General features: G+C 56.4%; 103 protein-coding genes, 2 tRNA genes and 2 rRNA genes (1 of these 107 running past the window's edge). 62 read left to right on the forward strand and 45 right to left on the reverse strand.

Annotated elements, in window-relative coordinates; genetic code table 11:
• From DHN12_RS04565 to DHN12_RS04575, 3 genes are all read left to right on the forward strand, one after another.
• A 23S ribosomal RNA gene (locus DHN12_RS04565) occupies nucleotides 1-362 on the forward strand; the annotation flags it as partial.
• 152 nt (nucleotides 363-514) lie between these two features.
• A 5S ribosomal RNA gene (gene rrf / locus DHN12_RS04570) occupies nucleotides 515-629 on the forward strand.
• Nucleotides 630-758: 129 nt separating this feature from the next.
• A tRNA-Met gene (locus DHN12_RS04575) sits at nucleotides 759-835 on the forward strand.
• A gap of 207 nt (nucleotides 836-1042) precedes the next feature.
• On the opposite strand, the gene DHN12_RS04580 is transcribed toward DHN12_RS04575, so the two are convergent.
• Entirely contained in the window at nucleotides 1043-1261 is a 219-nt protein-coding gene (locus tag DHN12_RS04580; protein ID WP_108859121.1) for a tautomerase family protein, read from the reverse strand.
• A 207-nt stretch (nucleotides 1262-1468) separates the two neighbouring features.
• On the opposite strand from DHN12_RS04580, the gene DHN12_RS04585 reads away from it, so the two are divergent.
• Entirely contained in the window at nucleotides 1469-1750 is a 282-nt protein-coding gene (locus tag DHN12_RS04585) for a thioesterase family protein (RefSeq protein ID WP_159089961.1), read from the forward strand.
• A gap of 617 nt (nucleotides 1751-2367) precedes the next feature.
• Here the strand turns inward: DHN12_RS04585 and DHN12_RS04595 are convergent.
• From DHN12_RS04595 to DHN12_RS04610, 4 genes are all read right to left on the reverse strand, one after another.
• Nucleotides 2368-3108, reverse strand: a complete 741-nt coding sequence (locus DHN12_RS04595) for a hypothetical protein (RefSeq protein WP_159089962.1) — start codon at nucleotides 3106-3108, stop codon at nucleotides 2368-2370.
• 124 nt (nucleotides 3109-3232) lie between these two features.
• Entirely contained in the window at nucleotides 3233-4411 is a 1179-nt protein-coding gene (locus tag DHN12_RS04600; RefSeq protein ID WP_108859125.1) for a carbohydrate porin, read from the reverse strand.
• Nucleotides 4408-5172: a DUF3299 domain-containing protein gene (locus DHN12_RS04605; protein ID WP_108859126.1), complete on the reverse strand. Its 765-nt coding sequence runs from the start codon at nucleotides 5170-5172 to the stop codon at nucleotides 4408-4410. The genes DHN12_RS04600 and DHN12_RS04605 overlap by 4 nt, the downstream gene beginning before the upstream one ends.
• Before the next feature lie 26 nt (nucleotides 5173-5198).
• On the reverse strand, nucleotides 5199-6596 hold the full coding sequence (locus DHN12_RS04610) for an amidohydrolase family protein (protein ID WP_108859127.1): 1398 nt from the start codon (nucleotides 6594-6596) through the stop codon (nucleotides 5199-5201).
• A gap of 142 nt (nucleotides 6597-6738) precedes the next feature.
• Here DHN12_RS04610 and DHN12_RS04615 point away from each other — a divergent pair, with 142 nt between their 5' ends.
• Nucleotides 6739-7740, forward strand: a complete 1002-nt coding sequence (locus tag DHN12_RS04615; protein ID WP_159089963.1) for an AraC family transcriptional regulator — start codon at nucleotides 6739-6741, stop codon at nucleotides 7738-7740.
• Nucleotides 7741-8161: 421 nt separating this feature from the next.
• Here the strand turns inward: DHN12_RS04615 and DHN12_RS04620 are convergent, their stop codons facing one another.
• Complete coding sequence (locus DHN12_RS04620; RefSeq protein WP_108859129.1) at nucleotides 8162-8818, reverse strand: TetR/AcrR family transcriptional regulator; 657 nt, start codon at nucleotides 8816-8818, stop codon at nucleotides 8162-8164.
• A 214-nt stretch (nucleotides 8819-9032) separates the two neighbouring features.
• Here DHN12_RS04620 and DHN12_RS04625 point away from each other — a divergent pair, with 214 nt between their 5' ends.
• The 3 genes from DHN12_RS04625 (at nucleotide 9033) to DHN12_RS04635 (ending at nucleotide 12497) form a co-directional block, all read left to right on the forward strand.
• Nucleotides 9033-9743 (forward strand): enoyl-CoA hydratase/isomerase family protein, encoded by a 711-nt coding sequence (locus DHN12_RS04625; RefSeq protein WP_199913470.1) that lies wholly within the window; start codon nucleotides 9033-9035, stop codon nucleotides 9741-9743.
• 723 nt (nucleotides 9744-10466) lie between these two features.
• The gene (locus DHN12_RS04630; protein ID WP_159089964.1) at nucleotides 10467-11843 is read left to right on the forward strand and encodes a hypothetical protein; all 1377 of its coding nucleotides are present in this window, start codon (nucleotides 10467-10469) and stop codon (nucleotides 11841-11843) included.
• A gap of 288 nt (nucleotides 11844-12131) precedes the next feature.
• Nucleotides 12132-12497, forward strand: a complete 366-nt coding sequence (locus DHN12_RS04635) for a hypothetical protein (RefSeq protein ID WP_108859131.1) — start codon at nucleotides 12132-12134, stop codon at nucleotides 12495-12497.
• Between the two features lie 331 nt (nucleotides 12498-12828).
• Here DHN12_RS04635 and DHN12_RS04640 read toward each other — a convergent pair whose 3' ends face one another.
• On the reverse strand, nucleotides 12829-13806 hold the full coding sequence (locus tag DHN12_RS04640; RefSeq protein WP_234416554.1) for a LysR family transcriptional regulator: 978 nt from the start codon (nucleotides 13804-13806) through the stop codon (nucleotides 12829-12831).
• A gap of 31 nt (nucleotides 13807-13837) precedes the next feature.
• Between DHN12_RS04640 and DHN12_RS04645 the strand changes: the two genes are divergently transcribed.
• From DHN12_RS04645 to DHN12_RS04655, 4 genes are all read left to right on the forward strand, one after another.
• Entirely contained in the window at nucleotides 13838-14803 is a 966-nt protein-coding gene (locus tag DHN12_RS04645; RefSeq protein ID WP_108859132.1) for an NAD(P)-dependent oxidoreductase, read from the forward strand.
• Nucleotides 14804-14819: 16 nt separating this feature from the next.
• Complete coding sequence (locus DHN12_RS04650) at nucleotides 14820-15656, forward strand: 3-methyl-2-oxobutanoate hydroxymethyltransferase (RefSeq protein WP_159089965.1); 837 nt, start codon at nucleotides 14820-14822, stop codon at nucleotides 15654-15656.
• Between the two features lie 172 nt (nucleotides 15657-15828).
• Entirely contained in the window at nucleotides 15829-15981 is a 153-nt protein-coding gene (locus DHN12_RS24355) for a hypothetical protein (RefSeq protein ID WP_159089966.1), read from the forward strand.
• Nucleotides 15982-16794, forward strand: coding sequence for a sterol desaturase family protein (locus DHN12_RS04655; RefSeq protein ID WP_108859134.1), 813 nt, complete (start codon nucleotides 15982-15984; stop codon nucleotides 16792-16794).
• 111 nt (nucleotides 16795-16905) lie between these two features.
• On the opposite strand, the gene DHN12_RS04660 is transcribed toward DHN12_RS04655, so the two are convergent.
• Entirely contained in the window at nucleotides 16906-17778 is an 873-nt protein-coding gene (locus DHN12_RS04660; RefSeq protein WP_108859135.1) for an amidohydrolase, read from the reverse strand.
• Complete coding sequence (locus DHN12_RS04665; protein WP_108859136.1) at nucleotides 17775-18788, reverse strand: nuclear transport factor 2 family protein; 1014 nt, start codon at nucleotides 18786-18788, stop codon at nucleotides 17775-17777. The genes DHN12_RS04660 and DHN12_RS04665 overlap by 4 nt, the downstream gene beginning before the upstream one ends.
• A 152-nt stretch (nucleotides 18789-18940) precedes the next feature.
• Between DHN12_RS04665 and DHN12_RS04670 the strand changes: the two genes are divergently transcribed.
• The 15 genes from DHN12_RS04670 (at nucleotide 18941) to DHN12_RS04740 (ending at nucleotide 33639) form a co-directional block, all read left to right on the forward strand.
• Complete coding sequence (locus DHN12_RS04670) at nucleotides 18941-20014, forward strand: ABC transporter ATP-binding protein (RefSeq protein WP_108859137.1); 1074 nt, start codon at nucleotides 18941-18943, stop codon at nucleotides 20012-20014.
• A gap of 48 nt (nucleotides 20015-20062) precedes the next feature.
• Nucleotides 20063-21274, forward strand: a complete 1212-nt coding sequence (locus tag DHN12_RS04675) for an ABC transporter substrate-binding protein (protein ID WP_108859138.1) — start codon at nucleotides 20063-20065, stop codon at nucleotides 21272-21274.
• A gap of 114 nt (nucleotides 21275-21388) precedes the next feature.
• Nucleotides 21389-22363 (forward strand): carbohydrate ABC transporter permease, encoded by a 975-nt coding sequence (locus DHN12_RS04680; protein ID WP_234416555.1) that lies wholly within the window; start codon nucleotides 21389-21391, stop codon nucleotides 22361-22363.
• A 1-nt stretch (nucleotide 22364) separates the two neighbouring features.
• Nucleotides 22365-23519 (forward strand): carbohydrate ABC transporter permease, encoded by a 1155-nt coding sequence (locus DHN12_RS04685; RefSeq protein ID WP_108859140.1) that lies wholly within the window; start codon nucleotides 22365-22367, stop codon nucleotides 23517-23519.
• Between the two features lie 127 nt (nucleotides 23520-23646).
• Entirely contained in the window at nucleotides 23647-24177 is a 531-nt protein-coding gene (locus tag DHN12_RS04690) for an ester cyclase (RefSeq protein ID WP_108859141.1), read from the forward strand.
• 11 nt (nucleotides 24178-24188) lie between these two features.
• Nucleotides 24189-25520: a histidinol dehydrogenase gene (gene hisD / locus DHN12_RS04695; RefSeq protein WP_108859142.1), complete on the forward strand. Its 1332-nt coding sequence runs from the start codon at nucleotides 24189-24191 to the stop codon at nucleotides 25518-25520.
• Entirely contained in the window at nucleotides 25517-26569 is a 1053-nt protein-coding gene (locus DHN12_RS04700) for an ester cyclase (RefSeq protein ID WP_108859143.1), read from the forward strand. The genes hisD and DHN12_RS04700 overlap by 4 nt, the downstream gene beginning before the upstream one ends.
• Entirely contained in the window at nucleotides 26569-27333 is a 765-nt protein-coding gene (locus DHN12_RS04705) for an SDR family NAD(P)-dependent oxidoreductase (RefSeq protein WP_108859144.1), read from the forward strand. Before DHN12_RS04700 ends, DHN12_RS04705 begins: the two co-directional genes overlap by 1 nt.
• On the forward strand, nucleotides 27333-28376 hold the full coding sequence (locus tag DHN12_RS04710; protein WP_199913471.1) for a LacI family DNA-binding transcriptional regulator: 1044 nt from the start codon (nucleotides 27333-27335) through the stop codon (nucleotides 28374-28376). Before DHN12_RS04705 ends, DHN12_RS04710 begins: the two co-directional genes overlap by 1 nt.
• Nucleotides 28373-29362, forward strand: coding sequence for a polyketide cyclase (locus tag DHN12_RS04715; protein WP_108859145.1), 990 nt, complete (start codon nucleotides 28373-28375; stop codon nucleotides 29360-29362). The genes DHN12_RS04710 and DHN12_RS04715 overlap by 4 nt, the downstream gene beginning before the upstream one ends.
• 193 nt (nucleotides 29363-29555) lie before the next feature.
• Entirely contained in the window at nucleotides 29556-30521 is a 966-nt protein-coding gene (locus tag DHN12_RS04720) for a cupin (RefSeq protein WP_108859146.1), read from the forward strand.
• Nucleotides 30518-31120: a class I SAM-dependent methyltransferase gene (locus DHN12_RS04725; protein WP_108859147.1), complete on the forward strand. Its 603-nt coding sequence runs from the start codon at nucleotides 30518-30520 to the stop codon at nucleotides 31118-31120. Before DHN12_RS04720 ends, DHN12_RS04725 begins: the two co-directional genes overlap by 4 nt.
• Nucleotides 31121-31130: 10 nt before the next feature.
• Nucleotides 31131-32255 (forward strand): cobalamin-independent methionine synthase II family protein, encoded by a 1125-nt coding sequence (locus tag DHN12_RS04730; RefSeq protein WP_108859148.1) that lies wholly within the window; start codon nucleotides 31131-31133, stop codon nucleotides 32253-32255.
• Entirely contained in the window at nucleotides 32252-32947 is a 696-nt protein-coding gene (locus DHN12_RS04735; RefSeq protein ID WP_108859149.1) for an alpha/beta fold hydrolase, read from the forward strand. The genes DHN12_RS04730 and DHN12_RS04735 overlap by 4 nt, the downstream gene beginning before the upstream one ends.
• Nucleotides 32944-33639, forward strand: coding sequence for an RraA family protein (locus DHN12_RS04740; RefSeq protein WP_108859150.1), 696 nt, complete (start codon nucleotides 32944-32946; stop codon nucleotides 33637-33639). Before DHN12_RS04735 ends, DHN12_RS04740 begins: the two co-directional genes overlap by 4 nt.
• Nucleotides 33640-33673: 34 nt before the next feature.
• Here the strand turns inward: DHN12_RS04740 and DHN12_RS04745 are convergent, their stop codons facing one another.
• Nucleotides 33674-34816: an adenylate/guanylate cyclase domain-containing protein gene (locus DHN12_RS04745; protein WP_234416556.1), complete on the reverse strand. Its 1143-nt coding sequence runs from the start codon at nucleotides 34814-34816 to the stop codon at nucleotides 33674-33676.
• 312 nt (nucleotides 34817-35128) lie between these two features.
• Nucleotides 35129-35998: a LysR family transcriptional regulator gene (locus DHN12_RS04750; RefSeq protein WP_108859152.1), complete on the reverse strand. Its 870-nt coding sequence runs from the start codon at nucleotides 35996-35998 to the stop codon at nucleotides 35129-35131.
• A gap of 119 nt (nucleotides 35999-36117) precedes the next feature.
• On the opposite strand from DHN12_RS04750, the gene DHN12_RS04755 reads away from it, so the two are divergent.
• Genes DHN12_RS04755 through DHN12_RS04765 form a run of 3 tightly spaced genes read left to right on the forward strand, consistent with a single transcriptional unit; the run spans nucleotide 36118 to nucleotide 38486 of the window.
• The gene (locus tag DHN12_RS04755) at nucleotides 36118-36984 is read left to right on the forward strand and encodes a hypothetical protein (RefSeq protein WP_234416557.1); all 867 of its coding nucleotides are present in this window, start codon (nucleotides 36118-36120) and stop codon (nucleotides 36982-36984) included.
• Between the two features lie 11 nt (nucleotides 36985-36995).
• Nucleotides 36996-37544, forward strand: a complete 549-nt coding sequence (locus DHN12_RS04760) for an isochorismatase family protein (protein WP_108859154.1) — start codon at nucleotides 36996-36998, stop codon at nucleotides 37542-37544.
• Between the two features lie 30 nt (nucleotides 37545-37574).
• Nucleotides 37575-38486 carry an NAD(P)-dependent oxidoreductase gene (locus tag DHN12_RS04765; RefSeq protein WP_108859155.1) on the forward strand — a complete coding sequence of 304 codons (912 nt, stop codon included), beginning with the start codon at nucleotides 37575-37577 and terminating at the stop codon, nucleotides 38484-38486.
• 120 nt (nucleotides 38487-38606) lie between these two features.
• On the opposite strand, the gene DHN12_RS04770 is transcribed toward DHN12_RS04765, so the two are convergent.
• Nucleotides 38607-39083, reverse strand: coding sequence for an Lrp/AsnC family transcriptional regulator (locus tag DHN12_RS04770; protein WP_108859156.1), 477 nt, complete (start codon nucleotides 39081-39083; stop codon nucleotides 38607-38609).
• Nucleotides 39084-39170: 87 nt separating this feature from the next.
• Between DHN12_RS04770 and DHN12_RS04775 the strand changes: the two genes are divergently transcribed.
• Nucleotides 39171-40181 (forward strand): pyridoxal-phosphate dependent enzyme, encoded by a 1011-nt coding sequence (locus tag DHN12_RS04775; protein ID WP_108859157.1) that lies wholly within the window; start codon nucleotides 39171-39173, stop codon nucleotides 40179-40181.
• On the forward strand, nucleotides 40174-41298 hold the full coding sequence (locus DHN12_RS04780; RefSeq protein WP_108859158.1) for an amidohydrolase: 1125 nt from the start codon (nucleotides 40174-40176) through the stop codon (nucleotides 41296-41298). Before DHN12_RS04775 ends, DHN12_RS04780 begins: the two co-directional genes overlap by 8 nt.
• 111 nt (nucleotides 41299-41409) lie before the next feature.
• Here the strand turns inward: DHN12_RS04780 and DHN12_RS24360 are convergent, their stop codons facing one another.
• Nucleotides 41410-41793, reverse strand: coding sequence for a hypothetical protein (locus DHN12_RS24360; protein ID WP_159089967.1), 384 nt, complete (start codon nucleotides 41791-41793; stop codon nucleotides 41410-41412).
• Here DHN12_RS24360 and DHN12_RS04785 point away from each other — a divergent pair.
• Entirely contained in the window at nucleotides 41772-42248 is a 477-nt protein-coding gene (locus tag DHN12_RS04785; RefSeq protein ID WP_108859159.1) for a hypothetical protein, read from the forward strand. The genes DHN12_RS24360 and DHN12_RS04785 overlap by 22 nt on opposite strands.
• Nucleotides 42245-43180 (forward strand): polyprenyl synthetase family protein, encoded by a 936-nt coding sequence (locus tag DHN12_RS04790; RefSeq protein ID WP_108859160.1) that lies wholly within the window; start codon nucleotides 42245-42247, stop codon nucleotides 43178-43180. The genes DHN12_RS04785 and DHN12_RS04790 overlap by 4 nt, the downstream gene beginning before the upstream one ends.
• Here DHN12_RS04790 and DHN12_RS04795 read toward each other — a convergent pair whose 3' ends face one another.
• Both DHN12_RS04795 and DHN12_RS04800 read right to left on the reverse strand, forming a co-directional pair.
• Nucleotides 43181-46462, reverse strand: coding sequence for an adenylate/guanylate cyclase domain-containing protein (locus tag DHN12_RS04795; RefSeq protein WP_108859161.1), 3282 nt, complete (start codon nucleotides 46460-46462; stop codon nucleotides 43181-43183).
• A gap of 33 nt (nucleotides 46463-46495) precedes the next feature.
• Entirely contained in the window at nucleotides 46496-48283 is a 1788-nt protein-coding gene (locus tag DHN12_RS04800; protein WP_108859162.1) for an FAD-dependent oxidoreductase, read from the reverse strand.
• A gap of 655 nt (nucleotides 48284-48938) precedes the next feature.
• Here DHN12_RS04800 and DHN12_RS04805 point away from each other — a divergent pair.
• Nucleotides 48939-49127: a hypothetical protein gene (locus DHN12_RS04805; RefSeq protein ID WP_108859163.1), complete on the forward strand. Its 189-nt coding sequence runs from the start codon at nucleotides 48939-48941 to the stop codon at nucleotides 49125-49127.
• A gap of 330 nt (nucleotides 49128-49457) precedes the next feature.
• Here DHN12_RS04805 and gph read toward each other — a convergent pair whose 3' ends face one another.
• Nucleotides 49458-50117 (reverse strand): phosphoglycolate phosphatase, encoded by a 660-nt coding sequence (gph, locus tag DHN12_RS04810; protein WP_108859164.1) that lies wholly within the window; start codon nucleotides 50115-50117, stop codon nucleotides 49458-49460.
• A 225-nt stretch (nucleotides 50118-50342) separates the two neighbouring features.
• On the opposite strand from gph, the gene hemP reads away from it, so the two are divergent.
• A complete protein-coding gene (gene hemP, locus DHN12_RS04815; RefSeq protein ID WP_081894606.1) occupies nucleotides 50343-50510 on the forward strand; it encodes a hemin uptake protein HemP in 168 nt (55 codons plus the stop codon).
• Complete coding sequence (locus tag DHN12_RS04820) at nucleotides 50507-50983, forward strand: hypothetical protein (protein WP_108859165.1); 477 nt, start codon at nucleotides 50507-50509, stop codon at nucleotides 50981-50983. Before hemP ends, DHN12_RS04820 begins: the two co-directional genes overlap by 4 nt.
• Before the next feature lie 51 nt (nucleotides 50984-51034).
• On the opposite strand, the gene DHN12_RS04825 is transcribed toward DHN12_RS04820, so the two are convergent.
• The 7 genes from DHN12_RS04825 to DHN12_RS04850 form a co-directional block, all read right to left on the reverse strand.
• A complete protein-coding gene (locus tag DHN12_RS04825; RefSeq protein WP_108859166.1) occupies nucleotides 51035-54100 on the reverse strand; it encodes an aminotransferase class III-fold pyridoxal phosphate-dependent enzyme in 3066 nt (1021 codons plus the stop codon).
• A gap of 15 nt (nucleotides 54101-54115) precedes the next feature.
• The gene (locus DHN12_RS04830) at nucleotides 54116-54988 is read right to left on the reverse strand and encodes an NAD(P)-dependent oxidoreductase (RefSeq protein ID WP_108859167.1); all 873 of its coding nucleotides are present in this window, start codon (nucleotides 54986-54988) and stop codon (nucleotides 54116-54118) included.
• A gap of 97 nt (nucleotides 54989-55085) precedes the next feature.
• Nucleotides 55086-55475, reverse strand: a complete 390-nt coding sequence (gene cueR, locus DHN12_RS04835) for a Cu(I)-responsive transcriptional regulator (protein ID WP_108859168.1) — start codon at nucleotides 55473-55475, stop codon at nucleotides 55086-55088.
• Nucleotides 55472-57952 carry a heavy metal translocating P-type ATPase gene (locus DHN12_RS04840; RefSeq protein WP_108859169.1) on the reverse strand — a complete coding sequence of 827 codons (2481 nt, stop codon included), beginning with the start codon at nucleotides 57950-57952 and terminating at the stop codon, nucleotides 55472-55474. Before DHN12_RS04840 ends, cueR begins: the two co-directional genes overlap by 4 nt.
• A 102-nt stretch (nucleotides 57953-58054) precedes the next feature.
• Nucleotides 58055-58216 carry a hypothetical protein gene (locus tag DHN12_RS24365; RefSeq protein ID WP_159089968.1) on the reverse strand — a complete coding sequence of 54 codons (162 nt, stop codon included), beginning with the start codon at nucleotides 58214-58216 and terminating at the stop codon, nucleotides 58055-58057.
• A 42-nt stretch (nucleotides 58217-58258) separates the two neighbouring features.
• Nucleotides 58259-58879: a pyridoxamine 5'-phosphate oxidase family protein gene (locus DHN12_RS04845; protein WP_108859170.1), complete on the reverse strand. Its 621-nt coding sequence runs from the start codon at nucleotides 58877-58879 to the stop codon at nucleotides 58259-58261.
• 11 nt (nucleotides 58880-58890) lie between these two features.
• The gene (locus DHN12_RS04850; RefSeq protein WP_108859171.1) at nucleotides 58891-59355 is read right to left on the reverse strand and encodes a nuclear transport factor 2 family protein; all 465 of its coding nucleotides are present in this window, start codon (nucleotides 59353-59355) and stop codon (nucleotides 58891-58893) included.
• Between the two features lie 301 nt (nucleotides 59356-59656).
• Here DHN12_RS04850 and DHN12_RS04855 point away from each other — a divergent pair, with 301 nt between their 5' ends.
• Both DHN12_RS04855 and DHN12_RS04860 read left to right on the forward strand, forming a co-directional pair.
• Nucleotides 59657-60220, forward strand: coding sequence for a TetR/AcrR family transcriptional regulator (locus tag DHN12_RS04855; RefSeq protein ID WP_108859172.1), 564 nt, complete (start codon nucleotides 59657-59659; stop codon nucleotides 60218-60220).
• A 126-nt stretch (nucleotides 60221-60346) separates the two neighbouring features.
• Entirely contained in the window at nucleotides 60347-61504 is a 1158-nt protein-coding gene (locus tag DHN12_RS04860) for an acyl-CoA dehydrogenase family protein (RefSeq protein ID WP_108859173.1), read from the forward strand.
• Nucleotides 61505-61648: 144 nt separating this feature from the next.
• Here DHN12_RS04860 and DHN12_RS04865 read toward each other — a convergent pair whose 3' ends face one another.
• A complete protein-coding gene (locus DHN12_RS04865; protein ID WP_108859174.1) occupies nucleotides 61649-62539 on the reverse strand; it encodes a LysR substrate-binding domain-containing protein in 891 nt (296 codons plus the stop codon).
• Between the two features lie 96 nt (nucleotides 62540-62635).
• Between DHN12_RS04865 and DHN12_RS04870 the strand changes: the two genes are divergently transcribed.
• The 4 genes from DHN12_RS04870 to DHN12_RS04885 are packed head-to-tail and all read left to right on the forward strand — an operon-like array spanning nucleotide 62636 to nucleotide 68360.
• Nucleotides 62636-63802, forward strand: coding sequence for a pyridoxal phosphate-dependent aminotransferase (locus tag DHN12_RS04870; protein ID WP_108859175.1), 1167 nt, complete (start codon nucleotides 62636-62638; stop codon nucleotides 63800-63802).
• A gap of 23 nt (nucleotides 63803-63825) precedes the next feature.
• Complete coding sequence (locus tag DHN12_RS04875; protein ID WP_108859176.1) at nucleotides 63826-66018, forward strand: dehydrogenase E1 component subunit alpha/beta; 2193 nt, start codon at nucleotides 63826-63828, stop codon at nucleotides 66016-66018.
• A complete protein-coding gene (locus DHN12_RS04880; RefSeq protein WP_108859177.1) occupies nucleotides 66015-67049 on the forward strand; it encodes an acyl carrier protein in 1035 nt (344 codons plus the stop codon). The genes DHN12_RS04875 and DHN12_RS04880 overlap by 4 nt, the downstream gene beginning before the upstream one ends.
• 39 nt (nucleotides 67050-67088) lie before the next feature.
• Complete coding sequence (locus DHN12_RS04885; RefSeq protein WP_108859178.1) at nucleotides 67089-68360, forward strand: FAD-binding oxidoreductase; 1272 nt, start codon at nucleotides 67089-67091, stop codon at nucleotides 68358-68360.
• 2 nt (nucleotides 68361-68362) lie between these two features.
• Here DHN12_RS04885 and DHN12_RS04890 read toward each other — a convergent pair whose 3' ends face one another.
• A complete protein-coding gene (locus tag DHN12_RS04890; RefSeq protein ID WP_108859481.1) occupies nucleotides 68363-69064 on the reverse strand; it encodes an SDR family oxidoreductase in 702 nt (233 codons plus the stop codon).
• Nucleotides 69065-69167: 103 nt separating this feature from the next.
• On the opposite strand from DHN12_RS04890, the gene DHN12_RS04895 reads away from it, so the two are divergent.
• Nucleotides 69168-70019, forward strand: coding sequence for a LysR substrate-binding domain-containing protein (locus tag DHN12_RS04895; RefSeq protein ID WP_108859482.1), 852 nt, complete (start codon nucleotides 69168-69170; stop codon nucleotides 70017-70019).
• Here the strand turns inward: DHN12_RS04895 and DHN12_RS04900 are convergent.
• Nucleotides 70010-70912 (reverse strand): LysR family transcriptional regulator, encoded by a 903-nt coding sequence (locus tag DHN12_RS04900; RefSeq protein WP_108859179.1) that lies wholly within the window; start codon nucleotides 70910-70912, stop codon nucleotides 70010-70012. The genes DHN12_RS04895 and DHN12_RS04900 overlap by 10 nt on opposite strands.
• Before the next feature lie 76 nt (nucleotides 70913-70988).
• Here DHN12_RS04900 and DHN12_RS04905 point away from each other — a divergent pair, with 76 nt between their 5' ends.
• The 5 genes from DHN12_RS04905 to DHN12_RS04925 all read left to right on the forward strand — a co-directional run bounded on the left by DHN12_RS04905 (nucleotide 70989) and on the right by DHN12_RS04925 (nucleotide 78166).
• Nucleotides 70989-74201: a reductive dehalogenase gene (locus DHN12_RS04905; protein WP_108859180.1), complete on the forward strand. Its 3213-nt coding sequence runs from the start codon at nucleotides 70989-70991 to the stop codon at nucleotides 74199-74201.
• Between the two features lie 129 nt (nucleotides 74202-74330).
• The gene (locus tag DHN12_RS04910; RefSeq protein WP_108859483.1) at nucleotides 74331-75197 is read left to right on the forward strand and encodes a xanthine dehydrogenase family protein subunit M; all 867 of its coding nucleotides are present in this window, start codon (nucleotides 74331-74333) and stop codon (nucleotides 75195-75197) included.
• On the forward strand, nucleotides 75194-75673 hold the full coding sequence (locus DHN12_RS04915; protein ID WP_108859181.1) for a (2Fe-2S)-binding protein: 480 nt from the start codon (nucleotides 75194-75196) through the stop codon (nucleotides 75671-75673). Before DHN12_RS04910 ends, DHN12_RS04915 begins: the two co-directional genes overlap by 4 nt.
• On the forward strand, nucleotides 75673-77928 hold the full coding sequence (locus DHN12_RS04920) for a xanthine dehydrogenase family protein molybdopterin-binding subunit (protein ID WP_108859182.1): 2256 nt from the start codon (nucleotides 75673-75675) through the stop codon (nucleotides 77926-77928). Before DHN12_RS04915 ends, DHN12_RS04920 begins: the two co-directional genes overlap by 1 nt.
• Nucleotides 77921-78166, forward strand: coding sequence for a MoaD/ThiS family protein (locus DHN12_RS04925; RefSeq protein ID WP_108859183.1), 246 nt, complete (start codon nucleotides 77921-77923; stop codon nucleotides 78164-78166). The genes DHN12_RS04920 and DHN12_RS04925 overlap by 8 nt, the downstream gene beginning before the upstream one ends.
• Here DHN12_RS04925 and DHN12_RS04930 read toward each other — a convergent pair.
• A complete protein-coding gene (locus tag DHN12_RS04930) occupies nucleotides 78163-78870 on the reverse strand; it encodes a lysophospholipid acyltransferase family protein (RefSeq protein ID WP_108859184.1) in 708 nt (235 codons plus the stop codon). The genes DHN12_RS04925 and DHN12_RS04930 overlap by 4 nt on opposite strands.
• Nucleotides 78871-79013: 143 nt before the next feature.
• On the opposite strand from DHN12_RS04930, the gene DHN12_RS04935 reads away from it, so the two are divergent.
• A tRNA-Trp gene (locus DHN12_RS04935) sits at nucleotides 79014-79089 on the forward strand.
• A gap of 79 nt (nucleotides 79090-79168) precedes the next feature.
• Here DHN12_RS04935 and DHN12_RS04940 read toward each other — a convergent pair.
• On the reverse strand, nucleotides 79169-80302 hold the full coding sequence (locus tag DHN12_RS04940) for a tyrosine-type recombinase/integrase (RefSeq protein WP_108859185.1): 1134 nt from the start codon (nucleotides 80300-80302) through the stop codon (nucleotides 79169-79171).
• The gene (locus DHN12_RS04945; RefSeq protein ID WP_108859186.1) at nucleotides 80302-80655 is read right to left on the reverse strand and encodes a hypothetical protein; all 354 of its coding nucleotides are present in this window, start codon (nucleotides 80653-80655) and stop codon (nucleotides 80302-80304) included. Before DHN12_RS04945 ends, DHN12_RS04940 begins: the two co-directional genes overlap by 1 nt.
• A 104-nt stretch (nucleotides 80656-80759) precedes the next feature.
• Between DHN12_RS04945 and DHN12_RS04950 the strand changes: the two genes are divergently transcribed.
• The 6 genes from DHN12_RS04950 (at nucleotide 80760) to DHN12_RS04975 (ending at nucleotide 91083) form a co-directional block, all read left to right on the forward strand.
• The gene (locus DHN12_RS04950) at nucleotides 80760-80981 is read left to right on the forward strand and encodes a hypothetical protein (RefSeq protein WP_159089969.1); all 222 of its coding nucleotides are present in this window, start codon (nucleotides 80760-80762) and stop codon (nucleotides 80979-80981) included.
• A gap of 76 nt (nucleotides 80982-81057) precedes the next feature.
• A complete protein-coding gene (locus DHN12_RS24370; protein WP_159089970.1) occupies nucleotides 81058-81273 on the forward strand; it encodes a hypothetical protein in 216 nt (71 codons plus the stop codon).
• Nucleotides 81274-81585: 312 nt separating this feature from the next.
• Nucleotides 81586-81867: a hypothetical protein gene (locus DHN12_RS04955; protein WP_108859188.1), complete on the forward strand. Its 282-nt coding sequence runs from the start codon at nucleotides 81586-81588 to the stop codon at nucleotides 81865-81867.
• Complete coding sequence (locus tag DHN12_RS04960; RefSeq protein ID WP_108859189.1) at nucleotides 81864-84143, forward strand: DUF3987 domain-containing protein; 2280 nt, start codon at nucleotides 81864-81866, stop codon at nucleotides 84141-84143. The genes DHN12_RS04955 and DHN12_RS04960 overlap by 4 nt, the downstream gene beginning before the upstream one ends.
• Before the next feature lie 558 nt (nucleotides 84144-84701).
• Nucleotides 84702-85157, forward strand: a complete 456-nt coding sequence (locus DHN12_RS04965; protein ID WP_108859190.1) for a P27 family phage terminase small subunit — start codon at nucleotides 84702-84704, stop codon at nucleotides 85155-85157.
• A gap of 781 nt (nucleotides 85158-85938) precedes the next feature.
• The gene (locus DHN12_RS04975) at nucleotides 85939-91083 is read left to right on the forward strand and encodes a RecQ family ATP-dependent DNA helicase (RefSeq protein ID WP_108859192.1); all 5145 of its coding nucleotides are present in this window, start codon (nucleotides 85939-85941) and stop codon (nucleotides 91081-91083) included.
• A gap of 180 nt (nucleotides 91084-91263) precedes the next feature.
• Here DHN12_RS04975 and DHN12_RS04980 read toward each other — a convergent pair whose 3' ends face one another.
• Nucleotides 91264-92148 carry a LysR substrate-binding domain-containing protein gene (locus DHN12_RS04980; RefSeq protein ID WP_108788567.1) on the reverse strand — a complete coding sequence of 295 codons (885 nt, stop codon included), beginning with the start codon at nucleotides 92146-92148 and terminating at the stop codon, nucleotides 91264-91266.
• A gap of 152 nt (nucleotides 92149-92300) precedes the next feature.
• On the opposite strand from DHN12_RS04980, the gene DHN12_RS04985 reads away from it, so the two are divergent.
• Genes DHN12_RS04985 through DHN12_RS05000 form a run of 4 tightly spaced genes read left to right on the forward strand, consistent with a single transcriptional unit; the run spans nucleotide 92301 to nucleotide 97416 of the window.
• Complete coding sequence (locus DHN12_RS04985) at nucleotides 92301-93512, forward strand: aminomethyltransferase family protein (RefSeq protein WP_108788565.1); 1212 nt, start codon at nucleotides 92301-92303, stop codon at nucleotides 93510-93512.
• Between the two features lie 2 nt (nucleotides 93513-93514).
• Nucleotides 93515-95119: a class I adenylate-forming enzyme family protein gene (locus tag DHN12_RS04990; RefSeq protein ID WP_108788563.1), complete on the forward strand. Its 1605-nt coding sequence runs from the start codon at nucleotides 93515-93517 to the stop codon at nucleotides 95117-95119.
• A gap of 15 nt (nucleotides 95120-95134) precedes the next feature.
• Entirely contained in the window at nucleotides 95135-96568 is a 1434-nt protein-coding gene (locus DHN12_RS04995; protein ID WP_108788561.1) for an aldehyde dehydrogenase family protein, read from the forward strand.
• 2 nt (nucleotides 96569-96570) lie between these two features.
• Complete coding sequence (locus DHN12_RS05000; protein ID WP_108859193.1) at nucleotides 96571-97416, forward strand: crotonase/enoyl-CoA hydratase family protein; 846 nt, start codon at nucleotides 96571-96573, stop codon at nucleotides 97414-97416.
• Between the two features lie 348 nt (nucleotides 97417-97764).
• Here DHN12_RS05000 and DHN12_RS24375 read toward each other — a convergent pair whose 3' ends face one another.
• The 4 genes from DHN12_RS24375 to DHN12_RS05020 form a co-directional block, all read right to left on the reverse strand.
• Nucleotides 97765-98850 carry a GIY-YIG nuclease family protein gene (locus DHN12_RS24375; protein ID WP_159089971.1) on the reverse strand — a complete coding sequence of 362 codons (1086 nt, stop codon included), beginning with the start codon at nucleotides 98848-98850 and terminating at the stop codon, nucleotides 97765-97767.
• A 20-nt stretch (nucleotides 98851-98870) separates the two neighbouring features.
• Nucleotides 98871-99713 (reverse strand): GIY-YIG nuclease family protein, encoded by an 843-nt coding sequence (locus DHN12_RS05010; RefSeq protein WP_108859195.1) that lies wholly within the window; start codon nucleotides 99711-99713, stop codon nucleotides 98871-98873.
• A 56-nt stretch (nucleotides 99714-99769) separates the two neighbouring features.
• A complete protein-coding gene (locus tag DHN12_RS05015) occupies nucleotides 99770-100201 on the reverse strand; it encodes a YbjQ family protein (protein ID WP_234416558.1) in 432 nt (143 codons plus the stop codon).
• A gap of 122 nt (nucleotides 100202-100323) precedes the next feature.
• On the reverse strand, nucleotides 100324-100551 hold the full coding sequence (locus DHN12_RS05020) for a hypothetical protein (protein WP_108859196.1): 228 nt from the start codon (nucleotides 100549-100551) through the stop codon (nucleotides 100324-100326).
• 1600 nt (nucleotides 100552-102151) lie between these two features.
• On the opposite strand from DHN12_RS05020, the gene lptF reads away from it, so the two are divergent.
• Complete coding sequence (gene lptF / locus DHN12_RS05030; RefSeq protein WP_108859198.1) at nucleotides 102152-103291, forward strand: LPS export ABC transporter permease LptF; 1140 nt, start codon at nucleotides 102152-102154, stop codon at nucleotides 103289-103291.
• Here the strand turns inward: lptF and DHN12_RS05035 are convergent.
• A complete protein-coding gene (locus tag DHN12_RS05035; RefSeq protein ID WP_159089972.1) occupies nucleotides 103288-104118 on the reverse strand; it encodes a LysR family transcriptional regulator in 831 nt (276 codons plus the stop codon). The genes lptF and DHN12_RS05035 overlap by 4 nt on opposite strands.
• A gap of 100 nt (nucleotides 104119-104218) precedes the next feature.
• Between DHN12_RS05035 and DHN12_RS05040 the strand changes: the two genes are divergently transcribed.
• Nucleotides 104219-104809, forward strand: a complete 591-nt coding sequence (locus tag DHN12_RS05040) for an HD domain-containing protein (RefSeq protein WP_108859200.1) — start codon at nucleotides 104219-104221, stop codon at nucleotides 104807-104809.
• On the opposite strand, the gene speB is transcribed toward DHN12_RS05040, so the two are convergent.
• The 10 genes from speB to DHN12_RS05090 form a co-directional block, all read right to left on the reverse strand.
• Entirely contained in the window at nucleotides 104806-105648 is an 843-nt protein-coding gene (gene speB, locus DHN12_RS05045; protein ID WP_108859201.1) for an agmatinase, read from the reverse strand. The genes DHN12_RS05040 and speB overlap by 4 nt on opposite strands.
• Complete coding sequence (nspC, locus tag DHN12_RS05050; RefSeq protein ID WP_108859202.1) at nucleotides 105645-106814, reverse strand: carboxynorspermidine decarboxylase; 1170 nt, start codon at nucleotides 106812-106814, stop codon at nucleotides 105645-105647. The genes speB and nspC overlap by 4 nt, the downstream gene beginning before the upstream one ends.
• 75 nt (nucleotides 106815-106889) lie before the next feature.
• Nucleotides 106890-108113 carry a saccharopine dehydrogenase family protein gene (locus tag DHN12_RS05055; RefSeq protein ID WP_108859203.1) on the reverse strand — a complete coding sequence of 408 codons (1224 nt, stop codon included), beginning with the start codon at nucleotides 108111-108113 and terminating at the stop codon, nucleotides 106890-106892.
• Nucleotides 108114-108135: 22 nt separating this feature from the next.
• Nucleotides 108136-110025: a biosynthetic arginine decarboxylase gene (speA, locus tag DHN12_RS05060; RefSeq protein WP_108859204.1), complete on the reverse strand. Its 1890-nt coding sequence runs from the start codon at nucleotides 110023-110025 to the stop codon at nucleotides 108136-108138.
• A 101-nt stretch (nucleotides 110026-110126) separates the two neighbouring features.
• A complete protein-coding gene (locus DHN12_RS05065; RefSeq protein WP_108859205.1) occupies nucleotides 110127-111212 on the reverse strand; it encodes a DUF1513 domain-containing protein in 1086 nt (361 codons plus the stop codon).
• A gap of 3 nt (nucleotides 111213-111215) precedes the next feature.
• Nucleotides 111216-112226 carry an imelysin family protein gene (locus DHN12_RS05070; RefSeq protein ID WP_108859206.1) on the reverse strand — a complete coding sequence of 337 codons (1011 nt, stop codon included), beginning with the start codon at nucleotides 112224-112226 and terminating at the stop codon, nucleotides 111216-111218.
• Nucleotides 112227-112229: 3 nt separating this feature from the next.
• The gene (locus tag DHN12_RS05075; RefSeq protein WP_199913472.1) at nucleotides 112230-113777 is read right to left on the reverse strand and encodes a di-heme oxidoredictase family protein; all 1548 of its coding nucleotides are present in this window, start codon (nucleotides 113775-113777) and stop codon (nucleotides 112230-112232) included.
• Nucleotides 113737-114222, reverse strand: a complete 486-nt coding sequence (gene bfr / locus DHN12_RS05080; protein WP_108859207.1) for a bacterioferritin — start codon at nucleotides 114220-114222, stop codon at nucleotides 113737-113739. The genes DHN12_RS05075 and bfr overlap by 41 nt, the downstream gene beginning before the upstream one ends.
• Nucleotides 114170-114463 (reverse strand): bacterioferritin-associated ferredoxin, encoded by a 294-nt coding sequence (locus DHN12_RS05085; protein ID WP_108859208.1) that lies wholly within the window; start codon nucleotides 114461-114463, stop codon nucleotides 114170-114172. The genes bfr and DHN12_RS05085 overlap by 53 nt, the downstream gene beginning before the upstream one ends.
• 141 nt (nucleotides 114464-114604) lie before the next feature.
• A protein-coding gene (locus DHN12_RS05090; protein WP_108859209.1) for an imelysin family protein crosses the window boundary here: on the reverse strand, nucleotides 114605-115076 show its 3' portion. It continues 797 nt past the right edge of the window; 472 of the gene's 1269 nt are visible here — the last part of the coding sequence; its start codon lies beyond the right edge, outside the window; its stop codon occupies nucleotides 114605-114607.

Raw genomic sequence — 115076 nt, forward strand, 5'->3', positions numbered from 1 at the left:
GGCTGGAGCAGGTCCCAAGGGTACGGCTGTTCGCCGTTTAAAGAGGTACGTGAGCTGGGTTTAGAACGTCGTGAGACAGTTCGGTCCCTATCTGCCGTGGGTGTAGGAGACTTGAGAGGAGTTGCCCCTAGTACGAGAGGACCGGGGTGAACGATCCACTGGTGGACCAGTTGTCGTGCCAACGGCAGTGCTGGGTAGCTATGATCGGACAGGATAACCGCTGAAGGCATCTAAGCGGGAAGCCCCCCTCAAAACAAGGTCTCCCTGAGGGCCGTGGAAGACCACCACGTCAATAGGCCGGAGATGTAAGCGCAGTAATGCGTTCAGTTGACCGGTACTAATCGCCCGATAGGCTTGATTTGATCCAGTAATGGAAAGACAAATCAAAAACATACACCTCATTAAACATGGATAACTTCGCAGCAACACGCTGCGGTGTTGATTGAAACAACAACCGTGCGGCAACGCGCGTCGCCTCTTTGCAAAGCAAAGCCGCGACGGGGATTTTCCTCGGTTTGGTGGTCATAGCGCAAGTGAAACACCCGGTCCCATCCCGAACCCGGAAGTTAAGCACTGCCGCGCCAATGGTACTTGGGCTTAAGCCCCGGGAGAGTAGGTCACCGCCAAACCTAGAAAAATCCCCCAATCAAACTTCTCTCTTACGATCAAAAAAACACTACCCGGTCTCAACTAGCCAAATAGGCGGTAGACCAACGCAAGGCCTCAACTAGCGTAAGCAATAGGCCAACGCAAACTGTCGCGGGATGGAGCAGCCCGGTAGCTCGTCAGGCTCATAACCTGAAGGTCGTAGGTTCAAATCCTACTCCCGCAACCAACTTTAATGATTACCAATCAAATGCTTAAGCACCGCCTCACGGCGAAGTTGCAATTTGTGCCAACACATCTGGAAGCACTGTGGAAGCAACAGGGACAAATTTGGCATGTGGCAACGCCACAACAGGGGCTGTCCGTGCAAAACTCAGCAAATAGGTCGCGATGAGCCCTGAACTGCTGGAAGCTGACTCGGTACTAAGACGTTTCGTCAACCACGGGCGCGCATGTCCAAAGCGTCTTGTGTTGTCAGTATGTTTCCCGCGTAACCCCACGAGCCGCTGCTTACTTCTAGCAATCGGACAGACGTTCCGTTTTGTATTGTTTGCCCGGTGACTTCGCCAAATGCCTTGGTGACATTTTGTATTATCTTGCCTTTTTCTTCTGCCGAAAACACACCTTCAAGCACCTGAATTTCAATTGAGGGCATTGCACACTCCATTTCATAAGACTTACCAAAATGCTAGTTTATACTTGGCCGATTGTTCCAAAAGATGACATGCAATGCCCTTTCTTGTAAGAATTCTATGCAGTTCGAGAGGAGCAACCACATGTCAGCAATGGTTTCGTTTCGCTCGGTCGCTGATCCAACGGTATACTAGCCATTCAATCTGAAATGGGGTTAACCACAAATGATATGCGAACGGGCCGCCTTGTTTCATTCGCCGTCTTCAACGCACAAAGCGAATTCCGCGCCGAGCTTACTGCTGGCGACTCGATCCGGCTGGAGACGGAAGTTGTAGTGATTGGCTCTATATCCATGACCTTTACACATCGGCTTTTTCGAGCTGACGGGAACATGACGGCGTTCGAAGCCGAATTCAAATGCGTGCTGCTAACCCTCGAAACCCGCCATGCTACAGAGACACCCGATGACGTTCGCGAACGCGCAACCAAATGGTTGGAGAACCCAACCTGAAAGTCCGGAAGCCAACATTCAACACATATTGAGGAAAGGCGCCTTTGTCCGCATAGCCGACGAAGGCGATGTGCAAAAACGTATGAAGGAGTAGAGCAACATACAAGCGCCCGACTGTTCAGGTCGAGCGCTTGAGCATTTGTTGCGGCGCGAACTCTCACCGGTTAATCAAATTAATAATCGCATTACTGCTTTGTATTCGCGGCTGAACGCAATGTTTACACCCTGACGCCGCAATACTGGCTGAACCCTGCGTAGCGCGGCCCCAAACCTTGCCTCAGTCCGGGGAAAGCTATGGCTGCCTTCTTTCAGCGCAGGGAAGCGGTCCTTGAGAGTTTGCTTCAGTTTGGTTGCCGTGCCGCTCCAATACTGGAGTCCATCCATCAGCGACTAGAGTGCCAGCGCAACCGGGTTGGCCTCAACAGCGGCTTAGTCGCTGCGGGCATGATTGGCCGCGTAGGAGTCCAGAAACGCGACCTGAGTCCATCCAAGCGAATCCTCAGCGCAACCACCCATTTTGCGAATTCCGCCATTCTGGGGGCTTCTGTGAGGCTCACAGAGACAATCCGACCCAAGGCGCAGGACACGGCATCCAATAGCGCGTCGAGAATGTAGTGCTAGGCCTTTGCAAAATCGCGATTGAACGCGCCCAAGGTATTGCGCTTGCCACGTGGGATCACCGGCAGATGAATGCTAATGGCATGATCTGCCAGATCAGGCCGAGCAGATTGGTCGGGAATGCCGTTCCGCAGGCGAGGCCGGGTGGCATTAAACAACACCTTGGCGCTGTCCGTGTGCAGCTTGCGGGTACAAAATCCTCCGCCTGTTGCTATCCGGCAGAAAGCATCTGCAATCATCGGACGGATGGTTGAGAGATTGTCGAAACTCAGAACATAGTTATGCGTCGCGGCAATCACCAAATCCTGCTCGGAATTGGGCGTGCTGCGGGTGCTTGGGCTTGCAGGGTCGATCAGATCGCGCAGCGTTTGCGCAGTTGTGTTTTTGGCGCTGCGCTGTTCGCCGGACAGGATCAGAATGTGGTAGGGGCCTTTGGGGTGGAAACATCCCAGAACCCATGCCACCAACATGCGGAAATCATCTTCGCTGTCCACGTTCACAAAATCCCGCAACAGATTGATGCCTTGCTCGTGACATTCAAGTGCTGGCAACGCCTGCCTTGCGGGCGAGCGGCGAAAGCGCGCTGGCGGGTGACTGACAATTTGCCAGCCCTCGGCTGCAATGGCCACAGCCTGCCAATCCTTGTCGCCCAGACCAAGATAGAATGTTCGCCCGATAGAGGCGATGCGGCTGGACACGGAATATGTTTCACCTTCGAACCGTGCCACCCTTTCCAGCATTCGGTGTTTGTCGTCCAACGCCGCATTCGACGGAGCTTTTTGCGTAGAAAGCAGACTTTGCAAAGTCCCGCTGATCTCCCTCAGTCGCCCTTTGACACAGCCCTTTGACTGCGGCCACCCCACATCAGAAGACGATACGGGTTCTTAGGCCGAACAGCGTAATGCTGTCCTGAGTGGCGTTCTGCAGCGGGTCAGAAATGAATTGCACCGACGGCGTGATCTGCAAACCTGATGAGATTGAAAAGCGGTAGAATGCTTCCAGCGTGAACTGATCATCGTCGATGCCTCTTGCCTCGGCCCAGTTCAGGCCCAACCCGGCCAGATCGGTATTGCGACCATAGTAGCCAAGACCCGCTGAAACGGACCGATCATAGAGCGCTGCTGTCCCCTTAGAAGCCCCAGCCCGAAAGAAAGGCATCCATTTATTGTTAACAAACCATGCGGCTGAAAACGCAGCGCCGTAGTCTTCTGGACGGCTCCCATCGTCAGCCGCATCCGCATGCCAGACGGTCAAGTGGATGTTGTCGAAGTAGATGCGATCAAAGCCGGAGGTGTAGCCGAGTTCGAGCGATTTAAAGAGATTGCCGTCGCTAAACACATCAAAGTTTGGATCAGACGGGTCGGCGTTTGCGTCTGAGACGCTCGCAACAGCGTAGAAGTTTTCGCTCAGCTTTACCCCACCGGCAATGCCAAGACCTTGGTTGGGCGTGTTAATTGTCGGATTGGTATTAAAAGACAGGTTTTGGAAACCACTGTAAGGGCTGACCAACCCATAGATATCCACAAAGTCTGTTACATCAATCTGCCCGACTTGCAGCGTCCACGCGCCGTTCTCGGCCCTTTGGGTCCAGAACAGGTTGGTCAGCAGTAAACCATTATCGTTGAAGGCCGTCCCTGTGATCGAAAGGGCTCCACCATCTAGCCCAAGGAATTGCGGGGCAACATTGGTATAACTGTGCCGATCTTCGATCTTGAATGTCAGAGACCCCCGTTCAGTCGCCTGCCAACTGCCATAGAACCGCGCAATTCCGCTGGCAGCTTCGCCCTCGCCCAGATCCGCGTTCGTGGTTTGGCCCAACGCCAAATAGTCCACGTTGAACCGAAACCCACCCTCAGCCAGTCGGTCTTTCCACTGAAACCAACCCGGAGCGATATTGCGTGGAAAATCGGAACGATATTGCGGATCGGTTAGCCCATCTCCGGGCTTTAGATCAGCTTCAACCGAAGATGGCCCGGATAGTCCCTGAGCCGACGCTGCGCCAGCAAAGACAATATTCAGTGCGACAACGAGAAATCTTATCATTCAGACGCCTTTGCCCCGCCGGTCTTGCGATGGCCCGCCGCTCGGATGCGATCAGCAACACGTTGCTTCCATTCCAGCCCGTCTGCTTCAGTTTCCAGAGTTTCGACACGTTCCGTCTCTAGCTGGAAAGTCGCATTCATAGGCACGAGGCCGTCCACAACCATCATATTCTGAACAGAAGGATCGATAGTCAGCGTGCCCGTCAGCCGAACGGGTTCGTGGTAATAGCTGGGCGCCCAGTCGCCATTCAGCCGCACACGTATCATCTGGTTGGGCGGAGGTGGCGGCATGTGACTGCACATCCCTCGTTCTGGCACCAAATATGCCACAGACTGACCGTCCGGATCACTCGGAGCAGGAATGGCAAAGCCCGCGAGTGTGATTGTTTGACCGTCGAACCTCGGATTTCCGTTCGTTCCAGCCTTTCTTCGCCGCTCTTTCACAATCTCTCTTTGATCGAGCAGCCAATCGACATCAACGCCAACTCCCGCCAAGGCATCCTCGGTTTCGGTCAGAAGCTCCTGCCATTTCAGTCTTTCTTCCGCGCTGCCAGTGTCCTGCTGCAGTCTGCCACGCATCCGCACAACGAAAAGGACGTCGTCGAACTGTTCGGGGCTGAGGTCCCGATAGGGATCTTCATAGACCTGCACAGATGGGTCTGGAAGATCGACCCAGTCCAGCGCTGTTCCTGGCGTTGCCATGGCGGAATGACCGTAACAGACCAAACCCGCGAGCAAGATGGAGCGAAACCAAAAGAACATGAATACTCTCCGGTCGAGTTTTGGGGTCAATTCAGTGTATTTTTGTATATCACACCGTCCTTCATGATCAGCCGGATCGTATCAGGGCTTTCAGGCCTCGGGTCGGCGCCAAACCACTGATCACCAGTTCCCACTACTGAGAAGTCTTCTAGTGGGTTACCGTCGATCAGCAGGATGTCCGCATAGGCCCCTTCCTCGATCACACCCAGTTTTCCAGCGGTATACGGGTTCATAAAATCCCCTGACAGAGCGACAACTTCACCGCCTGTCGATGTCAGTGTCACCATGGACGTATAGGGGCCGAAAAAATCATTGTTTAAGTGTTTTTCGTAGGCAATCTGGATATTGCACGCCTCGACCGAACCAACACAGTCTGTCTGGAAACCCCGCTTCACCGGGCATTCTTTCATATTGTCGATATAGCCAGCAAATGTGGCCGACGCAGACTTTGCCTTGGCAAGGCTCGCCGGCACGTTCGCCACCGCCGGAATATCAAGAAGGCCGGGATCAAATGCCGTAAGGTTTGTTGTAATGTACGCACCCTTCTCGTTCATGACTTCGGCAATTTCGCAGTCAAAAGAAAAACCGTGTTCGATTGACATCACACCCGCGTCGAGCGCACTCAGGATTGCTTCCTTGCGATAGGAATGCGCCATGACATAGCTGCCATATTCATTCGCGACCTGGACGGCGGCTCTGATTTCTTCGGGCGACCCGGCCAGCAATTGCCAAGGGTCGAATGCCGACACGACACCCCCGGATTGCATGAATTTCAATTGCGTCGCGCCCATACGAAAGTTGTTACGTGCGAATTTATAGACGTCATCAACACCACTGACCTCCTGAGCCATGTTCAGCCGACCCATGTTTGTCTCCGAACCAGGTGGTGCCGTGAAATTCGCGAAGTCAGCGTGACCACCGCGTGTTCCAATAAATGCCCCAGATGGATAATAACGAGGACCCTCGATTTGCCCCGAGTCTATCGCCCTACGTAGTCCGCCATTAGCGCCACCAGCATCCCGGACAGTGGTGAAACCCTGCATCAAATACATCTCGGCCATCCGGGCACCGTGTATGGCAAAATCCTCCCAGGTCGTGTTGGCCTCCATCGCAGGCAAGGTCGGTCCCATCAGCATGAGATGCGCGTGCAGTTCAATAAACCCGGGGGTCAGTGTCCGCCCCTCTCCGTCAATGACTGTAGCATTGGGGGCATCGATCGCATCGGTTGATACGGACTTAATCAGGTTGCCCTCGACCAATACGCTGGCATTCTCGATGCGCTGTTCTTTCACGCCATCGAAGATGTGCACGTTGGTAAACAACGTTTGGGGTTCTTCTTGATCCTGAGCCTGCGCGGACGCTGAAAAAGAAAGACCTGCAGCGACAATTACCGTCGAGCAAAGCGACATTCGTAGACCGGACATAAGTACTCCCTTCATATTCATGTTTTGCCAACAGTAGTCCGGAAAACTTTGCCTCGGTTGCCACTTTTGAATTAGGATGTTCGAATGTGATTATAAAAATGGCCACTGAATACAAATACTAATCATCACAAGGGTGACGAGCTTGCCTTTCAACTCCACCTCTCAAGAGCATAGCGAGGGCTTTATTCGCCTCTCCTTAGCCGCTCCGTTTTTACAATATCTCACCGAACGCAAGATCAATCCGCAACCAGCATTGGACCAGGTCGGATTGAAAGTCGAACTATTGTCTGACCCATCCGTGTTCGTTCACTCAGAGCTGGTCTACGGTTTGGTGAATGCCTTCTCAGAAGTATCAGGGGATCGATACCTAGGACTGAATGTAGGTGAGGCGTTTGACCTACAAGGATGGCCGCCCTTCGCTCAAGCCTTGCAATCTACAAAAACGCTATACGAGTTTTTTACCCGCTTTGTTGGACTCGTACCGCAGGAGTCCAATTCTGTGCGGCACAGCCTTGTGATTGAAGCAGGCAAGGCGACTTATCGTATCGAGAGGCAACAGGAACCAACTGTCCCACCCATTCAGGTGACCGGTTTTGGTGCCGCAATCTATGTACGCCTATTGCAGACCGTCGTCGGAGATTCCTGGGATTCTTCGCGTGTGCGATGGGAAAGCAGATACATCAATGGGCTGCCTATCGACTACAAAGGGATCGAGGTTGGCCTTGGGACTGATCCCGGAATGCAAATTAGTTTTCCTGTGGAATGGTTGTTTTTGCACCATGTCTCTGAGGGCTCTGCCAAGCCCATAGCTTCACCTCAACAAGAGGAAGAAGTAACCGTGGTGGCAGCTTTGCGCTCTGTCTTACGCGACAAACTAGATGAAACCAATTTGGGGCCAGAGATGGTGGCTGGAATGCTGGGAATTCGCCCGGAACGGTTTCTGAAAGCGCTTCAGCAACAAGGCACAACGCTGCCCCGTGAAATCAAACGGCTGCGTGTCGATGTCGCCAAAGAGCACCTCAAAGCAGACCAGATGACAATTGCGGAGATTGGTCTGATGCTCGGCTATTCCGACAAGTCCCATTTCACTCGCTTTTTCCGAGGTCAAACCGGAATGACACCGACCAAGTTCCGAAGCAAGTAAATGTGGTCGAGCCAAATGAACGCTCAGAAAAAAAGGTCTTCGTCGGATCAGTTTGGAGAAGTTGTAGTGCGACGTTAAACAGATTAGTCGACGGCTTGAATTGGTTGGTTGTCACCGTCGTTACAACCTCTGCAACTGGCAGTTTCGTTGTGTTTTTCGGAGTTTGCAAAGCTTGGTTGCGAACGTCCGCATTGGGTTGCGATCAGTAATTGATGTCCGAAGCAGGTATTGCTTGGTCGGTCTCCCTCGCTAATGCAGCATGTCTTTCGTCAACCTCATCTTGCTGATCGGATCATCCCGATAGCGTCTAAAGTGCACGTTTTGATGGAGGCAGCATGGGCGCCATTGAACATCGAGCGGCAAACGGTTTTCATACATAATCTGGGCCATCGCATTGAAGGTGAATTGCAGTCGCGGCGCCTTACTTGCGAGCCTTCACAATCACCGGTAACAATTTACGCAACTCATTCTCCAGCTCGGCAGCACCGTTTGCATCACCGGAAACAACACGCGCCAGGGCCTCTTGGAAAAGGCCATCGATAGCGGCGTAAATTGCCCGGGATGAGAGGATTGGGGAACCGTTCTTCAGAAGCGCATAGCGCTCAACAATCCACCAAGTCATGTCCTCCAAGTCACGGTCGATTTGCCGCACGTCATTCTGAAGAACATCGTCAAACAGCGCCTGTGAACGGAGATCGTACCAAAGACGGTGTAGTTTGGTTTCCTTCAATAGAGTTTCGGTTAGCTTCTCAATAAAAGCGTCAACAAGACCTTCCGGTGTTTCAGCTTGCTCCGTGGCCATATCGTAGCGGCGCACACACACTGATTTGTACTGCCGGATACACTGAACAATCAGGTCATTCTTGTCGCTAAAGTAATAGCGCAACACCCCATGCGAGAACTCGGTGTTTTCCGCAATATCCCGCAAAGAAGTCCGAGCATAACCCAGTTCAGCGAGAGTTGTCAGCGCGGCGTCAGCGAGTTCTGCCTGACGATTGGCAAACTTGCCGACCTTCGCGTGCGCTCGCTTACTTACATCGGCCAAACGATCTCGGGATACGGCCACAAAAATCTCCATATTTAGCAAATTTGAGCAGTTGATACGGCTTTTCAGCCGTTTGTGCAGATATTCCTCTTACTTTCGAATATCAATGCATTTCATTTGTAAAGTAAAAATCTTTACAACTGTATAAATCTACTTACGTGTAACCGCGTCGGGCCCGTCAGCCGTGGAACCGCGGCGGACGCCGACAACTTAACAAGTCAATGGAAGAACACTCAGGAGCCTCAAAATGAGCAAGCTGCATATCAAAACGCAAAGCGGTGTGGCGTCGGTGGTCATCGACAACCCGCCAGCGAATATCTGGACGGTAGACGTCATCAATGAGATGAATGCATTCATCTTGTCGCTTAAAGACGACCGGGAAACAAAGGCGGTTGTCTTTAAGTCGGCGAACCCGCATTTCTTTGTTGCTCATCTTGATCTGAACACGATCAACGGCACTCCTGGCGGTCAGGCAGGGATCATCGAATTTAGCCATATGATCAACAACATCAAAGCCATGAAGCAAGTGTCTGTTGCTGTTGTAGACGGGATCGCTCGCGGAGGTGGCAACGAGTTCATCATGGCTTGCGACTTCGCTTACGGCACTGAGAACGCCGCCTTTGCCCAACCGGAAATAGGCGTCAACATTCCGACGGGCGGGCAAGGTGCAGTGCAATTTGCCCGGCGTATGGGGAAGAACAAAGCACTCCAGGCTCTGCTGACAGGTGCAGACCTTACGTCCGAAGAAGCAGAGGCGGTGAATGTCATCACCAAATTTGTGCCCAGGGCAGAGATGGAAACTTTCCTTGAAGCAGTTCTTGGTGCGATCCGAAATTTGGAACTGCGAGACATCGTGATGTACAAGGAGATTGTTGCAGTGTCCGTCAGGGATGAAGCCGCAGGCGCAGAGCTAGAGCTTCGCCACTTCCTGGAAAGGGCCAGAGAAGGCAAAACCTAGGCGATAATCGTAGCTTTTTTGAAGCACGGTGGTCAAACGGAGCGTGAAGCAACAGATTTCGAGGGAGTTTTTGCTGATACTGCCGCTGAACTGTCCGGCTCTTAAGGTAGCTATTGGCCGCTTATCAGGTGCAAATGGACCATGGATGGAACACCTATCCATGATCGAACCTGCGCTATTTCTCGAAGTTTCTAGGTTAACGCAATCTTGTAGCTGTCAGCACCCGTGTCGGAGCCGAACTTAGTAGGGACGGCGAAGTTTGAAATTGTCTTCGGGCACAATGCCACCGGCAAAGCAACTCAAGCTGCACATGCGGCAAGTGCCCGGAAAGTGGCGCTTCTCGGGATTTGCAAAATCTAATTGTGAATGTCTGCTTAGGGCTGCTAGCAGCCCAATGCCCGCACAGCACAGAGTTTCTAAGTGAAAGTCTGGTAAGGGCTCGAAGCGGACATCTGAGTGTTTTTGTCGGATGTCTGTTCTCGCCCACCAACCGGGCGACAACCGACATCGTCGCGCGGTTTTCGACGGATAAGTCTGCTTTTATTGGTAGCGGACGTTCGTCACATCGGCCCTGATGACTGAATTGCGGGACTAACCAGCCTTTTGGTTTGTCTCCATCAAGGGCTGCTTCCGGCCCAAAACAGACCTTCATAGTGATCACAAGTGCTGCGGTGCAGCTTCGCCAAACCAGTTACTCGGTGCACGCCCGAGTGTGGCATCCCTATGGATTGCAGCGGCGCGCATCGGACCCTGTCAGGGAATTTTCTCAACAACAGCCAAAAAATCAGTGCTTGGATTATTCATAGGGAAAAGCCCGAAACACAGTTAGAAGTAGTTAACTCGGATAGAATTTCTCAAGAGGCGAAGAACACGCCCGAACCGGATAGGTCTGTTGATTTGATACCGACAATTACCTTTGTGGTCATTGGAGCAGTTATTCTTATGGGATTATTGTTCGCGCCGTTTTCACGAACCGCGATTTGGCGCGCCACAGTTACACCACTCGCCTCAATCATCGGGAGTGGTTTTCTGGTTTCCGCCCCTCTGCTTGCCCGGGAGTTCGGGGGCTTTGCTGCGCTTGCGATGGCGCTGTTAATTCTCGTGGCAATGCTGATTGGATGGACAATTCGCTACAACATCAGAGTTGTCGAACCACAATTGGCAGCTGACAAGGATCATGTTCTGCATTCGATTGAGCAACTCAGTCATATTGTTCTCGCATTTGCCTACTTCATTTCCGTTTCCTATTATCTTGCCCTTCTTGGGCACTTTGTCCTACAGGGCGCAAATATTGACCGGCCAGAGTTGGCAAAACCCATCGCGATAAGTCTATTGGTAGTAATTGGGCTATTAGGTTGGAGCGGTGGAGCGCAAAAAGTTGCCCGCGTTGAACGCTATGCGACAGCTTTAAATCTATCAGTGATAGCTGGTTTTCTTGCGGCTCTTGCGGTTTTTGCATTCGGGAAGATCGTCGGGCCGGGCGACTTTCTGTCAGCTGCTGGCAAATTCGAGCTTAAGTCACTTCCTGTTCTTCTCGGGTTGCTGATTGTTGTGCAGGGATTTGAAACGACAAGGTTCATGGGCGAGGAATTTGATGCGCAGACCAGAATTAAGGCGATGTGGAACGCGCAGTTGCTCTCCGGGGTTATTTACATTGTCTTCTTCATACTCCTTTCGCCGCTGCTGATAGATCTGTCTCAGGGAGAGGGAGTTGCTGCTGTTATATCTGTCTCGGCTTTGGTCGCGGGCATACTGCCGATTTCTTTGACAATTGCTGCGACAGCCAGCCAATTTAGCGCATCTGTTGCAGACAGTATTGGGGATGCCGGCCTGATCGGCGAGATCACTCATGATCGCGTAAACCCCAGCCACGCCTATGGTTTAATTGCGCTGGTTGGAATCGGCATTCTGTGGTCGACTGATGTTGACCAGGTGATTGCCTTGGCAAGCCGTGCCTTTGCCTTGTTTTATGCCCTTCAGTGCCTGGTCGCATTTGAAGCTGCGCGTAAGCGTAAGGGTGACGAAAAAAAAGCCGTAGCCTTTTTGGCGCTAAGTATCGTTTCTGGAGCGGTCTTCGTATTTGGGGTTCCAGCCGGTTGAACAGGATTGCGCAAGGGAATGCAAACCGAATGCTTTCAACACTCAGCAATGTCCAAACGAAGCCGAATTCGCCTCATCTCATTGATGCACTGAATGGGCGATGAAGGTTCGCAGACCCTAGAAATTTGACCTATAGCGCCCAAAACACCAATTGAGGTGACGGCTAGGTGCAGAACGCCTAACCTATGAAAGAAATTGTTTTTGTTCCCAAATTCACGGGGTCGATTCAAAAGCTGACTTCAAAAAGCGCCATGTTCTATTGAAGCGTACGCAATAAAGGAGAGGGAAATGACCACTGAAGACCAACTTTGGGCGACAGAAGAGCGGCTGTGGTTGAACGGTTTCGATTCCGCACATTCAGAAATATCTGAAGATGCTGTGATGATCTTCCCGTACCCGGCGAAAATACAACGCGGCAGGACTGGTGCGCAAGGCACAGCAGGATGGCGGACGGTCCGAATGAGCGACCGACATTTCAATCTTAAAGGTGATATAGCTGTTCTCGCATATCGGGTTTCAGCCGAGCGTCCTAACGCTCCGATTTACCATGCACTATGTGCGTCGACGTATTTAAACGATGCGGGTGTTTGGAAGCTCGTGTCGCATCAGCAAACACCGGCCGACGATGAAGCGTCAGCGCAGCCCGAGCTTTGATAGATTGAAACAAAGGATATTGATCAGCCCTCCTTGAGGGGCCCAGATTGATTGTTGGTGAATGATTGGCTTCTGGTCTATCTGGACGATGGTGTCCGGAGTCGGAAGGCGGTAGCCCGGAGCGCTGCACGGTCGTTGGGTGTTGTAGCGCTTCCTCCATTCTTCGATCAGGAATTGGACTTCGCAAGACCACATGGAGTGCACAACGGGCGGACCCCTTACGAAGCCCTCAGAGACAGGCTACAGTAACCCGGCAAGTGCCCCGCAAGTCTGTCTAAGTTACAATGGAGACTAAATACTGGCAGTCATAATAATGGATCCAGAACCTGGCTCATCCAAAGATGTATTCTAGCCAAGCTTCAAAACGCTGTTTGGCCACTGCATCCACTTTTAAGTTTTGCCCCGCAATCAAATAGTGGCTCTGTTCTATTGGAACTGCTTCACCAACTATGGCGACCTTTCTTCCGGTCTCAATGGCGGTTTTGGCAAACCTCTCGATAACGATCGCATTGCCGCCACCTGCGGCCACGATGTCCACCGCCGCAATTGTCGTGTCGACCACAAAGGTCGACGCGTACTGGGTTTGTTGAACCCCGATTGCGGAAAAATACCGTTCCCACATTTGTTGGAATCCCAGAATGTGAATGAGCGGCTGTTGTTGCAGATCTTCGGTGGAAGGGGCTTTTCCCCCAGAAATCTTGGGGGCAATACGGACGATACGCTCAGTGGATATTTTCCGAGCGGGGATATCAGTCCACTCGCCGCTTCCCACACGCAACTCGACATCGACATTTTCACGGCCTGCGGATTCAGCCCAAATGTTCGAGACCAGTTTTATGGAAATATCGGGGTGGATCCGCAAAAACTCGGGCAACCTGTGAGCGAGAAACAAGGTCGCCGTGGATATTGGCGCGCGCACGACCAGTTCGTGCTTCTGGTTTGATCCGAAAAGGCTGATCGTTGACAGATCGATGTCTCTCAGCGCTTGCCGCACAGAAAAAGCGTATGCCTGACCAACTTCGGTCAGGCTTAGGTTGCGTGCGGCGCGATAGAACAAGGGGCAACCAAGTTGCGCTTCCAACGAGCGGACATGAAGGCTGAGTGCCGATTGCGTGATGCCCAGCTCGGCTGCGGCAGCAGTAAAGCTCAGATGCCGTGCCGCGCATTCAAAGGACCGAAGCCAGATAGGGTTAGGAGATCGCGGCATTCTTAGCACCGAAAATTTTCGCTGATACTTGCCGGTTTTATTCGTTTTACACAATGCCATCAACGTTTGTACTTTTTGCGAAGTAACATCTTTGCCGATCATCCGGCGGGAACTGGAACAGGGAAACACGCACATGAAAGTTGGGTTTATTGGTCTTGGAAATGTCGGCGGGAAACTCAGCGGCAGTTTGCTGCGGAACGGCATTGATCTAACGGTGCATGACCTCAATCCCGAACTTGTGGATGATTTCGTGTCGCGTGGGGCGGTCCGGGGTGAAAGCCCGGCCCAACTGATGTGCGATTGCGATGCTGTTATCACTTGTCTGCCATCGCCCGCTGCCTCGGATGCCGTCATGCAACAGATGCTGTCCGAGGTGAAGCCGGGCAAAATCTGGATGGAGATGTCCACCACTGACGAAGCCGAGGTCAAACGCTTGGGCGCAATGGTGATGGAGGCAGGAGGCGCAGCCGTGGATTGCCCGGTATCGGGCGGATGCCACCGTGCGGCGACTGGCAATATCTCGATCTTTGCGGGGTGCGATCGTGCTACGTTTGACCGCATCGCGCCCTTCCTGAAAACCATGGGGCGCCGCATTCTGCACACTGGCGATCTGGGCTCGGCTTCGGTTCTGAAAGTTGTGACGAACTATCTGGCCACGGCCAATCTTGTCACTTGTTGCGAAGCGCTTGTCACCGCCAAGGCGGCCGGTATGGACCTCAACACGACCTATGAGGCGATGAAGATTAGCTCCGGCACGTCATTCGTACATGAAACCGAAAGTCAGGTGATCCTGAACGGTAGCCGGGACATTTCTTTCACCATGGATCTGGTCAAAAAGGATGCCGGTCTGTTCCAGCAGGTGGCTGACCGTCACAATGTGCCGCTGGAAATCTCGCCTATGTTGGTTCAGATCTTTGAGGATGGCATCGAACGCTATGGCGAGCGTTGTTTTTCTCCCAATATCATCAAACGTCTGGAAGAGGCCACCGGTCTGGACATTCTCGCCCCCGGTTTCCCGCCGGAAATGACGGATGATGAGCCGGAAGAACCCGGTTACGAGGTGATCCCGCAAGGCTCTGAACGCAAAGCCGCTGAATAAAAAAAGGACAGCGGTTTTGAAGCGGATCTATACTTTTGGAGGGCACCCGGCGACGCGTAACTTGACGGTGGCGGATATCAAGGCAGGCAAGGGCAGGCGTAAATTCGTGCAGACGACCGCCGTGAACCGCACCGAGGCTGCTGCGGCTCAGGCCGCGGGCATTGATCATCTATCAATCGTCGATCACGATCTGGCCGAAGTACGCGCCGGTGCGCCTGACACGTTCACCACTGCCGCGTTGATGGCCGGCGATTATGAAACCCACCAGGACATCCTGCGTGCCGGTATACGTGCCGCCACCGCCGGGGCAGACGCGGTTTACACATTGCGCAGTCTCAAAGCCGTGGAACTGCTGGCCGACGAAGGGCTGGCCGTACAGGGTCATCTGGGCCTGGTGCCCCGCCTGTCCACCCAGATCGGCGGATTGCGTGCCTATGGGCGCACCGCGGATGAAGCAATGCAACTGGCCGAGGATCTGCGACGGTTGGAAGACGCTGGTGCTTATGCAGTCGAGTTGGAATGTGTCGCCGACGAGGCGATTGCAGAGATCAGCCCGCGTACCGGACTGATCACCCACTCAATCGGTTTTGGCGGGGCTGCCGATGTGATCTTCCTTTTCCAGGAAGACGCTTGCGGCGACACCCCAAACCCTCCGCGTCATGCCAAAGCCTTTGCCGATATGGCAGGTGCCCATACCAAACTGGAGGCCGAAAGGATGAAGGGTTTGACCGCCTATCGTACCGCGGTTCTGGACGGTAGTTATCCCGACACTGCGACGAGCACCGGCATGAAGCCCGGTGAGCATGAAAAACTACGTGAAGCGCTGGACAAGCGCCGCCCGTTTCAAGAGTAGGCCCCACGATGACTTGCCGTCCGTCACGGAAATACCCGTATGAGCCGCCTCCGGCCTCATCCTGATCAAAAAAGGTACATTTGCTCAGGAAAGGACACCCCGTGACGACTGCAGATACGAACGCTCGGAAAACAGCTCTTACCTCCGAAGATCCCGCCCCCATGAGCCGCGAATGGCACTGGCACCCGGAATTTCCGGTAAAGCACGCCCCTATTGGCACTGGCCACCCAAATTCGGCGTGATGGGGAAATGGGCCTGGCAGAACTGGCTGCAATTTTCGGATCGTTCGATCTATCTTGCGCTGGCTTTTCTGGTGGCGTTCTAGTTGCAGCCCATCGGATCCGATCAGGCCATTTTTGCCATTGGCTGGATGTCATGGGTGTTCATTCGCAACTGGGTGTTGCTATTGGTCGTCGCCGGTGGGCTGCATATGTGGTTTTATGGTGTCGACGGGCAAGGCAAGTTGCTGAAATACGACCCCCGACCGTACATGAAGCGCAAGAATGCGCTGTATAAATTCGGCTATCAGATCTGGGACAACATCTACTACTCGATGGTCTTTGGTGCGACCATCCTGTCGATGTTTGAATGCTTCCTGCGCTGGATGTACGCTAACAGTTTCATCGGCACGCTCAGCTTTGTCGCGCATCCTGTGTGGTTCATTCTGCTATTCCCGATACTGGCGCTTTGGCAAAGCTTTCACTTTTATGCCGTTCATCTATTTCTGCATCAGCCGTTCATATACAGGCACGTACACGCCGTGCACCACCGCAACGTCAACACCGGCCCCTGGTCCGGCATGTCGATGCATCCGGTCGAATCCTTCGGGTATCTCAGTGCTATTCTGATCGTGCTGATCTTACCCAGCCATCCCGTTCACATGATTTTCCTCGGCTACTGGCTGATGCTGGGTGCAGCGTCGTCTCACTCTGGATACGAAGCGATTTGGGCGCGCGATCGTCAGGCTTTGCTGATAGGCGCATTTTTCCATCAGCTTCATCATCGCTATTACGAGTGCAATTATGGCAATGCCGAAATGCCCTGGGATAAGTGGTTCGGAACATATCATGATGGTTCCGAGGACGCCACAAAGCGTACTCGGAACCGTAACCGTGAAATGCACGCTAGCGGCAGATAACCAAAGCTCCAAATACTGAAGTTCGTTTGCAATGCGTTGGTCGGATTGGGCTCACTTTCGGGAACTTCCGTCGGGAAGACGTCGCTAAAATAGGGCTAAAAAAAATTCTCCCTATTCAAAGAGATAGAAGCGTTTTGCCGTGCCGTGGAACACATCGTCCTGGTTTGATGCCGGGACGAGTTCCTGGTGCCTGGAAACAACTTCTTTGTAAGTTGAACTGAGGCTGTCGACCGGAAAATTCGACCCGAACATGCAACGGTCGGCACCAAACTGTGACAGGCAGGATGCAACGATTGGTGAGACGCTTTCAGCGCTCCAGTTATGATCAAACATTCCGAGGCCGGAGAGTTTGCAACAGACTTGCGGGAGGTTTGACAACGTTTTTAACCCCTCCGCCCATCTCTGCAAGCCTTGTGCGGTTCGGTCGTGGGGGGACCCTGCATGGCAAAGTGCAATCCGGGTTTCTGTGGCCCGCGACAACACATTTGAGGTCATTTTCATCAACTCAGGCAGCAGTTGAAGATCGAAGGATAGCCCGCGTGAGCCCAGTTGTTTCAGACCAGCCAAGAACTTTGGGTCTTCAAGCAGCGTGTTTGTGCCGGTGATTGCATCCTCGCCCGGAGCGCGGCCGATGATCTGACGAACGCCGCGTACAGACGGCAGGGTTTGAAGGCGGTCGAGTTGTTTGTCCAGATCATCAGCGGTCAAGTCGCAGAAGGCCACTTGCACCAAGGGCCAGTCCGGGAACTGGTCCGCCACTGATTGCACCCATTGCGCTTCGGCCCAGGGGTCAGCCGCGCCCACCTGAATATGTACCGAAGCGCCGAAATCTTCGGTTTTGGCGTCTGCGCGAAATTCCGGCAGCAAATAGTTTCGTTGGATGGGGGAGGGGTCGCCAAAGAACCGAGCGATGCCCTTTTCCATGAGCCAGGGGTAGGTCACGGCAGACAGGTCCCACAGGTGGTGATGCGCATCTATCCTCATGGCGTTTCGATCTCTGTGGTTCGGGCCAGAATGTCGACGCCTTGCCCATTCCAGAAGTGCAGCAAGTCGATGAAGACCCAGTTTTCCGCCAGTTTGTCACCCGCTCGGCGATAGATATCGATCACCCTGAATTCGCCGGGTTTCCCGGTGGCGGGCATTCCCATGAACCCGCCGGACGGAGTGGCCGTGAAATTGGGCCAGCCAAAGAACCCGCCATAGTGCCCCTCGGCCATGCGGCAGACATGATTGGTTTTAGATCGGTCCGAGAAGGCGGCCCGGAACGGTCCAGAGTGTTGTTTTGCATAGCGTTCTATCGTGTAGGTCGCGCCGATCCCTTCGGGTCCCCACCAGATCATGTCTTGGTGCCAGGTTTGGGTCAATTCATCCTCAAGCGACAACCCATTGTCCCATTGGCCGAGATCCGAGATCATCGCATTGATGATCGCCAGGGTCTTTTCGCCTTCTTCAGCAGGTTGTGCGTTCAGCAGCAGGCCGTCATGGGGTCTTGGTCCGGGTTGCACCAAATGCGCCGCTGTTTGTGGGGGGAACGGATTCTGCCCGGCTTGCACCATCAGGTGCGGTATGTCGAAATACATCGCTGTTTCGACAATCCTGTCACCGGCGACCTTGTAGAACGCGCAATAGCGCAGGAATGCCAGCTTGCCAGTTGGGCGAATGCCCAGCCACGGACGATCGAAAAGCCCCATCAAATGCCCCATGGACACGACCCAGACGTCGGCCTCGTCCCGCAGCGAGTTTTGCCCCGCAAACAGGATATCTACACGGTTCTGCTGGCGGGTCAGGCTGCTCTTTAGTGGTTGCCAGAACTGCCGGGCAACCTGTTCGGCGCCATTGATTTCGTTGAATGGGTGAAAGCCGCGCCACTTCAGTTCTGGGGCGCAGTATTGGCTCATTACCTTCGGGATTTCTTGTTCTGTCGCGGAATCCAACGCGGTGTGAAACGCAGAGACGAGTTTTTTTTCTGTCTGAAAGGTCACGGTATTTGCCATTGTGATCAAAGTTTTACGAGAGGCACGAAGCCGGGTTGAGTCGGGTATTTGCGTCAGTTTTGCATACGTATGCAAAAAAGTCTTGCCTGAATTGACGTATGCGAATTACAGTTTTGCAAACGTATGCAAAATGATTCCTTGCAGGGGGCACCATGGCGGAAATTCAATTGCGGAACGTCGGCAAGCGATGGGGCTCATTCGTTGGGGTTCACAATTTCGACCTGACCATTGCTGATCGCGAGTTTCTGGTCCTGCTCGGCCCCTCGGGTTGCGGCAAGACAACGACGATGCGGATGATCGCAGGGCTTGAGGACGTGACCGAGGGCGAAATCCTGGTCGATGGCAATGTGATCAACGATCTGGAGCCGAAGGACCGCGACGTTGCGATGGTGTTCCAGAGCTACGCGCTTTATCCCAACATGAACGTCTATGAGAACATCCGCTTTCCGCTGAAGGTGCGCGGCATCGACCCGTCGACCCACGACGAGAAGGTACGCCGCGCCAGCGCGATGGTAGAGTTGGACGATTTTCTGCATCGCAAACCCGCCGAGCTCTCAGGTGGTCAGCGACAGCGAGTGGCGCTCGCCCGTGCCATTGTGCGCGAACCAAACGTGTTCCTGATGGACGAGCCGCTGTCGAATCTTGACGCCAAACTGCGGGTCTCGACCCGGGCGCAGATCAAGAACCTCAGTCACGAGCTGGCGGTGACGACGATCTATGTGACCCATGACCAGATCGAAGCGATGACACTGGCCGACCGCGTTGTGGTGATGAAACAGGGCGTGGTGCAGCAGGTTGGCAGCCCCACGGAAATCTATGACATGCCGGCAAACACGTTTGTGGCCAGCTTCATTGGTTCACCCGCGATGAATTTAATGGATGGCGACGTTTCAGGCGGAATGTTCCGTGCCGAACACGTCGAAATCCCAGTGGATGCACCGGATGGACCTATGACGCTGGGCTTCAGGGCTGAAGACGCCAGCCTTGCCGAAGGGCAGGGCCAGATCACAGCACCCATTTACACGCTGGAATTGCTGGGCGACGCGACCATGATCTCGGTCCGGGTCGGCGGTGCTCTGGTATCGGTCAAAGCCGATAAAGCCTACCGCGCCGAGATTGGCGAGACAGTCTCGTTCTCGGTGCCGAAAGAAATCTGTCACCTCTTTGAAGCTGAAAGCGGTGCGCGGATTGGGGAGCACCCCCACAAACAGCCCAAACGGGCTTAACACCGGTCCGGACGTCGACGACGGACCGATCCTGACAGGGAGAAACGCATGAAACTCAAGACGATCCTTATGGCAGGTGCCATGTCCATCGCCGCCACCGGCGCATGGGCGGAATGCGCCTTCGAAAACGACGTGCCACTGAAGTCGCTGTCCGCCGGGTTTGAAGCCTGGAAAGCGGTCACCGATGCAATGGCGGAATGCGGCAACTTCAGCGCTTCGCTGGACCAAGAATTCCGCGAAAAGCAACCTGAGGCATTTGCGGCTGATCCCGCACTTTATCAGATCGGCGGTGTATCGAACGCAACACTGGTCCCCTTGCTGAACGCGGGCACGATCCGCCCTCTGGACGATCTGGTTGAAAAATATGGCCAGGATTTGCTGCCCAACCAGTTGATCAAGGTGGACGGACAAACCATGGCGATCGCGATGATGGTGAACGCTCAGCACCTGATGTATCGCGATGATGTTCTGGCCGAGCTGGGCATCGAAGAGCCCAAGACATATGGCGATGTTCTTTCCGCGGCGGCCAAGATCAAAGAAGCCGGCGTCATGGACTATCCCATTGGTGGGACGTTCAAGACCGGTTGGAACCTTGGTCAGGAGTTCGTCAATATGTATTTGGGCGAGGGCGGTTCGTTCTTTGGTGACGGCAACATGCCTGCCATCAATAACGAGCAAGGCGTAGCAGCGCTTGAGACATTGAAGGCCATGACCGAGTATATGGACCCGGAATATCTGGTCTCTGACTCGACCTATGTGCAACAGCAATTCCAGCAGGGCAAGATTGCAATGGCGAACCTGTGGGCCAGCCGTGCCGCTGCGATGAACGATGAGGCCGAAAGCCAGGTCGTTGGCAAGGTGACCATGGCCGCGGCTCCAATGGGATCGGCGGTTCCGGCGACCACAATCTGGTGGGACGGTATTGTTCTGGCTTCGAACATGAGCGACGAAGAAGCGGATGCTGCCTTCCGCGTCGCACTTGAGGGCATGGACACCGATACGGTCAGTGCGAACAACGATGTCGCTGTATGGCTGAGCACGGCCTATTCGGCAGGTCCTTTGGCTGCAGGTGCTGCAGCGTCCGCTGAAGGCGGTGCCAAGGCTTACCCGGCTTCCGGTCCTATGGGCATCATGCACACCTCGTTGGGTAACGGACTGGCCGACTATCTGACCGGTGCCAAAGACGCGCAGACGACTCTGGCCGATATCGAGGCAGACTACGTCACTGCCGCGAAAGAAGCGGGTCTGATCAGCAACTGATCCTCTCTTGGGAGGGCTACGGCCCTCCCATCCCTTTCCCCCGAGAGCCATTAGAAAGGCAGAGCCATGAACTTCCGGACATTTGCTGCTTTTGTCGGTCCCTCTGTCTTTATGATGCTTCTCTTTATCGCGTTCCCTTTGGTCAGCGTGTTCCAGCAGAGTTTCTATGTCACCCAGCCGATCTATGAGACGGTCGAAAAGGAAACCTGCACCCCTGGTTTTGTGACGCAGACCTGCGTGACTGAGCAAGTGTCACAACCGAAGCTCGACGAGCATGGAGAGATCATTACGCAAACCCAATATGTAGGGCTGCAAAGCTATCGCAACGTGTTGGAACCTGAACGTGCGTGGCGTGCCATAAGCGATGGCAGCTGGCACGTGCTGTCCACGATCAATTTCTGGAAGGCCCTGCGGTTCACGCTGACATTTACTCTGATCACTCTGCCGCTGGTGGTCGGTTGCGGGCTAGGGATTGCGATCCTGATCAACAATGCCGCGCGATCGATCCGCGGGCCGGTGATTTTTGTCTCTCTACTGCCATTCATCATCACGCCGGTGATCGGAGTGCTGTCAATCAATTGGCTGTTTCGCGGCGACGGTATCCTGACTGCGATGATGGAATGGTGGCTGAACCGTGACATAGCCCTGTTCGCGCAGGCCTGGACAATAGAAGTTCTCATGATGATCTACCGCGTCTGGCACGTGGCGCCCTTTGCGGCCATCATCTTCTACGCCGGTCTGCAAACGGTCAACCAGGACAGTCTGGAAAGCGCTGTTATCGATGGGGCAACACGCTGGCAGCGGCTGAAATACATCGTCATCCCGCATCTGATGCCGCTGATTATCTTCGTCTCGATGATCCACTTGATGGACAGCTACCGTGTCTTTGAAGAGATCGTCGGTTTCTCAAGCCAGGGATATGTGATCTCACTGCAGTGGCTGACATTTGACTACCTGACGCCGGATCAGGCAGGCAACAGGTCGATCAGTCGGGCCTCAGCCAACTCAATGCTGACCATGATTGGCGTTGTCATCCTGCTTATCCTGCCGCTGCGCCGCACATGGCGCGATCATAAAGGAGGTCACTGACATGTCCTCGCGCGCGCTTCGCCAACCGCTCAGCCTGCGGCTGACCTCGAACATCTTTCTGGCGCTTTGGTGCCTGATCGCGGCCTTCCCGATCTTCTGGATCGTGGTTATGAGCTTCAAATCGCCGGTCGATGCATTCGACAGCAATGCGCTGAACGTGATTTTTGGCCCGGCCACGCTGGGCGTCGGTAAGGGGTTATCGCTGCTGGATATCATTCTGGGTGTTGCGGTGATCTGGGCAACGATAATCATCGCCACCAAAACCCTGCCGTCGATGGTAAAATCCTACACGAAGCCCGGACAGGAATGGTTCGGCTGGGTCATTGGCGTACTGGTCGTTTTGGTGGGCTTTCTCGTGGTGTTCTTTGTTGTTCTGCCTGCCATTCTAAGCGTGCTCAACCCTTGGTTCGGACCTTTGGGCCGGGACGTGCTGGGCCTGACCACTGAACACTACAAGACCGTTTGGATCGACCGGGGTTTTTCGAACAATTTTAAGAATTCGCTGATTGTGACGACAGGCGTGGTGACAGTCTCGCTGACCGTAGGCACGCTGGCGGGATATGGTCTGGCGCGCTCGGGTTCGACACTGGCGTTCTGGATCCTGATCGTGGCGCTGGTGTTCCGCGCGCTACCGCATTCGGTGCTGGTGGCCGGTTATCTGCCGGTGTTCATCAATTCGGCTGAATGGCTGGCCCCGATCCTCGGTGAAAACGCACCGACGCTGTATGGCAAGCCCTTTGCGGTGATCGCCGTTCTGGTCGCGATCAATCAGCCATTCACCATCTGGATGCTACGCTCATTCTTCCAGAATATCCCGGCAGAACTGGACGAGGCCGCCCGTGTCGATGGGTGCAGCCATTTCCAAGCCTTCCGCCGTGTCATCATGCCGGTGATGTGGCCGGGGGTGATCACCACAGGTCTGTTCAGCTTCCTGCTGGCTTATAACGACTTTCTTGTCACTGCGCTGCTGCTGGATGCGCAGAACCAGACCATGGTTCCCGCCATTGTCGGCATGTTCAATCGTGAAACGACTACAACCGACCAAGTGGTCGCGGTTGCCGCCGCCGTGTCGATCACTGCGCCGCTGATCTTCCTTGTTCTGATCTTCCAGCGCCAGATCGTCAGCGGTCTGACAGCCGGAGCGGTCAAAGGCTGATGAGCAACCATGCACGCCATAACGCCATGTCGCGCCACCCGGCGGTGAACAGGATGCCGAGGGACTTTCTGAGTATAGGGGCTGCGATCCCCAAACTCTCTCTCTGGCAACCTGAAAGGACATAGACATGAAAGGTTCCCGTCCCGAGCAAGCGGTTCTGACCCGCGACACGGACATGAGCAAAACCGAAGACACGCGCCGCGTGATCGAAACCATGGTGGATGGTCTGAACGATCACCGCATTGATGACATCGGAGAATTCTTCACCCAAGGCTTCCGCTGGATGGGCAATCAAGGCTGCGGCACTAAAACCGGGCTGAAAGAGTTTCAGGAAAACTGGCAGCGCCCGTTTCAAGCGGCGTTTTCGGACAAGACCTGCATCGATGAGGCCCGTCTTTACATGGGCGAATGGGCAGCAGCCTTTGGCCGTCAGGAAGCAACCCATACGGGAGAGTTTCTGGGCATCGCCCCCACCGGCAAGCGGGTCGAGATCCGCTATATGGATTTTTGGAAAGTCGTTGACGGCAAGATCGTCGACAACTGGGTGAATGTCGATTTCGCACATGTCGCGGCGCAACTGGGTGTCGACCTGTTCAACGGCGAAGGCTGGGAAGCATTTGACCGGGGTGAGAAATGTCCACCCCGGCCCGAAAACTGAGGATTGGAAACATGGCAATCGAGTATCTTAAACGCGGCAAATCCGATGCGGACCGGGCTGAAGATGATGCCAAGACCCGCGCCGTGGTTGAGACGACGCTGAAAGACATTGAAACTCGCGGTGATGCTGCGGTGCGTGAGTTGAGTGAGAAGTTCGACAACTACTCGCCAGCATCGTTCCGCCTGAGCCAGCAGGAAATCGATGACTTGATCGGTCAACTGACCGATAGAGAACTGGCCGACATCAAATTCGCCCAGGAACAGGTGCGCAACTTTGCGCAGGCTCAGCGGGATTCAATGCTGGACATCGAGGTTGAAACCCTGCCGGGCGTGATCCTTGGCCATAAGAACATCCCCGTACAATCGGTCGGATGTTACGTCCCCGGCGGCAAGTTCCCAATGGTGGCATCGGCCCATATGTCCGTGGCCACGGCTTCGGTTGCGGGTGTCCCTCGTATCATCGCCTGTACGCCTCCGTTCAAAGGCACACCAAACCCTGCAGTGATTGCGGCCATGCATTTGGGCGGTGCGCATGAGATCTACGTTATGGGCGGCATACAGGCCATTGGTGCGATGGCTTTGGGCACTGAGACGATTGATCCGGTTCACATGCTGGTTGGCCCCGGCAACGCCTTTGTTGCCGAAGCCAAGCGTCAGTTGTTCGGGCGCGTTGGCATTGATCTGTTTGCAGGTCCCACCGAAACCATGGTGATCGCCGACGAGACCGCAGCAGATGCCGAGCTGTGCGCAACCGACCTGTTGGGGCAGGCCGAACACGGCTATAACAGCCCCTGTGTGCTGCTGACCAACTCTCACAAGCTTGCCAAAGAGACACTGTCCGAGGTGGACCGCCTTTTGGGCATCCTGCCGACTGCAGACACCGCGAAAGTGTCATGGGATGAATATGGCGAAGTGATCGTCTGCGACACGTATGACGAGATGCTGCAAGTCGCAGATGATATCGCCTCGGAACATGTGCAGGTGATGACGGATCGCGACGATTGGTTTCTGGAGAATATGACCTGCTATGGCGCGCTGTTCCTTGGTCCGCGCACCAACGTGTCAAACGGGGACAAGGTGATTGGTACGAACCACACCCTGCCAACGAAGAAGGCCGGGCGTTACACCGGTGGGCTTTGGGTTGGGAAGTACCTGAAAACGCACAGTTATCAGAAAGTTCTGACCAACGAGGCGGCGACACTAATCGGCGAATACGGCTCGCGTCTGTGCATGTTGGAAGGTTTTGTGGGCCACGCAGAACAGTGCAACGTCCGTGTGCGTCGCTATGGCGGTATCAATGTCCCCTATGGCGAGCCGGCGCCTTATCGGGATGCTGCTGAATGAGTGACAGGCATACACAGCATAAGGCCCTGATCGCTCCGCTCAGGGCCGCGATGTATGATTTTTCCGAGGCCGGTGTTCGCGCGGCACTGGCCGAGGTAACGGCCTCGGACGCCGTTTTCCACCTATGTCATCCCTTTGGCGACAGCATTGGCAGCGACGCTTTCTATGACCGCGCCTATAATGACCTGTTGACTGCCTGGCCCGATCTGGAACGGCGGGATTATATCGTCATGGGTGGACCGGATGAACATGGTTCTGACTGGATTGGATGCGGCGGCTACTACACCGGTACGTTCACCGGCCCGTGGCTGGACATCCCGCCGACAGGCCACCAGGTCACCATGCGGTTTCATGAGTTTTACCGTTTCGAAAACGGCAAAGTTGCTGAAATGCAAGCCCTTTGGGATATCCCCGAGGTGATGATGCAGGCAAGTGCCTGGCCCATGGCCCCCAGTCTTGGCCGCGAATGGCACGTGCCCGGGCCGGCCACGCAGGATGGGTTGGTGCCTGGGCCCCACGATGAGGCCAAAGGTAAAGAGACCTGCAAACACATCATCGACATGCTGGAGCACCTCAAGAAACACCCGTCGCAAGGCGGCCCCGAGGTGATGGAGATGGAGCGGTTCTGGCATCCCCGTATGAATTGGTACGGCCCCTCAGGCATCGGCACTGGACGAGGCTATGCAGGATTCCGCAACTGGCACCAGATTCCGTTCCTGAACGGGATGCCGGATCGCGGGAAATACGTCGAGGACATCACCTACCATTTCTTCGGCGATGGCGAATACGCGGCTGTGACCGGCTGGCCTAATATGATCCAGACCGTCACCCATGACGGATGGATGGGGATCGCGCCTGCGGGCCAGAAGATCACCATGCGCAGCCTCGATTTTTGGCGGCTGGAAAACGGGCGCATTCGTGAAAACTGGGTGCTGGTCGATCTTCTGGATGCTTATCGTCAGCTAGGCGTTGACGTCTTTGCCCGTCTGCGGGAATTCAACAAGGCCCGAAACATGGGGCGCATTGATATACCGGATGGAATGAGCTGATGACTGAACTGCCGCGCACCCCTTCGTTTTCCCTGACAGGAAAGACCGCCCTGGTGACAGGTGCCTCTTCAGGCATTGGGCAGGGCTGTGCCGTGGCGCTGGCCGAGGCGGGCGCGCATGTCGTCTGTGCGGCCAGAGGCGAAGATCGGTTGAATGCAACTGTCGCTGCTCTGCAGGCAGAGGGGTGGTCGGCCGAGGCGCTGGTTCTGGATCAGGGCGATCTGGATGCGCTAAAGCAGCTTTTTGAAACGCGCAGCTTTGATGTCGTGGTGAATTCGGCCGGGGTTGCACGGCACAGTGCTGCTATTGAGACAACGCCTGAGGATTTCGATGTTGTCACGGGCGTCAATCTGCGTTCCGCTTACTTCCTGTCGGCCTATGCCGCTCGCGCCTTGATCGAGGCTGACAGGCCAGGTTCGATCATCCACATCTCCAGCCAAATGGGGCATGTTGGAGGGGTCGAACGGGCGCTTTATTGTGCCACCAAGCACGGGCTTGAAGGGATGGTAAAGTCAATGGCCATCGAGTGGGGCAAGCAGGGCATTCGGATCAACACGGTCTGCCCGACTTTCATTCGAACGCCTCTGACTCAATCTACCTTTGACAACCCAGAACGCGCCGCATGGATCATGGAAAAGATCAAGCTGGGTCGCGTGGGCGAGGTCGAGGATATCATGGGTGCGGTACGCTACCTCGCCTCTGATGCCTCAGCGTTGGTCACGGGCACTTCGATGTTGATTGACGGAGGTTGGACGGCAGACTGATGGCTGAGAAAGTAACATCACTTCAGGTTGCCCAGCTTGCAGGTGTAAGTCAGTCTGCCGTTAGCCGCGTCTTCACGCCCGGTGCCTCGGTCAGCAAGAAGACGGAAGAGAAAGTGCGCAAAGCCGCGACCGAACTTGGCTATCGCCCCAATGTGTTGGCGCGCGCGATGGTGTCGGGCAAAAGCCGCATCATCGGTTTGGTCGTCGCCTATCTGGACAACTATTTCTATCCCGAAGCGCTTGAGAAGTTGTCGAACGAGTTGCAGGAGCAGGGGTATCACGTCCTGATCTTCATGGCCTCCAGAACCGCCGGAAACATTGACGACGTTATGGAGGAAATTCTTGATTATCAGGTTGATGGCGTGATCCTGGCCTCGGTTGCGATGTCGTCCGATATCGCAACACGGTGCCAACAAGCTGGTGTGCCGGTCGTACTGTTCAACCGTAGTCAGGATATCGACGGGATTACCTCGGTGACCTCTGACAATTATTCCGGCGGTCGCAAGGTCGCTGAATTCTTTATTGCCGCAGGCCACAGTCGCATCGCTTACATTGCCGGTTGGCAGGGTGCCTCAACCCAGCGAGACCGCGAGGCCGGGTTTCGCGCCGCACTCGGTGATGCGGGCCAGGATTTGTACGCCTACGAAATCGGAGAGTTCCTGACCGAGAATGCGCGATTGGCCGCGCGCCGCATGTTTGATGTTGAACCGCAAAAACGACCCGATGCGGTATTCGTCGCCAATGACCATATGGCGCTTGCCGTGATGGACGTCATTCGGTTTGAACTGGGAATGCGTATACCAGAAGACGTTTCTATCGTTGGATACGATGACGTACCGCAGGCTGGATGGCTTGCCTATAACCTCACCACCATTCGTCAACGCGCCAACCTGATGGTTGCGGAAACCGTTGATGCCTTGTTGGACCATATTGAAAACCCGGCAGTTGCCGCAGCCCGCAAGGTCGCGATTGATGGGCCGTTGATCGTGCGCACTTCGGCACGGTTGCCCAAAGGCTGGACCCCGCAAAGGATGAATACATGAAAGGCTTTGATCCCAAGTTCCGGGATTTTCCCGACTACATCATCGGAATTACCAAGGAGATCTGGGAAGACCGGGGCATCGTAACCCTGCACGAGTATTACAGCGAAGATATCGTCGTTCGCTCACCCGGTTCGGTGGTTCTGGGCAATCAGAATGTGATCGGCGCGACGATGGCGACCCTGGCCGAGTTTCCGGATCGGCAGTTGATGGGTGAAGATGTGATCTGGTCGGGCACGCCGGAAGAAGGAATGCTGAGCTCTCACCGTATCCTTTCAACGGCTACGCATCTGGCCGAGGGGGTTTACGGCAAGCCTACCGGTACAAAACTATGCTATCGAATTCTGGCCGACTGCCACGCCATCGACAACCAGATCAATGACGAATGGTTGATCCGCGATCAGGGCGCGATTGTGCGGCAGATGGGCTGGGACCCTAAAGCATACGCCGCTGATCTGATTGCGCGCGAGGGCGGTAAGGACAGCTGCGTCAAACCTCTGACCCCCGAGATCGACCAGCCCGGCCCCTACAAGGGGCGCGGCAACGACAATGAGTGGGGGCAGCGATATGCTGATATCCTGACCCGGATCATGAACGCCGATATGGGCACTATCGCCGCTGAATATGACCGTGCGGTCCAGTCTGAATATGTGGGCGGCGTCACGGGGCATGGCTGGGATGCCGTCGACCGGTTCTGGATGGGGCTTCGGGCGAGTTTCCGGAATGCTGAATTCAAGATTGAACACCAGATCGGACGCGACGACCCGAATATGCCGCCGCGATCAGCAATTCGCTGGAGCCTTTGGGGCAAGCATGACGGCTGGGGCATGTTCGGGGCGCCGACAGGGGCACAGGTTTATGTCCTCGGGATCAGCCATGCCGAGTTTGGCGCACTGATAGCGGGGCAGCCGCAGTTGCGCCGTGAATATACTCTGTTCGATGAAACCTCGGTCTGGAAGCAGATCCTGTTGCAGAGCGGAGAGGTCTGAGTGGCCCGCCCGGTCGCATATCGTATCCTTGCAGGTGGTCTGTGTGAAACCGGAGCCCGTCGACGTTTCCATATGTTCCGTCAAAGCCTGCGGGCGCGGCGGCTGAATCTGCGCCCGCCAGGGGAGTGAGCGCCTGTGCCGTCTGAGCACACGAGCTTGCATTCTTGAAAACAATAAAATCGGATCATACGTCATGACCAAATCAGCCATCACTTCCCGCATTGTCCGCTACGGCGAGCTCCAACCCTGTAAAACCGCGTTTATCGATGCCCATACGCCGGGCAGCGATCAGAAAGAGAATTTCACGATCATCGGCGGTGGCGTCTCGGAATCTCCGGATCAGCACGTGCACATCACTGACAAGATCGGCTTCAACATCGGTGCCGCAGGTCAGCCGCCAAAATGCCGGAACTCATTGCACAGCCACACAACGGCCGAGGTTTTCTTTGTTGCCAAAGGACGCTGGCGCTTTTTCTGGGGCCGTTATGGCACCGCCGGTGAGTTCATCGCCGAGGAGGGCGATATTTTCAACATCCCGACCGGCATCTTCCGTGGTTTCGAAAATGTTGGCCAAGACTACGGTATGATCATGGCAATCCTGGGCGGAGACGACGCGGGCGGAGGTGTCACTTGGGCCCCTCAGGTCATCGAAGATGCGCAGGCGCATGGTCTGATGCTGGGCGACAATGGCGTTCTGTACGACACCAAGAAAGGGCAGGAGCTGCCTCATAATGTGCACCCAATGCCCTTGCTGACCGAAGAACAGTTGAAGGGCTACCCTGAGGTTCCGGTTGAGGATGTCGTCGGCAAATATGTTGCGCGGTATTGGGATTTGATGGCGTTGTCGGCCAACAAGCCTGCGCAGGTGATTGGTGAGAGCGGGCTGATCAAGGATAAGCCGGGGTTTGCGGTAGACTTCCTTGGCCGGGGGTCCTCTGTGACCGAACCGATTGCGGCGGATAAACCTGTGGTTCTGATGCCAGCCAGCGGTCACTGGCGTATTTCGATCAACGGGCACGAAACCACAATTTCGGCAGGCGACACGGCTCTGGTTCTGCCCGGCGAATCCTATAGCGTTCAGCCATCAATGACCGGGCAGGCGGGCCTGTACCGGATCACTGCAACCGATGAACCGGCAGGAGCGACCTGGACAGGATGAGCGCAGACCCGAACGACACCCAAGCCATATATGAGCGGCAAGCCACAGAGTATGACAAGCGCCGCTCAAAAGCTCTGTTCGAGGCGCGCTGGCTGGCGCGCTTCACGGCCAGCCTCAAACCGGGTGACCACGTACTGGATCTGGGCTGTGGCACAGGCGATCCCATTGCGCGCTGGTTTATGGCGGAAGGGTTTGACGTCACAGGTGTCGATTTTTCCAAAGCCATGCTGGCCATCGCCAAAAAACGCTGGCCGGACGGGGATTGGCGGAAAGCTGACATGCGGGATTTTGAGCTGGATCAGCAATTCGATGGGATCATCGCCTGGAACAGCTTTTTTCACCTGACAGCAGATGAGCAGAAGGGCTGCATCACCCGCATGGCGCGTCATTTACATAACGGTGGAATGCTGATGCTGACAGTCGGCCCACGCGCCGGGGAAGTCAGCGGTACGGTGGGATCAGAGCTTGTCTACCACGCCTCGTTGTCCCCGGCCGGCTATGCGACGTGCCTTGAAGAGAACGGGCTGCAATTGACCGGCTTTTTGGCCGAAGACCCCGAAACTCAAAGCCATACTGTGCTGATGGCGCGAAAACTGTAAGGAGGTCTTTATGGCCGTAAAAACCACACATGTTGGGTCTTTGCCCCGAACACAGGACGTCGTGGATCTTATCTTTGCCAGGGAAAACGGTGAACCATATGAAGCAACCGCGTTTGACGCGTGTATGACCGCCGCAGTCTCTGAAACGGTGCGCAAACAGGTCGAAGCCGGCGTTGATATAGTCAGCGACGGTGAGACTTCGAAGATTTCTTATGCGACCTATGTCAAGGACCGCTACACTGGGTTTTCCGGTGACAGCCCTCGAAACGCGCCTGCAGATTTGAAGATGTTCCCCGGCTTTCTGCAGCGGCTGGCCAATGATGGCGGCACGCCGCAATACGCCCGACCAATGTGCACCGGAGAAGTGCGATCAAAAGGGCAGGGTGAGTTAGAGAAGGACATCGCCAACCTCAAGGCGGCTATGGCGCAGCATGGGGTCGAGCGCGGTTTTATGAATGCCGCGTCCCCGGGCGTGATCTCTCTGTTTTTGCAAAACGATTTCTACTCCACGCGTGAGGCATATCTGGCTGCGCTGGCCGATGCCATGAAAGAGGAATACGAAACCATCGTGGCCGCTGGACTGGATCTGCAACTGGATTGCCCGGATCTGGCCTTATCGCGCCATATGCTGTTCACCGACCTTTCGGACGACGCGTTCATCAAAATCGCCGATATGCATGTCGAGGCGCTGAACCACGCGCTTCAGAACGTCCCGCAGGATCGCGTACGGGTGCATATCTGCTGGGGCAACTATGAGGGTCCGCATTGCTGCGACATTGCGATGGACAAGGTATTCAGTACCCTGATGGCGACCAAGTCGCGCTATGTCCTGTTTGAAACCTCGAATCCGCGACACGCCCACGAGTGGACCGTGTTCCGCGACCGCAAATCTGAGATACCCGATGACAAGGTTCTGGTCCCCGGTGTGGTCGACACCACCACCAATTTCGTCGAGCATCCCGAGCTTGTGGCCCAACGGATCGAACGTTTCACGGGAATCGTCGGCGCGGACCGGGTGATAGCAGGCAGCGATTGCGGCTTTGGCACCTTTGCGGGCTTCGGCGCGGTTGACCCTCAGATCGCCTACGCAAAGTTGGCCGCGCTATCTGAGGGGGCCAAGCTGGCCTCAGCATGATACCCGTGATTTTCTTGCCGGGCATGATGTGTGACGCCCGCCTTTTTGGCCCGCAAATCGACGCACTGTCAGGCAGGATGCCTGTGATGACATTCCCGTTGTCGCGACACGACAGCGTGCAAGCCATGGCAGATGACATTCTGCAAAATGCGCCGGCTGAATTCGCGCTGACGGGATTGTCGATGGGCGGTATCGTGGCAATGGAAGTATTGCGTCGGGCCCCGGAACGTGTTTCGCGCCTGGCTTTGCTCGACACAAATCCACTGGCTGAAAAGCAAGAAGTCAAAGCCCGCCGCGCGCCCCAGATTGCAGCCGTTCGCGACGGCAAGCTGAGGTCGGTGATGCGGGACGAGATGAAGCCCAGTTACCTTTCGGACGGGCCCAACCGGGGGGCTGTCCTGGATCTGTGCATGGCAATGGCCACCGACTTGGGCCCCGAAGTATTCTTGCGCCAATCGCAGGCTCTGATGGATCGCCCGGACCAAAGCGTGACGCTGACAGCTTACACGGGAAAGGCTTTGGTCTTGTGTGGGCAAGAAGATCGGCTGTGCCCCGTGGAACGCCACCAGTTGATGCACGATCTATTGCCAGACAGCGCGCTGGAGATCATCGAAGGCGCAGGGCATCTGCCGACATTGGAACAACCCCAAAAAACCACAGCGGCCTTGATCCGTTGGTTGGAGGACACATGACGCCATCCCTTTTGTCCCTGCTTCGCAAGGTCGATACCCCCACCGTCTGCAATGCCATTGAGGTGGCGCAGGGCAAGCGCGGGTTTGATGATTTCACGCGCGGAACCATGCTGTGTTCAGCGCCTGAGGAACCTCCGATCGTCGGCTATGCCCGTACGGCAAAAATCGCGGCAGTCAATCCACCGACCGAGCCGCCTAAAGTCATCAAGACCCGGCGCATGGCCTACTACAAATACATAGCCGAAGCCCCCAGCCCGTGCGTCGCTGTGATCGAGGATATGGATTTTCCGGATTGCATCGGAGCCTATTGGGGCGAAATCAATACATCCGTCCACAAGGGGTTCGGTATCTCTGGTGTGGTAACCAATGGTGTCATGCGTGACCTGGGGGACTTACCCAAGGGGTTCCCGGTCGTCGCCGGTTCTGTCGGGCCAAGCCACGGTTTTGTCCACATCCGCGAGATTGATACACCGGTTTCCGTTTTTGGCCTGACAGTTAATCCTGGCGAACTGGTGCACGCCGACCGTCATGGCGCGTTGGTTGTACCCGATGATGTCGTCGACAAGTTAGAAGCCGCAATCCAAAAGCTATTGGTGACAGAACGCATCGTCTTGGATGCAGCCAGTCAGCCGGAGTTTGATTTTGACGCTTTTGAGACCGCTTGGGCGGCCTTCGAAAAAGCCAGGGTCTGATTATAGGGGCAGACATTCCGCATGCCGCTGCGCCTCAGAGCTTCTGCTCGACGAGGGCGAACAGCTCAATTGGATGCGCAACGCCACGAATGTCGTGAAACCCGCAAGAAGCAAACAGATCATCCGAAGCGCCAGCAACGACTGACGTTGCCAAAACTCTTCGGCCAATAGATTTTGTCAAACCCTCAATTCGGCTGGCGACGTTCACCGCGCCACCAAGTACAGTAAAATCCAGTCTTCCGGGGCTGCCGATGTTGCCATAACTGACTTGCCCTGCGTTGATCCCGATACCAACGTCTAGAACCGGTTTTCCGGCTTCCGCGCGACTGCAGTTGAGGGCGGTCAGACCAGCCAAAACACTTTGCGCGGCATACGCAGCTTTGCGACATCGGTCAGCGCGATCAGCTTGCGTGGCGATGGTGAAAATCGACAGAATACCGTCACCCATAAATTTAAGAACATCGCCTCCATTCTCTTCCACTGACTGAACAACTAGATCGAAGTATCCGCTCAGCGCGTCAAAAACTTCCTCTTCAGGTGCGCTGTCCGATAGCGCCGTAAAACCGCGCAAATCTGAGAACATGACCACGGCCTCAAGCGTTGTACGTTCCCCTCGTTTGATGCGCCCGTTCCAAACGCTGTCCGAGGGTCCATCGCCAAGGTAGGTTCTCAGAAGGCCTTTGGACGATTTGCGCATTGTGACAGGTTCCAAAGCCGAAGACAGCGCGGGCAGCGCGTCCTCGATCAATTTCAGATGCAGTGGTGAGAACCCTTCTGGTGCTTGGGTAACAAATGTGCAGCCGTGTAGTGATCTGTCGCCGTAATAAAGCAGGGTGGCATAATAGTCGGTGCCGCCCTGCTCGGCGAATTCCAGGTAGGATGAATGCTCTGTCTTTGAATCCAGCTGGCGTAGACTTTTGTGAAGTGGCTTTCGGTGTTCCAGAATATACTCAAATGAGCTTCCTACGTACCCGTCGGTCAACATCGTCTCATGTGTGACGTCATAGCTTTCGGTTCCATCAGGTGTCCAAACCACACCCCAAGCGATGAGTAGGGGATTGGCGAAGCGCTGGCCAATATTGACCCGCCAAAGCGGGACACCGGCCTTTATCAAGGCCGAGCAGAAATGCGACACCACTTTCACGGGATCGCCTGATTGGCGTCCTTCAGTGATCATCCAGTTTGTCAGTTGGGCTACGGAGTCCATTATTTCAAACTAGTCGCTAGGGCTGGATGCACAAAGGAAATTGGGCCTGTGATGGGCCGATTTGAACCAAATGAGGCCCGCGCATGATGCCGGGCGCGTTTAGGCTTGGCGCAAATTCAGGAGGCGATCCATTGAATATCTCAAAACACAAACAGCTTGTTTTGCACGATCTGGCCCCAGAATGGGCTACCCGCTTCAAGCGCATTGCAAATGACGACTTGGCAGGGCCGTGGTCATGTCCCGCTTGATCCCCAGGATGCATTCGCGTTTTGAGGGCGGTCGTCAAAAACGGGTTTGTAACCATTCGCAAAAAGCGGTCGAAACGTGTGATCCTGCCGTACCTGTTTTGTGTTGCAAGATGTAGTGGGCTTGGCCTGTATCAACGGGGGCACCGACAATTCTGATCTGGCGGCCGCTTGCGATGGCCTGCTGCGCGAACCGGTTGATCATAATAGTGCAGCCGCTTTCCGCGGCCACCAATTCGCAGGCGGCAACTGAGGTATCGACGATAAGGCGCGGGGATACATCTGCATTGGGCAGACCACGGGCTGACAGATACCGCGCCCAATGGTCGTCAAACCCCAGGACGTGGATGGCAGCGTGTGCCATCAGGTCCTCGGGTGTTTTGATCATTGGCGCGGTACGCACACCGCAAACTGGAACGATGAATTCATCAGAAAGCTTGACCATGCGCGTGTCGGAATGGGTTTGCGGAGCCAACTGGATGTCAACGTCCACGGGATGCCCTTCCTGGCCGCTCTGCCACAGAGAGGTGACAAGTTTGATCCCGATACCGGGATGGGCTGTCTGAAAGGTCGCAAGTTGCGGCGCCAGCCAAATGATCATGGCCGCCGACGCCCGCACTACGATCGTCGTCTCCAGGGCAGGCCCAAACAGCCCGTTTGTGGAAAATGCGATGTGCTCCAGTGAATCCCGGACCGATATCAAATAGGCCCGGCCGATTTCCGTCAGCTGCAGGCTTTTGGCCTTGCGAATGAACAGTTTCTGCCCCAGCTGACCTTCCAGCGCCTTCATGTGCTGACTGACAGCCGTTTGTGTCAGCCCCAGCTCTCGACTGGCGGCGGTAAAGCTTAAATGACGTGCGGCGGCCTCGAAAGTGCGAAGCCAGTTCAGGTTGAGATTGCTTTTCATTGCCCATTCATAAGTTTTTTATGCGCATGGAGGCAAATTCTTTCATTTTCCTTCATTTTAGGCCGCGGCTAGACAGAAATAACCGACGACGAAGTCGACCAGACGAAAAGGAGCGAACTATGCCGGAGATCAATCTAGATGCAGCCACCGACATGGTTTTGAGCCTAGTGGATCTGGAGCGTTATCCCATTGCGGATCTGGAAAGTGCCAAAGGCGCTGCGTTTCTCAAGACCTGTCAGGACCAGATGGAGGAACATGGCTGGTGCAATCTGGATGGGTTCATCCGTCCCGAGGCACTGGCTGCTCTGGCCGATGAATCCAACGCCTTGCTACCCACCGCTGACGTACTGACCATCAAACGCAACATCTATCAGGGCGCAATTGACCCGTCGCTGCCCAAGGATGATCCGCGTCGTAAGGAATATACGCATGTGGCGACGCAATTGGCGGATGATCAGCTGCCGAATGAAACGCTTATTCAGCGGCTTTATCAGTCGCCGCGTTTGACGGACTTTGTGCGCCGCGTCCAAAAGAAAGAGGTGCTGCATCGCTGCGCCGATGAGTTTCAAGCGCTGAATGTCGTCGCCCTGCATCCAGGAAGCTGGCACGCCTGGCATTATGATACGACGGAATGCACCGTGACGCTGCTGTTGCAGGCCGCTGAAACCGGGGGTGATTTTGCCTTCTTGCCAAACTCGCGCACCGACGAAGCCGAAGACCGCGAGGCGGTGGATCGTTTGCTTGCTGGTGATATATCCCATGCGCAGAAGTTTGACCGGGGTGCCGGTACTTTTACCCTGTTTCGCGGTGGCTATTCATTGCACGGGGTGACAGAGGTCGAAGGGTCGACCCCTCGTGTCACCGCGATCATGACCTATGACGAACAGAAAGGCCGTGTGATCAGCGACGACATCAACATTCGGATCTATGGTGATCGCGTCAAAAACATTCTCGCGGAACGCGCAGCCTCCAGCATCAACGCATAAAGGACCAAGCCATGAAAACTGCTCTACTCGTCATTGATGTGCAAATGGCACTGGCTCATGAGGATGCCGCCGGTGCAGTGCGATCTTGCCCCGAGGCAGGCGACAATATCGGTCGGCTTCTCAGCCGGTTTCGCGCGCACGGTGACAAGATCGTCCATGTGCATCACCACGGGCTTGACCCCGACGATCCATTTCATGCGGATGCGCCAGGCGCGGCTGTTCAACCCTTTGCGGCACCGCAGGGGGACGAGCCGGTGATCATCAAAAACGTCTCCAGCGCCTTCGCCGGAACCTCGCTCGAAGCTGATCTGCGCGCCGACAATATTGAGCGTGTGGTCATTTGCGGGGCCACGGCCAATCACTGTGCCGAGTCTGCCGCGCGCTCTGCAAGCAGTCTGGGCTTTGAGATGGTCTATGCCTCTGACGCCGTCTGGGCTTATGACGCGACCGGGCCGGACGGAGTGACCCACAGCGCCGAACAGATCCATTCCGTTACGCTTGCCAATCTGCAGGGTGAGTTTGGTGAGGTATGTTCGACCGACACCATCCTGAACGCGTAAGCAATATAACTAACCCCGGGGACGGCGAAGATGCGCATTGGATTTATTGGGCTTGGCACCATGGGCGGCCCGGCAGCCCTGAACCTGATCAAGGGCGGGCATGACCTAACGGTCTGCGACCTTGATCGGAACCGGGCAGAAGAGCACCTGGCGCTTGGGGCGAAGTGGGCAGAGACCCCTGCGGCAGCCGCGCAAGCGGCGGACATCGTGTTCACCATGGTCTTTGGACCAAAGCAAATCGAACAAGTGGCAGGCGGCGACGATGGGCTGCTATCCGCCATGTCCGCCGGGCAGGTTTGGGTGGATATGACAACAAACAAACCCGCCTTTGTGCGCGAGCTTGCCACCACCTTTGCTGAGATCGGAGTGCAGTTGATTGATGCGCCAGTCACTGGTGCCGTCGATGGCGCACGCACCGGCAACATGCCCCAATTTGCAGGTGGGGACGAAGCGACTGTCGCGCGAATTCGCCCCGTGATGGAACTGATGGGGCCGCTTCACTACATGGGCTCCAGCGGCAGTGGGTCCGTGACGAAACTGGCCAGCAACCAGCTTTGGGCCATCCATGCGACAGCCATGGGTGAAGCACTTGTGATGGCGGTGAAATCAGGTGTTGATCTGTCACGGGCCTGGGACGCGCTCAAGATCGGAGCCAGCGAAAGCTGGTGCATGCATCACGACGCCCCGTCCGTTTTTGCCGGACATTATGATCCGTCTTTCACACTGGACTTGTGCCAAAAGGATCTGGGCCTGATCGTTGAGGCCTGCGACGACGCCGGCACCGCCGCCCCTGCCACACGGCTGGTATGCACGCAGTTCGAAGCGGCCCGCGAAAAATACGGGGGCGACAAGGGCGAATTGCATGTGGTGAAGCTTGAAGAAGACAATGCTGGCGTGTCACTTCGCCTTGACGGGGATTGGATCCCGCACTGGGAAAAATAACGAGGGGCCCAGTCTGGGCCCTATCTCCAAGGACGCGTGGCGCTGGTTAATGAGCTCATCTGCTGCCTAGCATTCGAAGGGCCGCTTTGAAGCGGTAGCTGACGTAAATGTTGATCTTTATCATTCTAACCCAACATCCTGAACAGGAATTCCCAAACCGACTTTCTTTCTCCCCATGACAACAGATGTGCGAAAGCGACGGACGTTTGAGTTGTCGAAGAACAGTCGCTTCGTGAGTTCCTGAAAATCATCCATATCCTTTGCTGTGCAGACCAGACAGAAGTCGGCGTCTCCGGTGATGTAATAGCACTGCTGTACCATAGGCTCTGATTGCGCCTGACGTGAGAATGCGTCGATCTGATCCTGACGCTCGCGTTCCAATTCGACCATGACAATGAAGCTCATCGCGACACCCAGCTTTTTGGGATCAACGATCGCGACTTCCGAAAGAATTGCGCCCGAGGTTCTGAGCGCCTTTAACCGCCGCTGAACAGAGGCCACAGACAAGCCTGTTTCGGACGCAAGCGCTTCGAGGCCTATCTTGGCATCGGTTTGCATCAACTGAAGCAGATTTCGGTCAAACTGATCGAGTTTCATGATAATTTCCTTTGGGGCGAGAAAATTTCCCGAAAATTAGGAAAAAATGACAATAATTGATCATCTTTCGCATGTACAACTTTCTGTATGAAAAATCCAACGATACTCGATGTTGCAAAACCGCTGGCTCTGCTGGCTGCATGCCCCGCCTATAAACCAAGTCCGTTGGAGACATGCAGTCTCCAAGGCAGACCCATTCTGATCAAGGACGAAACCAACAGGATGGGATTGGGTGCTTTCAAAGCGCTCGGGGGCGTTTACGCTGTTGCCAAGCTGATAGAAGCGCGGGTTGGTCACCCTTTGGAATCAAACGCCTTTTTGGACGATTCCGTGAAGGCCATCGCACGCTCGATGACTTTTGTCTGTGCCAGTGCCGGCAATCACGGCATGGCCGTGGCCGCTGGTGCGCGGCTGTTTGGCGCAAAGGCCCGCATTCACCTTGCCGAAACAGTGCCAGAGGATTTTGCAATTCGCCTGCGGGACAAAGGCGCGGAAGTTGTCCGATCGGGTGACGATTACGAGGCGAGCGTTGCGGCAGCCATAGCCGACGCCGAGGCGTCCGGCGCAATCCACCTCGCCGATGGATCTTGGCCTGGCTATACGGAACCTCCGCGGTTGGTAATGGAAGGCTATACCGTAATCGCCGAAGAAATGCGGACAGAGTTGGAAAGCTCCGGAAATTGGCCGAGCCACGTTTACTTGCAGGCAGGCGTTGGTGGGCTGGCTGCGGGGATCGCTTACATGATCCGGTCCACCTGGGCGGTTCAGCCAAAGATCATAGTCGTCGAACCTGATGCGGCCCCTTGCCTTGCCGAAAGCGCCCGGGCAGGACAGATCGTAACGGTTGAGGGCCCGGTGTCCAATATGGGGCGCTTGGACTGCAAAACGCCTTCTATGTTGGCTTTGGAAATTCTTGAACGGTGCGCCGACGACTGGGTTACGGTCACTGACCTGCAGGCCGTGGACGCTGTAAAACATGCGCGCGATCTGGGCTTTTCCACCACACCATCTGGCGCAGCGGGGCTTGCAGCCTTGTTGGCGGACGAGGCTAAATTGCCGTTGATCGTGCTGTCCGAAGGAGACGTTCCCGATGCTTGATCTCGTTGCGTTTCGCCGTGATCTGCATGCCCACCCTGAAACCGGCTTCGACCTTGACAGGACCTCGGATCTGATCGCGGCCGAGTTGGAACGCGCGGGACTTGAAGTCACCCGGGGTGTGGGCCGCACGGGTATTGTGGCCACCTTACGCCGTGGTCCAGACGAAACCGCAATCGGTTTCCGAGCCGACATGGACGCGCTGCCGATACAAGAGGCCACCAACTTGCCGTACCGCTCGGGAACGGAAGGCAAGTTTCATGGATGTGGCCATGATGGCCACAGCACCATGCTGCTGGGGGCCGCGCTGGAGCTTGCGGCAGACCCGTCTTTTGACCGCACCATTCACTTCATCTTTCAGCCCGACGAAGAGAACGGAAACGGTGCAGCCGCGATGATCGCGGACGGTTTGTTCGAACGTTTCCCGATGGTCGCGATGTTCGGCCTTCACAACATGCCCGGAATGGAGCTTGGTCACTTTGCCACTCAAGCGGGCTCATTCTGCGCGTTCGAGGATAATTTTGAAATACGCGTTCAGGGTCAGGGCGGGCACGCGTCGATGCCGGAAAAAGGCGTTGATCCGATTGTGACTGGGGCCGCAATTGTGCAGCAGTTGCAATCGATCGTCTCTCGCTCGGTTCCGGCGAGCGAGCATGCAGTGGTTTCCGTAACGGAGTTCCTGACAGACGGCGCGCGCAACATTCTGCCTAGCAACGTAACTCTAAGGGGGGATTGCCGGGGCTTTTCCAAAGATGTGTCCGAGAATATCGAGCGAAGAATGCGCGCCATAGTCGCCGGTGTATGTGCAGCACAAGGCGCTGAGGCGGAGGTTGATTACTCGACTTCCTTCCGGCCATTGGTGAACGATGCCAGAGCCACAGACATGATCGCGGATGCTGCTCGTGATGTTGGTAGCGTTGATGCGGATTACGGTCGGGTAGGATTCTCTGAGGATTTTGCAGAGTTTCTTGCGCACCGCCCCGGGGCCTTCATCCTGATGGGCAACGGATTGGAGGGGAACAATTCGATGCCGCTTCATAACCCGTCGTATGATTTTAACGACGAGGCGATCAGACATGGGATCGCGTTTTGGACCAGCACTGCGCGGCGGGAATTTTGATGGCAAGCGATGCCTGAATAAGCCCAAATTGCGGGCGGTTTATCCGCCCTGAAGTTCCCAATCGAACCCTCGGCCGATGTCATTTAGCTATTTTTTCTTTGCTGGGACACTTCATCTGGTGACCACCTTCAGGGCTGCATCGAGACCCAGAAACATTGCGTGACGCAGTTGGCGCAAAGCCTCATAGTCACGAACTTCAACCCGGCAGATCGCGACAAATCTGTTTTGTTTCGCCGTCCGCGCCATATGAACCAAAACCCACGGGGCGGGTGCTTTTTTCTTATGCAGACGGCAGATCCCCAAGGTTAATAGATGGTTAACATATCTCGGTACTTGATTGCGCGGCGATCTTCTTGTTTTACTGAAAATCAAATCAACCCATGCCCAAACGCGGTGTGAATATACAGTGAAAATCGGTAGCAAAACACTGAATCTACAAAACTTTATGACGATGGGGGCAATGGAGTAGCAAGATGGATCAAGACGACGGATCATCACGCAATGAGTTTGGGAACCCTGGCTCGATTGACGATATGGTGGCGATGTATCTGGAAGCGCTTGAGGGTGTTCTGGGGTCGCTGCGGGACTACAGCGAAAAGGGTGCACGGGTCGAGCCCGACGTGATGTTTCTGCTTGCGCAGGCGCAAGCCCGGTGGCTCAGTTCAGCTTTGCGGTATTGGCAGCAGATTGCGACCATCGTCTCAACCCAAGGGACAGACGCGATCGAAGCAACCATACCCAGTGCGGATGGCCCGTCATTGGAGGCCAGACAGCTGATCGTGCTAGACAAGGCCCGTGCCGTGTTGCGCGAAATATCGGATCTGTCGCTGAGCGAGGCAAAACTGTTGCAACGTGATCTTATGGAAATCGAGGCTGAGCTTCGTAAGTCAGTCGGTCCCGAGGGTGACGACCGGGAAGGCCCCCATCGCTATGCAAAATCCAAACCATGAATAACGAAGGTGCCCGCGCCGATTGGGTGATACCGGAACTGGGATTTGAGTCTGAGACCGAACGGCTGCGCACTGCCATCGGCGCGTGGGTTGAATCCACACCCGACGAGATGCGGCCGCAGTTGGAAGAACAGTTTCTGGCCGGCTCGAAGTATTTTCGCCCATTGACCATCTTTGCCTGTCAGACGGCTGTCGGCAGCGAGGAGATCACGGATGAAACCATACAGGCAGCCGTAACGCTTGAGCTGTTTCATAACATGACGCTGGTTGTGGACGACATTCTGGACCAGTCGGACGAACGGCGCGGCAAACCGACCATGCATACGGCCTTTGGGCAACTTGCGGCGCTGATGACGTCCGGGTTCATGGTTGCGGAAGGTTATCGGATGATGGCGACCGAGCCGCAGGTGGTCGGGTTGTTGTCCGAGCTGATGTCCCGGCTTGGCGCGGCCGAGATCGCGCAGTGGAACAGCCGCACGATGCCGCGCGGGGTCGAAGATTGGCGCAAGCTGGCGCAGGAAGACACCGGTTCGATGTTCGAGGTCGCTGCTTGTCTCGGCGACCGTAGCGAGGGGTTGCGCCATTTCGGTGGTCTGCTGGGCACCCTGTATCACGCCTGCGATGACGTGTCCGACGTGCGTGGAACCGAAGCCCTGGGTGGCGGCGGTGAAGAGGACATTCGCGACGGGATTCTAACCCTACCGGCCGCGATAGCTGTACGCGAACCTGCAATTGCCGAGATGTTCCGCGATCCGAACCCCGGCAATTACGACGCGCTGGCCGAGGCCTTTCGCGCCGCTCTGCCCGAAGCCGAGGCCGAGTTGGACCGGATCGCCGCCAGCGCTATAGCTGAGGCCAATCGATTTGCCCGGAACCCCAAAAAGTTGATCACGCTTGTGGATCGCACACGGGCTTTGGGCGAAGCGCGCTGATCACAAATAGGCGCGCGCTGCTTTCAGATACTGGCTGTCGAACCCTTCCTCGAACTGCGCCATTAGCGGTTCGATAAGCGCGCGTTGTGCGTCTTTGGCGGGCAGCAAAGACGCCAACCCAAGCGCGGCGCGCAGTTGCCACGCCAAAGCTGACCGGTTTTGGGCCGCGTCGAAAGCAGCGCGATAGTGCTGCTCGGCGCTGCTGGTGTCGCCACGCTTCTGTGCCAATTCCCCTTTGACTAGGCTCAGGTCCAGTACGTGGTTCAATTCGCCCCCAACCTGCAGTGGTTGGTCGAGGTCGTCCAGAACCCGGGCGGCATCCTCGATCCGGTCCTGTGCCAACAGCAGGCGTGCATGATTGGCTTCAAAACAGACGCGGTGGTAATGGACGCCGGCATTCTTGCAGGCAGCAACGGCGGTGGCCGTGATCTTTTCGGCCTCTTCCAGTTGACCGAGTTTTGCCATGGCCCGGGCGCGCCAGAATGAGGCCCAGACACCCAAGAACCTGTACCCGTACTCTCCGGCAACCGCGCTGCATTCTTCGGTCAGGTCCATGACCTGTTCCCAGTCACCGTTCCAGTCATGGATACGGATCACCCCGTTCGACAGCGCATAGACAAGCGAATAGGGGTCAGGCAATGACCTAGTGTAATTCAGGATGTCATTCCCAACTTTCACCGCCTGATCCGGTCGCCCCAGGGACCAGAGCGCTGCCGCCCGGAAGCACTCTGAAATCACCTTGGGTTCGGCGGCCGACAGGCGTGGCCCCGGCTGGTCCCAGATGCCTTCATCATAGAGGTGTAGAACCCGTTCGCCATAGCGCACCGACTCGGCGTAATCGCCGCGGTTGAAATGCGACCAAGTCTGCATCGAGGCGGAATAAACTTCATAACGGGTATTGCCGCTGCGCCTGGCCTCGTCTGCGAGCGCCGCAAAGGTCTCGTGCCCCGAGCTTACGTCGCCACGCATGGTTTCGAAGGCCCCGATCCCGTATAGAACCGCGACGCGCAGGTCTGGATCGTCAACATCCAGAAATAGCTCGCGGGCGCGCTCAAATGCGGTCTGCGCCTGTGGCGAGGCGTAGCTGGTCGCCGCAAAATGCACCACGCCAATGGTCGACTGCAGTTGCAGCTCCAGCTTTGCGCGATCCGTCAGGTCATCGACCTCTCCAACATATTCCAAACCATTGCTGAGTTGAGCGAGCGCTTCTTTCATCGAAGCCCGGCCCCACGCTGATTTACCTGCCGTCAGCCAATAGGGGACTGACCGGTCACCAAGTCCGGCGGCAACAAAGTGGTTTGCCACCTGTTCCGGACCGGACTTGCAACGTTCAGGGAATTTTTCTTCCAATGTTTCGGCAATCTTTCCATGTAATTGCTGCCGCCGCCGCCGCAATATAGATCGATACGCAGCCTCCTGAATCAAGGCATGGCGGAACATCAGGCTTTGGCCGGTTTGGTCCGGGTATGCTAGGTCTGCGTCACCCAGTTGCGAAAGCGAGTCCGAGAGCTCGGGCAGCGGAGTTCCGGTCACCTGGGACAGCAGGTCGACATCGAATTCCCGGCCGATCACGGCGCCGATCTGGGCGTATTCGCGGGCAGCCCCCAGCTTGTCGAGACGCGCCATCAAACTGTCTTGCAGGGTTTCAGGCACCAGATCCGCGCTGTTTCTGAATTCCATCGCAGAGCGGGTCAGCTCTTCGGCAAATAGCGGCACGCCGTCCGATCGTTCCAGCAGTTGCTGGCGCTGTTCAGGAGAAAACGTATCCGACCCTGTCATGCTGTCCAAAAGCTCTTCGACTTCTGCGGGTTTGAGGCGCGCCAGTTCGCAGGTGATCAGGTGATCTGCCTGCCAGTCATGGGTGAATTCCGGCCTGCAGGTCACAAGCAACAATATCTGATGATCGGCAAGTTTGGCGGTGAAATTGGTCAGCAAATCCAGCGATGTCGGATCGATCCAGTGCAGGTCTTCGAAATGCACTAGAAGAGGAGCCCGCTTAGACTGTACGATGACTTGCTCGATTAGCATGTCGATCGTACGGGTTTTTTGCAGTTCGGGCGACAGGTTCAGCGGTGGATACCTGTCAGAGGGCAGAGAAAACAATGACGCCATCAAGGCGCGCGCTTCGTTCAGATTATCTTCGGCGACTACCAGTTTTTCCAGCTTGTCTAACCGGGCGTCACTGTCATCCTCTTCAGTGAACCCAAGCAAAGTCTCGATCTGACGGCGGATGGGATACAGGGCCGTGTTTTCGAAGTAGGGCGCGGATTGCAGGTGAAGGACGGTGGCGCCTTCGCCCTTGGCCTGATCAACCACCTCATATGTTAGGCGGCTTTTGCCAATGCCGGCCTCACCAGAGACAAGGCAGACACGCCCCTTACCTGATTTGGCATCCTCCCAGGCTGACATAAGGTGCGTCCGCTCGGGCGTACGACCGACCAGTGGTGTAAGTTGCCGCCGTGCCGAGTTGACGGTGAACCGGTCCTGACGCTGTGCCGTGGATATGACACGCCAAGCCACCTGACCGGGGTCAAACCCCTTCAGATGGATGTTCTCTAGCGCTTCATAGACGAACATATCCCCCAACAGCGAGTGCGTTTTGTTGCCGATTACGATCTGCCCCGGTTTTGCCAACCCCTGTAGCCGGGCGGCAAGGTTTGGCGTATCCCCAGCCACGGCAGAGGTTGAGTTCACTCCGATCTGGTCGAGATCACCGGCCACAACCAAGCCACTTGCAATGCCGATGCGGGCCTGCAGGCGGTCACCTGCTGCAGTATCCAGCCCGGCGACGGCCTCGACGATCTCCAAAGCCGCGCGGCATGCGCGTTCAGCCGCGTCCTCTTGGGCGACCGGATAGCCAAAATAGACCACAACGCCATCACCAAGGTATTGGGCCACGTGCCCCCTGGCATCTTTGACCAACTGCGAAACGGTATCCTGATACAACGCCATAAGATCGCGATAGTCTTCGGGATCAAGCCGCGCCGACAGGGCGGTCGAGCCAACCAGATCACAAAACATGATTGTAAGGTGCCGCCGTTCGGCGCTTTCCTCACCCGTCATAGCTCCGCTAGGTCTGGGCTGTGCGGCGTCCGGCTTCATCGCCGCGATCGCCTTGCTGATCTTGAGCCGATGACCCAACACCGTGACACCCATTTCTCTGAGATGGTCACCTGTCACATCTTCAAGAATGTCCAGGTCGATACCGTTCTCATCAAATAGTGTGGTGTATTGTGGCAGGCCAATTTCGTTCAGCCATGCCGCAATTGATTTAGTAGTCATCAGTCGTCTCTTATTCGTGCGAGGTATTCTTGGTTACTTTTTACGGGGCTTGCCGTCTTCTGTATAGTTCCAGAACATTGGACCCAGGCCCAAAGTCTTTTCGTTCCACTTACTTGCAGGCAGCCAATCCGTAAACAGCGAACCAAGATTCTCGGGGTTCGGTGTCAATTTTGACTTCGGAAACTTGAAGTCTTTCGGTGGCCATAGCTTATTGATCCCCAGCGCTTTGTCCGCAAGCGTCCAGGCTTTGGCACTGGCGGCATAAGGTGCCCAGGCGATCTTGAGCGTCTGAAACATCTGACTGGGATAGAAATCGGGTGTGATTACTTCGACTGGTTTACCCGCATCGCCTTTGTCCGGTTCTCTTTGCGCGGCCTGACGGACGCCTTCAGCTGCGATCAGCCCTGTTGCACAAGCGCCTTCGACGGTCGAAACATCTGCGAAATTTCTGACATAAGTCCCGGCAAGAAACAGATTTTGAAACTTGGTGTTGACCTCGGGGCGATGTTCCCAGCTGCCGGTTAGATTTGCAAAAAGCTCTTCGCCCGTATTTGTGTCGACAGAGGTCTGGAACAGATCGATATCGGCCTCGGTTATTTCTAACTTGGCAGTGATTTCTCGCAGAATATAGTCGATCGCGGTTTTGGGGTTTTTGAGATCCAGAATGAGGTTCTGGTTTTCGTCTCGGCGTTCGGGTTTTACAGACAACAGCGATTTGAAATCCGACACTGTCACATAAAGGAAGGTGTTTTTGAGGCCCCATGTCGCCGAGTAGTTGAGGAACGTCATCTCATAGGGCGTGTCCATGAAAACCACCACTTCCGTAGGGATGCCGGGTAGTTTCCGCTTGAGATAAAGCTCGACCGACGCCATCGGCTCGGCTTCCAGATACCGCAACTGGCCCAGGGCAGGATCGGCATTGTACAGATCTTCGGTCACCATTGATGCCATCCCACCAGGTGTAATGCTGATGATCACGTTCTCATCGCTTACATCTTCGACGATGTCTTTTTTTGCGACCTTCCAATCGGGATTAACCGATGGCGACTTGGTCACCTTGTCGAACACCAGCCGCTCGATCCGAGTTCCATCCTCACTGGGATGAACTTCGCGAAGTCGGTGACGGTATATGAGTTCGAACCGGTCACCAAACTGCTTGAGCTTGGCATGGAAAGGATCAATTAGGGTGTCCTTCTTGGACCCATCAAACAGCCAGAGCTGCGGAACTGGAACGCGGTTGCCATATTTCAGGAATGTTTTGTAGCTGCGCGCTGAGGCTTGCCAACTGTCGATGGCCCAGACGGTCTGCCAGATCTTCTCATGAAGTTGGGCGACCTCATCGGTGCAATAGGGCCGTCCACGCAACCAGCCGTTGAACGACATTCGGTCAAGCTTGTCATCTTCACTGTCCGGGATCGAAAGCAGATCGACCATCGAATACATAAACAGGAAGAGTTCAGCTGGTGGCGCCGCGCCGCCGGTGAGATTGCGATAGAAATCCTGAATGCCGCCCGGGTTCACCATTTCCGGCATGTTGTCGAGATCACCGTCATAGAGGAACTTGAAGGCTTCGCGCGGTGTAAAGTTGTCTTCGATTCCAAGGTCTTCTGCGACCGACCAGAAATTGTAATACCAATTGCACAGCATGTGATAGCTGTGCTCGCGCGGATAATCACCGTGGTCGTGCTCCTTATGGGATCGCAACATTCCACCAATGAAATTGTCCTGCTCATACAGCGTGACGTGGTATCCCCGCTCCAACAAACGAAGCGCCGCGGTGAGCCCGGCAATCCCGGCCCCGACGATAGTTACATTATGCATGCTCACTCCCCCGGTTTTCTGCGTCACAAGCCTGCAATCCCAGACCGGCGCCGTCAAAACTTATCTAAGGTTACGCTGCTTGGGGCATCAAAGGAAACTTTTTCAGAGTGTGCAGGAAAATGATCTGCAGGACGAAAGGCAACGGGTCGTGTTACTGCCGTTAAGCAAGGTTTCTTTGGGTAGGGTAGGGTAGGGTAGGGGGCCGGGCTGCATCAGATACTACAAGATTCAAAGGCCGATACTTAGGGCCGGCGATGTTCCCTTCGATTTGACAGCGCTCTTGAAATTGCAACAGCAGTTGGTAGCCGAGCCACCAGTTATTAATCCGCGCAAATAACCGTCTCGGTCCAATCGAAATGTAGTTTGTCTAGACAGACGGAGCTATCAGAGTTGATCGATATGATTTGAGGACCGGCTTTGAGCAACCCAAACCCACAAGGCCAGACACTGTATTTCCCAGGCTCCCGGGTACTCTGATACCGCCGATGATGGCAGCTGTGCCGAAGAATATGGGCGGCCTTTTCTGCCACGTGGTTCGTGGACAATAAATGATGCCCTTTCTTTGGGCCGGAGCGACCAAGGGAACTGCTGCGTTTTAAGACCACTCTGTTTCTACGGGGGCGGCTATTACGGTCGGAAGGCAAACCTTGCAGGTGTGGGTCCGAGATGGGCCGAAGTCCGTGGCGTTGACTGGGATCAAGTTACGCTCGAAGCGTTCTGCCAGTTCTCGATTTCACCAGGCCTGCAGAACACACCGTCTTTTCAGTTCATCGAAGACCCAATGCTGAACCCAGCGCATTCCAGCGTCACCCTGATCGGCCTGCGGGCGCAGATCGCCTCCTGAGGACGGCCTGTCTATTTTTTGTGGCAGATGGCGCTAGGAGTAGAGTTTTCGCCCCCCCCAGACGGATGATTCTTGGGGGCAGGCGCGTGTCAAAACGTGCATTTTCGATATTTTGGTATTTTTTGTCATAAAAATGAATGAAAATTCAATTAGTTATCTCCGCCTACGGGAAACCCCCAATTTCTGAATACAGGTCGATTCGTTAGGGTTAATGCATCCAAAGAGTTACTGCGGACATTACCACTTTTCCCCGATGAGGGGCTGGCTACTTACCCCCTCTGCCGGCCCCTCAACCGCCTTCCCCAATCCCCCTGCCAGCAAATTTGTTCCCTATGCCTGCAATGCCTCCAAGACGAGCGCTGGTAGTTTATGCGTGTCATCGTAGCTGAATCTGTGTGGGATCTCTTCCACCGGAGTTTTTCGGTAGCCTTCCGAAAACAAAAGAAAGGGCACGTTTGCACGACGCGCAGTTTCGGCATCCACTTCGCTGTCTCCGACATAGAGCCGGGGTCCAGCGTTCGCGACCGCGTTGAAACTTGCCTCAAGGTGCGCGGGGTCTGGTTTGCGAACAGGCAGTGTATCGCCGCCAAACACTGTATCGAAGTGATGTGCCAGATCCAGTGCGTCCAGGATATGACGTGCGGGGGCCTCAGGTTTGTTCGTGCATACGCCCAGAACGCAGCCCATTTCGCGCAGTTGCGTCAGAGCTTGCGGGACGCCTGGGTAAGGGATCGTTTTGTCGCTGGAGGCGGCAGAGTAATGGGCGAGTGTGAGTTTGGTCAATTCGCTATGCTGCTCGATCGGCAGGTCGTGATGGCGGATCATGCGTTCGACCAGTTTTGGCAGGCCGTTGCCCACAAATTGTTTGATCGTGCTTTCCGACAACGGGGCGATGCCGATATCCAGTAATGTCCGGTTGGCGGCCGCTGCAATGTCCGGAAGGCTGTCGATCAGCGTTCCATCCAGGTCGAACATGATTGTTGCGGTCATCGGTTTCCCCGTCGGTTAATGCGCGTGAGCCAGACCTAACCTGCATGAAATCCTTGCGCAATCACCCCACATTCGCGGTTTCCATCGAATAGGGTTGACATACCTGACTAAATTAATCAGATTAACGGAAAGACCCCCTCAGCCAACCCAGTTCGGGTCAGCCATATTGTTGAAAGCGCGAACAAATTAAGGCCCTTCGCCTGAGAACCTACTGGAGTTGTCCTGATGAATGTGCAGACCCCGAATCCCAGCCAGTCCTATGCGGTGTCCATGCTTCCGGCACATAAGGCCGAAGATCTGACCAAGGGTGGCAACCTGGCCCATATCGAACTGGGCGATCAACTATATACCTTGCGTATCACGCGCGCCGGCAAGTTGATCCTGACAAAATGAGCACAAATTCCTCGCGCGGTGGCGCTGCGGTTGGGCGTCTGTCCGACCTCAGCCCAATCGAAGCCGGTGCTGTGATGTATCTGCGATTGTGGAGCGAAAGTCCCGAGGCCCGTTCGGATGCTGCAAGCGATTTCGAGATCGCTCTTGGTCTGGATCAGGGGCGGGCTGCAATGATGACGCTGGATCGTTTGTGCGGGCTGTGTGCCCATCGCGGCCGTCGCCCGTTGGTGCGGCATGGTCTTGGCTGTTCCTGCCTTGGTGCAGATGAAAACTGTTTCGCCCAGATGATTGCTGCCGCCTCGGAAGGGGCGCGTGAAGACGCGATGATGATGGCAACGCTGATCGTTCGACCAGACTTTGCCCCGGCACTGGCGTCACTGTCCGAAGAGATGGGTATGGTGCTGCGTCGGATGACTGCGTCAGTACCCTTGCCGACAACCGGGCACAAAACCCCCTCGGCCGTGCTGCATTAAGCGGCAGGCGGCTTCAAAACCCCGACTCTGGCGAGCCGGGGTTTTGTTGTTTCAGCAGCACCCGCAGCCCGCGTGATGATGATCATGATCGCAAGTCGGGGCAGGGGCAAAGTCACCGACTTCGGACAAAACCTCGCGCAGGGTCCAAAGGATCATGTCGGCGTCTTCCGCCTCGATGGTTAAAGGCGGGCGGATTTTCAGGATGTTGTCCTTGGGCCCTTCGCTGCCGATCAGGATACGGTGATCGCGCATCCGGTTCTTGACGTAACTGCAGATTTCGGTGCCCTCGGATCCGTCTGGATTGATCAGCTCCACACCAAGAAACAAGCCCATGCCGCGCACGTCACCGACACAGGCGAAATCAGCCTCGATCTGACGGAGCCCATCCATCAGCTGCCCACCCATGGCACGGGCGTTATCTTGCAGGCCTTCGTCATCGACGATGTCCAGTACCTCTTTTCCGATCCGGCAGGACAGGGTTGAGCCGCCAAAAGTCGAAAAGAACTCGATGCCGTTGTTGAAACTGTCGGCGATGGCTTTGGTCGTGACCAGTACGCCCAGCGGATGGCCGTTTCCGATGGGTTTACCCATGACAACGATATCCGGCAGCGCTCCCTGGTGTTCAAAGCCGAAATAGTGGTCACCAAGGCGACCCAGCCCGGTCTGCACCTCATCAGCAATACAAACCCCGCCGGCCGCACGGACTTTGTCGTAGACGGCTGGCAGATACCCTTTGGGTGGGATGATCTGGCCGCCAACCGAGGGGAAGGTCTCGGCGATAAAGCCAGCCAACCCTTGGCCTTTGTCCTGTAGCACGGCAATAGCCGGATCCACGAGATCGGCGAATTTCTGTGCCCGGTCAGGATCGTCGCGCTTGAATGAGCCCCGGTAGTCGTCTGCAACCTCGACCAGTTCGACCCAATCGGCCTGGCCAATCCCGCCCGGTTTGTTGAACTTGTAGGCAGAGATCGCCACCGCCGCATTCGTATTGCCGTGGTACCCGTGGTCAGGCGTTACGATGCCTTTGGCCCCGGTATGCGCGCGCGCCAGACGCAAGGCCAGCTCGTTGGCCTCGGTGCCCGAGTTGACGAAAAAGCACACCTCGAAATGATCCGGTAGCTTGGTCAGGATTTTGTCAGCGAAGGCTGTCTGCGCCGGGTGCAGGTAGCGGGTGTTGGAATTCATCCGCTTAAGCTGATCTGCCGCGACCACTTGAATGCGCGGATGAGCGTGGCCCACATGGGGGACGTTGTTATAGGCGTCCAGATAGGGGCGCCCCCATTCGTCGAACAGATGATGCTTCCACCCGCGCACCAGCATGACCGGATCATCGTAGGTCAGGGATAGGTTGCCACCGAAATGGTCATGCCGCCCTTGCAGGATCGCCTGCTTGTCGGTTGGGCGATAGAACACTTTTTCGTCCGGCAGGTTCAATAGCGCTGCTGGGTTGGGACAAACGGCGTGCCACAACTCCATCTCGTCTGGGTCGCCGACACCGGGCCAGTCGTTCTGCATCCCGTCAGTTATCAGGGCCAATTGGAAATGCACATGCGGGGCCCAGCCGCCATTCTGCGTGGCGTCCCCCAGCCGTGCAAAGGCCGCACCCTGCGCGACCGGATCGCCCGGTTTCAGCCGGTCACAGACCTCGGGGTCGAGATGACCGTAGAGCGTATAGAACGGATCACCCTCGGGTGTTTCATGGTGCAGGATCACTACGCCGCCATAATCCAGATGCGTATCGCGGTTTTCGACTGCCTCGACCCGGCCACTCATCGGTGCATGCAAAACAGTTCCGTCAGGGGCGAATACGTCTACGGCCAAATGCACCGTTCGCCTGTCAGAGGCCTTCCACGGTCCTTTGCGGAACGCCGGCTCGGCATAGATCAGGCGCGGTTCGTTGTAGTAACCCAGCCAAAGGCCTTCTCCGAACTCCTCGCCGACGCGCGCGGCTTCGTCTAACGGCATGTGAAACGGGTTCTGGGGCCAGGTCGAGTTTTCAACCGACAGAGATCCCATCGGAATGTCGCTCAGATCCTGTTCGAACATCTGCGCGAATTGACCGCGATGCTCGGCCAGATAGGCGTGGATGCGTTCAGATCCGTCGGTCACCGGCAACCCGCAGGCGGCACGCAGTCGGGCGGACATCAAGCCACCATTCACCGTATCGTTCTCTAGGAAGCGCCACGCAGGGGCCTGACTGATAGTCACATAAGGATCGTCCGGATTGTCCGCGGCCATCAAGGTCGAGTTCACCACGGACACGGCCAGCCGCATCCGCAGCAGCGGCCAGATCAGTTCGACCTCGTCAGCACGCAGGCGATTGGCGGCGTGATAACCACGCACCAACGCCGTCAATGCCCGCTCGGGTTTTGGGTGGTCCAGAACGATATACGCCCCGGCAATTGCCAGATCGCAGATACGCGGTGCGGCGCACATATCACCAAGGTCGATCAAGCCAGAGACGGTTTGCCGCTGACCCAGTTCATCGTCGACCAATATGTTGTAGTCGTTGGCATCATTGTGGATGGCTTGTTTTGACAATCCAGCCAGAGGGCCCGAGATGGCATCGAATTCAACGGAAATCTCCGACAACATCGCCCGCCGTGCAGGGTCGGCAATGGCATCCAGCTTGTCCGAAATCCAGCCCGCTTGTGTCAGATCCCATTTGAAATCCGCGCGGTGCAGCCCGTCATGGGTAAACCGTTCCAGTGCCCGGTCGGTTGCCCCCAGAACGCGGCCCAGTTTCAGGATCAGCTCTTCGGATTTTGGCGCAGCCTTGGCATAGCATTGGCCGGGAAGGCATTCGAGCAACCAAACCAGTCGGGGCTGCCCATCCTGATCAGAGATTTCCGGCAGCAGCTTACCGTTGATATCCGGAAAAACACTGGGAAAGGGCAGTCCCGGCGCCTCGGCGGCGATGTGTTTCAGCGCCTTGATCTGCAGGCCAATGAACTCTGCCTCGCAATCCGCACGCATGACTTTCAGCACGTAGTCCTGACCATTGGTGGCCTTGACCAGAAAGTTGAGGTCATATTCGCCGTCCAGCCGGTTCAGTTTGGCCTCAAGCCCCCAATGGGTGCGCAGGGCGCGGGCCCAGAATTCGGTCAACTCGGTCATCAGTGCGACGGTCCTTTAATCCAGCGCGCGCAGGCGTTTGATCAACGAGGACGTGTCCCAGCGCCCGCCGCCCAGTTTCTGAACGTCCTTGTAAAACTGATCGACCAGAGCGGTCACAGGCAGCGAAGCCCCTGTTTCATTGGCCGTATCCAGACAGATGCCAAGATCCTTACGCATCCAGTCCACCGCAAACCCATGTTCGAAATGGTCATCCAGCATCGTCTCATATCGGTTTGCCATCTGCCAACTGCCTGCCGCGCCCTGACTGATAACTTCAACGACTGCGCGGCCATCAAGGCCCGCCTTCTCGGCAAAGTGCAGCGCTTCGCTGAGGCCCTGCACCAGACCGGCAATAGCGATCTGGTTGCACATCTTGGTCATCTGACCTGCACCGCTGTCGCCGATACGACGGCATATCTTGGAATAGACTTGCATAATCGGTTCAGCCGCGTCATACGCCGCCTGATCCCCGCCGCACATAATCGACAGAACCGCGTTTTCTGCCCCTGCCTGACCGCCCGAGATCGGAGCGTCCACAAAAGCGATGCCTTTTGTTTGTCCAGCTTCGTACAACTCGCGTGTCACCATGGCGGAAACAGTGGTGTGATCAACAAAGGTCGCCCAATTGGACATGCCGCTGAATGCGCCGTCTTCACCTGTACAAACCATCCGTAGGTCGTCGTCGTTACCGACACAGGCCATGACGAAATCTGCACCCTGCGCGGCCTCTCGGGGCGTCGTCGCCATGGCGCCGCCATGTTGCGCGACCCAAGCTTCGGCCTTAGTGGCGGTGCGGTTGAAAACGGTCACCTCATAACCTGCGGCTTGCAAGTGACCGGCCATGGGGTAGCCCATGACGCCCAGACCCAGAAACGCGACTTTTGCCATTTGGAGATCCTCTCTGCTGTCCGGTACCCGTCTTTTTCAGCGGGCCGGATTGTTTAGCAGAGACAAAGCAAAGCTGCGTCCAAAGGGCAACCCCGCGTCACGCTTTGCCGCCCAAATCCTGCAGGATCGGGCAATCGGGCCTGTCGTCCCCGGCGCAAGCGTCGATCAGATGGCTCAGAGTATCCCGCATGGCGTTCAGGTCAGCGATCTTGGCTTCAATCTGGGCCATATGTGCACGGGCCACCTTTTTGACATCGGCGCTGGCACGGGTTTCGTCCTCGTACAATGCCATCAGCGTCCGGCAATCCTCGATTGTGAACCCCAAGGCGCGGGCGCGGCCCAGAAAATTCAGTTTGTGTACATCCTGACGGCGAAATCTGCGGTATCCGTTGTCATCGCGTAGCGGTTTCACCAAGCCGATATCTTCGTAGTACCGGATTGTCTTGGCGGGCAGGCCGGTCTGGTTTGAAACATCGCCGATATTCATGAGGTCACCGTTTGCGTTGAATGGCCTTGCGGGGTGTCAGGCAGGCTGGCCCGGACGCGCCGCAAACGCAGTGCATTCGAGACCACGAAAACACTGGACAATGCCATGGCCCCAGCCGCGAGGGCGGGGGACAGCAGATGGCCGCCAAAGGGGTAAAGAACACCTGCGGCAACCGGAATGAGCAAGATGTTGTAGCCAAACGCCCAGCCCAGGTTCTGCTTGATGTTGCGCATGGTTCTGCGGCTGATCTCGACCGCGTTTGCGACACCGCGCAGATCGCCCGACATCAGCACCACATCCGCAGTTTCAATCGCTACGTCTGTGCCGGTTCCGATGGCGATGCCGATATCCGCCGAAGCCAGTGCCGGGGCATCGTTGATGCCATCCCCGACAAAGGCCAGTGCGCCGAACTTGTCGCGCAGTGTATTGATCGCAGCAAGCTTACCATCGGGCAGTACCTCGGCCGTGACATGATCAATGCCCAGCTTGTCCGCCAAAGCCTGCGCCGTCCGGGCGTTGTCGCCTGTCACCATCGCCAAGGTTAGCCCCATTTCGTGCAACCGCCCAAGCGCCTGCAAAGTGCCGGGCTTGATCGGGTCCGCGACCGCAAGCATTGCAGCGGCCTGACCGTCGATGGCGACAAACAAAGGCGTTGCGCCTTCTTCGGCCCGCTGGTTGGCCTCGGCCATCAGGTCTATTACGGTTATGTCGTTCTGTTCCATCAATCTGGCCGAGCCGATCAGCAACTTATGCCCCTCGACCACAGCCCGAACACCCAGCCCTGTGAGCGACTCAAATTCTGATACTTTGGGCAATTCAGATGGTCCGGCACGAGTGATGGCAGTGGCAACGGGATGCTCTGATCGTGCCTCGACGGCGGTGGCCAAACGCAGAACACTGTCGCGGTCAAAGCCGTTTGCAGTCGTAACACTCTCCAGTTCCGGCCTGCCCAGCGTGAGTGTCCCGGTCTTGTCCAGCGCGACCACCTTGGCTTGCTGCAACTGCTGCAACGCATCGCCTTTGCGGAACAGCACACCCAATTCTGCCGCGCGGCCGGTGCCGACCATGATCGAGGTTGGTGTCGCAAGGCCCATGGCGCAGGGGCAGGCGATAATCAGAACCGAGACACCGGCGACCAGCGCCAATGGCAATGCCGGTTCTGGGCCAACGAACAACCAAACGGCAATCGTCAGCAGCGCAACAGCCATCACAACGGGCACAAATCGCGCAGTAATCCGGTCGACCAGCCCTTGGATCGGCAGCTTCGCCCCCTGCGCCTGTTCGACCATGTGGATCACCTGCGCCAACACCGTATCGGCACCAACGCGCGTTGCGCGCACCCGCAGCGCTCCGGTGCCATTCACCGTACCGCCAACGACCTGATCCGATGGCGACTTGCCCACCGGCACCGGTTCGCCCGTGATCATGCTTTCATCCACATAAGAGGTGCCGTCCAGAACCTCGGCATCCACAGGAACCCGTTCGCCTGGGCGGATCTGCAGGGTATCGCCTACTGTTATGTCGGCGATGGGGCGATCAATGAAATTTCCGTCCTGTTCGACCCGCGCCGTTTTGGGCTGCAACCCAACCAACTTGCGGATCGCGGTCCCGGTCCGGCCTTTGGCGCGCGCTTCCATGACCCGGCCCAGCAGTATGAGAACCACGATGACCGAGGCGGCCTCGAAATACACATTGGCGCTACCCTGCGGTAGAATCTGCGGGGCGAAGGTTGCGGTGACGGAAAACAAATAGGCGGCCCCCGTTCCCAAAGCGACCAGCGCGTTCATATCGGGCGATCCGCGCATCAGCGACGGGATCCCCTTGGCATAGAACACGCGCCCGGGGCCAATCAGAATGGCCGAGGTCAGTGCGAACTGGATGAGGTGGCTGGTTTGCGTGCCGATCGTGGCCTGGACCCAATGGTGGAAGGCCGGGATCATATGCCCGCCCATTTCCAGAATGAATACAGGCAGTGCCAATACCGCTGCGAAGATCGTCGCGCGGGTCAGCGCATGCGCTTGGTCGGATTTCGTGTGGTCTGTTTGGTCAGCCGTGATGCTGTCTGCCACGCGCGCAGGGTATCCGGCTGCCTCAGACAAACTGGCCAGCTTTTGCGGGTCGGTGGTCCCGTCGATAAACGTGACCACAGCGGTTTCGGTCGCAAGATTGACTTGTGCGTCGACGACCGCAGGATCAGCGGTCAGCGCTTTCTCGAGCTTTGCCACGCACGAGGCGCAGGTCATCCCGCCAATTTTCAGGGTCGTCTGCTTGCTGGCTGCCGGGTACCCGGCGTTGCTCAGGGCGTCGGTCAGTGTGTTGATCGGCCCGGTATATGTGACCTGCGCCGTTTCGGTCGCGAAGTTGACCGAGGCATCGGTCACTTCTGGCACCGATTGCAATGCGGCTTCTACACGCGCCACGCAGGACGCGCAGGACATGCCCGAGATTTTGAGTTGTGTTGTTTGCGGCGTAGCCATGCGACTCGTCCCGATGTGTGATCTGCCCTCCAAATGGGGGTTCCAGTCACGGGAAGGTCAAGGGGTTTCGCGGATTTTCTTTCTGCAACCCGCGCGTCGGCGTCACCTGTTCGCAAACATTTCTAGCAAGAGAGAGTTGTAGGTATCCGGCGGCGGCAGTCTGACGGCCTCGGGGGAGGCAAAGAACGCAAGCGACATGGCGGCCGTGGTCAGCGCAATGCCTACAAGAATGAAACCGACCATATTCAATGAAGATCGCGACATGGGCAAAGTCCTGGTTCGAGAGGTTCATCAGGCGATGTTGGGTCAGAACCGTTTTGCCAGTTCCTGCTTCAACCTGTCGTTTTCGGCCTGAAGTTGCGCCAATTGCTGCCCTAGCGAGTTCAGATGTGGACGAAGCTCGGCCTCGGTAAAGCGGGGTGTGATGTGGCGCGGGCAGTTCCAGTCCAGCGCTTCGACCCGGATGATGACGGCGCGTTCAGCCGGGGCATCGGCACCGTCAGGATATAGGCTGGTCGTGGCATCTTCGCCTTCGGTGAACGCGACCCGGCCAAGGATTTTCAGGCGCCGCCGATTGGCGTAATCCATCAGGATCATTGCAACCCGGTCATTTCCATCCAGATTACCACGCGAGATATACTGCTTGTTGCCCGAAAAGTCGGCATAACCGATTGTCTGCGGTCCCAGAACTTTGAGAAACCCGGTCGGTCCGCCACGGTATTGCACATATGGCCAACCCGTTTCGGACACGGTGGACTGATAGAACCCGTCTCGCGCTTCGATAAAGGCCTTTTCAGGCACGCCGATTTCGTGGCCTTGCTGCGGGCCACTTTCGATGAATTTGGCATAGGTCTTGGCAGACCCCATCCGTTCCTGATGGGCGCGGACAGCGGGGGTGAAGGTCAATTCGGAAAAGGCGCGAGGCATGAGATGTCCTTTCAAAGTCCCAGATCGGACAGGCCGGGGTGATCGTCGGGGCGGGGGCCTTGCGGCCAGAAAAACAGACGTTCGGTTCCCGCAATCGGCAGGTCGTTCAGCGATGCGTGGCGTTCGGCCATTCGACCATCTTCGGCAAATCGCCAGTTTTCGTTGCCATAAGACCGGAACCACTGACCGCTGTCGTCACGCCATTCATAAGCATAACGAACCGCAATGCGGTCACCGGAAAAGGCCCACAGTTCTTTGATCAACCGATAGTCTAGCTCCTTGTGCCACTTGCGTGTCAGAAAGGCATGGATGTCTGCATGACCGCTTAGAAATTCTGCCCGATTTCTCCACTGGCTGTCTTCGGTATAGGCAGGGGTCACGACATCCGCATCACGGCTGTTCCAGGCGTTTTCTGCCAATCGCACTTTTTGCGTTGCGGTTTCCAAGGTGAACGGGGGCAGAGGAGGACGGTTCATTTGTAGGTCTTTCAGGTCAGAGAAGCTGCCAATAAGGCGATGGTCAAAAGAAGGGGGATGTATTGGTTCGAGAGAGGTCTGGTGCGGGGTCTCATATGTTCGTTCCTGAGTTTACTGATCGGTACACTGTGTCTTGAATGTGTACAGATCGGTAACCTTTTTCAAGTGTTGAATTGGATTTATTTGACCCTGCATTTGAGTCTCCTAAGGGGAGTAAGTGAAAACAGCAGGTTAAGCTGTGTCTGTTGCAGCCATCGCTGCGGTGCATTATGTACCGATCAGTACATACAGGAGCTGACAGATGCGCCCGAACAAACGTGACGAGCTGGTCCGCAAGGCATTGCAGGTCTTCTATCGTGACGGATTTCACGCCACCGGCATGGACAAGTTGGTGGTCGAGACGGGCGTGTCGAAAACGTCGATGTACAAACATTTCCGTACCAAGGAAGAGCTGATCCTGGCGGCTTTGCAGTTGCGGGATGAGAACTTTCGCAAATGGTTCCTGCAACGGGTTGATGAACTATCCGACACACCGGCCGAACAGCTGATCGCCAGTTTCGATGTGCTGGGCGAATGGTTTCAGGAGGACAGCTTTCGCGGATGCATGTTCATCAAAGCGGGCGCAGAGTATCAGGAACAAGATCACCCGATCCATGTGCAGGCAGCCGAACACAAGCATCTGATGCTCGAATTCCTCACCGATTTGGCCCGTAAGGCGGGCGCACGTGATCCCGATGCATTGGGATGCCAATTGCTGCTCTTGCAAGAGGGCGCAATCGTAACGGCCGTCCTGGTAAAAAGCTGCGATCCTGCGCGAGATGCAAAGGCAGCGGCACAGGTTCTGCTGGATAATGTCCTGGCTTGATCATGTTTAAACCTGTGAACGTAAGGTCTTGTACGAAAAAGACGTTGCGTAGCAATCCGGTGGATGGGTTGGTTTGCGCGATGCCCAACGCTACCCTTATCGAAATTCGATTTGGGAGAAACCTACATGTCGCTATTCAAGCCAACCGCCAACTGGGTCACTGACGAACATCAGATGTTTGCCGAAATGGCAAACCGGTTCATGGACGACGAACTTGTGCCCAACATCGAACGCTGGAACCAAAACGGCATGGTCGATCGCGAATTCTGGAACAAGGCCGGGGATATGGGTCTGATGGCCGGTGCGATTGCCGAGGAATATGGTGGTGTAGGCGGCGGGATTGGGTTCGACGCGGTCACGATGTATGGGCAAGCCGCACGTGGTGACTCGGGTTGGGGTTTTGGAATTCAGTCGATTGTTGTCCATTACCTGAACGCCTATGGCAGCGAGGATCAAAAGCACAAATGGCTGCCCCGTTTGGCATCCGGTGAAATGGTTGGCGCTTTGGCTATGACTGAGCCGGGAACAGGTTCGGACGTTCAGTCCGTTCGCACCACCGCAGACAAGGACGGAAATTCCTATCGCCTGAACGGGTCCAAGATCTTTATCACCAACGGACAATCCGCCGATTTGATCCTGGTGGCCGCAAAGACGGATAAATCGCAAGGGTCCAAGGGCGTATCGCTGATCGCCGTAGAAACTGAAGGCGCAGAAGGATTTCGCCGGGGCCGAAACCTCAAGAAACTGGGGATGAAGGCCAACGATACAGCCGAGCTGTTCTTTGAAGACGTCAAGGTTCCGATGACGAACCTGATCGGACCTGAGGAAGGCCAGGGCTTCTATCAGATGATGAAGCAACTGCCCTGGGAACGCCTGACCATCGGCATCATGGCGCTGGGCGCGATCGACTTCGCAATTGCCGAGACAGTGCGTTATACGCAGGAACGCAAGGCTTTTGGCCAGCGCGTTATGGATTTTCAGAACACGCGGTTCAAACTGGCCGAGTGCAAAACCAAGGCCGAAGTTCTGCGCAGTTTCGTCAATGACTGCATCGCACAACTTGAGGCGGGCACGTTGGATGCGGCGACGGCCTCGATGGTGAAATACTGGGGTTCGGAAGTGCAGAACGAGATCATGCACGAATGCCTTCAGTTGTTCGGTGGTTACGGGTTCATGATGGAATACCCGATCGCCCGGCTTTATGCGGATGCGCGGGTGCAGATGATCTATGGCGGTACCAACGAGATCATGAAGGAACTGATCGCCCGTTCGCTGGACAAGTAACGCACCCAAAAGGCTCCCGCCTGTCGCCAACGTTTTTGGAAAACGTCTTCTCCCGTTGGGTCGGGCAGGTGCGGGCGCAACCCGCACCTGCCCGACCCCTCTGCTGTCCGCAGGACGCAAAGCCGGAGGCTGTGCAGTTTTAGATCAGAATGGACCAACCTGACCTTGCAGCCATATCCGAAATGACCGTAGCGGTTCGGATTCCGGTCGTGACTGTGGCCAGACCAGAAAGAATTGCCCAAGGCTGATGCGGGGTCCGTTCCATGCGGGAACCAACCTTTTGGTTTTCAGTTCGTCTTCAATCAGATAGCTGGGCAATAACGCCGCTCCCAACCCGTGGATCGTGGCCTGCACCATGGTCGAGAACTGATCGAACAGCATTCCCCGCATCCCCGATGCGTCACGCCGTTGTGCCGCAAACCATCGCTCCCAAGCGTCTGGTCGGGTCTCTAAATGCAGCAAAGGGGCTGTCATCAGCCAGCTCAAGTCCTGCTCCTGATCGGGCAACAGGTCCGGAGCGCAGACCGGAACCACATCTTCACGCATGATCGGCAGGTAGTTGACGCCCGGCCAGTTCTTTTGGCCGAAGTGGATGGCGGCATCAAAATGTTCGGTCTCGAAATCAAACGGCTTGAGGCATGTGCTCAGGTTCACGGTCACTTCGGGGTGGCGACGGGCAAAATCCTGCAGGCGCGGTGCCAGCCAATGCATTCCAAAGGCGGGCAGGATGGACAGGTTCAGCGACCCGCCTGTTGGGTTGGCCTTCAGTTTAAGTGACGCTTGCGCAATTTGGTTTAGCGCTGTGCGCGCCACCTGAACATAGTCTTTCGCGGCGGGGGTCAGGTGCAATCGCATCTGGTTTCGCTGAATGAGCGCGACGCCCAGTTGGTCCTCCATGGACTTCAGCTGTCGGCTGATCGCGCTTTGGGTCAATGACAGCTCCTCGGCTGCAGCCGAGGCACTGCCGAGGCGATCAACCGCCTCCAATGCCAGAAGAGAGGGGATCGAGGGGAGAAACCGACGTGGTGCTATCATATGATAAATCCTCATACCTTTCACACGGAATATCACTGGCAATTGCCGTTCACCAGCCCGATACAGAGGGGTGGATTCCAATGTGGATGTGGACCAATGACCCTAACGACCAGTATTCATGAGTTTCAGCCCGCCGACCGGCTGGACGGTATTGAGCTGTCAGAGATCGTTCGCATTTCCGAACAGGCCGCGCGCCTTCGGGCGCAGGGTGTCGACGTAATCGCGCTCAGCACTGGTGAGCCTGATTTCCCAACGCCGTCGCATGTCGTTGAGGCGGCCAACCGCGCAGCTATTGACGGGCAGACGCGATACCCCGCAACGGCAGGAACGCCCACTTTGCGATCAGCGATCGCGACTGAGGCTGGCGCGCGCCCCGAAAACGTAGTCGTTTCGACGGGTGCCAAGCAGGTTTTGTCCTGCGCAATGATGGCAACTCTGAACCCCGGTGATGAAGTGATTATGGCCGCGCCATTCTGGACAAGCTATGCGGATATGGTCAGTTTGGCTGGCGGTGTCCCCGTAGTCGTCAGCTGTCCGGCGACGCAGAAATTCAAACTGACGCCGGATCATTTGGAGGCCGCGATCACCCCGCGCACGCGTTGGCTGCTGCTGAATTCCCCGTCCAATCCAACTGGCGCGGTCTATTCCAAGGCGGAGTTGCAGGCGCTGGGCGCGGTATTGCAAAACTATCCTCAGGTCTGGGTGATTTCTGACGAGATTTATCAACACCTGTCTTTTGTGCCTTTCACGCCCTTTGTGCAGGCCGTTCCCGAATTGGCGGAACGAACGTTGATCGTAAACGGCGTGTCCAAGGCCTATTCCATGACAGGCTGGCGTATCGGGTGGGGTATCGGCCCTGCTGAGTTGATCAACGCGATGGTTGCCGTGCAGGGGCAAATCACGTCGGGGGCGTGTTCGATTGCCCAGGCTGCAGCATTGGAGGCCATCAACGGGCCGCAAGGCTTGCTGGCAGAACGCCGTCGGGAAATGCGAGCGCGCCGCGATCTGGTTGTCGAAGGGCTAAACGCCGCTGGTCTGGAATGTGCCGTGCCGGATGGAGCGTTTTACGTCTTTCCCAAAACTCATGCGAAAATGGCCACAGACCATGAATTCTGTCGCTTTCTGCTGGATGAGGCGGGTGTGGCGCTGGTGCCAGGGCGTGCGTTTGGGATGCCGGGGCATTTGCGGCTTTCTTTTGCCTATGCCACTGAAAGCCTGCAAGAAGGTATGCGCCGTATCGCGGACGCTACCGACAAATTGTAACCAATAAGACCGGAAGACACCCAATGGACCGCGCCCAGATCGTTCACGAGAATTTCCTGACCCGGGTCGCCAATCGCGACTTTCCCGACGGAGCAAAGCCGCGGCAGGGTTTGAGCAATACCGATGCGGTGTCGCTGTTCCGGTCACAGATCCTTAGCCGTGCGTTGGACCGGACCAGCCGGGCCATGCAGAAGGCGGGGCAGGGGTTTTACACCATCGGATCATCCGGCCACGAAGGGATGGCCGCCGTGGCACATGCCTTGCGCCCGACCGATATCGCCTTTCTTCACTACCGGGATGCCGCCTTTCAGATCGCGCGGGCTGAGCAGGTGCCGGGCCACCAGATCGCATGGGACATGCTGCTGAGTTTTGCCTGTTCGAAAGAGGATCCGACCTCGGGCGGGCGGCATAAGGTACTGGGCTCCAAAGCGTTGACGATCCCGCCGCAAACCTCGACGATCGCCAGCCACTTGCCCAAGGCGGTGGGCGCTGCGTATTCGCTAGGCGCAGCGCGGAGACACGATCCTGAACACCGTGAACTACCCTTGGACGGGATTGCGATGTGTTCCTTCGGGGATGCCTCGGCAAACCACTCCACCGCGCAGGGCGCGATCAACACGGCAGGCTGGACCAGCGTGCAGTCGACACCTTTACCGCTGTTGTTTGTGTGTGAAGATAACGGGATCGGAATCTCGGTCAAAACGCCCAAGGGCTGGATACAGGCGTCGATGGAGCATCGCCCTGGGATCAAGTATTTTCAGGCCAACGGTCTGGATATCTATGAGACCTTCGCGGTGGCGCAAGACGCCGCCGAGTATGTCCGTACCCGCCGGAAACCGGCCTTCCTGCATCTGAAAACCGTGCGTCTTTACGGCCATGCGGGCGCAGATGTGCCGACCACGTACCTGCCGAAGTCCGAGGTTGAGGCGGACGAGGCCAACGACCCCCTGCTGCACTCGGTGCGCTTGCTGGAACAGGCCGGGGCGTTGGCGCCGGAACAGGCGTTGAAAATCTACGAAGATACCTGCGCCCGCACGGACCGCATCGCGGCGGAGGCCGCAACCCGTCCGCACCTGACCACCGCCTCTGAGGTTATGGCCAGCCTGATCCCGCCAAAACGGGCTTGTAAGCCCACGAACGGTCCCAGCGCCGAAGCGCGCGCCAAAGCCTTTGGCGGCGACACGCGGGCAATGGATGATCCGCAACCCATGAGCCGCCTGATCAACTGGGCCCTGACCGATCTGATGCTGGAGCACGGCGAGGCCGTCTGCATGGGCGAAGATGTCGGCCGCAAGGGCGGCGTCTATGGCGTGACCCAGAAACTGCAGCAACGCTTTGGCCCGGACCGGGTGATCGACACGCTGTTGGATGAGCAGTCCATTCTGGGACTAGCCATTGGCATGGGGCATAACGGGTTCATTCCGATCCCCGAAATCCAGTTTCTCGCTTATCTGCACAATGCCGAGGATCAGATCAGGGGCGAGGCCGCGACCCTGCCCTTTTTCTCGAACGGGCAGTTCACCAACCCGATGGTTCTACGCATCGCGGGGCTAGGGTATCAGAAAGGGTTCGGCGGCCACTTCCACAATGACAACTCGCTGGCAGTCCTGCGCGACATTCCCGGCGTGATCATTGCCTGTCCATCGACAGGAGCGGACGCGGCGAAGATGCTGCGCGAATGCGTACGGCTGGCGCGCGAAGAACAGCGGGTCGTGGTCTTTCTGGAACCTATTGCGCTTTATCCGATGCGCGATCTGCACGATGCACAGGACGCAGGCTGGATGACGACGTATCCCTCGCCTGACCAGAGTATCGCGCTGGGTGAGGTTGGCGTGCATGGCGAGGGTAAAGATCTGGCCATCGTCACTTATGGAAACGGGCATTATCTGTCGAAACAGGCTCTGCCCGAGTTGGAGGCAGCAGGCGTGAAAACCCGCATCATCGACATGCGCTGGCTGGCACCTCTCCCGGTTGAGGCGCTGCGTCAGGCCACAAAGGGTTGCAAACACGTCCTGATCGTCGACGAATGCCGCCGCACCGGCAGCCAATCCGAGGCCCTGATGACCTTTTTCACCGAAAACAGTCCCACGACCCCTACCGCGCGCGTTGTGGCCGAAGACTGCTTTATCGCCACTGGCCCCGCCTATGCCGCTCCGCTGCCGTCGAAAGACGGCATTGTCGCCGCAGCACTTAAACTGACGGGGGGCCGCTCATGACTCGAACAGCAGTCGTCATCTGCCCCGGCCGGGGTACATACAACAAGCCCGAGCTTGGCTATCTGCATCGCCACCACGCGCAGCGGACTGCGATGTTTCGGGGCTTCGATGCGATACGTGCGGAAGCAGGGCAAGAGGCCGTTACCGCATTGGATGGCGCAGCGCGGTTCACAGTTTCCAAGTATTCAAAAGGCGATATTGCTTCACCGCTCATCTACGCAGCTTCGCTGGCAGACGCGCAATCGCTGGCCCATGATATCGAAGTGGTCGCGGTCACCGGGAATTCGATGGGGTGGTATATTGCGCTGGCCGCTGCCGGGGCGTTGGCGCCTGACCACGGGTTCCGCGTCGTGAACACGATGGGAACACTGATGCAGGATCACCTGATCGGTGGGCAACTGGTTTATCCCTTTGCCGACGACGGTTGGGCGGACGACGCTGTTCGCAAGGCAGAGCTGCTGGCGGATGTGAAACGCATCAATGCGGTGGACGGTCACGACCTTGCTTTGTCCATTGATCTGGGCGGAATGCTGGTTCTGGCAGGCAATGAGATGGGGCTGAAGGCTTTCGAGGCGTCGCAACCCACCGTGCAGGACCGTTTCCCGATGCGCCTGCCAAACCATGCCGCGTTTCACACATCCTTGCAGGCACCGGTCGCTGCCGAAGGGCGTGCGCGCTTGGGCGCGGATTTGTTCGGACAGCCTGAACGCCCCCTGATCGACGGTCGCGGAAAGATTTGGTGGCCGGGTGCGACGGATACGCAGGCGCTTTGGGATTATACCCTGGGCCACCAAGTGACCGAACCCTATGACTTTACCCGTGCGATCCAGACCGCCGCGCATGAGTTCGCGCCAGACCTGTTCATTGTTACCGGCCCCGGCACGACCTTAGGTGGCGCAGTGGCGCAATCCCTTGTTCTGGCGAACTGGCGTGGCATGAGTAACAAGGCTGATTTTCAAGCGAAACAGGATGCGCAACCCTTCCTGATCGCGATGGGGCGCGAGGATCAAAGAGCGCTTGCAACCGGCTGACACTGCCCTAATGATCCGCGCAATTTCAAGGAGCGCGACGTGAGCGACCACAACCAGTCCCTTTGGCTGAACACATGCCGTGAACTTGTCGAACCCAGTGTTTCAACCGGTGATATCACTGTTGATCTGGCGGTGATCGGTGGTGGGTACACCGGCTGTTCTGCGGCCCTGACTGCAGCCAAGGCTGGTGCCTCGGTCTGTCTGCTTGAGGCGCATGACATCGGTCACGGCGGATCGGGCCGCAATGTCGGGCTGGCGAATGCGGGGCTGTGGTTGCCGCCCGCTGAGATTCGCGCGCATCTGGGTGACATAGTTGGGGATCGGCTGGTTGACCTTCTGGCTGCTGCTCCATCAGAGGTGTTCAGCCTGATCGACCAGCATGGGATAGACTGTGAACCTGTGCGCAACGGAACTCTGCACTGTGCGCATTCGGCTGCGGGTCTCCGGGATCTGCAGGTCCGCCACGCGCAACTCAGCGCTGCTGGCGCACCGGTTGAGTTGCTGTCTGCAGAACTGACAGCGCAGCGCACCGGCAGTGCGGCCTTTGGTGGCGCCCTGTTCGATCCGCGCGCCGGAACCATCCAGCCATTGGCATATGTGCGCGGATTGGCGCGTGCCGGGGTTGAGGCTGGCGCGTTGGTTTCCACGCAAGATCCGGTTCTGTCCATGCAGCAGATGGATGGAATCTGGGTGATGAAGACTGCTCGGCGCACAGTGCGCGCCAAATGGGTCATTCAGGCGACCAATGCCTATCACCGTGATCTGACCGCATCGGCCCCCGCCTATGTGCCGGTCTATTATTTCCAATATGCCACGGCCCCATTGTCCGACAATCTGCGCGCCAGCGTTTTGCCGGGGGATGAAGGGTGCTGGGACACAGACCTGATCATGACCTCGTTCCGAATGGACCAAGAGGGGCGGTTTGTCATCGGTGCCATGGGTGATCTGGATCAGGCAGGCGGCGGGATTCACAAGAGCTGGATCAAGCGCAAACTGGCACAGCTGTATCCGCAACTGGCCGATCAGCCATTGGTCGAAGGGTGGCATGGCCGTATCGCCATGACGTCAGACCACATCCCGAAGATTACGCAGATCGGTCCCAATGCTCTGTCCGTTCATGGATTTTCGGGGCGTGGAATCGGGCCAGGCACTGTCTTTGGCCGCCTTGTTGCCCAAAGTCTGTTGCAGGACGACCCAAGCCTTTTGCCGGTGCCCGCAGTCCCAGAGTATCAGGAAAAGTGGATAGGGCTACGCCGCGCCTATTTTGAAACCGGCGCGGCGCTGACCCATTTTGTCAAAGCGCGGTTCTGACCTCAGACCGCACGGGTGATGCCGCCATCCACCCGGATGTTCTGACCGGTGATATAGCCGCCGCCTTCTGACGCAAGCATTGCCACGACCGAGGCGATCTCGTCATAGCTGCGTCCATAGCGGCCCATCGGGATGCGCGCGCGGAATTCCTCTTTCTCTGGCAGGCTGTCGATGAACCCTGGCAATACGTTGTTCATCCGGATGTTGTCAGCCGCGTAATGATCCGAGAACAGCTTGGTGAAGGCCGCCAAACCCGCGCGAAAAACACCCGAGGTTGGGAAAACAGGGTCGGGTTCGAATGCGGCGAAGGTTGAAATGTTGATGATCGACCCGCCACCTTGTCTCTGCATGATCGGTGTCACCAGCCGGGTTGGTCTGACGGCGTTCAGGAAATAGACGTCCATACCGGTGTGCCAGTCGTCGTCCGACAGCTCCAGCACTGGCGCGCGCGGGCCATGACCGGCCGAGTTGACCAGCACGTCGATGCGCCCCCAATGGGACATCGCGGTGTCGACCAGTTTTTGCAGATCATCCGTCGACTGGTTTGACCCGGTCACGCCAACACCACCCAGTTCGTGCGCCAGTGCCTCACCCTTGCCAGAAGACGACAGGATGCCGACCTTAAATCCATCTGCGGCCAGACGTCGGGCTGAATCTGCGCCCATTCCGCTGCCGCCCGCTGTTATCAGCGCCACTTTGGTCATGTGATTTCTCCATTCATTGATGGCATGAAGATGCGCTTTGGCGATCTGATTGACCAATCAGTTCTGCTGGCCTTATGATGTAGAAAAACTACAGGGTGCTACGATGGCGGCTCTTCCCCCTCTGAACGCTTTGCGGGCCTTCGAAGCTTCGGCGCGGCATCTGAACTTTCGCTTGGCTGCCGAGGATCTGGGCGTCACCCAAGGTGCCGTCGCCCAGCAGGTACGCGGGCTTGAGGCACGATTGGCTGTGACGCTCTTTGACCGCTTGCCACGTGGCCTTGCGCTGACCGAGGCTGGGCGCAGGTTCCATGCGCCCTTGCGCCGGGCCTTCCGACTAATTGAAGAGGCCGTCGAGGATCTTTCTGGGGACAGACAAATTACTATCTCTGTCACGCCCAGCTTTGCCTCGAAATGGCTGGTTCCACGACTCTCGGACTTTACGCGGCACCACCCTGATATTGCCGTGCAGGTCGACGCGCGGGAACGGCTGGCGGATTTCCAGGGGGACGGTGTCGACATTGCTGTTCGGCAAGGGCGCGCGCCGTTTGGATCCGGGGTGGTCGCAGTGCCTCTGTTTTCCACAACTTTCGTTCCGGTTTGCGGTCCTGAGATGGCGGCCAGAATTGCGCATCCTGCTGACCTGATAAAGCACACTCTGCTGAACGACACCCATGGGCTGTGGCCTTTGTTTCTGCAGCGGGCAGGGATCACCGGCAAGCCAAAGATGATGAGTTTCAGCCAGACCAGCCTTGCCATCGACGCAGCCGTGTCGGGCCAGGGTGTTGCGCTTGCTAACGAACCGCTTGTTTCTGCCCAGTTGGCCGCCGGTCAGTTGGTGCGCCCGATCCCGGATGAGCTGGTCGAGGACCTGGGCTTTTACATCGTGACACCCAAACAGCCACGTCAACCCGCGCTGGTCGCAGTGATGAAAGACTGGTTGCTGTCTCAATCCTGAAGCGTCGCTGCGATGGCTTCGATCCTGTCACGCAACCAGCGATGTGCCGGGTCGTTGGAAGATCTTTGGTGCCAGACCATGTAGATAGAGACAGGGTCGCACGCGAAGGGCAGAGGTGCACAATCCAACGCATGTAGCGGCCCGTGTTTCATCAACGCAGTATCGGTTGAAATCAGGTCGCCGCCTTTCACAAATGAGGTAATGGCATTGAAATGCGGCAGGGTAACCGTCGGTGGCCTGATCTGGTTTTGATCGACACCCCGCATAACAGCGCGCGAGCTGCGGCCATCCGCAAAGCGCACTTCGACATGCTCGGTTTCGCAATAGGTTTCCCAACTGTCCGGAGGAGATCGTCGCGTGTCATCATAGTAGATCATCAACGGGCTGCTGAGGATGCGCTTTTGAAAGATGTCCGGTCCATCCGGCGGCAAAGGCGTCAGCATCAATTGACACCGATCGCTTCGCAGCAGCTCAGGGTCTGGAACACCTGATGGGATAAACCCCAACCCCAGCCGCACGCCTTCGGCCCGAACCTCTTGCAGCAATTGCGGGAAAATCAATTCCCTCGGCATGTCGTTTGTGGCGATGTGAAAGACCATCTCTTCGGACAGCGGGTCGAACGGGCGGTCCTCGGTCAGTGCGCGCATATTGTCCAGAACCTGCTGAACAGGATCTTTCAGGGACAAGGCGCGCTCAGTAGGGGTCAGACCTTGCCCTGATCTGATAAATAACGGATCGCCCAGAACCACCCGAAGTTTGGACAGGGTGTGGCTGATGGCCGATTGCGTCACGCCAAGCCGATCTGCGGCCTTGGACACCGAGTTTTCTTCGAGAATGGTTAGAAAGACCCTCAGGACTTTGCCATCCAGATCCATGAAATCTATTTTGCTCATACCGCTTATGATTATTCATGAATGGATTTACTGTCCACGCCGCATTAGGTGACAATTAGAAATCAGGAGGCGCACAATGGGGATCCGCTTTTTCTCGGACAAGAACCGGCCGGTCCACATGGGGCCTTATCCGTTGGAGCGGTTGGCACGTCAGAGCGTTGTGCCGGACCTGTCCTTTGTGCAGCCGATGCCCGTGCTCAGTTTTCACCGGCCGGATCAGCCTGAAAGCATCGTCAACGCCATGGGCGAGTTTCAGGCGATGATGGACGCTATTCGTGATGGCTTCGTAAATGCTGTGCCCTCTGAAATCCCGGCTGATCCGACCGCGCGCGCACATCACCTGAAGGCTTTTGGCTATTTCAATGACGCGTCGATGATGGGGTGCGGACCTTTGCCTGCCGAGGCGATGCTGCCCCAGCCGCGTCATAACCCCGACATTGATCGTCTGGCCCATGCGCTGAAGACCCGGCAGACCAAGACGCTGGCGTCGGGTATCGATGTCATCATGGCCGACCTGAAGGAAAGCATGGAGGCCGCGCCCAAGCCGATGGACACTCACCGCCACGCCATCGTCTTTGTCTATGAACACAACCGCGATCCGAACCCGGATGAGCCCGGCTCTGATTGGATCATGGATGCGCAGGATCACCGTTCCTGTTTGCTGGCGACCGAAAATGCGGTGGTGATTGCCAACTATATCCGGTTGTTGGGGTTCGATGCGCGGGCGCATACCGCGATGTCCTCTGAGGTTGATCTGGGCAAGCTGGCGGTGGCGGCTGGTTTGGCCTCGGTTGAGGGTGGCGATGTCGTTGTGCCGTGGCTAGGCAAGCGGTTTGGTCTGGCAGCTGTTACGACCGAGATGGAGATTGCGCATGATCAACCCCTGCAATCCATGGCGCAGCAGCCTTGGTTTCGCACTCAGGGTCCGGCGTGGTGGCTGGGAACGGGGTTCGCCAAGAACGCGCTGAACCGGGATGCTTACGCCAAACGACGCTACGTGGACGGGGCGCAACCGTTCGAGAAGCTTAAGCGCGTCGAGGACCCGACGACTTACATTGACGAAGAAAACGTGGCCCGCGTTCCCAAACGCGCCGACATGTTTGCCCGCGCACAATTCGGGGATATGGGCAAACCGCTGCAGGATGCAGCCAGGGGGGGGCACTATGTGCGCAAGGCCGCCCCCAGTTTCGCGCAACGCCGTTCACTGGGCGCATTTGTGCTTTTGCAGGATGGCGACAGCGCGGATGGCCCGTGTCCGACTGATGCCGCCAGAAATGCCGCGAATATCAAGGCCGCGACCTATTTCATTGGAGGCGATGCCGTGGGCCTCAGCCGTTGTCCTGAATGGGCGTGGTACTCTCACGACGCGACCGGAGAAGAGATCAACCCGACCCACGATCAGGCCATCAGCATGATCATCGACCAGGGCTATGAAACGATGGAGGGGTCCAGCGGCGATGACTGGATCGCAGTTGCCCAGTCGATGCGCGCTTATCTGCGGTTTTCGCTACTGGGCGGTGTAATCGCGCAGCAGATCCGCAACCTCGGTTACAAAGCCAAGGCGCATACGGTCATGGATGGCGAAGTGCTTCAGCCGCCGCTTTTGCTGCTGTCTGGATTGGGCGAGGTCAGCCGGATTGGCGAGGTCATCCTGAACCCTTATCTAGGGCCCCGGCTCAAGTCCGGTGCGGTGACGACCGACATGCCGATGGAGCACGACAAACCGATTGATTTTGGCCTGCAGACTTTCTGTGAAAGCTGCAACAAATGCGCGCGCGAATGTCCTTCGGGGGCAATCACCGCGGGGCCGAAACTCATGTTCAACGGCTATGAGATCTGGAAATCCGACAGCCAGAAATGCGCAACCTATCGCGTGACCACACCCGGCGGTGCGATGTGCGGGCGTTGCATGAAGACCTGCCCGTGGAACCTTGAGGGCATCTTCAAGGAACGCCCGTTCCGTTGGGCCGCGATGAACATCCCTCAGGCTGCCCCAGCATTGGCGAAACTGGACGATGCCGTGGGTAATGGCGGTCTAAACGACACCAAGAAATGGTGGTGGGATATCGAATTGCAGGCGGATGGAGCCTACCGCCCAACGAAACATCCGCTGAACCGGCGTGACCTGCAAACGGATCTGGACCTGCAGTTCGAAGATCAGACATTAGCCGTCTATCCTGCCTATCTGGCCCCTCATCCGTGGCCATACCCCTTTGCGATGGACCGCGAGGCCGGGATTGCGGCCTATCAGGCGATGGTGTCAGCCGAAGAATACAAAAACCGCAAGGCAGCAGGGGATACGTCGATCGTGCATCGGTACTCAATCGCGGGCGACGCGCCGGTGATGCGGGTTGCGTTGACCAAGGTCGGCAAGATGACGGCGGATGTGACCAAGTATGAATTCTCGGCCCTGAATGGCGCGCCTTTACCAGATTGGACCGCCGGGGCACATCTGGATGTGCTGGTCGCACCTGAATTTCTGCGTCAGTATTCTATGTCGGGGGACCCGTCGGACAGGTCAGTCTATCAGATCGGCGTCTTGCGCGAGGATGAAGGACGCGGCGGTTCGGCCCTGTTGCATCGAATCTTCAACGAGGGGCGCAAGGTCTTCATCTCTAAACCGATCAACCATTTCGAACTGGATGAAACCGCAACAAAGACCTTCCTGATGGGTGGTGGGATCGGCATCACCCCGATGATTGCATTTGCTCATCGGTTGCATGCGCTGGGCAAGCCGTTCGCGTTACACTATTCCGCCAGCACCCGCGCTGGGGCGGGATACTTGGACGATCTGGCGGCGATGCCCTGGGCGGACCACGTGCATTTTCATTTCTCGGATGAAGGAACGCGCGCCGATCTGGATGCAGTCCTGTCGGGTTATCAGGAAGGGTGGCACGTCTATACCTGCGGACCGGATCGCTACATGGATGGTGTCATACAAGCGGCCGACCGGCAGGGATTTCCTGAAGAGGCCCGGCACCTGGAGTATTTTTCGGTCCCCGAACAGCCGGAATATGAAAATCACTCCTTCACGTTGAAGCTGGCGAAGTCGGGTAGGGAACTGACCGTCCCCAAAGACAAAGATGCCGCTCAGGTATTGAACGAGGCGGGTATTCATGTGGATGTGAAATGCGCCGACGGCATATGTGGCGTCTGCAAATGCGGTGTGGTTTCCGGCGATATTGAGCATCGTGATTTCGTTCTGTCCAACAAACAGCGCGAGGGCGCGATCATCTTGTGTCAAAGCCGCGCGGCTGAACCTGACGGTGTGATTGAGCTCGACCTCTGATCTGAGGTCTGAAAACGACTTCGATAAACACAAAAATTGGTCGTTCCAGCCATGGACGCCGTGGGGTAGCTGCACTAACGTCCCCTGCGAACCCCAGTGAATCCTGATCAACAGGTGCGAGGTATTTTCATGGATTATCACAGCCCCGCCAGCTTTGCCGAGGCGTCGGCTCTGGCCGCGAACGCGACGGGCATTACCCGGTTTCTGGCGGGAGGCACCGATGTTCTGGTGCAGCTGCGCTCGGAACTTGTGACCCCCGACACGCTGATCGACATCAAAAAGATCGACGGCGTCAGCGACATCATCAGCAATGCCGATGGCAGCTGGACGATTGGCGTCGCGGCCACCGGTGCCGAGATGAGCGAACATTCCGAATTGGGCCGCGATTGGCCCGGCGTAGTTGAGGCGATGGACCTGATCGGATCAACCCAAGTGCAGGGGCGCGCAACGCTGACCGGGAACTTGTGCAATGGCTCTCCTGCGGCCGATTCTGTGCCTGCTATGGTCGCCGCCGGAGTGACCGTTACCGTGACAGGCCCAAGTGGTGATCGCGAAGTTGCTGTCGAAGAAATTCCGACCGGCCCCGGCAAAACGTCGCTGTCCAAGGGTGAGCTGGTCTCGGCCGTGCACATTCCCGCACGGGGTGAGGATGGCGGCGACGCATATCTGCGGTTCATACCGCGGACCGAAATGGACATTGCCGTCGTTGGTGTAGGCGTGAACTTGCGTCTGGACGGCGATACTGTTGCCGAAGCCCGCGTGTCGCTGGGTGCTGTCGCCCCGACCGTTCTGCTGGTCGAAGACTGTGCCAAGGCCATCATCGGCAGTACACTGGACGACGCAGCGCTTGATGCGCTGGCTGCTGCGGCATCCGCTGCGTGCAACCCGATTGACGACAAGCGCGGCACCATCGCGTTCCGCACCGAGGTCGCTGGCGTTCTTGCCAAGCGCGCCGCGAAAATCGCCTATGCCCGTGCGAAGGGAGAACAAGCATGAGCAAGTTCCACGTATCCACCACTGTAAACGGCGACTCGGTTGAATACCTCTGCGACCCGCGCGAAACCCTGCTGGACTGTCTGCGCGACAAGCTGAACCTGACCGGCGCGAAAGAAGGCTGTGGTACTGGTGACTGCGGCGCGTGTTCCGTCTCGGTCGACGGGCGCCTGGTCTGTTCCTGCCTGATGCTGGGGGTAGAGACCGATGGCAAGCAGATCGAAACGGTCGAGGGCATCGCGGATGGCGACGTTCTGCACCCGCTGCAACAGAAGTTTATCGAACACGCCGCGCTTCAGTGCGGCATCTGTACACCGGGCATTCTGGTCGCGGCCAAGTCGCTGCTGGAAAAGAACCCAAACCCGACAGAAGAAGAAACCCGGTACTGGCTGGCAGGGAACCTGTGCCGCTGCACCGGTTATGACAAGATCATTCGCGCCGTCATGGAAACGGCAGAAGAACTGCGGGAGGCTTCGTAATGGCACTCGACGATCGCAAATCTGAATTCACTTTTGTTGGCACGCGACCGAACCGTCCCGATGGGTTGGACAAGGTTACGGGCCGCGCCAAGTTCGGGGCCGATATGTCGGCACCCGGTATGTTGCACGGCGCGATCCTGCGCTCGCCTCACGCCCATGCGCGGATTGTGAAAATTGACACGTCGAAAGCCGAGGCGCACAAGGATGTCAAAGCCGTCGTGACCCGCGCGGATTTTGCGGACGTCCCGTTCAAACCGGGACTGGAGGGCGAATTCTGGAATGTTCTGGAAAACGTCATGGCAGGCGAAAAGGCTCTGTATGACGGTCACGCTGTAGCAGCCATTGCGGCCACTTCGGCACTGGCGGCGCGCGATGCGCTCAAGCTGATCAAGGTTAAATACGAGGTCTTGCCCCACGTCACGGATGTGGACAAGGCGATGGCCTCGGATGCTCCAGTCATTCGCGAAGGTGCTGCGGACTATTCGGTGCCCGAGGGCATGCACCCCAATGTCGTGCGGTACCACGAAAGTGGTCATGGCGATGTCGAGGCCGGGTTTGCCGAAGCTGATCTGATCATCGAAGACAGCTTTGTCACTGAGGCGACCCATCAGGGTTACATCGAACCGCATGCCTGCCTGGGTATGCTGGGCAATGATGGCAAGGGTGAGCTGTGGTGCACGACCCAAGGCCACTGGATCGCACAGAAAACCTGTGCAGCGCTATTGGGCATTGAGACCTCACAGTTGCGCGTGACTGCGTCTGAGATTGGTGGCGGCTTTGGCGGCAAGACAACCGTCTTTATCGAACCCGTTGCGCTGGCGCTGAGCCGCAAGGCCAACCGCCCGGTCAAGGTTGTGATGACCCGATCCGAAGTGTTTCGGGCAACTGGTCCCACTTCGTCGGCGTCGATGGACATCAAGATCGGCATGAAGAAGGACGGTACCATCTCGGCCGCGCAGGGCGTGTTCCGCCTACAAGGCGGTGCGTTTCCGGGCGCGCCCGGCGATATGACCGCCATGTGCGCCTTTGCGCCTTACAATCTGACCAACGTCAAACAGGTTGGCTATGACGTTATGGCCAACCGACCGAAACAGGCAGCCTACCGCGCACCCGGTGCCCCAATGGGGGCGTTTGCCGTTGAGTCGGTGATTGATGAGCTGTGCAAAAAACTGGAACTTGATCCCGTCGATGTACGCCTAAAAAATGCGGCGTATGAAGGCACCAAGGCCAGCTATGGTCCCCGGTATGAGCGCATCGGTCTGGTGGAGACGTTGGAGGCCGCCAAGGCGCACCCGCACTACTCGGCGCCGCTGAAACCGGGGCAGGGACGCGGGATCTCCTGTGGGTTCTGGTTCAACCACGGTGGAGAAACCTCGGTGTCTCTATCTCTGTCTGAGGACGGCTCGGCCCAGTTGATGGTTGGTACGCCGGACATCGGCGGCTCGCGTGCATCTATGGCGCTGATGGCGGCTGAGGTTCTGGGTATTCCCTACGAAAACATCCGGGTGACCATCGCCGATACAGCGACGCTTGGGTACAACGACGTCAGCCACGGCTCTCGCGTGACCTACGCCTCTGGCCTGGCCACCATCAAAGCAGCCAAGCACGCGGTCGAAAAACTGTGCGAACGCGCGGCGGCCAGCTGGGGAATTCCGACCGACGCGGTGAAATGGGAAAACGGCTGTGCGGTGCCCTCTGGCCCCAATGCCGGTGACTTCGATCCGCGCCCGCTGGCCGATATCACGGCCCATATGGGTTCGACCGGCGGTCCGATCTCGGGCCACTTTGAGGCGACCCCGGAAGGCGCGGGCGTGTCCTTTGGTACCCATATCGTCGATGCCGAGGTTGATCCGGAAACCGGCAAAACCGCGATCACTCGCTACACGGTTATTCAGGATGCCGGTAAAGCCATCCATCCGACCTATGTGGAAGGCCAGTATCAGGGCGGCGCGGCGCAGGGCATCGGCTGGGCGCTGAACGAGGAGTACATCTATGGCGAGGATGGTCGCCTGCAGAACTCGATCTTCCTTGATTACCGTATTCCCGTCGCCAGTGACCTGCCGATGATCGACACGGTGATCGTCGAAGTGCCAAACCCCGGCCACCCATTCGGTGTGCGTGGCGTCGGCGAGACCGGCATCGTGCCGCCCTTGGCTGCCATTGCCAACGCCGTGTCGCACGCGGCGGGCGTACGTATGCGGCAACTGCCGATGTCACCGCCGCGTATTCTGGCCGCGCTGAAGGACAATGGTTGAGGTCCACCTCTGGTCCGGCCTCCGGTCTTTGACCGGGGGCCAGCAGGTGGTCGAAGTTGAAGCCAAAACCACCGGCGATCTATTGCGGGAACTGGTGAAGCTACACCCGCAGCTTCAGGCGCCGATTGATGCCGGCGTATCAATCGCCATTGATGGGCGCGTCATCGCCAGCGGATTAACTGAGCCGATCCCTGTGGGCAGCGAAATTTACCTGATGCAACGTTTGCGGGGCGGTTAAGCCTCTGGCGACCACGGTTCACGTCCGACCATACGGTCGGCCTCGGCGGTGATGTCGTTCATGTGCTGTTCAAGGCTTTGCCGCAACTCTTCGATTTGCTCTTCTGATGCTTTGCGTGGCACGGTTTCAGTCCACTCGCGGCACAGAAAAACTCCCCTATTACGCCAGGGGCGGGGCATCAACAGGCGATCCCATGTACCCGCTTCGCTGCCATATTGTGCGGAATAGGTGATCCCGAAGATCCGTTTGCCCGAGGTGCGCGCCCAGACCAGTGGCACCGTGGACAGCACACGCTCGGGGCCGCGTGGTCCGTCGGCGGCGATGCCGATGGAAATCCCTTTCTTAATCTTGCCAAACACCTCTCGCGACACGGCGACGTTGCTCTTGTGTTTGCTGGCCATGGCGATGGTGTCCATGCCGAATAGTTTCTGCACCCGACCTACCATGCTGCCTGCTCGTGCAGACGAAGTGATCGAGCATATGCGCCCTTTGTCCAGCGGGAAGAAATACGGCGATTGCGCCAGCCGCTGATGCCACAGCACCACGATCACCGGCTCACCTTGTTCGGCCAGTTGGTCCAGTTCTTCGTATCCGATGCGCTGCCACTTGGTGTTGCGATTGACTACCCGGATATAACTCGCGATGCGGCGCGCGGCCCAGTTTAGAACGGCTTCGCTGTCGGCTATATTTTTGCGGATACTCACGGATTGCGCCCCTCGTACTGACCAAAACGTGTCTTATAGAACTAAACGCTGCACGCAACTTGTTTGTCGGATGCATTAGTCGCGCGGAATTTGAAAAAGCCTCTTGAGTCCGCTGCGCGGCTGGCATATTTGATGCGCACCTTAGGGGTATAGCTCAGTTGGTAGAGCGACGGTCTCCAAAACCGTAGGTCGCGGGTTCGAACCCTGCTGCCCCTGCCAAAATTATTATTATAAATCAAGTATTTGTATGCTGTGGTCGAAAAATTTACTCGACTATATTGTACATCTGTTGGACATTTTAGATCAAACCCCGAAGTGCGGCTTCTGCCAGATCCCGGTCCTGTTCTTCGTCGGTGGTGATGTACCTGTTAGTCGATTCGTAGCTGGCGTGACCAGCGCGGCGTTGGATCGCAGCATAGTCTTTTGTCAGTTTAGCCATCTGTGTGATGTTGTAATGTCGGGTTCCGTGGATCGGTAACACATCCCGAGACACGCCGGACTTATCCCGGATCTTACCTGCGATCTTACTTACATCGCTCATGTTCAACACCTGACCCGCAGGATCACAAAGAACCAGATCATTGTTCGCCCAAACGGACCCCGCCGCCAGTTGCCATTGACGCACCATAACTTTGTGCTTGCGTAGAAGATCGACCGTCGCAGGTTCAATGGAAATGGTCCGGTGACCTGCTTCGGTTTTGGGTTCTTTAAAAGTGGTAGATTTTTTCCCGGTCGGTTGCGTTGCCGCCTGTCTAATAGTGATCCGTCCGGCGTTAAAATCAACGTCCTGCCAGCGCAATCCAAACAACTCGCCCCGACGCAAACCAGTGTGCGCGGCAAGTCTTAGGATAAACCCCATCAAACCGTAGATCGCTTTGGACTGATCTGCCTCGGTAATAATCGCCTGTAGCTCGTCGATAGTCGGGGCGCGTTTGGTTCTGTTCGACGCCGTCACCATCTCCATGCCCAAAGTCGGTGGTCGTTCGATCTCACCTTTCTTCCACATGTGGGTAAAGAACGTCTTCAAGCACACTTGGTAATGATGAATCGTGCGTGGACTTGGAATGCGACCCGTTGGAGTTTCGCCCCGGCACAGTTGGGCAAGTGCGCGATCAATGTCGGCGGTGGTGATCTGTTTGTATGGTTTGGGACCGATCAGGTTCCCCCATCCCCGACACTTTTCACGATACCCTACCGCTGTCTTTTCGGTAATCTTACCTACCGCCAAACGGTCTTCGATCCAGCGCATCCAACGCGCCTCTAGACTTTCTTTACCAGTGCCAATCTTAAGCCTCTCAACATACAGCTTGTGGGCAATGGCCTCTGGTTCCGTCTTGAAGGTTTTCGAAGACGTGGACCGCTTGCCATCCTTGTTGCGACCTAATTCCCAACGGACTGTCCAACCACGTTTGTTGTGATGAATACTAGCCATTATCCGGCACTCCTATGCAGCGCCACACGGCAAGCGGTGGAACACGTTTTAGCCTGTCGTTTGGCTATCATTTTGTTCCCGCAATTCTGGCACAGGTAACACTTATGACCAGCGGCGTAAGCCTCTGCCAGCAAGTAAACTTCTTCTAAATCGGTATCGTAAAAGTTGGGGTGAACCTGTAACTCGCCCATATCAATCCACGCCCTAAACTGTGCTTGTTTGGGGTTGTTTAATCCGGCCGTGACGTACCGTTCGAGTTCCGTTGGATCACCTGTCGGTTCACCGGGTTGGGACCAAAGCTGGTCAATGAACTTAATCACCGCCTTTGGTGTGTTGTTGTCCTTTACAATCATTGTAGCCCTTTCTTGTAACACTTAAGGATATAAATAGGTGTTGCGTTACCCTTGCCTTGGTGTAACACTAAATTATGCCATTTGATGTTTCAAGGAGGTACATGATGGCTGAACCAATACGGGCGAACTTGCGCCCTTTAAATGAACTAGCGGAGGTCTTCGGGGTCGCTCGAAATTCCATCTACAAGGCGCACGAAAGGGGAATGCTTGGTGGCGTTGTTCCATTGGGTCGCCTGCTTTTCATCAAGGAAGAGGCTTTCAAATATCACGCTGAAAATGGGTACGGACGACACGTCCCAAACTGGACACCGGAGATAACAGAATGACACTTACACCTGAAGCGTACATCTTTTCGGGAGGCGACCCAATCCTAGAGTATCCCCGGCCGGGCTACGTGGCTGAGTGGCGGTTCCCGGCAATCCCACCTTGGTCGTTGAGGTCATTGTTACCAACGATATTAGTCCAGAAAAAATGGAATTAATCAGGCAATCCGGTGACACGCTATTAAAGCTGGATTTAACTAAAGCAAATATATTAGCGGGAATGCCGGAAATAGAAAGAATTGCAAAAATTGGATTGGGACCAATTCAATTGGGGAAACTCGTAAAGCGTCAATAACTAATCGTTGTAGTGATAAAAATCACTATGGTACGTTATTGGTAAAACTAGGAGTAGATAAATGAATCGTGACAATTCGCATATCACAATTCGGCTTACAAAAGAGCAAAAGCTGGATGTTCGTGTAGCGGCGGCAAAGGAAGATCAAGATATCTCCAAATACGTGCGTAGGCTAATTAAAAAAAATCTGGCAAAAAAGTAGGGGTGCCAAAGCCGCCAAGCCAGAAGAACCCCCAAAAAAAACATTACACACCCTTAAGGTACTGGCAAAGCGGTTTGGTTGTCTCCTGATTTTTACAGGAAATGAGACCAATGACCGATCAACAATGGTTCACAGAAAATCCCGGAGAAACCTTTCGTCTACGAGAGGTCACCGACCTAGAGAGTGGTCTGTATCCGGGTGCCAAAAGGGTGGTTGTTTATCCAGACGGGCGCAAAGAATTCGTGTCTACGGATGAGGTCGAAAATAATGTTCGACCGCCGTTCGAAAATAATGTTCGAACGCCTGATCCAGAACCAGAACCAACACCAGAACCAGACGATGAAGCACCGCCTTGGGGTTTCACGGGCGCACCTTGGGAGACAAGTAAATGACAATTGATAACATCCCAGAGGTGCTGAAAACTGGTCTAAGTTGGGCACCAATTGGACCGGACAAGATCGCCAAACACCCTTTCGAAGAGAATCGTAAGGCAAAGGTGAACGACGCTACACATTGGGCTGACTTCCCAACCGTGCGCGCAATGATTAATGGGGCACCGACGATTGCCGGGCGATTGAACGGGGAGGTCGTTGTCATTGACCTAGACGGAACCGAAGATCTACCACCGGACAGTTTGGTCAAACTGAAACACCACGAGGTTTTGAAGCAGGCGTATGAGGCGGGTCACTATATCGAACACAGTCAAAGCGGCAAAGGGTACCACATCGTATTCCAAGGAACCCTACCGTTTGCAGGTCGTAAGAGTGCCGCCCACAAGGTCGAGATTTACACCGCCGACAGATATTTTGCCTTCACTGGTAATATCCCGACTTGGGGGAATGGGGATTATCCGGCGGATGTAAAACCGGACGAGACAGGCACAGTGTTAGAACTGGTGGAGTTCTTCGAGGCGCGACCCTTTGAGATGGCGGACGTGGAATGGAAAACCGATCCCAGATCCGTAGACCTAATCATCAAGTCCATGTTGTCGGGCAGTGGCAACCCGGCAGGTCGGGACGCTTGGCAAAAAGGTTATCCGTCGAATTGTGACAGAAGTCAGGTGGATGCACAGATCGTTGAAATGGTTGTTCACGCTACTCATGACTTCGAAAAGTCCAGGGAGATCTTCAAAAAAGGTGCGCAATGGACACCGGATCGAGAGATCGAAAAAGAGAGGGGTCGGCGCAGTAAGAGTTATGTTGACCTGACAATCGAACGTATTGGGTCACAGGTACTTGCCAGACATTATGCAAAGGTTCAGCAGGCGCAGGTTGCGGTAGAAACGATCCAACAAAATCCACCGCAAACAGCAACAGTCACCAACTATGATCTACAACCGCCCGAAGAAGGACTTTTGAAGACTGTTTACACGCACAGTTTGTATAAACCATACCGTCACTTTCCACAGGCGGCGTTGATTTCCGCACTTGGTCACCTGTCCGGTATGTTTGGTCCGTTTTATTCAAGTCCTACTGGTCTTGGTTTAAACCTATACTGTCTAATTGTCGCTAAATCTGGTTGGGGCAAAGAAGGACCAATTACCACCGTCCGGGACGTGCTGGATCAGTTGGAAAAGTTCCCAGCAATGGCAAAGATCCTAAACGGGGATTTTGGTAGTCCTCAAGAATTACGCAGTCAACTTGCCGAACATGGTTGCCTGATCCTCTGGTACCACGAATTCGGGAAACAGATACGTGCGGCGCTAACCAAAGGTGGTAATCCCTTCCAAGCGGGTATCTTCGATTTCATGACACGCCTGTTCACCCTGAGTGAGGACGGCAAGAAACTTGGTCCTTACAGTGTTCGGGACAAAGAAAAGAATGTACCGGATATCTATCAACCGATAATGTCCTTTGTCGGCGAAAGTACACCAAGCGATTTTGATGGTTTAGACCCCAGATCTTTTAAGGATGGGACGACAAGTCGATTTCTCTATGCGGTGGCGACAACGCGCCCGATCCGGAACAGTCGTGAGGCGCGTTCCATGGACTACGGGGCAAAAGCGCAACTGGAACATGTCGCGGAATACCTGATGTCACAAAGACCGCTCCTAGACGGTAATCAATCTCACACACGTAAGAAGGTCGGTAGCACCGCCGCGGCGTGGCAATGGTGGGACCAGTTTGAAGACGAAACAGAACGTCGCCAAGACGATCTCAACGACGTTGTTCTAGAGGCGGTCCTTGCGCGGTCTGGTGAGCTCATTCAAAAGGTCGCCAGTGTGGTCGCTATAAGTCGGGACCACCGCAACCCAATTGTGGACGTGAGTGATTATCAATACGCTTATAAGATCGTTGAGACCAGTTTCCAGAACGTTCGTAATATGATCGGTGAAGGGATAATTGATGATCCCACTGAACAGCGACGTATAGAAGCGGTCAAGCACATTGTTGGACGTTGGTATAATGATGAACTACCAGCCCGCCACAAAGACAAGAAGTGGGGAGCGTATCCGTACCTCGTCCCGATGCGTGTCTTCAATCAATACTGCAACAACAAACCCAAATTATTTCCTAGCGGTCAACTGGAACGAACTTTGGATTTGATGGTGAAAATGGAATACCTCCAAAAGTACGAACAGATTAAAGGTCACCCAACCATTCCTGACGAACCAGACGCCGGAAGTGGCAAGGTTTTTAGGATCGGTCCAGCCTTTAATTTGGATTAATTCCTGGCGAGTTGTTGGGTTTTGTTGGGCGTTGTTGGGAGTTAAGTTATTGTTTTTAAACGATTGTTGGGTGATTGGGTTTGTTGTACAACATACACTAATTAAGACGTGAATACAGGAAACATACTACAAAAGTACAACTACCCAACATTTTACCTTATTCGTTAGTTTAACCTTTGTTTTTTAAAGGAAAGTTCTGTTGGGTTTCCAGCCCAACAAACTACAACTTCTCCAACAACACCGATTTTGCCCTAGAATTAAGCAACTGTGCATGATGATTGTGGTAAAAAAATACCCCATTGAGATATCCAAGGTTGTTGTGGGAAGGTAGGTTACTAGGCGGAAATCTAGCGAACACGCCTGGGAGAAGATCCAAGCACCAAGTGAGGGGGGAGGTTCAAAAAATGATAATCTAGCCCGCTGACCGCGCCTCCAGTGACTTGAGAGAGAAAACCGAAAAATGCCTACTAAAAACAGCTTCGCTTATCCACTTGCCAAGCGTATCAACTGTGCTTGTATCGCTTGCTTCTTTGCTCTCCGAAAAAGGACAACAGCCAAATGAGTGATGTCTTCGGATTTAGCAACGATCAAGAAGAACGTTCAAACGCCAACACAGTTTTCGAACCTGGGAGACCGCTTTCTAATCCCGTTTATGAAGAGTATGCTCGGGTTCAACTTCAAATTCCCTACCGCTACAGAGGCAAACGCAACATCATCAATCTTTGTGTTCAGTACGCACGTATCGTGCACCAGCTGGATGATGTATCTGCACTACTTGCACGGTCAGGTTTTACCACGGTCACGAAATCCGGAAGCGTGAAAGTTCATCCCTTGGTTCAAGCCCAGTTGCAGTTGATTAAGCAGCTGCAATCTCTAGCGACATCACTCCGACTGAATATTTACGAAGACAATGCCAAACTGACTTTGGCTGAAAACAAAAACAGAGCCGTGCAAGAAGCCAAAAACACGGATGCTCACAGATTGTTGGCGCTCGGACCAAAACCGATCAATTGACTACTCCCAAACCTCTTTCCAATGCGGCCTGCGGTCGGTTAGTTGAGCTCCACCGGCGGGCTGAATGAAAAGGCGCGGGACTTCTTTGCCAAGTCACTCACGCAATATAAAAAAGAATAATGAAATACTTGCTCCAAACCCCAACTGCCAGAGCAATCCTCATGGCATTCTTCATTATCATTGTTGTGAGGGTGTGCAGCTATGACAGCTATGAAGGGGCTGGATACCAAGAGACTGGCAAAGAGTATTGGGACCGCAGAGGCACGCCCTAACGGGCGCTGCCACACTCTTCTGTGTCTTCTTTCCGCTCTTAAGCAGTCATCTGAAAAAAACAGTCAGATGACCGACTTGAGCCTAAAGGCGACTAAGGTGATGAGCGTAGTATTTGTCTTTTGGGCGGAACCGGAAGTTTGCTGCATTCGCAAAAGATCGACGGGCCGGAAAACATACGAACTTTGATCAATAGAGCTGTCCGGATCCTACCAGCCCCAGTCTCGCACAAAAAGTCCTGAGTGATGTTGTCGACCGGCTGTTGGGTTCGGATGGGAAGATCTGCAAACCCGAAGAAAAAGACACTGGCCGCACCTCGCAAACCTGGCATGGCATCGGGACAACATTTTTTGTCAAATGGCCGCCGAAGGTTCCGCTCCTTTGGAATAAATATTAACCTGCGAATATGAAAAACTTAATTTCCCGCGGCATATCGAAGGCCCTTGGCCGTGGCAAACAACAGCCACTTGATAAGCCTGAGGCTATTAGGCCGGGAATTAAGAGTATTCAAATGCCGCGGGAACAATCCGAAATCCTGTCGCGCTGTCTGTCGATTGATCTGGAGATCGATCCCAAGGAAGCCAAGTTATTTGCCTTTGCAGCCGTGCCGGAAGGCGATGGAGTGGGGATTATTCATCGGAAAGGTGACCCGAAGACCGCGCTTGAAAAGCTCGACTTGTTTTGCGCCGGTTTCGCACATGTCATTGGGCACAATATTCTGCGCCACGACCTGCCGCATCTCTTGGCGGTCTCACCGCGCTTCGCAAAGCTCGCGGACGGACCGATTGATACGCTTTGGCTCAACCCCTTGGCGTTCCCGCGCAATCCCTATCATCATTTGGTCAAACACTACCGCGATGGGCGGCTTCAAAGTGGTCACGTCAACGATCCCGAGCTCGACGCGCGTCTTGTATTCGAGGTTCTTCGCAACCAGATCGAAGCCTTCGTAACTCTGAACACGTTGTCGCCAGAAACGGTGATCGCCTATCACTGGCTGTGCTGCCGAGGTCCCAGTAGCGTCGGATTTGATCGGTTGTTCAGCGACGTGCGCGGGGCGTCCATCCCGACGGAAGCGGAGGCGCTCGAGGCCATTCAGGCGTTGCTAAAAGACGTGGCCTGCGGCAAGCAAGTGGACGCTCTGCTCGAGCGGCTCTCGGACACTGGGCTCGGTTGGCCTATGGCATATGCCCTTGCCTGGATTTCGGTCGCTGGTGGGGATTCTGTTATGCCGCCTTGGGTGCGGGCGCAATTCCGTGACGCAGCACGGCTCGTCAAAGACCTGAGAGATACGAATTGTCGTGATCCGCACTGTGCCTATTGCGCAGAGCACAATGATCCCACCCGAGCACTCGCACGTTGGTTCGGCTTCCCAAGTTTCCGCCCAGAACCAGCCGACGAGGACGGACGCCCGCTTCAAGAAAAGATCGTGGCGACAGCCATGGAAGGCGACAACCTCTTGGGTATCCTTCCAACGGGCACGGGTAAGTCCATCTGCTATCAGATTCCCGCGCTGTCTCGGTTCGACAAGACCGGGGCATTGACCGTCGTTATATCGCCACTTGTGGCGCTGATGGCAGACCAGGTTCAGGGCTTGGTTCGGGCCGGAATTTCCTCGGCGGTTACGATAAACGGGCTATTGTCTTTGCCCGAGCGTCAGGATGCGCTTGACAAGGTGCGGCTTGGGGATGCTGCGATCCTTTTGATTTCGCCCGAACAACTGCGCAGCACAACAGTTCGGTCCGTTCTGGCACAGCGCGAGATAGGGCTGTGGGTGTTGGACGAGGCGCACTGCGTGTCTAAATGGGGACACGATTTCCGACCGGACTATCGCTACGTTTCGCGGTTTATCAAGGAAAGCTCAGGCGAAGAACCGGCTCCGGTGCTTTGCTTGACCGCAACAGCGAAGCCGGACGTCGTGCAGGACATCCGCAGTCATTTCAAAGAGCGTTTGGGGTCCGAACTGGTGTTGATCGACGGTGGCGCATCACGGTCGAACCTGAGCTTCCAGGTGCTGCCAACGCAGCGGGCCACCAAGATGACCGATATCCTCGACACGATCGAGACCAAGCTTCCGCGTGAGGGCGTGTCGGGAGCGGTCGTCTATTGTGCGACCCAAAACACTACCGAGCGCGTGGCGGAGTTCTTAAAACAACAGGGCATCGCCGCTGAACGGTATCACGCAGGCCTCAGCCCCGATGACAAACGTGAGATTCAGGAGGACTTCCGCGTCGGCAATCTCCGCGTGATCGCCGCCACCAACGCCTTTGGGATGGGGGTCGACAAGCCGGACATCCGTCTGGTGGTTCACGGGGACGTGCCGGGGTCGTTGGAAAACTACCTGCAAGAGGCGGGTCGCGCCGGGCGGGACCGCGAGCCTGCAAACTGCATCCTGTTGTTCAATACCGAAGACGTTGATCGTCAGTTCAGCCTCAGCGCGCGTTCTCGACTCGCGCGGCACGAAATCGGCGCGATCCTGAAGGCGCTTCGACGTCTTGATGCTCGGACCGGAAAAGGCGGTGAAATAGTCGCCACACCCGGTGAGATTGTTTATGAGGAGAAAGAGCGAGATTTCCAGCGGGACAGCAACACCGACGATACGCGGGTGAAGACGGCCGTCGCCTGGTTGGAAGAAGCACACCTTCTGAACCGCGAAGAAAACCGGGTGCAGGTGTTCCCCGCCTCGCTCCGAGTAAGAAGCATGAAGGAGGTCCACGAAATCCTTGCATCCGCCGAGATCACCGAGCGGCGGCGCGAGGATCTCGCCGCAATCGTGCAGCACATCATCAACGCGCCGCAGGAAGAGGGCATCACCACTGACGAGCTCTGCGGGGTCAGTGGGCTGACGATGTCGGGCGTTCGCAAAGCTTTGGCGGATCTCGAGGCCTTGGGGATTGCAAAAGATGATACAAACATCACCATCTTCGTGCATGTGCGCGTCGAGAATGCCTCGCCGAAACGGTTCCAAGCGGCGTCCCGGTTGGAAGCTGACCTGATTGCGATCCTTAGAGAGCACGCGCCAGACGCGGACATCAATGAGGCTGTGCCCTGCCATCTGGCCTCAGTGGCGCAGGACCTGCGGGAGCGGGGACACGCCTCCGTGCGGCCCGATATTGTCGAGGGTTTGCTCCGTGGGATTGCGCAGGATGGCCGCGACATGGATGGCGGCAAAGGCAATATTGGCCTGCGCAAGGTGTCTAAAGGCAGTGTAATGGTGCGAACGCAAAGATCATGGGGGACAATCGAACAGACCGCTCAGCTTCGCAGGCAGGCCGCAGAGCGATTGGTTTCATTCTTGATCAACAAGGTTCAGGCTGGCCTGCGTGGGAAAGATGTTCACGTCGAGACCACGCTTGGCGACCTTCTTGCAGCGATCAACAGCGATGCGCTGTTGCGAGCATCTGTCAATGATCCAACAAAACTGATGGACCGGGCGCTTCTTTGGCTGCACGAACAGCAGGTGGTGACTCTGGGCAAGGGATTGTCCGTGTTCCGATCCGCCATGACGTTGCACATCAATCCGAAAGGCGGCGCTTTTACCACCCAACATTTCGCTCCGCTCGAAGACCATTACACCGAACAGACCGTCCAGACCCACGTGATGGCGGCTTATGCGAGCAAGGGCATCGACGATATCGATCAGGCCCAGCTGCTCGCGCATGACTATTTCGAAATGGAACAGTCCGACTTCATGAAAGCTTGGATGCCGGGAAGAGTTACGGAGTTCAGACGGCAGGCAACGCCCCAGTCCTATGCCGAGATCGTCGACAATCTGGGGAATTCGACACAAGAGCAGATCGTTCGTGACGACCGCGAACAGACCAATGTGCTGGTGCTCGCGGGGCCAGGATCGGGCAAGACACGGGTGCTGGTCCATCGTGTCGCATATCTGGTCCGGATCAAGCGCGAAGATCCTAACGGTATATTGGTGCTCGCCTACAATCGTCACGCGGCCGCCGAGATCCGGGAACGCTTGCGTCTGCTGATTGGCGAAGATGCTCGCTTTGTGACCGTCTTGACCATCCATGCCTTAGCCATGCGGTTGGTTGGCGCGAGCTTCGCCGGACGGGAAACGGCCGATGAACCTGATTTCGAGACGCTTCTGATCGATGCGGCACGTCTCTTGCGTGGCGACGGGCTGGACAAAATTGAGGCCGAAGCCTTGCGAGAAACCTTGATCCAAGGGTTCCGATGGATTCTAGTAGACGAATATCAGGACGTTGGGCCCGAGGAATACGCCTTGATCGCAGCGGTGGCCGGTCGCAGTATCGACGACCCCGATCAAAGGATCAGCCTGTTCGCGGTCGGCGATGACGACCAGAATATCTATGCGTTTGCCGGCGCATCGGTGCGCCACATTCGGCAGTTTGAACAGGATTATTCAGCCAAGCCGGTCTTTCTGACCGACAATTACCGCTCGTCGAAGAACGTCATCAGTGCGGCGAACGCCGTGATCGAAGGGTCACGGGAACGTATGAAAACAGGCCATGGGATTACAGTCGACAAATCGAGGCAAAAGGACCCGGCCGGAGGGATCATGGAAAGCCTCGACCCGGTTGCGCAGGGGCGGGTCCAAATCCTTGGCTGCCCGGCCGGAAATGACGCTCAGGCCCTTGCGGCGGTAGACGAGATGATCCGCCTGTCAAAACTGATCCCGGATTGGAGTTGGAAAGGGGCGGCAATCATTTCTCGTGATTGGCGCAAGCTTCTGCCGGTCCGTGATTTTGCCGAGGCGCATGGAATTCCTGTCGAAATGGCGAACGAAAACTTGCCAAGTGTTTGGCGCACCCGTGAGATGCGGAGTTTCATCGACGGCCTACGCGAGAGGCACGCAGCCTTGGTCAGCTTGAGCGACCTTACCGAAACCCTGAACACTATACCCTCAAGCCGTTGGACTGACCGGATCGGCGAGGGGCTTGGCCAACTTGCGCGTGAAGTTGATGGCAAAGAGCTCCCGAGCCCTGACGTGATCGAATGGTTTGCTGAATGGTCGAAAGACTCATGGGGCGAGCAGCGTGGCCTCAAATTGTTGACGGCGCATCGCGCGAAAGGCCTCGAATTCGACGATGTCGTGATCCTGGATGGCGGTTGGGAACGGCCCTCGCAAAACGAAGATCAGGACGCGCCGAGGCGCTTGTTCTATGTCGCCATGACACGTGCGCGGCGCAATTTGATCGTCATGAGCAACGACAACCATGAATACCTTCCCACCGAGTCGCCTTCCGTCGTCGCGCGGCACGTGGTGCCCAACTTGGTGACAGTCCCCGGCCCACGACGGTTCTTTCAATCGCCCGAAATGAAGATGGTCGACCTGTCATTTGCAGGCCGCCAAGGTGATTGGCACATCGTTCACCAGGCGATCGCTGAAGCGCAGGTCGGCGCGCCAGTCAGGCTCTCCAGTGTCGGAGATCGCTGGCAGATCGAGGATCTTCAAGGGCGGGCCCTCGGGCGGATGGCAAAAGCATTCGCTCCCCCGATGGGCATGAAATTTGTCACTGGCGAGATCGCGGCCATCATAAATTGGCGTAAGGAGGATGCGGATGAGCGTTTTCATCACCTGATGAAACTCGCCAATTGGGAAGTCGTGGTGCCTGAACTGATATTCGAAGAGGTCAAAGGGGCTGAAACGGTCTTCGGAGAGCATCAGGACGGCAAGTAAAGTCGGTAAAACCGGACCTTAACTCGAAAATGCGCTAGGTCCGAGATGCGGGACTTTGCTACCTTTTGCTTATGCCTCTATTGCGGACGCAGAAACCTTTCGCAAATGCGGTATGAAACACGCGGCGACGCGGCAGATTTCTCCAAACCGGCCGTTCAAGAGCAGCAAACCCGCAGGATTTCAGGCCCGCCTCTCGCTGCGATCATTTTCAGCCCGCAACCAGTCCAAGAATGCCTCTGCGCCCTGAGACATCGGCTGATCCGTGAAAATGACAAAGTAACCCGCGTTTTCAACTCTGACATCGGACAAGCGGACAAGCGTGCCGTCGTCAATTTCTGGCGCGATCAGATCATCCCAAAGCGCCAACCCCTGACCATCCACCACCGCATGAACGCGGCTGTTTGAGTCAGGAACCGTCAAGCTGGACCGGCTGGGTGCGTACGGCAGCCCTGCAGCTTTGTGCCAGGCGCGCCACCCCGCATCGCCGGAGCTGTCACCCAAGAGCGGAAGCTGCCTGACCGCTTCGGGCAATCCAAGCTGCCTTACCTGCTCAGCAACTGCACGGCTGGCGGTTGGCACAGCAGGCAGGGACAGAAGAAGTTCGCTCTTATGACCCTCCCAGCCGTCAATTCCCCAGAGGATTGCCATGTCGACTTTGACCGATCTCATCATGTCGACGGAATTGATCGGTTCGATCCGCAGGCTGATACCGGGATTGGCCTCAAAAAAGCGGGTGAGCCTTGGCGACAGCCAGCGTGAAGAGAAGTAGGTCAGCGCGCCAACGGTCACGGCACCTGAGACAGTGCCACGCAGGTCTTCGATTTCACGGTCGATCTGGCTCAGGGCCGTTTGGGACACATGCCACAATCTGCGCCCTTCTTCTGTCAGTCCCAGTTTTGCGTGCGCGCGCTCGAACAGACGAAAGCCTAGCTCGGCTTCAAGCTTGTTGATTTGGTAACTGATCGACCCTTTCGACTGATGCACCTCGTCCGCCGCCTTGGTCATCGACAGAGTGCGGGCAACGGCATCAAAGATCTTGAGGGCATCATAAGAACGAAAGCGCATGAATATTGTCTAATTTTTTCGAACGACTTGTGCAAATCATTAGATTTGCGCTGAGCCCAGTTGGTCCAATATCACTAACTCAATGCGTGGCACCCATCTGTCCTTGTCGAAGATCACCCGCAGGCGTCTAACAACTCTGAACGGTGAACAATATGACAACTGACCTTTCCCACTTCCGCTTCGTCGCCAAAGCTCTCCCCAATCAGGGCGCGCGACCGCGCGAATTGGCCCGCACCATGCCGGCCCATCCGCTGAGCTACATGGAACTGCCATATGATCCCGAATACACGCTCTATAACTTGCGCCTGACGCCAGAAAAGCTGGACACGGCCACGGATGACGAGATGTATTGGGCCGTGCGCACCAATGTCATTTTCCGCCACACCGGCGAATTGCCAATCGAGATTAGCGGGTCGGATTCTGAGGCCCTGCTGAACAAGGTGTTCACCCGGAGTGTCAGCAAGGTGAAGCCGGGGCGCTGTTCCTATCAGTTTGCCTGCTATCACGATGGCGGAATGATCACCGACGGGGTGCTGTTGCGGTTGTCGCAGGACAGGTTCTGGATGGCGCAGGCTGACGGCGACCTATTCAGCTGGTACAAGGCCCACGCCGAGGGGCTAGACGTGAAAATCCACGACCCGAATGTCTGGGTCAGCCAGATTCAAGGCCCACGGTCGCTGGACTTGCTGGCTGCTGTGCTGGACGGCCCCATGCCCGATCCTTTCCGCTATTTCGACTGCGCCGAGGTTTCCATCGCGGGGCAGACCTGCTGGATTAGCCGCTCGGGCTTCACCAATGAACTGGGCTGGGAAGTCTACATGTTACCCGACACCGACATCCCCGCCATCGGTGACAAGATCATGGAGGCAGGTGCTGCCTTCGGCATTCTGCTGACCGGAACACCAGTATTCCGCGCGCGGCGGATCGAGGCAGGGTTGCTCAATGCCGGCTCGGATTTCGGGGCGGAGACGACGCCGTTTGAGGCAGGGCTTGGCGGATTTGTCGAATTTGATGATCGCGATTTTGTTGGCCGCAAAGCGCTGGAGGCAGCCGATAAATCCTGCCGCACCTGGGGCATGCGGGTCACCGGCGGTGTCGCACAGCTTGGCCGCGTCATGACCATTGATGGCGAAGAGGTCGGCCGGGTCTGTTCTTCGGGCTATTCGCCCTATCAGGGCTGCGGTGTCTGCATCGTGCGCATGGATGTCCCTGCACAGGGTTCGGGCACAAAGGTGGAGGTGCTTTGCGCTGATGGGTCCACCCAGAGCGGTGAGCTCTGCACTCTGCCGATGTATGATGCGGACCGGCTCATTCCGCGCGGCAAGCTGGTGGACGTTCCAACAAACCCGATTGCAGCGGAATAACCATGTATGACCTGACGCTCAGCGTTTCGCACGTCCCGGCCCAATCCGATTTGGATACGCGCGAAATCACCATCGGCGCATTGCTGCGCGAGGTTGCCGCAGGGCGCCCGGATGCGCAGGCCCTTGTCGAAGTCAGACAGGACGGATCGACAGGGCGACGTTGGACCTACGCCGAGCTGCTGTCCGACGCCGAGCGACTTGCGCTGGCGCTGTCTACCCGGTTTGCGCCCGGCGAGCGGGTGGTCATCTGGTCGCCCAACAGCCCAGAATGGGTCCTGATGGAATATGCCTGTGCGCTGTCCGGGCTGGTGCTGGTGACTGCAAACCCGGCGTTTCAGGCACGCGAATTGGCCTACGTTCTGGAACAATCCGACGCGGTCGTCTTGTTTATTGTCGAAGAATTTCGCGGCAACCCGATGGGCCGGATCGGGGCCGAGGTCGCAGCAAACATCCCATCGGTGCGCGAAGTCACGGACATGGAAAGCGTCGAGCTTTACACACAAGGCTCCCGCCCGCCCGCGCTGCCCGAAGTCGCGTCGGGCGACGCCGCGATGATCCAATACACATCCGGCACAACGGGCTTTCCCAAAGGCGCGGTGCTCAGCCATCGCGGGCTGGTCAATAACGCGCGGTTCTATGCCGGGCGCTGCGGGGTCACCGAGGCAACCACATGGGTCAACATCATGCCGATGTTCCATACCTCGGGCTGCGGCATGGTCACCCTTGGCTGCCTTCAGGCGGGATGCCGGATGGTCTTGGTCAGCCTGTTTGATCCGGATGTTGTACTGAACCAGTTGGAAGCGAGCAGCGCGGACATTATACTTGGCGTCCCGACCATGGTGGTAGCCTTGCTCGACACTCAGGAAGGGCGCCCACGCGACCTCGCTGCCCTAAAACTTGTCAGTTGCGGTGGCTCGATGGTGGCCCCGGAACTGGTGCGCCGAGTGCAGACCCTGATGGGCGCCGGATTCTCGACGCTTTATGGTCAGACAGAACATTGCCCGGTGATCACTCAACACCATTTGTCAGACAGTATCGACGACATCTGCAACACGGCCGGTCAGCCTGTCGCGCAGACCGAGGTTTCGATCCGCAGCGTCGATGACAACAGCGCTGTCGCCGTTGGCAAGGTCGGGGAAATCTGTGCCCGCGGTCCCTGTGTGATGTTGGAATACAATGACAACCCCAAGGCCACGTCCGAGACGGTGGATGAGGGCGGTTGGCTACATACGGGTGATCTGGGCCGGATGGATGCGCGCGGGTATGTGACCGTGACGGGGCGGGTCAGGGAAATGATCATCCGGGGTGGCGAGAACCATTTCCCGGCCGAGATCGAGAACTGCCTGTTGGAACTCGCAGGCGTGGCCGAGGTCGCCGTTGTCGGTCTGCCGGACCCGAAATGGGGCGAGGTCATCGGCGCTTTCATCCGCGGCACGGGGCCGCTCGACAGGTCCGCGTTGCACGCTCATTGCCGCGCAAACATGTCCCCGCAGAAAACCCCGAATGTCTGGGTGCAGGTCGAGGACTTCCCCCTGACCGGTTCGGGAAAAATCCAGAAATTTGTTCTCCGCGATCGCTTCGTCGCCGGGGAATATTCTGAACTCTGACAGACAGGAACTGCCATGCAAGACGCATCCAAACACTATATCAACGGCCAACGGGTCGCCTCGATCGACGGGCGCGAAATGGCCGTTGAGAACCCGTCTACTGAAGAGAAGATCGCCACGATCACTTTGGGTGGCGTCGCAGATGCTGACGCGGCCGTCGCCGCAGCCAAGGCAGCTTTCCCGGCCTGGGCGGCAACAGACCCATTGGGCCGGATCGCCGCCCTGGAACGGTTGATGGAGGTCTACAAATCGCGGGCCGAAGACATGGCACAGGCCATCAGCGTTGAGATGGGCGCACCTATTGCGCTTGCAAGAACTGCACAGGTCGGGGCCGGGGCGGGGCATCTCAAGAACACCATTCGGGCGGCCAAGGCTTTCGCCTTTGAGCGTCCCCTTGGGGAGAACGCGCCCAGCGACATGATCCTTTACGAGCCGGTCGGTGTCTGCGCCCTGATCACCCCGTGGAACTGGCCGATGAACCAGGTGATGCTGAAGGTCGCCCCGGCGCTGGCGGCAGGCTGCACGGTGGTGCTGAAACCATCGGAACTGTCGCCGCTCAGCGCCATTCTGCTGGCCGAGATGATTGATGAGGCAGGTTTCTCGCCCGGTGTGTTCAATCTTGTGAACGGAGATGGCACTGGCGTTGGCGCGCATCTCACCGCGCACCCGGATGTGGATATGGTCAGCTTCACCGGGTCCACCCCTGCAGGTGTCGCGATCAGCAAGGCCGCTGCGGATACCGTCAAGCGCGTCAGTCTGGAACTGGGCGGCAAGGGGGCCAACATCATCTTCGCCGATGCCGATGAAAAGGCCGTTACGCGCGGCGTGCGTCATTGCTTCAACAACTCGGGCCAGTCCTGCAACGCGCCGACCCGCATGCTGGTGGAACGCGCAATCTACGACCAGTCTGTTGAAACCGCCCGTAAGGTGGCCGAGAAAACAGAGGTCGGACCGGCGGAGACCGAAAGCCGCCAGATCGGGCCGGTTGTGTCTGAAACGCAATGGGGCAAAATCCAATACTTGATCAAGTGCGGCTTTGATGAGCACGCCACACTGGTCGCGGGTGGCCTTGGTCGCCCCGACGGGTTGAACCGGGGTCACTTCGTGCGCCCCACGGTCTTTGCAGATGTCACGTCGAATATGACGATCTGGAAGGAAGAAATCTTTGGGCCGGTCCTTGTGATGACACCGTTTGACACCGAAGAGGAGGCCATCGCGCTTGCCAATGACACGCCCTATGGTCTGACCAACTATGTCCAGACTGCCGACAAAACACGCGCCCGTCGGGTGGCGCGCGGGCTGCGGTCCGGTATGGTTGAGATGAACGGAAAATTCGGCGGTGCGGGCTCGCCTTTCGGCGGCATGAAGCAGTCGGGCAATGGCCGTGAAGGTGGCGTCTGGGGTCTTGAGGAATTCCTTGAGGTCAAGGCCGTCAGCGATTGGGAGTGAGCATGGGAAAGGTTCTGTACGAGAAAGATGGCCGGATCGGGCGGATCACTCTGAACCGACCTGAAGTGATGAATGCGATCGACGATGATCTGCCGCGCGAACTGGCGGCGGCGGTTGCAGAGGCCGACCATGATCGCGACGTGCACGTGATGGTCCTGTCCGGCGCAGGAAAGGCATTTTGCGCAGGCTACGATCTGGCCGACTACGCGGCGGGCAACGGCCCCAACAAGGTGGTGCAGGACATGCCCTGGGACCCAATGCAGGATTTCCAGTTCATGTGGGCGAACACGCAGGCCTTCATGTCGCTCTTTCGGGCGATGAAGCCGGTGATCTGCAAGGTGCATGGACACGCCGTCGCGGGCGGATCAGATATTGCGCTCTGCGCAGACCTGACTGTCATGGGCGACACCGCGCAAATCGGTTATATGCCAACACGTGTCTGGGGCTGCCCGACAACGGCGATGTGGGTGCACCGACTGGGGCCGGAAAAGGCCAAGCGCATGATGTTCACGGGTGACAAGATAACCGGCGTTGAAGCCGCCGAGATGGGGCTGGTGCTGAAATCCGTGCCTGACGCTCAGCTCGATGCCGAGGTCGAGGCGCTGGCCGCCCGGATGGCATCCGTGCCGATCAACCAATTGGCCATGCAGAAAATGGTGATCAACGCTGCAGTCGAGGAAAAGATCAACCAGACGCAGCGCCTTGCCACAGTCTTCGACGGCATCACCCGCCATTCACCCGAAGGCATGAACTTCAAAGCCCGCGTGGAGCAAGTCGGCTGGAAGCAGGCGGTGCAGGAACGGGACGCCGGAACATTCGACTGGACCCGCAACAAACCCTTCGACTGATAATTCGGGTACGGCAACCGAAACCAGTGCTTCGGCTTAATTGACCAAATAGCGGTAAGGTCCCGCACAGTGTGAATGCGAGGTTCCAGATTTGCTGCGGCCTGCCGGAATGGCTGCATTCTTCTCTGCCATGCAGCGAGTAAAATTCGGCAGTGCGGCGGGGAGGCGCGCTGCGCACGCTCGCAGCAAGAAAATCGAATTCACAGGTTGGGCTCAGAGCAGCCGTTCGCTGCGTTCTGTCTTAGTGACCGCTTTGCGGGCTTTGCCACCATTGAGCGAAGGAGTGGACATGTGGGAGAAGCGCTCCACGACATTCGCCGGTGCTTCTGAGGTCGTCTATCGTAGCCACTATTGGTGGGAAAGCGAACCAATTTGCTTTTTTGCCATCGCCGTCTCAGCAGCAATGATTTCAAGTTGGACATCTATTGCACTGACGCCCTCGAGCACTTCACCGTTACTTTTTAGCCTACGTCCATTAAACCTATTTAGAACTGTTTGTTCGACTTCGAGCGCAGCTTCAGCTGTCGGCAATGGATGCTTGAAGGCGAGTTTCCAGCTTAGTCCCGAGATTTCCGGCAAGATTTTGTGATTATAGTCATCTAAGCGTTTTAGAGGGTCCGACGAAAACCCCACCTTTAGGACACTTTTGTTCGATAGCTCTAGCACATAGACAAAATAAACGTCTGCCTTTGTTGCAACTGTTGTGTACTCACCCGAATGAGGGGCGGGGCCTGGTCGGTAGTGCTTGTGCACATCGATTGTTCGGTCAGTCTTTGGTTCTGCAGCCTCGTGAAGTGACTTGTCATTATTTGTCAACAAGGCAACCAGTCGATCTGATACCACTGCGCCCACGTTGCCTCGGGGTTTATAGCCGTCGATTATGGGCATGCCCTGATCGGAAAAAAAAGCAGATAGGTTTTGCATTCGAAACTCGACAGAACCTTTGGAACGATCTTTGAGCGCCCCGTCTCTCAGGTTTCGGTTAAACTCTGATTTGCTATACTTGACGCCGTTTTGTTCACATCTCAACATCTCAAGGTAAGCCTGTAGGCAAGCACCTAGCTCGTCATCGGACCAGTATTCATCACTGATAGCGACGGATACTTCACCCAGCGCCTGTTCCAGCGTTGACAACGCGTCGTTAAGTTCTGTGACAGACGGCCAGCTGCTTATGCAGTTTGAGCCGCCAAATTTCTCTAGGAACTCGACGGCGTAATCTAACCGATCGTTCGTGGGTAACTCTTCACTTCGCGCTCTCAAACGTGACAACAAACCATTCGGGTTTTGCGCTTCAAAGAGGGCCACTACTTTACGACCGCCCTTTTCAGGTCGAATTTTGGCATATCTTGTCGCATCCAGGAAAACGTCAGGATCACGCCGCTGCTCAGAGGACTTTCCATGGGTAAAGTCGAAATTTGGGATAATATCAGACATTTGCTGCACACTCTTTTGTTCTAGTTCGCATTTAGTCCGTGAGCGCGGCTGCCAAGTTTGGTTTTCCAAGCGCTTTCGCGGTTAATGATTTCAGAAGCAGACATGTCTGGGGAAGCAATTTCTAGGATAGAGATCGCGTAATTGGTTCTTTTTCTTACCAGTAGCAACTTGTTTCCCCCATGACCGTTGACGGCGTATGATGCCCACCTTCCCATGAAACCACCATCACCATATGCGGAACCCACATACTGTTCTCCAGTTTCGGGACAGACGAGGAGGTATACCCCGTTCACTGACGCCAAAGCGTTTTGCCAACTAGATGGAAGCGTTGGTAGTTCCTGGACAGTTGAGGTGAACTCTCCGAAACCAGGGAACGCTTCATCTTCAGCCGTCGCCCGCAACTCGACTATGGGTTTTGGTTTTCGCTCGGCCCATTGGGACCAACTTCTGGTAGCGGCTCCCCAATCAATGATAAGACGCCCGACCAAGTCCTCAATGTTTTCGATACGAGCCAAGTCATACCGCCGATGATCCAAATCCTGGCCATAGTCTTCCTCAAAAGGCGTCCAAAGGGATGGATTTCTTTCTGGGTTATCGCATGCTGCCCAGCTATCGAGGATATAGTGGCCGCCAACGAATAGTGCACCAGTCGGTCCTTGCGGAACAAATTGAACAGCCAACTCCGCTCCATTGTAAGGCGAAATACTATCGTCCCGCTGGTAACTGACAAAATGATCGAAATTTGCCGAACCACGACGCCAAGCGGCCAAAGCTCTATGATCGTGACGAACATATCTGGCGTGCGCCAAGTCGAAGCCACGCTTTGATAGTAGTTCGTTCAGAGTGAAATCATAGAGCGTCATTTTCGTCCCTGCTACTGATGCTGTTTTACCGTTGCTGAGTGGATTGGGATCTCCACTTACGCCGCCAGTTTGACCGCAGTGCCAGTCGCGGCAACCATCATCATTTTGCCAGTATTCCCGATGTCTTGGTAAACAATGTCCACGCCGACCACAGCGTCTGCACCGATTTCTGCCGCCTGCAACTTCAGTTCCGCGACGGCTTGTTCGCGAGCGTCTTTCATGGCTATCTGCATTGTTTGCGATTTACCGCCAACGGCACCGCGCACATCAGCCATAATGTCTTTGAAGACATTCAGACCAAGAACAGTTTCCCCGGCGACGATACCGATCCGTTCGGTCACAGGAAGGTTGTGTGCGGTTTCGGTTGTGACAACCATAGTGGCAACCACGTTCATGCAACGTCTTTCTGTTTCAAGTTCTTCCCGAAGTTCATCCCGCCGACGGTCTTCATACATTTCCAGAGTTTCACCGCGGGCTTGAAGGCCCATTGTTTTGAGGTGACAAGGTTTGCAGTAACCGCCAACGCTGTTCAACCAACCAACATCTGTTCCACAATCTTTACAGTTCATTTTGGGTGTCCTTTTTGTTTCTAACCTCGGCAGGTGGGCAGTTATGCCCGACCCGTGATTTTGAAAGACACGTCCAATCCATCGACGGCAACATTGGCGACGTTGAATACGTATGCGTTGTTCCGTCCGTTGGTCTGTCCAACGTACCCGTTGGAGGCGTGACTATCGGGCGCGTCGATCTGGAAGATGACCTGCTGGGCTTCCAACAGTGCGGCGACCTGTTTCGCAAACAACGAAGGGGCAGCCCGCGAAGTGTGCTGGTAGGTCATGGTGTCCCGCTGGATGTACTGCTGGTGGAAGACTGGCAGGGTGCCGTGTTTGGCAACAACGGCGGTCCAAGAGTTCCGGGTCCGGTTTACGTCGTAGCTGATCGGTTTAATGGTCGTTTTCCTATTCTAAGTGTTTTCCTCATACTCAGTACATATCTTCATCCCGACGCCGCTTTTCGCGAGTTAACCCATGAAAACGATAAAAATGTTATAGTTTTGTTTACTGCTAAATCGTCTAAACATGACGTAGGTATTCGACAGGCATATTACTTGCGATTTTCTGCCAAACTGAGTGCTGTGTTAGCATTCGTTGCGCCACTAGAGTTTCTGCCTGTTCCATACCACCAATTATAGTAGACCTGACAGGTGGTTACTCGTGGCAAAAAGACGAGGCGCGCCGCACTGGTGTGATGTTTGGTGGGCAAAAACCGAAGGCAGTTCCCCCCCTAACAGCGACCCCCAAAAATTAACCGTACAGGGGTGTTTGCCCCGCCCGGCGGTGGCACCCCCCACCGGCAAACCCGTTGAGGTACCCACACGGGGAGAAAAACGGGGTGTTTGGTACTTGAACAGGCGGTGGGTCCGGTAGTTGTTACGGAACGACGTTCGTTCAAATTTAGCGAACGGCACAAATCTGTTGGACATTGGTTGGACATTGGTAGTGAAGATCTAACGTTTTTAACGTTTCGCCAGACATCAAAAATTATTGGATTAGAATAGGTTACGTTACAACGGAAACAGGGGAGTAGGTCTCCAAAACCGTAGGTCGCGGGTTCGAACCCTGCTGCCCCTGCCATTCCTTCTTTGATCTGCGGTCGGTTCATTCAAAGAACGAAACCCAAGCTGGTTATCCTACAATAGCTTGAAGTGTAATCTGAGTCTGGAGAGACCCGGACGCGAGGCGCGATTTCTAACTTTTCGAACACGCCGCAGCACGGCATTGATAGCTAGAAAAATTTGAATTCGTCGACGGAGAGCATACTGACCAAACGACCGTTGTTTGAGTCCCAGCCCGCAGGTGACTTTGAGATGAAGTCTTCGAAGTTAGGCCCGTGCAGCTTCATAAGCCGAGACCTCTCCATCTCGTGAAGCAAATAGAACAGCCCTCCGCGTTTGCCCTTTAAGGACTCCGGCACGGTGAGCGCTGCGACGCTCTTAGAATATTTTGACTGCTGCTCTATCTTGGCCACCGGCATTCGCCTTTTTTGCGACCGTAGCAACTGAAAGGAAATATATCAAATATGTGGCGCGAAATTCTTTGCTGGTGTTGTTTACGGGAAATTTGAGACCCGATGGGATTTTAAAGGCGGCTGAATCTGACCGATCCATTTTCTATAACCAACCGGCTTCACGCCGCATGCGATTGTACGAGGCTTCAAAAGACGCCCATTTCGGTGATGAAGTCTGCGTGGGCCATCTATTCTCCTGTATCGCGTGCTGGGTTGTTCATTCCACTCAGATTGGCGGCTGTGTTAAACTTGGGGTTTAGATGGGATTTACATTGGTTTAGCCAGGTGCCGCGCAATTCGATCAATCCGGTTTCCTACGCCTTTGGAATGGCCTATGGTCCTGCCCACAACAGACAGGCGGAAGAGGGTTCATGTCGCGTTTTGATGGTTACTTCCTGCGGCAACTGCTGGTTCTGTTCGGCTTTTTTACCCTGGTTCTGGTGGGTGTGTTCTGGATTACTCGTTCCGTCAGCCTGTTTGACCGGGTGATCAGCGGCGGCCAACCCGCGATGGTGTTTCTGGAATTCACCGCACTGACGTTGCCGACCCTTATCCGCACCGTGATGCCGATGGCAGTGTTTGCCGCAGCCGTCTATGCCACCAATCGCCTGAGCCGCGAAAGCGAGATGACGGTAATGCTGGCCACAGGGACCAGCCCCTGGAGATTGGCGCGCGCAGTGTTCGTATTTGGAATCGTAACCGGCCTGATGATGGCCGCGATCAGCGTCTTCCTGCGCCCCGCGTCCGTTGAACAGTTGGAACAGCGTCAGGCCGAGGTCGCAGGGGATGTCACCGCCCAGCTTTTGAATGAGGGCGAATTTTTGCACCCCGCGCAAGGCGTTACGGTTTATATCGGGAAAATTGATCTGGATGGCACTTTGTCCGAGGTCTTTGTCTCAGATCGTCGGAATGAAGAGGACCCGGTAAGCTATTCCAGCAAGACGGCATATTTGGTCAACAATGGCACCGGCATTCATCTGGTGATGGTGGACGGGATCGCATTGCGCCTGAATCCAGAAGGCAGGACGCTGTCTTCGACGCTTTTTGCGGATGCATCTTATGACATCTCGGAACTGACAAATTCAGACACCAACGCCATGCGTAGTCTTGAGGCGATCCCAACGCTTGAGCTTTTGCAGGGCCGGGATAGTATTCTGGCGACCGAGCAGTTCTCGGAAGGGGAACTGATCGAAGAGCTGCATCAGCGTTTTTCATGGATCGCCATTTGTATCGCGGTGGCGATGGCTGGTTTTTCAACACTGATGCTGGGCAGTTTTTCGCGCTTTGGGCTGTGGCCACAGATATTCGGAGCTTTCACGATTTTGGTCCTTTTGGAGGGTGTGAGGGGTTTTGTGTCGCCGGTTGTGATTGATGATTCAAACCTGTGGATTTTGCTTTACCTTCCGGCGATTGTCGGCGTCTTGATTTCATGCGTGTTCCTGTTGATCGCCGGGCGGCCATTGCTGCGCACCCGATCGCGGGGGGCGAATGGAGCCTTGTCTCAAGCTTAATCCGCCGCACGCAGTTCGGTCAGGCAGGCCACCACGTCATCGAAAGCTTCGCTGTCCCGCCGGGTCACCAGATAAAGCGGCAACATCAGGTCTATCGCTTCAGCAACCGGCACCAAGGTGCCTTCGTTCAATTGATCCCGAATAACATATTCGGGGAAGTACCCCGTGCCGCCGCGCTGCAAAACATACCGCAGGCCCATCATGCAATTGCCCAAAAAAAGCGTCTGTTCTGCCGCTTTGCGCGCTGCTGACCGCACGTGGTCCTGATAAACTTCGCCTAACTCGAGATTCACGAAAACCGGGTCTTTGCCCGCGCCGGGGGTTTCGACCAACAATAAACGTTCCGGTGCCAGTTCGTGATATAGAACGCGCCGATCAGATGGTTTTTCGTGGGTCAGTGCTGCATCCAATACATGCGTCGCCACGGCCTCGACCATGTTGAGGTCATGATCGTAGTTCAAGGTCAGCAATAGCTGGCCATGGCGTTGTTCATAGCGAACGGCCAGATCGACCAGTAATGGGTCCCAAACGCTGAGCTGTGCACCAAGGCGAAGGGCGATCCGGTGCGGTGTCTGCCCCGGAAGGTCACGAGAGGCGAAGGACCACAATGACAACATCTGCTCGGCATAGGGCCTAAACTGCCTTCCGAATTCTGTCAGGTTGGTGCCGCCTGCGCCCCGAGTGAACAGGGGCTTTCCGGTTTCCTCTTCGATCAGTTTGATACGGGCGCTGACCGCTGTCTGAGTGATGTTGAGGTGTCGTGCAGCGGCATGGAAGCCACCGGTGTCTGCAACGCACAGAAATGTCTCAAGGGCTTTGATTTGCATGTCGAAAGTATTTTTTGATCGAAGTGATAAAATCAATTCATTTTTTTCAGCTGTTGCCTTCGGATATGCTGGCCGTAGCAGATCAGCCAGAGGAAACATCATGCTGGACAAAAGCCACAAACCCACCTGGACCAGTTTTGAGGAGGCGACCAAAGCCGATTGGGATGCTGTCATGGAGTATGAAGAGGCGTTCAACGCCGCCCTTCCAGACCGAATCTTGGACGCGATCCGTTCCCTGGACGAGGCGGGGACGCCATACCCGGTCAATCGTTACCAGCACAGCCTTCAGGCCGCGACGCGTGCCTATGAGGATGGTGCAGATGAAGAACTGGTGGTCGCTGCACTGATCCATGACACCGGAGATATTCTGTCGCCGTATAACCACGGCGAGTTGTCGGCAGCGATGATGAAACCTTATGTCAGCGAGAAAACCCACTGGATATTAAAACACCACTGCGTGTTCCAAGGCTATTACTACAATCACCATCTGGGTGGTGATCGTAACGCCCGCGACAAGTACCGCGACAGCCCCTATTGGGAGGACTGCCGTTACTTCTGCCATGAATACGATCAGAAGGCGTTTGATCCCGAGTATCCGACCAAACCGCTTGAGTTCTTTGAACCCATGCTGCGCCGCGTCCTGAACAAGGGCGAAGGCCATATGGAACTGAACGAAACGTCCGAGGGTTAACAGGCAGCCATCAGGCGATAAACGATCTGCGCGGCGGTGAAGTCCCAGGCGGCATTGCCGTTCGGGGCCAGTTCCACCACGTCGAAGCCTACGCATTTGCGGCCTTTCAGGGTGTGTTCTACCAGCCGTAACGCCTGATAATATCCCAGGCCACCGGGCACCGGAGTTCCGGTGGCGGGCATGATCGCCGGGTCCAGCCCGTCGACATCGAAACTGACATAGACCAGCTCGGGAAAATCCTCTGGCAGGTCGACAGCGTGGATATTGCCTGTGACCAGATCTTCTGCATCCACGTGGAAGATGTGGTTTTTCAGGCGGCTCTGTGCCTCTTCAGTCGAAAAGGCGCGGACACCGAACTGAGCCAATCGAACGCCTTCGTCGGCCAGCAGGTGCATGACCGAAGCATGGGAGTGTTTTTCCCCCTGATAGGCATTGCGCAGGTCGGCATGGGCGTCGATCTGAACGATGCCGATTGGTTGACCTAATGCGCGGGCCACTCCCATGACGGCACCGTAACTGAGGGAATGCTCTCCGCCCAAAGTCACTGGAACCCTGCCAGCGCGAACAGCGGCTTCGGTGCGCAGGGCAAGGCGCTCCATGATCTCGGACAGGGCGGCGTCGCAATCCACTGGTTCTTCGGTGAAAATCCCCTCGACGCATGGCTCGGCATGTCCGGTGATCCGTTCCAGCTCGTTGCTGGCCTCGATGATGGCATCAGGCCCTTTGGCCGTGCCCGAGCCGTAAGAGACCGTGCGCTCCAGCGGCACCGGGATCACGCGAAAGCGGGCATCTTCAGTCCGCTCGGCTTCGGTCAGTTCACTGTCGAGGAAAATGCTCATGAAAGTCTGTCCTTAAAGTCGTCATAGCCGAACTGCTTGATGATCTTCAGCTCGTCCGTTTCGCTATTCCACAGGGCAATGGTGGGCAGCGGTACGCCGTTGAACGTATTGGTCTTGACCATCGAATAATGCGCCTGATCCAGGAAGGCAAAGCGTTGGCCGATTTCCAGTGACTGATCCCATGTGTAATCCCCGATCACATCACCGGCCAGACAGGAGGGGCCGCCCAGACGATAGGTGTGGCCTGCTTCGGCCTCATCCATCAGGGCGGGACGATAGGGGGCTTCGATCACGTCAGGCATGTGGCAGGTTGCGGAGATATCGGTGATTGCAAGGTTCATGCCATTGGTGGGCAGGTCGAGGATTTCGCCGACCAAGATACCTGCGTCCAGAGCGACCGCCTCACCGGGTTCGAGATAGACATCGATACCGTATGTCTCGCGGATGCCCTTGATGAAAACCACCAGCCCGTCGCGGTCATAGTCGTCGCGCGTGATATGATGGCCGCCTCCAAAGTTCAGCCATTTGAGTTGGCCGAGGAAGGGCTTGAGTCTTGGCAGTACGGCTTCCCAAGTGCGCTGCAATGGCGCGAACCCTTGTTCGCAGAGCGTGTGCATGTGCAGGCCATCAACTCCGGTCAGGTCGTCGGTCGTCAACTGACTGACTGGGGTGCCAAGGCGAGAGCAGGGCGCGCAAGGGTCATATTTTGGGATCTCGCCTTCGGAATGTTCCGGGTTGATGCGCAGACCGACCTGAACGCCAGCGTTCCGAGCTTTGGCAAGAAACCGGTCCTTTTGCGCTGGTGAGTTGAATATGACGTGATCTGACAGCGACAGAATTTCATCGACGTCCGCGTCCTTGTACCCGGCGCAGAAGGTCGCGACCTCGCCACCATATTCTTCGCGACCCAGCCGTGCTTCGAAAATGCCGGACGCGCATGTGCCGCCAAGATGTTGGCGGACAAGCGGGGCGAGCGAGAACATCGAGAACGCCTTGAGAGCGCTCAGCACATGGGCGCCGGATCGGGTTCCAATATCGGAGAGAATGGTCAGGTTCCGCTCGACGGCCTTTTCATCAACCACGAAGCAGGGGCTTGGCACGCGGCTCAGGTCAAAGCTGCGAAAAGATCCGGCATCTCCGGCCTGTGTGGTCATCATGTCGGACATGTCCGGCGCCTCCGAATTGTGGAGAGGCCGGGGGCTCTGCCCCCGGATCCCCGGAGCATTTTGGAAAAGATGAAGTTAGAACTCGACCGGACCGTCGAGCTCGTGGACCTGCCACGGCAGGCCGTGTTCGTTCAGCATATCCATGAAGTTGTCCGGATCCAGCTGTTCCATGTTCCACACGCCGGGCTCGGACCAGTTGCCTTTCAGCACCTGCGCCGCACCGATCATGGCGGGGACGCCCGTGGTGTAGCTGACAGCCTGGCTGCCGACTTCTGCATAGCATTCTTCGTGATCGCAGATGTTGTAGATGTAATAGGTCTTCTCGCCCGAGCCGTCCTTGGCCTGACCCGTGGCGATGTCGCCGATGCAGGCTTTGCCCTTGGTTTCGGCACCCAGATCGCCGGGATCGGGCAGCAACGTTTTCAGGAACTGGATTGGAATGATTTCCTTGCCGTCATGCATCACCGGGTCGATGCGGGTCATGCCGACATTTTCCAGCACCTTGGCGTGGGTGATGTAGGCGTCGCCGAAGGTCATCCAGAAGCGGGCACGCTCAATCTCGGGGAAGTGGGTTGTAAGCGACTCCAATTCCTCGTGATACATCTGGTACATGTTTTTCTGGCCGATGGCGGGGAAGTCGTATTCGACTTTTGTAGTCATCGCCGGGCTGGTATGCCACGCACCGTTTTCCCAGTGGCGCACTTCGGCCAGCACTTCGCGCAGGTTGATCTCAGGGTTGAAGTTGGTGGCAAACTCCTGATCGTTGGACCCGCCATTGGCATCCAGCACGTCGATCTGGCGGATCGTGTCCAGCTTGTGCTTTTTCAGCCAGGTAGCGAACACGCTGGTCACACCCGGATCGAAGCCCGAGCCGAGGATAGCGGTCAGGCCAGCCTCTTTGAACCGGTCCTGATATGCCCATTGCCAGTGGTATTCGAATTTGGCCACGTCTTCGGGTTCATAGTTCGCAGTGTCGAGATAATGAATGCCCGCCTCAAGACACGCATCCATCAGCACCAGATCCTGATAGGGCAGGGCGAGGTTCACCAGCAGTTCGACCCCGGTTTCCTTGATCAGCTTGACGGTATCTTCGATCTTGTAGGCGTCCAGTTCCGCCGTGGCGATGTCAACGCCCACGCGATCTTTCACTGCCTTCGCGATGGCATCGCATTTTGATTTCGTGCGGCTGGCCAAAGTGATTTCGGTGAAGATATCCGAATTCATTGCCATCTTGTGCACGGCTGCGTGCGATACGCCGCCTGCGCCGACAACCAGTGTTTTGCCACTCAAAGTTCCCATGGGGGTTATCTCCTCTCTGGAGTTATTCGTAATAGGTGTAGCCGTTGATGGATTCGCGATAGGCGCTCATCAGGGTTTTACGGTCCTTGGCCATCAGAGTACCGGTCGAGATCGCCTCGTCCACCATTTTGCGGAACGCGGCGATACAATCATTGGGGTCAAACTCGACATACGATAGAACCTGGCTGATCGTGTCGCCCTCTTGCTCGTGCAGCAGGTCAAAGCCGCCGTCCGCGCGCAGATCGATGGTGACGACGTTCGTGTCGCCGAACAGGTTGTGCAAATCGCCCAGTGTTTCCTGATAAGCACCGACGAAGAATACGCCCATGAGGTATTCCTGATCCTCAGGCAGGGAATGCACCGGCAGGCTGGGCGAGACGCCGTCGGCCAGTATGAACCGGTCGATCTTGCCGTCGCTGTCGCAGGTGATGTCCGACAGCACCGCGCGACGATCTGGCGTCTCGTTCAGACCCTGCAACGGCACGATAGGGTGCAGTTGGTCAATGGCCCAGACATCAGGTAACGACTGGAACAACGAGAAGTTGCAGTGATAGATATCGGCCACTTTCTCAAGCTGATCATCCACATCCGTGTCCAGATCATCGCTTGCGGCCAGCGCCTTGAGACGGGCCATCAGCGACAGGTAGATCCGTTCGGCGCGGGCCATCTGGCGCAGGTCCACATAGCCGCGGCGGAACAGCGCGCGCAGTTCGTTGCGGTAGAAATTCGCGTCGTTCCAGCATTCCTGCAGGCGGTCGCTGCTGAGATAGCCGTTGATCGCCGCAAGATCTGAGACCAGATGGTGATCGTCCGCTTCGACCTTTGGTCCGTTGGGAGCGTCATACAAAGTGCTTTCCAGCACGTTAAACACCAGCATCGACGATGTTGCCACCACGGCGCGGCCGCTTTCAGTGACCAGCGTAGGGTGCTTCACTTCTGCCTCATCCATCGCATAGGCGACGGTTTCCACGACATTGGCGCAATATTCCTCGACCGTGTAGTTGATCGAGTTCTCGGCGGCCTTCTTCTCACCTGTGTAGTCCACGCCCATGCCGCCGCCGAGATCCAGATGGGTTAGCGGCACGCCTTCGCGTGTCAGTTCAGTGTAATAGCGGCAGGCTTCGCCCACCGCGCGGCGTACATCGTTGACGTCCTGCACCTGCGAGCCAAGGTGTGAGTGCTGCAGCGTCAGGCAATGCAGTAGTCCCGCCGCTTTCAGCTTGTCCACCGTGGCGACCAGCTGATCGGTGTTCATGCCAAAGGCCGATCGATCACCTGAGCTTTCTTCCCACTTGCCGCTGATCTGGTTGGTCAGTTTGACCCGCACACCGATCAGGGGTTCGATGCCCAGTTCGTTATAGACCTGGATTACTGTGTCAGCCTCTTTCGGGCTTTCCATAACAATGACCGTGTTGAACCCGATCTTGCGGCTGAGGATGGCCAACTGAATGAACTCGGCATCTTTGACGCCGTTGCAGACAATCAGCGCCTCGCTGGCCAGACGATGCGCCAAGGCCACCACCAGTTCAGGCTTTGACCCGGCCTCAAGCCCATAATTGTAATTCTTTCCGAACTCGACAATCCGGTCGACCACCTGCGCTTGCTGGTTCACCTTGATCGGGAAGACACCGCGATAGCTGCCCTTGTAGCCGGTGCGTGCAATCGCATCGCGAAAGCTCTCGTTAATGTGGACAATCTCGTGTTCCAGATAAGAACTGACGCGGAGGATCATCGGCGCTTTGATGCCGCGTTCGTCCAGATCGCTTAGAATGCCGGGAAGGCTGATCGCCTCGGCCTCGGGTGCCATGGGATTGCGCAGACCGATTTCGCCCTGCTCCGTCACCTCAATGAGACCTTTGCCCCATTTCTCAACTCCGTAGATGGAATGCGGTGCGTCGGGCGTGTGTTTCAATCAAGTCAGTCCTTGTAAGTCAGGGTGCCAGTTTCGCGCCCGCCAATACGGCAGCTATATGATTCTTCCAAGTGTAATCTATGAGGCGGAATTTTCCGAATTCATGCAGCTGTGCGAATTGGGATCAAATGGTTGTCCCATTGGCAATCAGCCCGGTTGGATATTTGGGCCTTGTTTGTGGACAAATGCCCGATGACTCCAGTCCCGGTTGTGAACACAAACCCGTTTGATGCGGTGCCAAGGCCACAAACATCCTCGTTCAGGAAGACGCCATCAAGCTGTCCGTCCGCGACCCGAAAACGATGCATAGCATTGCCGCGGGGGCAGGTTATAGCGACCGCTTCGCCGTCACCTGAAAAGGCGACGCTGCCGGCATAGCCTTGCAGCGTGCTTTGGTCCGCGTCGGGGGCGCTAAGCAGTCGAGGGTTTTCACCACGGCGATGCAGGCCCAGCAGGGGTGGGTGTTGCGATGTATCGCCCTGCCATTGCATTGCGAACCCGACCAGACTGTCGGATCGCACGGCCAGGTGGCGGATCGAGTTCTTGTGCAAGGCTTGTGGCAGCTCTACCTGCTCTAGAACCGCCCCGTTTTGGTCCAGGTAGGACAGGCGCGGTTGCATCACCGGCAGGTTGAGCTTGGTTCTTCCGGTTTCAGGGTGGGTCTCGATCCCGCCATTTGCCACAACCAATGTCCGATCATCTGGCATCAGACGCATGTCATGGGGACCGACACCGCCCGAAGCGAACTCGCCAATTCGTGTGTAGCCATCCGTGTTCCAGACACCAATCACGCCCTGACCGCTCTCAAAATCGTTTTCAGTGGTAAACAGCCGTGTTCCATCGGTTGAGAACACGCCGTGCCCATAGAAATGGCGGCCCCTCGGGGCCTCTAACACAGCGGTCTGGCTGCCGGTCGTGCAATCGATGATGATTGCAAATGTTCCCGGACGGCGTGCAAAGGCCACCGCCTGCGCGTGGTAGGGATGCGCCGCCGCCGCGTGCCCGCGCGCGGGCAATGGCAGAGAAAACAGGATGTCACCGCCCGTATCCAACCCGGCCAGCCGAAAAGTCCCATCCGGGAACAGTGCAGCGGCCAGATAATCCGGTGCACCGACAGCAGACCATCCACGCATGGGGGCAAGGCTGGCGGCAGCCAGCCCGGCAAGGAAGCGTCGACGGTTGGTCATGGTTCAGTCCCCGTCCAGCGAGTTGAAACCGGCATTGATGCCCAACGTCGGGCCAAGCTCGGTCGAGGCAATGGCGCGGATATCGTTGATGGATTGCTGTAACGCCTCAAGGCGGAACCGTCCCTGCGGGGTTGCCACAGCGACAAATGCCGGATCGTCCAGTGACTGCGCACGGTCGATGGCTGCAGCGAATGCGCCGTCCAGATCTGCCGCGATGTCCGGATGATCTGCCGACAGGCGCGCGGCAAGGTCACGCAAGGCGGTCAGAGACAGCTGCACATGGCGCAGTGAACGTTCCGAACGCCGCGCCTCGGCGCGTTTTGGGCGGGGGCGGTCGAACGTACCCATCGGGCGGCCAAGGCGGGTATCGGCCGTGAATTCCAGACCAGTAATCAGGGTTTTATAAAGCTCTTGCATGGCTTCGTCTTCCGACCGGTATGGGCTGTTTTCGCCCGGATTTGCCAATGCCGGCGCGTAGCCTACCCAATCCGCGTCAATTGCCATCGCGTTGCGGTTAATATCTGCGGTTATGGCCTGCATCAGCGCGCAGCGATACTCGGCGCTGCCCAGATCGGTGAACCGTGGATCGTAGAGTATCAGTTCCAGCGCGAAAAAACCGCGTCCGGCTACGGAGGTTTCCGCAAAGGCATCCTGGGATTGAATGGCTGTATCCTCAGCAGCGATCAGGCCGGACAGGGCTTTGGGCGTAAAGCCCTTGGTGTCGGGCCAAAACGCCAATGCAAACGCGCGGTCTTCTGCCTCAGATGGGCCAAAGCGCAGATGACTAACCAAAATCCAGTCGTCAAACGCCGCGTGGTATGCAGTGCGAAGCGCGACCGAGGTTGGGTTGCAATCTGTCTGCGCTGCCTCGGCCAATTCGTCGGTGGCCTCCGTCAGTCTGGCATAGCCGGGTAGGATGTGCGCCTCGATGGCGTCGGACAGGATCGGGCCGCGCTCTTGCGCATAGGCGCTAAGCGGCAATGTCAGGGAAAGGGCAAGTACGAAGGCGCGCATGGGTCAAAGGCTTTCTAGAAAACGGATAAGGGCATCGCGGTCGGGTTTTGGCATCTCGACGACAGCGTCACGCGCTGCCTGCGCCTCACCGCCGTGCCACAGGATCGCCTCAAGTAACGACTGCGCGCGCCCGTCATGCAGAAACTGCGTATGTCCTGACACCTGCTGGGTCATGCCGATTCCCCAAAGCGGCGGCGTGCGCCATTCACGACCCGTGGCGCGCGCTTCGGGCCGATTATCGGCCAAACCTTCGCCCATGTCGTGCAGCAGCAGGTCCGAATAGGGCCAGATCAGCTGAAAGCTATGCTCGGGACGGTCTTCCACACGATGCGTCACGAACGAGGGCGTGTGGCACGATGCACACCCGGTGTCGTGGAACACCTGCTTGCCGCGCAACACGTCAGCGTCGTTCATATTCCGCCGGGCCGGAACACCCAGATTCCGGCTGTAGAAGGCGACCAGATCCATGCCGGTTTGATCGATTTCGAAGGTCCGGTCGTCGCCATCACCATGCGGTGCGTTCACGCAATCGATCTGCGAAGTGGTGCAGTCACCATGCGGAGCCGGGTAGAGCGGGCTGGAGATGCCGATATCCCCGGCAAAGGCCGCTGCGGATTGCTCCATGATCGTGGGCATGCCTGCCTTGTGGCCAAACCGGCCCATCATCGGCGCGCCATATTCAATCGCCCATACGATGTTGGGGCGGCCGGAAATCCCGTCGCCATCCTCATCTTCGGGGTCTGCGTTTGCCAACAAGTCTTCAACCGGGATCGCTTCGAGCAGACCCAGGCCGATCATCTGCGGGGCTACGCGCGGGCTTATCATGGCGTCGGGGTGCAGCGGGCCATAACCCAGATCCGCAGCCTCGTAGGTCGGGCGGCGCAAAGTAATGGTTTCCCCATCAGCCAACGTGACGGGAACGTCCTCGTAGGTGATATCCAGCCTGTATTCTGCCGGGTGGCCGGGAAGGGCCAGATCCTGCATCTGCCCGCCGTAATTCGGTTCGGGCAGGGTGGCGATGTAGTCTTCGATCTCGGCGTACCCGTCTTCGGATGTACCAGGGATGGACACGCGCAGGAACATCGAAATCGCGTTGTCATCTGACCCGTTGGGCGTATGCCCGCGCCCGTCTTTGATGTGACAGCGTTGGCAGGATCGTGCGTTGTACAGCGGCCCCAACCCATCCGAGGCCAGTGTGGATGACGGAGATGACACCCAGATTTTCTTGAACAGCCCGTTGCCGACTTTGAAGTCCAGCTCCTGCTCGAAACTCAGGTTGCCCGAGGGCTGCGAAAACGCATCTGCGTCGGTGCGCACGCGGACAGTTGCGGCACCACCGGGCAACTCTTCAAAGCGCTGCGACGCGCTGAAATCGTCAGGTGCGGTGGTTACCCGCGCAATCCTCGCTTGTTCGTCTTCGGTTCTGGGAAGGTAGTTGAGGTGAAGATCCCGCAGCTCTGCCGACAGGGATTGGGTGGCCGCAAGGGCGGCCACCGGCAGAAGGGCAAGCTTACTCGCCTTCGTCCATTTTCGATGCGTTGAGTTGCGCATAATTGGCTTCGCCAATCCTTTCGTGCAGGTCGAGCTGCGTTTCGAGGAAATCGATATGCCCTTCCTCATCCGCCAGCAATCCTCCAAACAGAGACATAGTGACGTAGTCGCCAGCGCTCTGACAGTATTCGCGCGCTTCCTTGTACAAGGCCCGGGCGTCGACCTCTGCGGCCAGATCACATTCCAACGTCTCTTTTGGGGTCTGGCCGATGCGCAACGGGTCAAGTTGTTGCAGATTCGGGTGACCGCCCAGGAAAATGATTCGCTCGATCAGCTTGTCCGCGTGCTCCATTTCTTCGATAGATTCTTCGCGGCTTTTCTTGGCCATGTGGCCAAGGCCCCAATCTTCCTGCAGGCGGTAATGCAGCCAATACTGGCTGACCGCCGTTAGCTCATGCCGCAGAGATTTGTTGAGATACTCTATGACCTTGGGGTCGCCCTTCATCTGCATTCTCCTGTGTTACCTCGCTGCGAAGTGCGCGAAGCTGCATCGGGACCTCCAACTTATCGCTGGAGCGCATCGAGTCTAGGAAAAGCGGCATGCACCCGCCACAATCTGCTGATTTTCCAAGGGCATGGTAGATTTTACCAGGGGTAATGACCGCGTAAGGATCAGACGTGCGCATCCAATCGATGGCTGCGCGGATATCGTGATCCGAGATGTTTGTGCAGTGGCATACGATCATAGCAATCAGGGCTCTGAGTTGTATTTCTTACTGTATTAGTAAGTTAATTTGGAAACGTCCAGAGGCAACAGATCAAAGGTACCTCACAAGATTTGGAGGCGGCGTGAAGCAGCCGCCTCCGTTTGGCGCAAACCTTGTGTTTTACTGGAAGACCGCGTCTGGGTTGTCCAGGCTGTCCGAACCTTCGAACGCGATTTGGTCAAGTTCCAATACAGTCACAATGCGCTCGATCGTCTTGGTCTGATCGACCAGACCGTTAACGCCACCCATGATCAGCACTTCGCCGCCTTCGTTGCCGCGTTTCAGCATCTGGTCATAGGCAAAACCGGCCTCTGCGGTCGATTTCAGACGCCCAAGGGCCTGCATGGTGTTGGCTAGTTTCACCTTCATCTCGGCATCCAGAGCCGGATCGTTGGCAACAACCAGATCCGACAGCGATGCGCCGGAAACCGGAGTGCCGTCGATGCGGGTGTAGCTGCCCAGATAGACGTTCTGAACGCCCAGACCATCGTAGTAGTGGCTGTTGTGGGTGTTGTCCGAGAAGCAATCATGCTCTTCTTCGGGGTCGTTCAGCATCAGGCCCAGACGCATACGTTCACCGGCCTGCTCGCCG

Origin of the sequence: Ruegeria sp. Alg231-54 (genome assembly GCF_900143525.1) — a bacterium.
GTDB lineage: Bacteria > Pseudomonadota > Alphaproteobacteria > Rhodobacterales > Rhodobacteraceae > Ruegeria.

Bases quoted from the DNA above. Each gene is read 5' to 3' on its own strand.
- DHN12_RS04790 (WP_108859160.1), top strand. From the start codon at position 42,245: ATGAATAACGAAGGTGCCCGCGCCGATTGGGTGATACCGGAACTGGGA.
- DHN12_RS24375 (WP_159089971.1), bottom strand. From the start codon at position 98,850: ATGTCTGATATTATCCCAAATTTCGACTTTACCCATGGAAAGTCCTCT.
- DHN12_RS04770 (WP_108859156.1), bottom strand. From the start codon at position 39,083: ATGAAACTCGATCAGTTTGACCGAAATCTGCTTCAGTTGATGCAAACC.
- bfr (WP_108859207.1), bottom strand. From the start codon at position 114,222: ATGAAGGGCGACCCCAAGGTCATAGAGTATCTCAACAAATCTCTGCGG.
- DHN12_RS04715 (WP_108859145.1), top strand. From the start codon at position 28,373: ATGAAAGGCTTTGATCCCAAGTTCCGGGATTTTCCCGACTACATCATC.
- DHN12_RS04950 (WP_159089969.1), top strand. From the start codon at position 80,760: ATGGCTGAACCAATACGGGCGAACTTGCGCCCTTTAAATGAACTAGCG.
- DHN12_RS04775 (WP_108859157.1), top strand. From the start codon at position 39,171: ATGAAAAATCCAACGATACTCGATGTTGCAAAACCGCTGGCTCTGCTG.
- DHN12_RS04825 (WP_108859166.1), bottom strand. From the start codon at position 54,100: ATGACCGAGTTGACCGAATTCTGGGCCCGCGCCCTGCGCACCCATTGG.
- DHN12_RS05055 (WP_108859203.1), bottom strand. From the start codon at position 108,113: ATGGGAACTTTGAGTGGCAAAACACTGGTTGTCGGCGCAGGCGGCGTA.
- DHN12_RS24365 (WP_159089968.1), bottom strand. From the start codon at position 58,216: ATGTCGCGATCTTCATTGAATATGGTCGGTTTCATTCTTGTAGGCATT.
- DHN12_RS04850 (WP_108859171.1), bottom strand. From the start codon at position 59,355: ATGAACCGTCCTCCTCTGCCCCCGTTCACCTTGGAAACCGCAACGCAA.
- DHN12_RS04915 (WP_108859181.1), top strand. From the start codon at position 75,194: ATGAGCAAGTTCCACGTATCCACCACTGTAAACGGCGACTCGGTTGAA.
- DHN12_RS05040 (WP_108859200.1), top strand. From the start codon at position 104,219: ATGCTGGACAAAAGCCACAAACCCACCTGGACCAGTTTTGAGGAGGCG.
- DHN12_RS04620 (WP_108859129.1), bottom strand. From the start codon at position 8,818: ATGGAGATTTTTGTGGCCGTATCCCGAGATCGTTTGGCCGATGTAAGT.
- DHN12_RS04780 (WP_108859158.1), top strand. From the start codon at position 40,174: ATGCTTGATCTCGTTGCGTTTCGCCGTGATCTGCATGCCCACCCTGAA.
- DHN12_RS04940 (WP_108859185.1), bottom strand. From the start codon at position 80,302: ATGGCTAGTATTCATCACAACAAACGTGGTTGGACAGTCCGTTGGGAA.
- DHN12_RS04720 (WP_108859146.1), top strand. From the start codon at position 29,556: ATGACCAAATCAGCCATCACTTCCCGCATTGTCCGCTACGGCGAGCTC.
- DHN12_RS24355 (WP_159089966.1), top strand. From the start codon at position 15,829: ATGGCACTGGCACCCGGAATTTCCGGTAAAGCACGCCCCTATTGGCAC.
- gph (WP_108859164.1), bottom strand. From the start codon at position 50,117: ATGACCGCAACAATCATGTTCGACCTGGATGGAACGCTGATCGACAGC.
- DHN12_RS04975 (WP_108859192.1), top strand. From the start codon at position 85,939: ATGCCGCGGGAACAATCCGAAATCCTGTCGCGCTGTCTGTCGATTGAT.
- DHN12_RS05075 (WP_199913472.1), bottom strand. From the start codon at position 113,777: ATGCGCAACTCAACGCATCGAAAATGGACGAAGGCGAGTAAGCTTGCC.
- DHN12_RS04855 (WP_108859172.1), top strand. From the start codon at position 59,657: ATGCGCCCGAACAAACGTGACGAGCTGGTCCGCAAGGCATTGCAGGTC.
- DHN12_RS04840 (WP_108859169.1), bottom strand. From the start codon at position 57,952: ATGGCTACGCCGCAAACAACACAACTCAAAATCTCGGGCATGTCCTGC.
- DHN12_RS04830 (WP_108859167.1), bottom strand. From the start codon at position 54,988: ATGGCAAAAGTCGCGTTTCTGGGTCTGGGCGTCATGGGCTACCCCATG.
- DHN12_RS04735 (WP_108859149.1), top strand. From the start codon at position 32,252: ATGATACCCGTGATTTTCTTGCCGGGCATGATGTGTGACGCCCGCCTT.
- DHN12_RS04920 (WP_108859182.1), top strand. From the start codon at position 75,673: ATGGCACTCGACGATCGCAAATCTGAATTCACTTTTGTTGGCACGCGA.
- DHN12_RS24360 (WP_159089967.1), bottom strand. From the start codon at position 41,793: ATGATCCGTCGTCTTGATCCATCTTGCTACTCCATTGCCCCCATCGTC.
- DHN12_RS04640 (WP_234416554.1), bottom strand. From the start codon at position 13,806: ATGATCGGCAAAGATGTTACTTCGCAAAAAGTACAAACGTTGATGGCA.
- DHN12_RS04995 (WP_108788561.1), top strand. From the start codon at position 95,135: ATGCAAGACGCATCCAAACACTATATCAACGGCCAACGGGTCGCCTCG.
- DHN12_RS04945 (WP_108859186.1), bottom strand. From the start codon at position 80,655: ATGATTGTAAAGGACAACAACACACCAAAGGCGGTGATTAAGTTCATT.
- DHN12_RS04645 (WP_108859132.1), top strand. From the start codon at position 13,838: ATGAAAGTTGGGTTTATTGGTCTTGGAAATGTCGGCGGGAAACTCAGC.
- DHN12_RS04740 (WP_108859150.1), top strand. From the start codon at position 32,944: ATGACGCCATCCCTTTTGTCCCTGCTTCGCAAGGTCGATACCCCCACC.
- speB (WP_108859201.1), bottom strand. From the start codon at position 105,648: ATGAGCATTTTCCTCGACAGTGAACTGACCGAAGCCGAGCGGACTGAA.
- DHN12_RS05085 (WP_108859208.1), bottom strand. From the start codon at position 114,463: ATGATCGTATGCCACTGCACAAACATCTCGGATCACGATATCCGCGCA.
- DHN12_RS04635 (WP_108859131.1), top strand. From the start codon at position 12,132: ATGACCACTGAAGACCAACTTTGGGCGACAGAAGAGCGGCTGTGGTTG.
- DHN12_RS04795 (WP_108859161.1), bottom strand. From the start codon at position 46,462: ATGACTACTAAATCAATTGCGGCATGGCTGAACGAAATTGGCCTGCCA.
- DHN12_RS04860 (WP_108859173.1), top strand. From the start codon at position 60,347: ATGTCGCTATTCAAGCCAACCGCCAACTGGGTCACTGACGAACATCAG.
- DHN12_RS04985 (WP_108788565.1), top strand. From the start codon at position 92,301: ATGACAACTGACCTTTCCCACTTCCGCTTCGTCGCCAAAGCTCTCCCC.
- DHN12_RS04595 (WP_159089962.1), bottom strand. From the start codon at position 3,108: ATGCTGGAAAGGGTGGCACGGTTCGAAGGTGAAACATATTCCGTGTCC.
- nspC (WP_108859202.1), bottom strand. From the start codon at position 106,814: ATGTCCGACATGATGACCACACAGGCCGGAGATGCCGGATCTTTTCGC.
- DHN12_RS04710 (WP_199913471.1), top strand. From the start codon at position 27,333: ATGGCTGAGAAAGTAACATCACTTCAGGTTGCCCAGCTTGCAGGTGTA.
- DHN12_RS04725 (WP_108859147.1), top strand. From the start codon at position 30,518: ATGAGCGCAGACCCGAACGACACCCAAGCCATATATGAGCGGCAAGCC.
- DHN12_RS05000 (WP_108859193.1), top strand. From the start codon at position 96,571: ATGGGAAAGGTTCTGTACGAGAAAGATGGCCGGATCGGGCGGATCACT.
- DHN12_RS04700 (WP_108859143.1), top strand. From the start codon at position 25,517: ATGAGTGACAGGCATACACAGCATAAGGCCCTGATCGCTCCGCTCAGG.
- DHN12_RS04965 (WP_108859190.1), top strand. From the start codon at position 84,702: ATGAGTGATGTCTTCGGATTTAGCAACGATCAAGAAGAACGTTCAAAC.
- DHN12_RS04600 (WP_108859125.1), bottom strand. From the start codon at position 4,411: ATGATAAGATTTCTCGTTGTCGCACTGAATATTGTCTTTGCTGGCGCA.
- DHN12_RS05010 (WP_108859195.1), bottom strand. From the start codon at position 99,713: ATGACGCTCTATGATTTCACTCTGAACGAACTACTATCAAAGCGTGGC.
- DHN12_RS04745 (WP_234416556.1), bottom strand. From the start codon at position 34,816: ATGATCACTGAAGGACGCCAATCAGGCGATCCCGTGAAAGTGGTGTCG.
- DHN12_RS05020 (WP_108859196.1), bottom strand. From the start codon at position 100,551: ATGACCTACCAGCACACTTCGCGGGCTGCCCCTTCGTTGTTTGCGAAA.
- hemP (WP_081894606.1), top strand. From the start codon at position 50,343: ATGAATGTGCAGACCCCGAATCCCAGCCAGTCCTATGCGGTGTCCATG.
- DHN12_RS04665 (WP_108859136.1), bottom strand. From the start codon at position 18,788: ATGGCAAATACCGTGACCTTTCAGACAGAAAAAAAACTCGTCTCTGCG.
- DHN12_RS04580 (WP_108859121.1), bottom strand. From the start codon at position 1,261: ATGCCCTCAATTGAAATTCAGGTGCTTGAAGGTGTGTTTTCGGCAGAA.
- DHN12_RS04800 (WP_108859162.1), bottom strand. From the start codon at position 48,283: ATGCATAATGTAACTATCGTCGGGGCCGGGATTGCCGGGCTCACCGCG.
- DHN12_RS04925 (WP_108859183.1), top strand. From the start codon at position 77,921: ATGGTTGAGGTCCACCTCTGGTCCGGCCTCCGGTCTTTGACCGGGGGC.
- DHN12_RS04630 (WP_159089964.1), top strand. From the start codon at position 10,467: ATGGATTGCAGCGGCGCGCATCGGACCCTGTCAGGGAATTTTCTCAAC.
- DHN12_RS05065 (WP_108859205.1), bottom strand. From the start codon at position 111,212: ATGACCAACCGTCGACGCTTCCTTGCCGGGCTGGCTGCCGCCAGCCTT.
- DHN12_RS04905 (WP_108859180.1), top strand. From the start codon at position 70,989: ATGGGGATCCGCTTTTTCTCGGACAAGAACCGGCCGGTCCACATGGGG.
- DHN12_RS05035 (WP_159089972.1), bottom strand. From the start codon at position 104,118: ATGCAAATCAAAGCCCTTGAGACATTTCTGTGCGTTGCAGACACCGGT.
- DHN12_RS04670 (WP_108859137.1), top strand. From the start codon at position 18,941: ATGGCGGAAATTCAATTGCGGAACGTCGGCAAGCGATGGGGCTCATTC.
- DHN12_RS04880 (WP_108859177.1), top strand. From the start codon at position 66,015: ATGACTCGAACAGCAGTCGTCATCTGCCCCGGCCGGGGTACATACAAC.
- DHN12_RS04910 (WP_108859483.1), top strand. From the start codon at position 74,331: ATGGATTATCACAGCCCCGCCAGCTTTGCCGAGGCGTCGGCTCTGGCC.
- DHN12_RS04875 (WP_108859176.1), top strand. From the start codon at position 63,826: ATGGACCGCGCCCAGATCGTTCACGAGAATTTCCTGACCCGGGTCGCC.
- DHN12_RS04895 (WP_108859482.1), top strand. From the start codon at position 69,168: ATGGCGGCTCTTCCCCCTCTGAACGCTTTGCGGGCCTTCGAAGCTTCG.
- DHN12_RS04750 (WP_108859152.1), bottom strand. From the start codon at position 35,998: ATGAAAAGCAATCTCAACCTGAACTGGCTTCGCACTTTCGAGGCCGCC.
- DHN12_RS04865 (WP_108859174.1), bottom strand. From the start codon at position 62,539: ATGATAGCACCACGTCGGTTTCTCCCCTCGATCCCCTCTCTTCTGGCA.
- DHN12_RS04755 (WP_234416557.1), top strand. From the start codon at position 36,118: ATGCCGGAGATCAATCTAGATGCAGCCACCGACATGGTTTTGAGCCTA.
- DHN12_RS04955 (WP_108859188.1), top strand. From the start codon at position 81,586: ATGACCGATCAACAATGGTTCACAGAAAATCCCGGAGAAACCTTTCGT.
- DHN12_RS04705 (WP_108859144.1), top strand. From the start codon at position 26,569: ATGACTGAACTGCCGCGCACCCCTTCGTTTTCCCTGACAGGAAAGACC.
- DHN12_RS04785 (WP_108859159.1), top strand. From the start codon at position 41,772: ATGGATCAAGACGACGGATCATCACGCAATGAGTTTGGGAACCCTGGC.
- DHN12_RS04980 (WP_108788567.1), bottom strand. From the start codon at position 92,148: ATGCGCTTTCGTTCTTATGATGCCCTCAAGATCTTTGATGCCGTTGCC.
- DHN12_RS04760 (WP_108859154.1), top strand. From the start codon at position 36,996: ATGAAAACTGCTCTACTCGTCATTGATGTGCAAATGGCACTGGCTCAT.
- DHN12_RS04845 (WP_108859170.1), bottom strand. From the start codon at position 58,879: ATGCCTCGCGCCTTTTCCGAATTGACCTTCACCCCCGCTGTCCGCGCC.
- cueR (WP_108859168.1), bottom strand. From the start codon at position 55,475: ATGAATATCGGCGATGTTTCAAACCAGACCGGCCTGCCCGCCAAGACA.
- DHN12_RS04890 (WP_108859481.1), bottom strand. From the start codon at position 69,064: ATGACCAAAGTGGCGCTGATAACAGCGGGCGGCAGCGGAATGGGCGCA.
- DHN12_RS04675 (WP_108859138.1), top strand. From the start codon at position 20,063: ATGAAACTCAAGACGATCCTTATGGCAGGTGCCATGTCCATCGCCGCC.
- DHN12_RS04960 (WP_108859189.1), top strand. From the start codon at position 81,864: ATGACAATTGATAACATCCCAGAGGTGCTGAAAACTGGTCTAAGTTGG.
- DHN12_RS04730 (WP_108859148.1), top strand. From the start codon at position 31,131: ATGGCCGTAAAAACCACACATGTTGGGTCTTTGCCCCGAACACAGGAC.
- DHN12_RS04900 (WP_108859179.1), bottom strand. From the start codon at position 70,912: ATGAGCAAAATAGATTTCATGGATCTGGATGGCAAAGTCCTGAGGGTC.
- DHN12_RS04605 (WP_108859126.1), bottom strand. From the start codon at position 5,172: ATGTTCTTTTGGTTTCGCTCCATCTTGCTCGCGGGTTTGGTCTGTTAC.
- DHN12_RS05015 (WP_234416558.1), bottom strand. From the start codon at position 100,201: ATGGGCCTTCAAGCCCGCGGTGAAACTCTGGAAATGTATGAAGACCGT.
- DHN12_RS04625 (WP_199913470.1), top strand. From the start codon at position 9,033: ATGAGCAAGCTGCATATCAAAACGCAAAGCGGTGTGGCGTCGGTGGTC.
- DHN12_RS04870 (WP_108859175.1), top strand. From the start codon at position 62,636: ATGACCCTAACGACCAGTATTCATGAGTTTCAGCCCGCCGACCGGCTG.
- DHN12_RS04990 (WP_108788563.1), top strand. From the start codon at position 93,515: ATGTATGACCTGACGCTCAGCGTTTCGCACGTCCCGGCCCAATCCGAT.
- lptF (WP_108859198.1), top strand. From the start codon at position 102,152: ATGTCGCGTTTTGATGGTTACTTCCTGCGGCAACTGCTGGTTCTGTTC.
- DHN12_RS04820 (WP_108859165.1), top strand. From the start codon at position 50,507: ATGAGCACAAATTCCTCGCGCGGTGGCGCTGCGGTTGGGCGTCTGTCC.
- DHN12_RS04585 (WP_159089961.1), top strand. From the start codon at position 1,469: ATGCGAACGGGCCGCCTTGTTTCATTCGCCGTCTTCAACGCACAAAGC.
- DHN12_RS04690 (WP_108859141.1), top strand. From the start codon at position 23,647: ATGAAAGGTTCCCGTCCCGAGCAAGCGGTTCTGACCCGCGACACGGAC.
- DHN12_RS04765 (WP_108859155.1), top strand. From the start codon at position 37,575: ATGCGCATTGGATTTATTGGGCTTGGCACCATGGGCGGCCCGGCAGCC.
- DHN12_RS04610 (WP_108859127.1), bottom strand. From the start codon at position 6,596: ATGTCCGGTCTACGAATGTCGCTTTGCTCGACGGTAATTGTCGCTGCA.
- DHN12_RS04660 (WP_108859135.1), bottom strand. From the start codon at position 17,778: ATGAGGATAGATGCGCATCACCACCTGTGGGACCTGTCTGCCGTGACC.
- hisD (WP_108859142.1), top strand. From the start codon at position 24,189: ATGGCAATCGAGTATCTTAAACGCGGCAAATCCGATGCGGACCGGGCT.
- DHN12_RS04680 (WP_234416555.1), top strand. From the start codon at position 21,389: ATGCTTCTCTTTATCGCGTTCCCTTTGGTCAGCGTGTTCCAGCAGAGT.
- DHN12_RS05070 (WP_108859206.1), bottom strand. From the start codon at position 112,226: ATGCGCGCCTTCGTACTTGCCCTTTCCCTGACATTGCCGCTTAGCGCC.
- DHN12_RS04685 (WP_108859140.1), top strand. From the start codon at position 22,365: ATGTCCTCGCGCGCGCTTCGCCAACCGCTCAGCCTGCGGCTGACCTCG.